This is a genomic window from Aureimonas glaciei, assembly GCF_014643375.1.
GTDB classification, from domain to species: Bacteria; Pseudomonadota; Alphaproteobacteria; order Rhizobiales; family Rhizobiaceae; genus Plantimonas; species Plantimonas glaciei.
Genome location: NZ_BMJJ01000005.1, coordinates 1 through 110,564 on the forward strand (window position 1 = coordinate 1; position 110,564 = coordinate 110,564).

The window sequence follows — 110,564 nt, forward strand, 5'->3', positions numbered from 1 at the left end:
ACAGGAAAGGGCCCGATCGGGCCCTTTCCTGTGTCGTGCCCTCTCGGACGCGTGGCCTGGTTTTACTCCGCCACACTGGCCTGGAATTGCTCCGCCGTTGACACATCGTCATGCCCTTGGCAATGCGGCTGGTCTCGTAGCTGCGCAGGTTACGCCGATCGCGCACACCCTCGTTGATGGGCGCGCCGCGGGGCGTGGTCGGGATGAGCGCAAGGTGGTTGCCCTGGCGCTCGACCGACACATGTGTGGTGGCAATCGGGACATCCTCGAAAAGGTTCATCGACCCGATGAGGTCCGGCTTGAAGTCGAAGTCTTCCAGCGCGGTCGTCATGCTGACCGCGGAGAAGGCATCGTCGTTGAAGATGTCCATATGCATGGTGGTAGTTCCCCTGGCGCCGCGTCAGTAGCGAACGATGATGCCGACCGCCGCGAGCGCAGCGATTGCAGTAGCCTTGGCAGGCGCGCCGATGCCGGCAGGCCAGACGAGTTCGTAGCCGTTCGCTTCCATGTCGCGGACGGAGGCGACGCCGCGCTTGTCGGTCGCGGTGTCGTAATTGTCGTAGGCGATGGCGACAGCGCCGGTGCCATCGGTGCCGATTGGCACATACTTGCCGCCTGACACCTTGCAGACGGTGCCGGCGACAATCGCCGCAGCCGCCGCGAAAATGACGGCCTCGCGCGACCGCGAAGAGTCGGCGGCCTCGCTCCGGATGTACGCGCCAGTGCGACGACGTTCGTTCAAAACCTGCGACATGCGCCCGTCCCTCAGTTGCCGCTTAGCGGCGCTTCATTGCCTTCTTCCAAGCCGAGGCTGTGCCCTCGGCCGAAGAGCCGCCGCCGGACTTGCCGGCCGGAGCCACATGCGTGGTGGTCTCGGCTGCGTCCTTTTCCGACGCGGCCTTCATCACCGCCGAGCGCGCCGCATCGGGGCTGGTGCCCTTTTCGATGGCGGCGCCAACGTCGAACTTCACGCCCATGCGCGACGCCTGGACGCCAATGGCGTTGAGGTCGGCGCAACGCCTGCGCTCGGCGGCGCTGGCAACCGCGGCAGCGTCGGGTTCGGCGGCCTTTTCCTTGACCGGCTCGACCTTGCCCTCGTCGGCTTCGTCGTCCTTGCCTTCATCCTTCTCGGCCTTGCCGCCCTTCGGCGTGTTCTTGTCGAACTCGTCGTCGGTCTGCGCCTCGGTGGCGCCCGGCTTCGGGGCGGTTGCGGAACGTCCGGCCATAAGGCTTCTCCTGACAGTCGACGAACTGGCATTAACGCCGGTCGACGATTGCAATTCGTCAATGCTTGCCGCAAAGGCTTCCATCGCGTCGTCGAAGGTGCCGACATCATCGGCAAGTCCTGAATCGACGGCGCGACGCCCCCGGTAGATGTCAGCGTTGGTAGCACGGATTTTTTCGACGGTGATTCCACGATTCCGCGCTACGAGGTCGACGAACATTCCGTAGAGGTCTTCAACGTCCCGCTGGATCTCGGTAGCGGCGCGGTCCGTCAGCGGCTCATGCGAATTGCCGTCCACCTTGTGGTCACCTGAGAATATGTACGTCCACTTCACGCCAAGTTTGGCGTCGTAGGCACTCTGATCGATATGGGCGCCGACGACTCCGATCGACCCTACTTCGCCGGTGGTTGGCACCCAAATTCGAGATGCGGCCGATGCGATGGCATAGCCCGCCGAGGCCGCCAGTTCGTTGGCATGAGCCCACACAGGCTTGCCGGTTGCCTCGCTCGCCGTACGGATGAAGTCCGCCAGATCAAAGACGCCTCCGGCCTCGCCGCCAGGCGTGTCCATCTCAAGCATCATGCCGCGAACCTCAGGGCTCGACATGATGTCCGTGACGCCCTCGGTCAGCGCACCGTAGCTCGTCATACCGGACGCCGAGTCCAGCCAGGAGCCCCGGCGGATCAGCGTGCCGTAGATCGGCAGCACGGCAATGCCATCGTCGGCGAGGTAGCCACCCGCGGCGAACGACCGGCGTGCGCCGACAAACGCCGAGCGCTCACGCCGCTCATTGCGCAAGCTCTCAACCTCGGCCGTCTTCTCGACCTCAAGCCCGTTCAGCAGGCGCGGACCAATGGCGGACAGGATCGTGTCGAGCTTGCCCCGGTGCAACAAGAGCGGTGTGCCGAAGACGCGGGACGCGATGTGCGGGAGATCAATCGGCATCGGCTTCCTCTGTCGTCTTGGCCGGAGCCTCGTCGTCTTCCTCGTCGTCGGCACCCGGGGCCGGCACGGCGGCGGGCACCATCGAGCCGTTCGCCGACACGGCGCCGGCATCGGTATCGAAGACGAGGTCGTCGACATCCTGCCCACGTTCATCGGCGAACTCGGCGTCAACGTCCTCGCGGTCATAGCCGCGCTCGGCGACGACCTGCGTCCGCGTCTTGAAGCCGGCCCGGACGGCCTCGCGCTCAGCCTTCACGTCCTTGGCGGGATCAATCCATTCCATCCGCGGCGGCAACCAATCGACGGCCCAATACGGTGTTGGGTTGACGGCATAGTCGTCGATGTCGACGAAGCCGCCCATGACCGCCAGATCGACAAACCGCTTCCACACCGGGCGACACGCTTGGAAGATCATAACGTTGTTCTGCCACTGCGACACGCGGCGGCGGAACCGGATGATGTCCGTCCGGACGTTCGAGAAGTTTCCCTTCGCGACGTCGCCGGTGACGTAGGCATATGGCACGCCGAGTCCGGCGCAGATCTGGGTCAGGTTGCGATACTGGAAGGACTCGTAGCTTCCGCCGACTTCGGTTGGGGTCGAGAAGCGGACGTCTTTGTCGTCGCCAAGGTCGACAATGGCGCCTGGCTGCATTGGCGCAATCGGCTCAGGCTCGATCTCGACGCCGTCGCTATCAACATTCACCGGACCGAGCGGGTTCTCGCCGCGGCCGATAAGGAACGCGGTGAACAGTGCAGCCGAGCGCTTCCGCTCAAGCTCGGCATCGTCGTAGCTCTCGAGGACGAACAGCTTGACCAGCACGCGCGCGACGCGCGGCACACCTCGGATCTGTCCGCCCTGGCGCCCGTCATAGACGTGCATGACGTCGACCGCAGGCACGCGCACGCGGTCGCGCAGCGCCGAGCCGTTCAACGGGCGATCGTCGCCGGGGTGGTTCCGCCAGAAATGGTAAGCAGCGCGGCGGCCGATGGCGTCAAACTCGATGCCGGCGCGGATGTAGCTGCCGTTGGTCAGTACCGCATTGAATGTCGGGTCGAGCATTTCCGATGGCAGGAACTGCAGTTGGAACGGCACCGTCATCATGTCACCGGGACGGCGCGCGCGAATGCGGACGAAGCCCTCGCCGGCCAGATAGACCTCGCGGGCAATCTTCTCCTGCAAGCCGTAGAAGTCCGTCACGCCATCGGCGTCGGCTTCCTCGGTCCAGCGCCAGAACAGATCAATCAGCGCCGAACGCAGCGCCTTGTTCTTGATCTTTGGCCGGGGCTTGATGCCGTCACCGATCGCCGCCGACGTGAACTCGTCGACTGCGTTGCCGGCGTAGCCGTTGTTCTCGTAAAGCCAGCGCGCGCGGGCAATGAGGGTCGAGCCAGACCGCTGCAGTGCCGCGTTGACGTGGTTGCGCGATGGATTGAACCCGCGAAGGCGACGGCCCTGCCCGGCCGCCTCGAAGGACGACGCGCCGTTGCCTGGCGCTTTGAACGGATCGCCCATTGCGCCGGCCGTCCGGCTCGAACCAGCGGGAACGCGGAACCGGGGCTTCTCTACCATCAGAGCCCCCGGCTGTTGGAAAGGTAGAAGACGCGGCTGCGGCGAGTGCCGGCGGCAACTTCGATCTCAGCATCGAGGTCTGCGAGCGCCGCGCGCAACTCATTCATGCTGCGGTAGCGGACGCTCTTGTCGCCATGCTCAACCGAGAGGACGCCCGAGCGCATCGCCTTCTTGAGGGCTGCGCGCTGTGCCTGCAGTTCGGTCGTGTCGGCCATCCCCACTCCTTTGGCCTAGCCCATGAACGGGGAAACGGTGACGCGGCGCCGCGGCCGAGGCTTTGCCTTCGGCTGTTTAGCATCTGAGTTCGGCGCGGGGATTCCACGATTCCGCGCCAAGTCCTCGACCTCGCCTTCCAGCGGCGCCGGTTTGCCGTCCGCCGCGGCGCCCTCGCTCGCCCGCGCTTGGACCATGTTGGCCACCCTCCCCGCTTCCATATTGAGGTTAAGCCCCATGACGATGAGGCCCTGCAGAACGGAATAGGCGTAGACCCGGCAGTCGAGGCGCTCGTTTCTGGCGTCGTCCGGCTTCCACCATTCGACGATCGGGAAGCCCTTCGCATAGCGCGTCCGCTTCCGCTCGACGGTCAGCTGGTCGAAAGCGTCCTTGTCCCAAACGTCCTCAGAGAAATGGCAGGCGCCGGCACCGGAGGCGTCCGGACCAACCTTCGACAAGCGCGCGATGACGACCTCCTTCGCGCTGTCGACGCCGATGGGATAGAGGTTGATCTTGCCCTTATTGTTCCGCGACGGCTTGCGCGGCCACACCGCGCGCCGGCCCGCATACCCCTTGATGCCCCATATCCGTCGCCCTTCCCGCGGTCGGATAAACCGGTAAGCCGCTTGCGTGTTCGCACCGCCGGTGTCGATGGCGACAGCCGTGATGGGCATCCCATTCTCAAAGCCCGGATGCGGCCACCGCTTTGACAGGTAGTCGTCGAGGGCATCCCAGACCTCGAGGTCGTTCGGGTCGCCAGGGAATATCTGGTAGTCGACCGACCACGACTCCTCGTCCTTCCCCCATGCGACGACTTCCGCCTCAAGCCGATCTGGCTGCACGTCTACTCCGGCCGTAAGCAAAGCGGCACGCGCCGGCACGTCACTGTAGACTTCCCGCAACGCCATCAGCGAACCGGGGTCGATCCGCTCGCCGCCGATATCCTCCCATTCCTCGCCGAGGATGTTGTTGACGAACGGCTGCAGCCGTGACGGATCATCCTTGGCGCCGATGAACCGAAACGCGCACTCACCCCATGTGTACCAGGGCGAGTAGAGCGCGCTGAGGTGATAACTCCTCATCCGTGGCCGGGTCGATGTCGCGGTCGCCGTCCAGACGCCGCCAGCTAGCAAGGCAGTCTTGCGGTGCTCGGGATGGCGGTGCTCGCACAGCTCCCCGGTCTCGGGATCATGCGATGCGCAAACAAACGCCGCCGTCTCGGGCTTGCCCGGTTCCCATTTGATCCGGTCCCATGTGATGGGCTGCCGAGCGCCGCAGCCCTCGCAAGCCACCATGTAGCGGCGTTGATCGCCTTCGCGGTATGCCTTGCCGATGCGGCTCGTCTCTTTCAGCGTCGGCGTCGACAGCTTGAAGATTTTCTTTCGGCCTTTGAACGTGGAGGTTCGGTCGGTTGCCAGCGTCACCGGGTCGCCATCGTCGTCGGCGCTGACAGGGTAGCCATCGACCTCATCGAGCACGAGTTTGCCAACAGGCAGGCCGCGCAACCCGGAACCGGAATTCGCGCCAGTCAGGATAAGGACGCCGCCCTCGAAGCCTTTCTGTAGGACGGTGTTGTCGCTATCTCGCGCGCGGGCCGGCTTCACTCGCTCGCGCAATGCTGGACACGCCTCGATCATCGGATCGATACGCGTCTTGGAAAACTTCTTCATCATCCCTTCGGTCGGCATGACGTACATCATGGGACCGGGGTTGTGATGGATGGCATAGCCGACGAAATTGAACGCCGCCTCCGACATGCCGACCTGCACGCCCTTCATCACCGCCACCTCTTCGACGGGCGAATACGCCGAGAGGCAATCCATGATCTCGCGGAGATATGGCGTCCGGCTGGTTCGCCAGCGGCCCGGCTCGGCCGAGGATACGGACGCGAGCATGCGGTTCTTGTCAGCCCACTCCGACACCATTAGCGGCGGATCGGGCCGGAACGAACCCGCAAGACATTCGGACAAAAGGCCGATGGACGGGTCCATCGTCAGCATGACGTGCGCGTTCACTCGTCTTCCTCGGCCGGAACCACGACCTCAGCCACCTTCGGAAATGGGCGCGGATTGCTGGCGGCTTCATTGAGCGCGTGCCGCATGTGCGCCGATAGAGCGGCGATCAATGGCCCTTCCTCGCATCCGACCTCGGCCGCAATTGCCGGCCCATGCCGCACGGCGAACTGCAGGCAGATGTCACGGTAGAGACGCATGAATCCCGCTAGAGACTTGCGCGCCGAGGCGTACGGGATCGACGTCCGTTTCTGTTCCGCCAGGTCGAGGCGGGCTTTCTCTAGCTCGACCTCGAGTTTGTCGAATTTGACATCGTTGATCCCGCGCGCGCGGTCGGCATCACCGGCCAGCTTCGACCGCGGCGCCGGTGATTTCTGCCGCGACGTATTCGTCGTCTTGAGCCAGAGGACGCGAGCTGCAACCTCGTCGAGGCTACCATCGCCGAACACGGCATCGGCGAGCCGGCCATTCTGCACCGCCTGCCGGATGGCCGCCTCGTTGACGCCGACCGACTTGGCGAAGGCGCGCACGCTCATCCCCTGCCGTATCAAAGCCGCTCCCATTGATCTTTTCCTCTATGCGTCGCGCATATCGCTGTGTTACGCCTACGTTTGCAAAATGTCATCATCAATAGCTATTTGCAATCGAAGGAGGCTGGCGTGAAAGCGCATACGGTGAAGTCGAATGCCAAGAGGGCCGCCCGCAAGCTGGCGGATCGCATCCCCGGACTGACGCCGGCAGAACCATGGGAGGCCGAGGGTGGCGGATGGTGGCCGGCAGTCGACGCCGAGACAGCCGAGGCGGCCGACGCGGCGCGTGCCGAAGCGTACGTCCGCGCCGAGCCCGTCGTGGCTCTGCCCAAGCCGGCGCCCGTCGCGCCGACCAAGCCGAAACCAACCGACCTGCCGGCCAAGCCGAAACCCCTTGCCGGCGCCGACCTCATGTCGGCCGTCCGCGCGATCCCTCCGACGCGATCGAGCGCCGAGGAAATCGAAGCGCGCCGGGCCGAGCGTCGCGCCCGCGTCGAGGAAGAGAAGGCCACCGGGAAGAGGGACCGCTTCGGCAACAAAGTTGATCCTGAGAAGGTGGCGCGTGGCCCATCGCGAGCGGCCATCATCGTCGCCCTTGTGTCGCGGCCTGGCGGCGCGTTGGTCGATGACATCCTCACCGCGACGGGTTGGCAGCGGCACACGCTGCGCGGCTACATCGCCGGCACCCTTCGCAAGCGCGGTCACGACATCCGGTCCGTCAAGGGCAAGCCCGCCCGGTATATGATGGGAGCGGCGTGATGCCCTGCCCTCAATGCCGAAGTCATGTCCTATGGGACGACAATCTCGCGTGGGGCTGCAAGCCATGCGGATGGTTCACAACCGGCATGGTCCAGAACTCCGTAGACTCTCGCGACCGCTTCAACGAGGGGTCCAAGCCGGAGCCGAATGAAAAGCCACGGCCATGATGATGACAAAAGATCAACATTCGTTTCTCGCGTTGCTGGGCTCTCAACGTCCACCGGAATGGTTCGGGTGGATGCAGCACTCGGCGGCTGGCAAGCTGACGGTAGCGCACGGCCACCCTTCGCAGTGGACACACTTCCAAGCGATGCGAGGAGGCACGGAACCCGAACAGGCGACCATCACGAAGGCCGAACTGGCGTGGCTGACGGACGCCGGCTTCGTCGCATGCTGCCGCATCACCGACGCCGGCCGCGCCGCCCTCGCTCTGGTGTCGGCATGAGCCGCCGCCTGTGGTGGCCGAGCGCCACAACTGCCGCTCGCAGAGTCCAAGTGCGCGGCGCCATCGAGATCGGCCTTACCCGGAAGGAGACGGCGGTTCTTCTCGGCACCACTCGGCAGAACATCGCCGACTTCGCCAAGAAGAACGGCATCAGCTTCGACGAGCCCGCGGTCCGCCTGGCGCGTCCAGCCGGCTACGACGAGTTCGAACCCGGCAGCCATGGCGTCCAAGGCATCGACCGGCACTTCGCCCGCATGCGCTTCTGAGGATCAAGATCAATGACGCGCCGACTTTATAGAGGGTTCGCGAGCAAGGATGATTGGGCGGACGAGGTCTATCAGTCCGCCAGGGAAGAGGAGGCTATGGCCGAGGACGATCGCCGACGCGAAGCCGAGAAGCGTCAGGCCGACGAGGCCGCCACCGATGAGTTCGACGCCAACGGCCCACGCAAGGTATGCGGCGATTGATCTTCGACTTGGCGCGTAGTTTATCAGGATCAAGCCCGGCTGAAAACTGCATCACTTGGATTGATCGACGGCCATAAACTCTCGGCTATCGATGTAGATTGGAACGCACCGCCGCAGCAGTCATCGAAGCCATGTACATTAACGCGTATCGCATAGTATTGCGTAGCATTTGTATTGTTCTGTCACTAGCGAAAGCCTGCGCCAGTCTTGTCCCCCGCATACCCGCCACCCCAGGGGAGGACCCAAAGCGGGGTGGAGTCAGTGCCGAAATGCCACGCAATCGGCTGCATTGATGCCGAAATTTGACATATTTCGAACAATTTCCATCCTTTCTGGTTGAAATTGACCGATCCTGCCCTCGATCGGTCTCACCGCCTCGAAAAATCGAGCAGGAAACAGGGTTTGCCCTCATAACTTTTCTAATCTTGGTACTACTTGAAGCGACTATCAAGGCCTAGAACGCGCCTCGCGCCTTGCGCGTGTACCGGTCTAGCTGCCGCAGGACGTTCGCCGCCAGCATCTTGTCGGCATTGCGCTCGATGGCGACCGATACCGCCCCCTCGTTCATGGCCTCGCCAATGCTCGCACCCTTGGCCTTCTTGATGGGCAGACGAGGCGCGCCCTTCCGAACAAACACATGGCCACCCATGCCGATATCCACCCGCTTCTTGCCGAAGATGCCGCCCTTGATGAAGGCGTCGGGATGGAACTGCTTGGCACCCCATATCGTCGCCACCGTGCCGCCTGGCACCTCCTTGGCTCTGAAGACCTTGAGCGGGACCTCGGACGTAGATCCACGAATGGTGGCCGTCAGCGTCTTCGGTGTCGATGCTGGACGGATGTAGATGCCCTTGCGGACGCGCTTGGCCTCCAAGGACAGGCGAGAAGCGACGATGCGCTCGGCGACCTTCTCAACCTGCCTTGCCGTGTCATTCGTCGCCTTCGATAGCGCCTGATTGAGCCGCGGCGCCTTAAGGTGGTCGAGGTAGCGCCGCAGGTCTTTCGTGCGCCATTGGGCTTTGATGTCGAACATGATCGCTCCAAAGAAAAAGCCGCCGAGGCTGACCTCGACGGCTCGATATGCGCGGCAGTGCCTGGACGGTTACGCGGACGCAGCGTCCATCGCAGCGCGGACGTCGCTCTTGGTCCGTGCGCCTTCGATGTTGATGCCCTTGGACGCGGCGTGCGTTTCCAGCTCTTCGCGGGTCATGCCATCGAGGTCGACGACTTCGCCGGTGTTGCCAAGGGCGCCAATTTCGCCGCCGCCATCGGCTTCGGCAGCAGTTTCACGTTCGGTCTCGGTGGAACGGACGTCGGCATAGTCGCTGGATTCGCCGGAGACGAGGTCGGCAGTGACAGTCGAGGTGACGGGGTTGAGGCCGGACATCTCGAGAGTGCCAGCGCCGCCCTGCGATGCCATGGGCTTTTCGCCGAAGGCGCCAGCGCGACGAAGGCGCTCGACCACCTCGGACGACGTGCCTTCCGGAACGGGGCCGGGGCTGAACTGCTTGGGCTTGCCATCGACGGCGACGTTGACGCTGCGCTTGATCTCATCGGACATCTTGCGGACCCTTATTAGCGATGTGCGCTCGAATGCTTTCGTTGGCATTCGTGTGCGATGGTGTGTTTTCGATAGCAGACATCGCTCAGTGTTTGCAAAACGTCAATTGCAACATCCCGCTAAGCAGTCCGCCAAACGCGAGCACCGCGGACCTGTTCGCCGTCGACCTCTTCCGTCCGCTCCTGCCAGGTGAACCGCCGTCCGTCTTCCTGCGAGTTACGGTAGTAGCAACCGGCCTCAGCGGACTTGGCCTTCCGCATGAAGAAGCTTTCGCCCACCGCCATGGTGCGCCAAGGGCCGTTCGTGTCTCGACGAGGCCGCTCGTCGCCAGGAATGGGGATATCGTTGCGCAGCAGGTGCATGACCGCTCCTATGATTTGCTGGTTGCAAACTTATTGTGCCATAGAATGACGCTTCGCGTCAACATACACCGCAGTTGCAGGCCTTCAGGGCCGGGAAATACTAATTTCGGCCCGAGATACTCACCGGCATACACCTAAGTCATTGAAAGCATTCGACCTATATTATTATATTTATTTCATAAGGAAAATAATAATAATAGGTGTGCCTGTCTGCGCATGCCTGTCGTGTGCATGGCGCGCATGCATGTCTATCTCTCTCGGTCCGTCCGCATAGAAAGATACTGAAATACTGAACAGCGAAATCAGCGCGTTAGGTGTATTTTTTGCCGTATTTTTTACGTTCGTATTCTTTTAAGTTCCGAAAGCGGCCAGATGAGCCCGCGTAGGCACGGTGCCAAATCGACTGCCACAACGTTTGCAATTTGACAACGCTATGCGTGGCGCGTATATCGGATGACATCGGTCAGGAGGGCGCAAATGGAATTCACCCAGGTCATCGACGAGGATGGCGATCCTGTTTGCGTCTATTGCGATGGGCACGTCGACCTTCGTGAGCATGGACGCTCTTGTGCTCTCGCCGTCGCCAGCTTCGTCAGCGAGATGGCGAAGGATCGAGAAACGGATCTCGGCGAGACATTCGCTGTCGCCTCTGCAACGCTCTTGGGTCGTCACCTGCCAGAGGGCATCAAGGTCGAGCACTTCTGGATGTGCGACCTTCGCGGCGACCCTGAGTGGGAAGGCGACGAGGACTACTTCCTCGACATCTGCCCGGCGGATGCTGCCGGCGCTTTCCCCGTCACCGGGGCCATTTTCGCCAAATAGCCCGTCCCGAGCGTTTGCAAATCGTCATCACAAGGATCATTCACGTGGAAGCACAGACCCTATCCGACTTCATCGTCGCCGAAGTCGCCCGCCAGGGCAGCCAGGAAAACGTTCGCATCATCGTCGAGAAGAACATCGGCAAGGTGATTGAGGACGCCGTCAGCAGCGCCATGCGCAGCTATGGACACGTCGGAAAGCAGATCGAGGCCGCCGTCGCCAAGTCGCTCGAGCTGACCGCCCCGCTCGATGTTCCGGCCTACGGCACGATGGTCATGGCCGTCCTGCGCCAAAAGATGGATGCAATCCTGACACCGCTGGTCAATGAGCGGCTCGCGGCAGAGATGACCGAAATCCTGTCCACGGCGCCAGCCGAGGTCAAACTGTCCGATATCGTCGGCGCAATGAAGGAAGACGAAAACATCGAAGACCGCTTCGGCACCAGCGCAACTCTCATCATCGAAGAGAGCGACGCCGTCCCCGGCTACAAGACGGTGTATCTCGACCCCGAGGAAGAGCGGAAAGACCCCTTCGGCGCGAAACGATCGAAGTACGATTGCGCCCTGCGCTTCGGCCTGAACTCGGCTGGCGAGATCTACAGCCTCTTCGTCGACCGCAAGGACGCCAAGACGACGATCGTCATGGGCCATCTGCCGAAATATCAGCGCATGGTTTTCGTCGCCTATGCCTGCGGCGGCAAGGTTATCATCGACGGCGGCGAGGACGATTTCGACACGTCCTTCGGCGACTACTAGCGCCTCCCCGCATCCGCCTCTGCTCGGCCACTACGTTTGCAAATCGTCAACGGAACATCATCATGCGCTCTCACCTCGAATACTGGCCTTCGCCGCCGCGCCCGAACCGTGGCAGCCTCGTCAAAGATCTCTGCGCCCTCGCCGCCGTCTTCATGATGGTCGCAGGCATCGGCGCGGCCTCCCTGGCGGCCCTCGACCACGACCTGACTGTCGCAGCGCGCGGTGACCGGCTTTGAGCGCGACGCGGACAAGCCCGCTCTATTGCGCGGATAGAGCCGAGGTCGAGCGGTTGAAGCTCCTGCTCGGCGCGGTCGCGGTCGGCTTCGCTTGCGGAACGGCGTTCGGGATCATGGTTGCGGCGTTGAGGGGGATGGGCTGGTGACGGCGCACTTTCTCGACTTCGCCGCCACCGCCAAATCCCCCAAGGTCCGCCCGCTCATCGTAGACAGCTTCGCCGGTGGCGGCGGGGCTTCGACGGGGATTGAGATGGCGCTCGGCCGCTCGCCGGACATCGCCATCAACCACAACGCCGCGGCGCTCGCCATGCATGAGGCGAACCATCCTGAGACGCGGCATCTGTCCAAGAACATCTGGCAGGTCGACCCTCTACAGGAAATTGGCAACCGCGAGGTCGGGCTCGCCTGGTTCTCGCCGGACTGCAAACATTTCAGCAAGGCCAAGGGCGGCAAGCCGGTGAAGCGGAACGTCCGCGACCTCGCCTGGACGGTCGTACTATGGGCGAAGCGTGCGAGGCCCGGCGTCATCATCCTTGAGAACGTCGAAGAGTTTCAGGATTGGGGACCGCTCGTCGAGACCTTCCCCGGCTCGGACAAATGGATTCCCTGCCTCGAGCGCAAGGGCGAGACCTTCAAGAAGTGGGTCCGTGACCTCAAGCGCTGCGGCTACAAGCTCGAATATCGCCAGCTGATCGCCGCCAACTATGGGGCGCCGACGACGCGCAAGCGGCTGTTCCTCATCGCCAGGCGCGACGGCCTCCCGATTGTCTGGCCGGAGCCGACACATGGCAAGCCGACAGATCCGGATGTCATCACCGGTCGCAAGCTGCCGTGGTTGACTGCCGCGAGCATCATCGACTGGTCACTCCCCTGCCCGTCCATCTTCGAGACGAGCCAAGAGATCAAGGCGAAGCACGGCGTTCGTGCGGTGCGCCCGCTGGCGCCGGCCACCATGGCTCGGGTGCAGCGCGGAACGCAGCGCTACGTGTTGGACAGCGCTAAGCCGTTCATCGTCGGATGCGGCGGGCGCATGGGGCAATCCCGCGAGCGGTCCGTCGAGCGACCGGTGCAGACGATGACGGCGAAGGCGGATGCATGCATCGTCGCACCAAGCGTCATCAAATTCCAGACGGGCTCGACCGGCAGTCCGATGGACCCGCCGATGCCGACTGTCACCGCCAACAGCTTCATCAAGCGGCCAGGCGGGGCGGCGCCGCTCGGTATTATCGCGCCGCACTTAGTGCCGATCACGCATACCGGTGACGTCCGGACCTATAGCGCCGAAGATCCTATGCGGACTGTCACGACGGCGAACGGCGGAGAGGTGGCTCTTGTCGCCCCGACGCTGATCCAGAGTGGCTATGGCGAACGCGAGGGGCAAGAGCCGCGGTCGCTCGACATCGAGGCCCCGCTTGGCACAGTCGTCGCCGGTGGCGTCAAACACGCCCTCGTCGCCGCACATATTTCCCGTCAGTTCGGCGCCAGCGTGGGTCAGGGGGTCAATGCGCCGGCGCCGGCTGCGACAGAAGTCAACAAGTCGATGCTGATCGCCGCCTTCATGGCACAGCACAACAACGATAGCCGCCGCGCCGGGGGCGTCAATCCGGGCCAGCCAGCGGACCGGCCGATTTCGACCATTACCGCTTCTGGATCGCAGCAGGGAGTGGTCGCTGCGCATCTGTCGCAGCCCTACGGCTCAAACAAAACCGCCAGCGGAGGTGACCTCAGCAACCCTGCGCCGACGATCACTACTTCAGGCGAGAGGGGCGGCGGGCACGCGGCACTCGTCGCGGCCTTCATGGTGAAACACTACGGCACCGGCGACGGTCAGGTAGTCGACGACCCGTTCGGCACGGTGACTACGCGCGACCGCTTCGGGCTGGTGACGGTCCGCATCGAAGGCGTCACCTACGTCATCACCGACATCGGCTTGCGGATGCTGACGCCGCGCGAGCTGTTCAACGCGCAGGGCTTTCCGCGCGGCTACATCATCGACGGCATCAGCTTTTTCGACCCAGAGACTGGCAGGACAAAGTTCCTGTCGAAGGCCGATCAAATCTCATGCTGCGGCAACAGTGTTTGCCCGCCGCTGGCCGCTGCGCTCGCTGCCGCCAATGCCGGCCATCTCCGCGAAGACCGAATGGCCAAGGCCGCATAAGCGCCTCATCATAACAAGGAATTCAGCATGACCAGCAATAGTCCGTTCGGCACCTATGATCCGGCTTCGGCGCAGGTGAATGGCACGCCCTCGCTGCACAGGAGAAGTCCCATGGCTAACAAACCCGACGCGCTCCTGCCGTGCCCATACTGTGGCGGAGAGCCATGTCGACGCGGCCGGAAGTCGTGGCCGAAAACTCATTGGGTTCAGTGTCGATCCTGTAGGGCACGCGGCCCTGACGGCTTGCTGGTTGCAGATGACGCGGACCGAGGCTGGAACAGCCGCGCCCTCGTCCGTCTCGACAAGGATGGTTGAGGGGATGCAGTCGCAGAGCCGCCGGCCTGCCAAAAATGCCACCTTCGTCCCGCGCTTCACAGCCCGCCAGCAAGCCAGCTTCAACACCCTCGACGAATTCGCCGCTGCCTGTTTCTGGCGCAACCGTCGAGCGGGCCTGTCCCACACCCAGGCCATGACGATCGCTGTGGACGACATGCTCATCCGCGCAGAGGTCGCGCGGCGGCCGGCCCTACGATGCTCACGCGCGTCCTGATCGCCGACCGCTACTCATCGGCCTATGCGAACGAGACGAAATTCATTCAGTCGCTCATCGACGCGGTGAACATCGAGTGGCGCCAGTCCGGCCAGAAAGGCGCTGCCCTCGTCACGGCGAGCTATTAGGACGGCGTCGGCTTCCTTGAGACGACGGCCGGCAGATCACCACTACAGGTGGAGGAAGTGCGCACTCATATCCGACGAAAGAGGCAGCAACTGCCGTCAAGATTAGCGTAGCTCGGAGCGCCGCGACATTTTCCGCGCCAGCAGCTGCATATTCAGCAGCCACGTCGGGAACCACGGTTGAAGTCCCAAGTGATGCGGGCCACGCTCATATAGAGCGCAGGTTGCGCATGATTCTTCGATCCGAAGGGGGCGGCATGGCGGTTCGGCGATATGAGGATGTTCAAGCTGCGCTTGAAAAAATTTGGGCCGATGATCTTCTTGGGCGTAAGGAAGAGGCCGAATTCTTGCATCTATTTTTGGTCAACCGCGGTCTTACGCAGGCACTTGCTCGCCGGCCGGGTGCATACGTTCTGAACGTGGACGCCGATTGGGGCAGTGGCAAAAGTTTCTTCATGACACGCTTCCAGCAGCATCTCGAGGCGCACGGTAATCCCGCGGTCTATGTGGATGCGTGGCAAGACGACTTCACAAATGAGCCATTTACGGCGGTCATGAGCGCCATCGATAAATTCGTTAAGCCGCATCTGATGTCACAGAAATCTAAAGGGGCCAAAATCAAGAGCACCTATACCGCGGTGAAAAACAGTATGGGACGTATCGCTGTGACTGCGGCAAAAGGTGTGGGAACCAAGATAGCAGAAAAAGCCGTGGGCGCAGCCTTCACAGAGATCAATGAAATCATTAGAGAGCAGAATTTCTCAAAAACTTCGGACACAGAGGCTGCCGTTGGCGAAGTCGGCAACGCAGTCAACAAACAGATTGAAGTACTTATTGGCGGATATGCCGATGAGCAACTCAAGCAGTTTGACACCAACAAGAAAAGCTTGGTTAACTTCAGAGATAAATTGGCCGAATTTTTGATTTTGTTTGGCCAACAAAATGAGCAGTATGAACTGCCGTTTTTCGTTCTGGTCGATGAACTGGATCGCTGTCGTCCAACCTACGCGATAGAAATGCTTGAGCGTATCAAACACCTCTTTGACGTACCTAATCTGGTGTTTGTCTTGAGCACCAACACGGATCAGCTGGGCCAAGCAGTGCGCGCCGTCTATGGAGACGGCTTTGATGGACACCGCTATCTTGATCGATTTTTCACTAGAACATACAAATTGGCCAAACCGAGTGCTCACAATCTTGGTGAGATGCTTTGGAAACAGTACAGCCCCAACGAGGACAGAATTTATCTTCCTCTGCTGAACTATAGTACGCTGGATTGTGTCAACAGTGTTTGTGCCATGGCCGAACTGACACCGAGACAGATTGAACGATTTATGGAAGTGCTAACCGCACTCATCGCAGTATGGAACAAGCGGTTCCCGATCAACATCCTCGTAATGGCACCGCTGATTGCAATGATGGTTCGGGGCCACGATGTTATGAAGTCCTACGAGGAGGGTTCTCCGTTCCAATCATATTTGTTATCGATTGCCAGTTTTAAGCTTAAATATGAGTATTTAAATGAATATCGAGAGAAGCAAATAGTTGATTTCTCTGTCAGCAAGTACATTTCGGAGATGATAATTCGCTCGACTCGACCGTTAAATGACGAGGTTGAAGCATTTGCGCAGGCTAGAGATAGAAGCGGCAAGCGCAATGTTTTCGTTGTAGGCCGCAACACGGACGACGCCGCGGAGAGATTATGTGAGGCATCTATAATTGAGGAATATAATCTGTTGAGAACATCAGGGGTTTCCAGAACCGCTCGTTGCTTAGTTCAGGACTATCCGGGATACATCGCGCAGGCCGGAAGATTGGTGGATGAGGATCGGCCGAAGCCTGTACATGCACGCGCGTGAATGGATACCGGCGCCCCCCCTCCCTAGATACCAGCGACAGTTCGTGATCTGTCGCCCATTGTCAGCTTTTGCTACCTGATGCCCATGTTCGCGCCGCAGCAAGGAGGCGCCTGTGCACAAACTGTGGATCGGCTGGGGACGTAGCAATCAGCGACGTGGCAACCTCGGGATTAGAACACATCAGGAACATTCTTTTCAGGCTGCCGCTTCCGTCGTCCATTAAAATCTGCCACCTTAGGAAAATGGTCGCAGGATCGACCGCGGAATGGAGGAAAATATGCCTACCACCTCGACCTCGCCCGTCGCCTTGGTCCAAGTGCCGGCGACGACTTTCGCGAACGCCTACTCGACGTTCACGTTCTGCCGGTTCTCGATGGGCGTTGCGGAGGCCGACTACAACCGTGCTCCCGAAGGGCTCGACGCTCGCGACCGCCGCAGGCTAAGCCAGGCGATCGGCGACCTGTACCGGTCGGCGACAGCCATTCAGGCGATGCAGCCTGAGACGGACGTCGACATCATGCGGCGCGAGGTGGCGGTGCTGTACGCCGCCCTGCTACGTCATGAAAGCGCCTGCACCATCAATGCCCGCATCGCCGGGCGGATTTCAGCGGACGACCCCGGCGCTCACTGAATCAACGAAGGTTCGGCATGTGCCGACGTATCAAGGCAGCTTCCGTACTATAGCCTCGACGCTCAAGCTCCTTCACGAAAACGGGCCAAGGCGGAATGTTGCTGCGATAAACGTTTTCAGCTGAAGTGGAAAGTCCGCCTCCAACTGAACTAGAGAGCCCGCCACCAGCAGATGTTGAAAGCCCTCCGCCGGATGAGGTCGACAATCCGCCACCAGACGAAGTGGACAATCCACCTCCAGACGAAGTTGATAGACCGCCCCCAGAGGATGTTGACAATCCACCGCCTGACGACGTTGACAATCCACCTCCCGAGGATGTGGATGCGCCGCCACCGGATGACGTGCTCATGCCACCGCCGGACGAAGTCGACAGGCCGCCGCCGGATGCGGTGCTTTGGTTTCTTGGCCAAGTGTTTCGAGTCATCTTCCCCCTGACCATGTGGTCGCCGTCGCTTCAATGATGGTCGCATCGGGCGCGACGCTCGGCAAGTCCTCCCACTCGTCCTAAAGTAGCATTTGCCGCTTAATCGGCTGTCGCTACGCTGGTCGTATGTTCTCCAAATTGTTCGCATTCCTCATTATCCTGCAAGCCTTCATTCTTCCCGACATTGCCGCCGCCGCAGCCTCCATCGAAGGGCGAGCAACGGTCGTCGATGGAGACACCGTCGCCGTCGAAGGCACAAAGGCCCGCATCCGCCTATACGGCGTCGATACGCCGGAAGGTCAGCAGACCTGCGCCGACGCCGCGGGCAAGCGCTACCTATGCGGATCTAAAGCCGCCGACTTCCTCTCGACCCTCATTGGCCGGAATGGCCGCCTCGTGTGCACGGAGATTGACCGGGACCGTTACGGCCGGATCGTTGCGGAGTGCCGCCGCGGTGACGTTGTCGTCAACGCCGAGTTGGTCCGGGCCGGATGGGCGCTCGAATACAAGGCCTACAGCGACGGCCGGTACAGCGACGAAGAGCGCGAGGCGCGCGCCGCCAAGGTCGGGCTTTGGCAGGGCAGGTTCGTAGAGCCCGCGAAGTGGCGCCGAGGTGACCGGTTGTCCACTGAGGCTAAAGTGCCGACCGGTCCCGGCAACTGTCAGATCAAAGGCAACATCAGCGGAAGCGGACGGATATTCCACCTGCCCGGCAGCCGTGCCTATCCAAAGACAAAGATCGATGAATCCGCCGGAGAGCGGTGGTTTTGCAGCGAGGCCGAGGCCGTCGCAGCAGGGTGGCGGGCTGTCCGCGGATAGGGAGGAAACGAGATGCTGAGGACGATGATGATGGCGCTTGCCGTACTGGCGGCGTTGCCGGCGGCGGCTGAGGTGGGCGGCGCTGGACAGACCGGGTGGGAGCGGCTCGAGGGCCTTCAGTTCGCCCAGGCGCGCAGCTGCAAGGCCGTCAATTCGTGCGAAGAAGCGGTTCGCATGTGGTGCGGGGGCTATAAGCGCGCGGACGCCGACAAGGACGGTATTCCTTGCGAGAACGTCTGCAGTAGCAAGTCCGAGGTGGACGACATTAAAGCCCAGATTGGCTGCTGAGGCATTAAAGCGGGATTCCGGTTCATTCGCTCCGCTGGCATCCACCAAAGAAAGAGAACGTATTGCAAATGTTCAACTTGTTGATGTCCAGCGATGTGGCCACATGGGATCGACCGATTGGTCACCCTCACTCTTCGGTCTTCCCACTGTCAAGGTTTTTAGAGTACACCTCCACCGATATTGAGGCGCGTTTCAAGCCACTTTCTGCTGATGTTATTGGTAAAGTCGCCGATTTCGAAGCCGTCTTTATGAGCGAGGTACAATACAACGCTGACGGCCCAGAAGTTGTTGCCGTCCGGATTGGTCGTATTTTCAATGTTAGAATCGAAAGCGGGGACATTCATTACGATTTTATCATTGACGAAAGCTTCGGAATGCTCCCGCTTGTTGATCGAAAGCAATTCGAGGGTGCCTTCGGACTGGGGCGAATGGAAGTCTACCGTACTCATTGGGCCTTGAAAAACGGCTCCCTTGAGGACGCCATCCGAAGCGTCGGCTTAGTAAGGACCTTTCGCGGTCCGAACGTACCTTTGTCGCCTCCGCCACCACCGCCGCCACCACCGATGATCCCCGTTCCGGATATCGCTTTACCGGAACCTGTCGTGGTCGAAAATCTTCAGCAGTATTTAGAATTCATACTTGGCTTGGCAGTGGGTGAAGGCGACGATGTCTTTTATCGCGGTCATCCTAGCAAATATTATCGGTTGGAACCGTCTTTATTTCGAAAGACGCCAGCAGGAGAATACCGCTATCTTCAGAATGAATCTAAGATGGTGAGCGAAATACTAACGACACAATCCGCCTCTTTTGCGTCCGATCAGTACATGCTAGATCGGCTTGTTCGGATGCAACACTTCGGACTACCAACTCGCCTTCTAGATATATCCTACAATCCCTTGGTCGCCTTATATTTTTGCTGTGCAGAAATCGTCAAAGATCATGAAGGCAATGAGGTGGATGGTCAGGTAATCGTGCTGAATACGGACCGACACGAAGTTAAATTCTTTGATTCCGACCTTCTTAGCTGTATCGCAAATTTATCAATACTCGATGAGGCATCCAAGGAGCAGCTTGATTGCAATTTACCGTGGCAAGCATTCAACGGCTTACCCGCTTGCCAAAAGCTGATTCACTTTGTCTGCCGCGAGAAGCCGTACTTTGAATCACGTATTAATTCCCGCGACCTTGAGAAGATCGTATTTGCGAGAGGCAGAAATACGCACGAGCGCATGACGTCTCAGTCTGGGGCATTCCTCATATTTGGAAAAGATGCGGTTTTGCCGGAAACTGGACATAGCACTTTGCATATACGCAGAGTAACGGTTCGCAACAAAGTAAAAATCCTAGAGCAATTATCGAAAGTTAATATTAAATCCAGCACCATCTACCCCGGCTTGGAAAAATCAACAGCGGAGTTGGCGCGTAAGTATGATGTCCACTGAATCGAATTTTGTGAGGATCAGGCAAAAGTGGCGCTTTAGGTCTAGACTGCATCTACACATCATCCCCCGGCATTCTTTCCCCAACCAGCGCCTCTATCGGCAACTCGACGAAAGGCGTGTTGATCCCCGCCATAAAATAGTGGTTGCCCTTGTGGGCGACCGCGCCGTCGATGTTTTTCAAGATGGTCCGGATGTTCGTCCCGGCCCATTCCGTCCCCTTGAGGACGCGGCTCTTGAGCGCCTCTGCTGACGTCGAGACGTAGACTACCGCCGCCCCCTGGCGCATCTGCACCTTTATGCCGAGACGGACCAGCGCGGCAATCGCGGACTTACGCGCCTTGTTGTCCACCACTTGGTCATAGCCGTCCGCGCCGACGATCTTAACCCGGTCGGGATGCGTGCTAAGTTCGATCAGCTCGCCGACAGTCCGCTCCCATGTGCCTCCCTCTGGCGTCATGTGCTTGACGAGATGGCCGGACAGGTGCTGCACGAACCGGTCCTGATCCTTGACGGCGTTCTTCGCCGAGTGGTCGGCCCAATCGTTCGCCGAGATCCATTTGAGCGCTTCCTCGAGCGTCGCCTTGCGCTCGCTGTTCAGCAGGTAGGCGCCGGCCAGCAGCGGCCCAAGCTGGTCGCCAAGCCGCTGAACGCCGAGGTGCATAGCCGCGGCCTCGGTGAAGATGGCGACGTTATGCCGGAGCGTCGGCAAGTGGTGGATGGTGCGGGCGAGCATGCGGCGCGCGAAGGTGGCGTCGATCGTCGTCAGCATCCGCGAGACGAGGGTCGCATAGTGCTCCTTGTTCGCCCTCTCCTGTTCAGGCGTGTCGGCGTCGGGCTTGGCAAGGGTGAGCTGTGTGTACCGCGTCTCGTCGGCATAGCCCTCGATCTGAGTGTTGATCGACGCAAAGACGAACATGGACCTTGCCCGATAGCCCTTCGTGCCTTGGTTGGACGTGCCTTTCATGATGACGCCGTCCGACTCCGACGCGGCGACGCGTGCGAGGTCGAGAATGGCGCGGATGCGCGCCTGGCTGTGCATGTCGCGCGGTTCGGCCTCGTCGAAGATGACGGGCAATGCGTCCATGCCGAGCGCGCCGCGGATGCCAGCCTCGGTCGTGTTGCCGACGATGCTGATCGCGGTGGTGCCGAGGCCGCGCTTGACGATCTTGTCCATGACGGTCGACTTGCCGGCGCCGGCCGGGCCATTGATCCAGATGTGAGGCCGCCAGGTAAGAAAGCCGCACACAGGCGCGACGACGCAGAAGCCCGCCAGCAGGTAGCCGGACAGCGGCGCCGACCAGCGGAGCGACTTGCAGATGGACAGGAACTCGCGAGCAACCTCCTGCGTCGCCGGCCGGTCCATGTCGACGTCAAGGGGCTCGCCGGCATCGTAGACGTGGCGGCTGTGATGGTGCGAGATCCGGCGGGCCTCGTTGTTGATGACGAGTTGGTCCCCGGCATGGAAGATGGAGTCCTCGCCTTCGAACCAAGCCCCCCTGCCCCGCACGCGGTTGTGCGACACGAACTTGCCTCGGCTCTTGCATGAGCGGATGCAGGCGTTGACGGCGGCCTTCCAATCGACGCCGCCTTCCTTGCCCTTGCCGGGAAACTCGATCTCCCACCACTGCAGCGGCGCGAGGATCATCATGTTTTCGGCTTTGTGCGACGACGCCGACAGTTCGATAACCTCAGAGACGTCGGACGGCTGGTAGTAGCAAGTCGTCTTGCCGATTCCGAGGCAACGGAAATGCGGCTGGCCGAAGTCCGCCAGGGGATGCGGCGTGTCGTCCTCGCCGCCGGCAGGCCCATACTCACGGTCGGCGGGATCATAGTCGTCGGGCATTGCCGGCGGCGGCTCGTCGGAAGGCGCAGCTCGTTTTGCCTTCTCGGCTTCAAAGCTGACGACGTTCGGCGCCGCTGCTGCCGCGAGTGCAGCGCGGACGGGCTCTAGCCCGGACAGACGGAAGAGGTCGTCGAAGTCCGAGAAGTCGCGCGGCGCCGCGCCGCCGGCCTCGATGCTGGCGTCGTCGAAATGCGGCACGGCGACGAACACGCCGATTTCTTTCGCCGCCTCGCGCGCCATGGTGAGGCCGGGGTTGTCGACGGGCGTCTTCGTGAACCTGTCGTTGTCGGCGGCGATGATGATGTCCGCCTCGGGATATTTGGCCCGGATGGCTACGGCGACGCTCTTGAGGTTGCCGGAGTCGAACGCGACGATGACGAGCGCGCCGGTCGCACTGTGGATGCGGGCGCCGGTGGCGTAGCCTTCGGCGATGAAGATCCGGCCGCCGGGCTCGGGCGCCTTGCCGATGCTGTGATAATTGCCGGCCTTCGGCGTGCCTTTCAGGAAGAGCTTCTTCCCAGTGTCGTCGATCGTCTGCACGCCGACGATGGCGCCGGTAGGCGAGAACATGGGTACGATGAGGGTGCCGGCGCGGGCCGTGCGGTTCGGCTTCTCTTTGTCGTGGATCTGGTAGCGGACGTTCTCTTTCAGCTGCCGCAGGCCCGGAAAAACCGGCAGCGACTTGCGAGCGAGGTACGGATGTTCCGGGTTCGCCTTGGTCGATGCCGTCATGAGCGTGGTGGCGGCGGCGGCGGCCATCTCATACCCGATGCGGGTGTCCTCAGCGCGGTCGGCGCGCTCTCGGTCGATACGCTCGCGCAGGATCGACCGCTCGGCCGCTGTCATCGCTGTCGGGCGTTTCGCCGTCCATGTGTCCTCGATGCCGAGCTTGAAGTCGCCGAAGTGACCGGACGCGGGGTGGTCGAGGTGCAGGACGTAATAGATGTCCTTCTTTCCCTTCCGCTTCGGGTCGAGCGAGTTCGCGCGATGCAACTTGCCGTCTGCGATGGGATGGCCGCCGGCCGTGTCCATGCGGATGCCGGCCGACCGCATGGCGTCGAGGAAGTCCGCGACGTGATCGCCGTCGCCTTTCGTCACTGGCATGCACGTCCCCGAATGTCCTTGGCCGCATCCTCAACGAGGGCGACGGCATCAGCCTCCGACCGGACGACGTCGGCAATCCCGCCGCCGCGCCGCACATGGTCGAGGAAGTTCAATTGATCCTTGGTCGGGCGCCCGGTGCCGTCTTTGACCTCAGGCGCCAGGAATACAGCCACCTTCGCGCCGACCATCTCCGGCGTAACCTCGACCGTTAGGAAGCCGATGATGTCGGACGACCCGGTGGTGAGGCCGGCCTTGAGCGGGCGGGCGTCGAGGATGACGCGCTCGCCGCCATGGGCACGGTAGACCTGTCCGGCGGTGAGGCCGAACGACTTGCCGGCCCAGCCCTGCCCGGTGTTGTTCCTGAACACGGATGCCCCGGCGCGCGAGAGCGCCATCAGGCAGCGGTTCATGAGGGCGGTGCCGCTCATGCCTCGGCGTCCGCCTCGCGCGGGTCCGCCTGGCGCCCGACGACATCGGCATAGTGCCGCAACACAGCCGCCGCATCGTCCGGCCCGTACATCCGCACCAGCGCAGCCGCCAGATAGTCCAGCAGCCCGAATGCAGCGCTATCGGCCCGCTCCTGCGCAGTCGCCAGCACATGCCGGCCGGCCTCGCGTCCGGCTTCGCGCGCGAGCTTCATCGTCAGTGCCGTCGCGGCGTCGAGCTCGCCTGTCGCGACGTGGTCGAAATAGCTCTTCGTCATGCGTAGCGCCTTTGCGTGGTTTCGTTGCGAGCGTCCCAGACCTTCTGAGCCCAGGCAGCGGGGTTCTTCCGGCCGCGAAGCGTGCCGATGCGGATGAGGTCCTCGAGCGACTGCGCGGTCTCGTTTTCGCGCTTCTCTTCGCGACCCTTGAGGACGTGCTCGGCCCATTTGGCGGGGTTGCGGATGCCGCGCGCCCTGCCCTGTGCAACGAGATCATCGAGCGTCTTGGCTCGGCCCTGGTCCTTGCGGACGGCTGTCCGAGCGGCGGCAATCTCGACCTCGGCAAGTTCGCCAGCGAGTTCCTTCACCGTGCGACCGAGGGCGGGGTAGCTGTGGCCGCAATTCGGGCAGACGGGCGCTGGCGGATGGACGCGGTAGCAGGTCGGGCACTGGCGGGCCGGCGACGATGGTTCGTCACCATTGCCGCCGCGGCTGCGCTTCACGCGCCCATTGAGGGTCCAGTCGCGCTCCTGGCACGGCAGGCCGTGGCCACGTCCGCCCTCCTCTTTCGCTCGGCTGTTGCCAGCATGGTCGAGGATGATCGCCTCGCTCTTGCCTGGCGCGATGCGCAGCGCGCGGCCGACCTGTTGGATGAAGAGCGCGAGGGAGTCGGTCGGCCGAAGGAGGATTGCCACCTCGATCGCCGGAAGGTCGAAGCCTTCGGAAACGAGGTCCACCGACGACAGCACCTCGATGCGGCCGGCGGTGAAGTCGGCGATGAGCTTGTCGCGGTCCTGGCTTTCGCCGTCGATATGCGCCGCCCGATAGCCGGCCGCTTGAAACTGCTCAACGACCGCGAGGCTATGCTTGATGGAGACGCAGAACACCATCGCCCGCTTGCCGTGCGCCAGCTTGCGGTAGTGCTCCACGGCATTGCCAGTGACCGCCGTGGTGCCGACGCGCTCTTCCAGTTCCTTCTTGTTGAAGTCGCCGCCAATGCGCTTGATGCCGGATAGGTCCGGCGAGGACGGCGCGAACAGCCGGTACGGCGACAGGAAGCCGTTTTCGATGAGCCAAGCGGTCGACGGCCCCTTCACCATTGCGTTGAACCACTTGCCGAGCCCGGTGCCGTCGAGGCGCTCCGGGGTTGCCGACAAGCCGACGACGAATGATCCTTGCGCCTTGTAGGCGTCGATGACGTCGGCCCAAGTCTTCGCGCCGGCATGGTGCGCCTCGTCGACCACGTAAAGGTCGGGCGCCTTGTACTGGTCGAACCGGCTGTTGAGCGTCGGGATGCTGGCGATCTGGACCGGCTGGCGGCGGTCGCCGGTGATGCCCGCGGCGATAATGCCGTACGGAATGCCGACCTTGTCGAAGGTCTTCGCTGTCTGCAGGATCAGCTCTTTGCGATGGCAGGCGAAAGTCACGGTCTTGCCCCGCTTGGCCGCACTACCCGCCATGAAGCTGGCGACGATGGTCTTGCCGCCGCCGGTTGGCAGCTGGACAAGCACGGACCGGTGCTCGGCGAGCGCCTTACGAGCGTCGCCAATCAGCGCTTTCTGATGATCGTATAGCTGGACCGTCATGGCTGCGCCGCGCCCGATTGCGATTTGTCATTGGCGCGTGCACGCGCTTTCCGAGCCGTCGCAGCCTTGCCGCGCTCCTGCGCTGTCAGCGCGTCATCAGCGAAGCCGCCGAGAACGCCGCGAGCAAATGGTGCCGGCTCGGCCTCGACGCCGCCAAACAGCGGCAGGCCCTCGGCAGCGGCAAGCTTAGTCCGCGCCCGCTTCTTCTCATCCGGTCCGGCCAAGACGAGGCCCATGCGGATGGCGATGGCCGCCTGATACTCTTCCTCGCGCTCGACAAGGACGGCGTTGCAGCCCTCCCAATATGCGGCCTCGGCGGTCGTGCCAGTGCCGGCGAAGGGGTCGAGGATGGTGCCGCCCTTCCGGCATGTCAGGCGGGCGAGCCAGCGCATGAGGTCGACGGGCTTGATGGTCGGATGGTTGAGGCCGTGGCGATCGTCGCCGTCAGCCTTTGCCGAGTAGAAAAACCGGGAAGCGGAAACCTCGTCGACCATAGGGAAGCACGACGCGACCTCAGCAGATCCGTCGTGCACGATATTCGCGGGGTAGCGGCCGACCCGTGGGTCGCTGATCGTAGCCTCCAGGCCGCGTCGCGCGGCGCTTGTGGCCGGGTCACCAAAGGCACCCCCGTGGACGGCGGCCATGGACTGCAGACGTGTCGTGACAGAGTCCTGACCTACGCGGCAACCGCCAACGTTGAGGGCGCCCGTCCCCCACTTGAGGCAGTTCTCGGCGACCGTGCCCTCGACCGGCTTGCGCGCGAGGCAAATGGGCTCCCAGGCAGGCTTGAGCGCTGTCTGCCAACCCACCCATTCGGCGGCCTCATCTGTCGCCTCTCGGATCGTCCGGTCCCGGCTGCTGAAGCGGTGCTCGCCAAATCCTCCCGGCACTCCGTCATGCTCGGCGAGCACTTCCGCCGTCGTCCACGCGTCACCTGCGAGGCCCTTTCGATCGTTGAGCCGCCTGACCTCAGCATCAAGACTGCGATCAAGCGCCAGCAGTGCAGTCAGGGTTTCCCATTGCTGCCAGGTCGGCAAGGCGGGCTGGCTATCGGTGTCACGAGCGGCCCAATGATCGATGAGCCGCGGGTGGCAGCCACCGAAGTGTAAGACTAGATCCTTCGACTTGAGGTCGCGAGCGTCCATAGCGTCGCGCACCGCGCGGCATATAACACGAACGGCCGAAACGTCCTCGACCCGGCGGCGCTGTAGCGCCTTGCTGACGTTGTGCGACTTCGGAAACCCTGTTCCGTAGGCCCACGCCAGCTGGTCGCGGATGTCGAAGCCTGCATCCTCGATCGCCACCGCCATCCGGTGATAGGTCCGCGTACCGGAGAAGGCGACGAGATGCCCGCCAGGCTTGAGGACGCGAAGGCACTCCCGCCAGAACTCGACGGAGAAAGCTCGCTCGCCGGTATCCCACTTCTTGCCCATGAAGCCGCGCGACGCACGCGCGAAGGCCCCATCCGTTCCGAACTGCGCCGGTGCGGCCCCCTCCCCGCCAAACCGCTCGGTGATAGACGTCAGCGCATACGGCGGGTCGGTGTTGATGGCGTCGATGCTGTTGTCGGGCAGCCCGCGCAACACGTCGAGGCAGTCGCCAGCATGCAGGGCAACTCGGCCGCCAAGGAATAGGCGTGGCTCGTCCATTTTCAGGTGCTCCATTTGCAGAACGTCAACGTGCAGGGTGAAGAGAAGCCGGGTCTATCTCGACGCCCATGCCTTCGGCGAGGTTCAGCACCGCCGGGATGTACCGCGGCGGGATCGTACCGCAGAGCCCGTCAGGCCGGCGCTCGGCATTGTCCCAACCGGTGACCGTCGAGCGGTTGACGCCGAGCAATCGGGCAAGCCTTGCGCGGCAGCCGTTTGCCAACAGACGTACGGTCATATCGAGGGGCGTTTCGGTATTCATGATAATTCCTGATAACGGATGCGCTCTAGTGACAATTCATAAACACTCGGATATTACGATCGCGACTTGCAAACGAGGGGGCTTTGAGCATGAGCGACACGAATCAGCCGGATCGGCAAATCGACAGCCAGTGGTTTCGCGACCAGCTGGCCGACCGGAAGCTGACGCAGCGCGCGGCAGCCAAGCTGCTGAACCTCGACCCGTCGAGCCTGTCGCTTCTGCTTGATGGCCACCGGCGCATGCGGATCGATCAAGCCGGCGAGTTTGCGCGCATCCTCAAGCTGCCTATAAGCGAGATTGTGAGACGGGCCGGTGTTGAGACGACCGGCGGCATGCATGGCCGCCTCAAGGTCGTCGGCTACATCGAGGGCACCGGCCGCGCGGTAATTCGTGACGACGCCCCAGGCGCCGTCGTCCAATTCCAATGGGACCTGCCTGAGAAGGCGACGGGCTTGCAGTTTCGCACTGCGCAGTCGGCGGCTGACGTGTGGGACGGATTCATCGCTGCGTTCGGCGACAGCGAACCCGGCGGCGCTGGCGCCCTCGACCGAACTGGCCTCATCCGCATGCGGTCCGGCGAGGAGCTTTACGGAAAGGCCCGCCGCGGCTACGCGCCGAACCTCTACACCATCATTCCGCTGACGGGCGAGTTGATCCACGACGCGGACATCGAGTCCTTCAAGCCTCTGATTGGCCTTCGCCCTATCTGAACCCATAAAAACGTATCCTTAACCAAACCTGATTGACACATGCCATCTTCGTTGACATATTGCAAACGCAAATGACGAAAAGCAATGGAGGTTGCGAAGATGGGCCGCAGAGAATTCGATTTGACGGTCACGGTGCCGCCCCCGTTCGGCGAGGTGACCGCAGCGATGGACGGGCGTCTGCCGCCTGCGGGGCATGACCACCCGAACGATCCCGACAATGATGGCGAGGTGCACGTTCGCAGCGCGTCGCTGACGCTCGACGGCATTTCGCACGACATCGACGTTGACGAAATATCAACGCTGGCCGTGCGGTGCGGCGGCGGCTGGGTTGCCCTCGACGACGTGCTGCGGTCGCGGGCTGTTGAAGAGGCCCGGGCATGAGGGTGGAGGCTGGGCGGAGTTACGTGGACACCATCGGCGCGAAGGTCGGGCCGATGATGTCGCCTGATCCCAACGTGTTCATCGAAGTCGACGCTGATGGCCGAAGCTGGGATGAAGAAGGGCGAGGCTACGGGAGGGCCTCTGGCTTTGACCTCGTTGCCGAATGGACCCTGCCAGTCGCGAGCAAGTCGGAGGCATCGGAATGAGCCGCCGCATCATCTACTCTCGCTCGGCGTGGTTCTGGCCGCGCCTTGAGAAGTCCTGGCACTTCCTCCGCGCGCCTGACGTCACCGCCACAGCGGCGGCGGCCCTCTACGGCGTGTCGCCTTACATGACGCCCTTCGATCTCTACCACCGACTCGCCGGCAACGTGGAAGTCGTCTTCACCGAGAATGAGCGAATGCTTTGGGGTAAGCGTTTGCAAAATGCAATTGCTCAAGGGATTTGCGAGGACAACGGGTGGCGTATCGTCGATGCTCATCCGTTCCTCTACGCACGCTCGGCGAAGTTCCCGCACATGGGCGCCTCCCCTGACTACGTGATTGAGGACACGGTGGCGCCGGACCTCGGCTACGGGCTGCTTGAGATCAAGAACGTCGACAAGTTCATCGCGATGGACGGGTGGTCCGACGAAGAGGCTCCGACTCACATCGAGTTTCAGCTTCAACACCAGCTCGAAGCGTGTGACCTGAACTGGGGTGCCATCGGCGGCCTTATCGGCGGCAACGACATCCGCGTCTTCCGCCGTGACCGGGACGTCGCAGTTGGCGCAGATATCGGCGCTCGCATCGGTGAGATGTTCGACCGCATCGAGCGGAGCGACCCGCCGCCGGCGGACTATCTCGCCGACTACGAGACCATCCGCACGCTCTACCGCAACGCCAGTGTCGGCAAGCAGCTCGACCTCGACACGGCCGAGCCCGGCGTCGCCGCCCCCCTGCTGGCGCTCATCCAAGCCGACCACGCCGCCGGCCTCCGCTTCAAGGAGGCCGAGGAAGACAAGAAGCGCGCGCGCGCCGAACTCATCGAGAGCATCGGCGACCACGAACGCGTCATCGCGACCGGCTGGAAGGTCTCGGCCGGCACCACCCACCGCGCCGAGACCACCATCGTCCAACGGGCGTCGTCCTACCGGAACGTCCGCATCACCAAAGCAAAGGCTTCCAAATGAGCGACACGCCTACACGCGCCCTCGCGGTGCAGTCTCAGCAGCCGGACCGTGCCCTCTCGGTCTTCTCTTCCACCTCGTCGTTCGAGCAAGCCCAGCGCATCGCCAAGGCGCTGGTCTCGTCGGACCTTGTCCCTGCGAACTACCGCGGCAGCGACAACCTCGGCAACGCGCTCATCGCCATGGACACGGCCGGCCGCATGGGGCTGTCGCCGCTCGTCGTTATGCAGAACCTTCACATCATCGAAGGACGGCCATCGTGGGCATCGTCGTTCATCATCGGCGCCCTGAACAGCTGCGGCCTGTTCGTTCCTATCCGGTTTCGCATCGAGAAGCTCGGCAAGCGGACCGTGTCGTTCGACAGGTGGGAAGGCCCGAAAGGGAACCGCAGCAAGGTGACCGCCAAGATGGACGTCGAGGACATGACGTGCGTCGCCTGGACGGCCGAAAAGGGAACCGGCGAGATCCTTGAAGGCCCACCGGTCACGATCGCCATGGCGGTTGCCGAAGGCTGGTACACGAAGCCCGGTTCGAAGTGGGTCACCATGCCCGATCTGATGATCCGGTATCGCGCCGCGGCGTTCTTCGGCCGGCTGTATGCGCCGCACATCCTCAACGGCATGCCGACAGAAGATGAGGTCATCGACATCGAGGACTTCCGCGATGTGACACCCCGTCCGGCGGCCCCGGTTGCTGAGGAGGTTCCCGTTGAGGCGAAGCCGGAAGGGCGTCCGACCGGCGTGCACGCTGCCATGGCGCGCGGAAAGGCCGAAGAGGCGACCAAGGCTGAGAAGCCGCCGCGCAAGAAGACCGAGGCCGCGCCCGCCATCGAGCCCGAGCCGGAGAACGAGGAGCCGACAGGCGATGCCGGCGAGGTCGAGGACGCCGACTTCACGGACGAGACCGACGCCAACGACGATCATGTTCCCTTCGGCGATGCCGAAGACGACGACTATAGCCCGGCCTGAACATGGGCGAGCGCTACCTCACCACGGAAGAGGCCGCCGAGCATTTGCGCTCGTCGGTCTCGACCCTCGCCCGCTGGCGGACGCTCGGGACTGGACCCGAGTACGTCAAGCGCCAGGGGCGGGTCCTCTACTCCAACGACACCCTCGAGGCATTCCTTAAGGGGCAGACGCGGACGAGGACCCGCGACGAGGTCGGCCATGCCGGATAGCGTCGAAATCTACATCCGGCTTCTGGACGTCGGCGAACGCGCGGCCCGCGTGCAGAGCGTCGATACCGGCAAGACTGCGACCGTGTCTCTTGTCCATGCGGAGGTGACGGCAACCGGGGGCTACCATCGCCTCACGCTGCCCCGCCGCATGGCCGTCGAGGCGGGCCTCGTCTGATGGTGCGGGATCTGGAAGCCTTCAAGGTGTGGCTCGGCCGGCGCGGCGCCGAAGTCCTCGCCACGACGAATGCGTATGAGGTGCTCCGGGTCCGCACGTCGTCCGGCGTCCACGTCGTGCACAAGAACCGCAGGGGACGACAGACTTGGCCGTCGCTGCTGTCGGAAATCGTCGACCTCTATCTCGACGGCGGATCGCCAAGGCTGTCACCGACCGCCAGGACGCGCCGATCCTCGCGGCTGCGGCAGCGCTATTCCGTCCTCATCACTCGCGACGGCGAAGGGTGCTTCTTCTGCGGCCAGCCGGTGCCGAAGCCTGATGAGGAATGCCATCGGGACATGGCGCCGAGCGTCGAGCATCTGGTCGCAATCACGCACGGCGGCCCAAACCACCTGTCGAACGCCTACCTCGCGCACAGCCGGTGCAACAACATCGCTGGCGACATTTCCGCCGTCGAGAAGATCCGGCTGCGAGAGAAAATGCGGGGGTGGCAGTGAGCGCGGCCACGCCTCTGATGGAGGTCAATCTCCGGCGCCAGGCCGAGGCTATGGCGGCGATCGACGCCGAACGTAAGGCGCGCGGCATGTCCATGTCGCAGATGGCGCGAGAGGCCCGGCTGTCGTCGAACTCGTACAGCGAATGGCTCGCCCGCAAGCGTGATCCATCCCTGTCGAAGCTGGTTCAGCTTGCGCGCGTGTTCGGGTTCGACGTCGTCATGCGCCGCGCCGATTTCGAGACCGACATGCAAGACGTGCCGGCGGCGATCAACGTCATCGCCGCCGCAAGGAAGTCTCGGCAGTGGTCGCTTTCCGACATGGAAGAACGGTCGGGCATATCACTGAACAGCTTCTACGGGTGGCGCAAATGTCAGCGCGACCCGGCGCTGTCGAACTTCGTCGCCCTCGCCGAGACCTTTGGGTTTGAGGTCGTCATGCGCGGCAGACCGCCGTGACATTCGGCGAGGCTATGGCGGCGGTGTCATCCCGCCTAGCCGTCCGCCGAGACGGCTGGGGCGCGCGTCGGGCGATCCAGTTGCAGACCTGCCCATGGAACGGCGAGCGCGAGGCGCTGCTGCTGTTCGACCGAGCCGGCCGAGGCGACGTCCCGGCCTTCCCATACACGATGTCAGGCGACGACGTGCTCGCCACCGATTGGAGAATACTGGAATGACCACCAAGGCGAAAACCGAAAACAAGGAAGCCCACGTCCCACGTCCTACCGTCATCAAGGCCACGGTGCCGACGTCGGCGCTGCGCAAGGCTGTGGCGCTGGTAAAGAAGGCGCAAGGCAGCTGGAGCGGATGCATCCCGATCCTCAACTGCGTCACGATCTGCGCCAAGAAGGGCGAGAAGACGATCGACGTCGAGTTCCGCGGGGTCGATGAGCGCGTCATCGCCACCATCGAGGGCAGCGGCGACGGAGCGGTTGCGGTGTCAGTCCGGACGCTCGACGCGTTCCTGTCCGGCGTGATGGCTGAGACCGTCGAGATCAATAAGGATGCCGGCGACGCGGCGGTGACATTCTCGACGCCGACCTTCTCGCTGGCGATGGTGCCGAACCACGTCGAGGACACGCCGGAATTCAAATGGGACGATGATGCCGTCGTCGCCGAGTTCTCGCTTGCCGAGGGCGTTCTTGCGCATCTCCTGGCGCTGACGATGCCGTTTATCTCGCGGGAAGAGACACGCTACTATCTGAACGGCGTGATGATGACGGTGGCCGACGATACCCTCATCGCCGTTGCAACGGACGGGCACCGTCTCGGCCGCCGGCAAGCCAAACTGACGGCGCCGTGCGCGCCGCTTCTTCCATCGATCGTCCCGCGCGGCTTCATCACACTCGCCAACGCCGCCCTCGGCAAGGGCGAGGTGGCCGTCCGGTTTACGAACACGCAGGTCGAGATGAGGTCCGGTAGCGTGATGATGCGGTCGAAGCTGATCGACGGCGTCTTTCCCGATTATAACCGCGTCATCCCCGCTATTGCTCCGCACACGATCCGGTTCAAGGCCGCCGACACATTGCCGGTTCTGACGGCGGTCGGGCGCTCGCGAGCGGGGTCGTTCAGCGCGAACGCCATGAAGCTCACACCCGGCGGGGGCGGCATCTCTATCGAATGCCGCGTGCCTGATGGCGAGACAATGACGGCGAAGCTCGACGCCGCAGTCGAGGGTGAACCGCCCGTCATGGGGTTCAACGCGAGATACATTCTCGGCGCGTTCAAGGCGCTCGGTGGCAAGGAGATGCATCTCAACACCGCCGACAGCCACACGCCCGCTCGCCTCACGTCGCCAACCGGCGCAGAAGGCGATCTGGTCGTCATCATGCCGATGCGCGTCTAGACCGTTGACGATTTGCAACCAACAAGGATTACGACATGCCAGAAGGTGAAGAGGGCCGCCCGAACCCACTGCTTGAGATCGCCATGGAGCGCACCCGCCAGCGAGAAGGCGAAGGTCGCAGCGACGACCACGACAATTTCCACTTGGCCGGCGAGTTGGCGCTAGCCGCGTCGGCTTATGCGCACCGGGCATCCATTGCCGACCCGGTCGCTCGGAAGCGCCTCGGCGTCCCGATGGCGTGGCCTTGGCTGCCGAGCTGGTGGAAACCGACAGACCCGCGTCGGGATCTGGTCAAGGCGGGGGCGCTGATTGTCGCGGAGATCGAGCGGCTTGACCGGATTGCCGCCAGGAGAACGTCAGGGTGAGACGTTCTACCCAGCCAGATTCGGCTCTTGCAGCCCGACAAGTCGATACGTTCGCCGGTCCGCTCGATTGGGAACTCTCACGGTTTTCACAGATAGTTCAGCAAGCCACTGCCTACCAATAGCATCACCACGTACAGCACCGAATGCATCGATGAGTATGTCTCTGACTTCGGCCGTAAAAGTACCGCGTAAAGCCGGCAGATCTGGTCGATGTAGTTCAAAACGCTGAGCATCAGGAAGCACGAATAGTGTGCCCAAGACGGCCTCACGATCCTCCTCAGTGATGGTTAAGCTATCCGCTCGTTCGCGCGCTCTTGTTACGCCGTCTCTCATGAGGGAATACTCACGTGAGTCCTCCACTAGACGAATGGTGGCCCCAGCGTCATCCAAGTGACGAAAAAACGTCCTAAGCGACGTAAGTAGACGATTATCTATCTCGTCTATCCCCGCTTCGAACGCCTCTTCATCCGGAGCTCCAATCCGGTAGATCAAGTCAACAATTTCAGTGACCGCTTCTTTCAAAGGAGTGTCAAGAAATTGAGCGTCGCTATCCTCTTCCATGATGAAACCGAATGAGCCGCGAGCAACGTCGGTGACGAGTAGCTCCGACTTCTGGCGCTGCGGCAGCCGACCGCGTGCGCCGACTGCACCATTCATATCCGTGTATTTGGTCGAGACAAGAACTTGGAATTGTTCGACAGCTTTGCTGCCGAATGTTGCATCTATCCCGCGCGATCCAACGACCGGACGCCCGCCGAAAAACAGGCCCACCTGAGCGGTTGGTTCATACACATCCGCCAGTTGCCCGATCTCACGTTCAAGCTCACCCTGACGATAGCGATATTGCATTACCCCAATCGGATCTTCGACAGCGGTTCGGGTTGAAAGAAGGCCCTGCACTGACTGCAAATCCGCGCGCAGTGCCTCAAGTTCGATGCGCTTTAACATAAGACCATCCTACAACAGGACACGAGCAAAAACATCGTCTGCGACATCAAATGGAACCGATAACATTCCTTTCCAAAGGGACGTCTTTCGTTTGTGCGAGAACAAGCCGTACCAATAAACAATATCATTGACCAGAAGATGAGGCGGTTTTTCTAGATCCACAATATAACCATCAGTTCGGTATACGCGCTTGGTCAAACCAGGATCGAACAAATTTATATTTGTAGCTACCAAGGTTGCGAAGTCGTTAACTCCGATGGGGCGCCTTACGACTGTAAGTACGTCAATGTCATTAGGTGGGCGACCCTCAAGAGTTTCGACATCTTCGACGAAGCTTCCGTCCAACCACTGATATCCGTCATTGAACCCGATAGCATTCAGTGCATGCCGATAATCCAGCAAACCCTCAAGAATGGTCCGTCGCTCAGGGGTCGTCGCAAATCTCATGACCACCTGAGACATGCTGGTTGGATAAGGCGATATTGCGGACGGTTGAGCCGGATTGCTCCCGACAAACGGCGGGAGCACCCCTGAGATCGTAAAGCTTGGGATCATATGGTGTTCACATTGGTCCAGCGATAAAAAGCACCCACCAACATCTGTATCACGTATTAGCGATACGACGAGTGCCTTGGCGGCAAGCCGCGCTAGGAGCCGATGCCGGCATTCTCAATGAACTTGTCGGCGTTGCCCTAGCCGAGAGAGACGAAGCGAGCTTTCGGCCGCTACCGTGGCCGACGCGGTCGCGCGCGCCGGCTGCGGCGGAAAGTCGTCGAGGGCCGAAGCGATGAGGTCAAAGGTCGCTTCGCTAGGCCGACGCAGCATCGTCATATACCCGTCATCTCTAGCGTAGCTCGGACCGTTCAACAGCGGCACGCAGGAGAACACGTCGTCAGCCCCCATAGGGGTATAAATCATGACGTGGAAAGTCAGCTCAGGAAGGCGAGATTTGAGATGGGCAAGCAATTCGTCGACCGTCTCCTGCGACCAGTCTTCGCGTCGTGGCGGCGAGAGAACGAACGTGGTGGCTTCGGCGCCAGACCCCGGCATAATGGTATCGGACATGGGAACTCCTCTCTGTATGTTCCCTTTTTGTTCTATCTCTGACGGAGAGTCAAATCCGCTGTTCGCTACTGAGTGCCTCGCTCGATCATGGGAAGTCGTTCGCGCGTTTTGTCGGGCAACTGGATATAAGCCCGCATGAAGTTGACGGCGTAGAAGGGCGGCTCAATCGTATCGCCTCGCTCCCCGCGGACCCACCGGTTGACAGTGGTCGGCGCGATCCCGAGCAGGTCGGCAAGCCGCTTTTGCGACGTGCGCGTCGCTTTCATCAGCAGGGTCAGTTCTCGGCGCGCTTCGGACATTGGGCTTCCTCACGACGCGGTTGTATGCGCAGCGCGTGGGGGCAGCAATGCCGCATCCGGCGGCTAGTTGAACTCGACGACCGTCTCGTCGCTGCCGGGCTCGGCGCATGTCGCCTGGCCAAGAACCTTCCACTCGCCCCGCGCGCCCGCCGCTACGTCCATGACGCGGACAACGCGGGGTCGATCAGGGAAGTCGGAGGTCGCGAGGCAGACGTACTCGGCAAAGCCGTCTCTACGACTGCCATCATTAATGACGCCAACAAGCATCGCGTCGCTCGGGCTGGTGTTGCCGCCGACGTCCTTGATGACGGTCGGATTGTCCGCCTTGATGAACTCGGCAGCGGTCTCGGCGCTAGCCGGCGCGGCAGAGACCAACAGAGCGATGGCGGCAATGAACTTCCACATGAGAGCTACCCGCAGCTGTGACGACTAGCGGGCAGCTTTACTCAGCGGATCGAGATGCGCAACCTTGCCGCCGCCGGTCATGATGTTGCGCACGCTGGCGGACGCGGTCTCGGCCGCTTGCTGCGCGGCCCCGGTCAGCAGGAACGCGTACCGCTTGGTCGTCGATGCTTCCATATGACCGAGTAGCTCGCCGACCTGAGACAGGCTGATGCCGCTGGACAGGCCCGCGCTCGCGAAGAACCGCCGTAGATCATGGCGGCGAAGATTTTCAGTGATCTTCGCCGACGTCATCAGCCGCGTCCAAGGCTTCGACACGTTGACGAGTGGCCGGCCACGGCGACGACCGGCGATGATGTAGGGGTTGTTTTCAAGGACGGGGATGCCGGCAAGAACCTCGCGCGCGAGGGACGATAGGGCGACGATCTTTTCGCCGGTTTTCGAGTCCGGCAGATGCAGGCCGTCGTCGCGGACCCATTCCCACTTCGCCGACTTGATCTCGTCCAGCCGCGCGCCGGTGAAGCAGAGCAGCTCGACGAGCCCGACGAAGAACGGCTGATCCGGCCGCATCTTGTTCAGCGCCACGAGAAGCCGCACAGCCTCGTCAGCGTGGGGCTTCCGCTTCCGCTTCTTCTCGGTGAATCGCTGGACGGTCACCGGGTTGCTGTTCTTCGGGCGCATCGCCCACATCTCGGCCAGCGCGAACGCCTTGTGAAGCATCGCGAGCGTGCGGTTGGCCGCATACGGGGTCGAGCGCCGCGAGTGATGCAGTCGGGCTATGTCGGCGTCTGTAATGTCCGCGACAGCGGTGTCGGGCTTCAGGAAGGGCAGGACGACCTTGTCCCACATCGCTTCCTGATCCTTTCGCCACTTCGCCTTGTTCTTCTCGTTGGCGTGTTCGTCGAGGTGGCGGTCGCGGAGCATCTGCAGCGTCGCGCGGGCCGCCAGTTCGGCGCGCTCGTTGGCAGGATCTTCGCCACGGCTCACGCGCTCGAGGATTGTGCGGGCTCTCTCGCGGGCCGCGGTGAGCGTGAGGAAGCGCTCGTCGGCCAGCTTCATGTTGCGCTGAACGCCGGCCTTCGTTCGAAAAAACAGATACCAGACAGACTTCGTCGCGAGGTGGCGCAGGCGAAGGCCTGGCGTCTTAGGGTCGTTCCAGGCAGTGCCCGGCTCGCCGCGCGGTGTCGGTCGGTCTTTGGTGGATGGCGCCATAGGTGTCCCGCTGTCTCGCGCTAACCAGTGCCAGCGCTTGCCATCCAATATCGGATGAAACGGCGAGAAGGTCCACCAGGGGTATCACTGTAGTCATCGGCGCAGCGCTACCAGAGCGCTACCAAGATATCAGCGGAGGAAAAATCGTCCGGCCCGTAAGCCTTTGATTTTGATGGTGGGTGTGCACAGGTTCGAACTGTGGACCCGCTGATTAAGAGTCAGCTGCTCTACCAACTGAGCTACACACCCATCAGGCGCTCGGCGCCGCCGCCCGGTTAAGGCGACGGCTGCTACATAGCGAGGCCAGACCGGGATGTCCACCCGGCAATGTGCCGTGCTGCAACATTTCTGCCAAGCATAACGGAAGGACGCGCGCGGCACGCCCGATGCCTCAGGAACGCGCGGCGGACCAAGGGAAATTGCGGGTGATCGCGCGCGGCAGAATCTCGGCGACGATGCGCTGGACATGGCCGAGGCTCTCGCTGGGCATGTCCGGGCTGAGCGTCGAGGTGGCGGCGGCCGGCGTCAGCGGGAAATGGGCCGCCTGCTCCTCATCCTCCGACACGACGTCGAGGAAACGGATGCCGGCGAGCATGCCGCGGCGATAGACCAGGCGCGCCGGGCGCTCCATCTTCTCGTCGCCGATGGAAATGTCGAAGACCTTCGGCAGATGCGCCGCCTCGTCGATCGTCAGCAGCGCGCCGGTCGAGGAGATGTTGCGCACGATGCAGTCGAAGGTCGAATAGCGGTTGTTGAACAGGATTTTGGCGCGCTTCAGCGTCCTGACGCGCGGCGCGACGCGGCGTTCGGATCCATCGGGTTCGGCTTCCGGCAGCGCGGTCATCAACTGCCTCCATCATGGTTGCTTTGGCCGATCATCGCAGCCAAGGCTTAAGCGCTTGTTAATCGACTTCGGCAGGTTCGAGGCCGTATGTCGCGGGGGGAGGATTCCCGAGACCTGCAACGAAAGAGGCCGGCGGATCACCGCCGGCCTCCGGCCGTCTTCGCTTCGGTCAGGCTGGGATCAGTTGCGGTCCTTGTCGACCAGCGCGTTCGACTTGATCCAAGGCATCATGCCGCGCAGCTTGGCGCCGACTTCCTCGATCTGGTGGCTGTCGTTCATCCGGCGGATGCCCTTGAAGCGCGACTGGCCGGCCTTGTTCTCCATCATCCAGTCCGAGGTGAACTTGCCGGTCTGGATGTCGTGCAGCACGCGCTTCATCTCGGCCTTGGTCTCGGCGGTGATGATGCGCGGGCCGGTCACGTACTCGCCCCACTCGGCGGTGTTGGAGATCGAGTAGTTCATGTTGGCGATGCCGCCTTCATAGATCAGGTCGACGATCAGCTTGACCTCGTGCAGGCACTCGAAATAGGCCATTTCCGGGGCGTAGCCGCCCTCGACCAGGGTCTCGAAGCCGGCGCGGATGAGTTCGACGAGGCCGCCGCAGAGCACGACCTGCTCGCCGAAGAGATCGGTCTCGCACTCTTCCTTGAAGGTCGTCTCGATGACGCCCGAACGGCCGCCGCCGACGCCGCAGGCGTAGGACAGGGCCAGATCCAGCGCGTTGCCGGAGGCGTCATGATCGATGGCGACGAGGCAGGGCACGCCGCCGCCCTTCTGGAACTCGCTGCGCACGGTGTGACCCGGGCCCTTCGGTGCGATCATCACGACGTCGATGGTCTTCTTCGGCTCGATCAGGTTGAAGTGCACGTTCAGGCCGTGGGCGAAGGCGATGGCGGCGCCGTCGCGGATGTTGGCCTCGATCTCGTTCTTCCAGATCTCGGCCTGGAGCTCGTCCGGGGTCGCCATCATCATCAGGTCGGCCCATTTGGCCGCCTCGGCGACCGACATGACCTTGAGGCCGTCGGCCTCGACCTTCTTGGCCGTGGCCGAGCCCGGGCGGAGGGCGACGACGAGGTCGGTGACGCCGGAATCCTTGAGGTTCAGCGCATGGGCGCGGCCCTGGCTGCCATAGCCGATGATCGCGACCTTCTTGGCCTTGATGAGGTTCAGATCGGCGTCGCGATCGTAATAGACACGCATGGTGGTTTCCTTCCCTGGGGTGAATCGGGCCGCGGGCTTCCTGCCCGGTACCCGGTGAGAGAGACGCGGCAAGCCGCGCCGGTTTAGGGCGAGCGGCCCGGGGCCGCCGTCCCGTAGAGGACGAAGAACTGCGCCGTGGCGCGGGCCGCGTCGGCGTCGATGTCGGCGGCGCTGAGCGTCAGATGCTCGCCGAGCAGGAGCCGGATCTGGATATCGCGGACGACGAGGCCGAAGAAGCTCTCATAGGCCGTGTCGACGGCGTCAAAGGCGAGGAGGCCGGCGGCGCGGCCCGCCTCGAGCGCGACCGACAGACGCCGGCGCATCGCAAAGGGTCCGTTCTCCAGGACGATGGCGCCGAGATCGCGCTTCTCCGAACCGGCCTGCCCGACCGCCAAGCGGTTCAGCGCCACCGAGGTCTCGCCGGTCAGGACGGTCAGCCAGTCGCGGGCGAAGGACTGCAGGCTCGCCGCCAGCGTCTCGCGGTCGAGACCCTTGCGCGGCAGCGGCGCCGCCCTCACCTTCGCCGCCTGCCACTGCACCGTCGCCGTCAGCAGCCCGTCGCGGCCGCCGAACCACTTGTACAAGGTTTCCTTCGAGCAGCTGGCGCGCTGCGCCACGGCGCCCATGGTCAAGGTCTCGCCCGCATCGACGAGCAGGGCCAGCGCCGCGTCCAGCACCTCGCGCTGTCGCTCGGTCGGCGGCAGGCTTTCGCCCGCAGCATGGGGGAGAGGATGTTCGGCCAAGGCTTTCCCGGAGATCTTATACAGTACCGTACGTTACGGTACTGTATAAGACAGGCGCCGAGCATTTGCAAGCGCTGCCGTCACGCCTTGGCACGCCGGGCCGATTGCGTCGGCGTGATGATCCGTGCCCCGCTGTGGCCGCAGCGCCGTCGATGCCGCCTTCCGCGCGGGGATCAGGCGCGCCGTTCGATGTTCACCGTCAGCGTCCGGCGCAGGATGCTGCGGTCGCCGCTGGTCATCGGCGACACCGAGTGCCAGGAATTATAGGTCTTGATGAACAGAACGCAGTTGTTCGGCTTGAATTCGAGCGTGCGGATGCGATCGACCGCGTCGAATTCGAGATAGCGATTCTTGATGTTGAAGGAGAGCGTCTTGTCCTTCGGCCAGACGACGTCGGTGCCGCCGCCCCAGGCGGGGTTCCATTCGCCGGGCGCGACCATCGGCAGGACGAGGGTGATCAGCTTGTCCTTCTGGTCGGTGTGCGGAAGGATATGCCCGCCCTCGCCGTTCATCATCGAGAATTCGAACCGCGCGTTGAGCTCGGTCTCGCGGCGCAGTCGCCCGGCGATCGACGTCGTCTTGCGCAGCTTCTGCCGGGAGACCGTGCGCCGACGCCCCAGATTGAGGTCGATGTTGTGCGCTTCGAGGAAGCCGAGGATCTGCTCGATGAAGCCGTCGCTCTTGATGTAATCGTAGAAGGCGCGCCAGTCCGGATGGGCCTCGAGATAGGCCATGAAGCCCGACGGGTCGCTGTGGTGGGAGAAGGCGTATTTTTCGCCGAGATCCGGCCGATACTGGAATTTCTCCAGCGGCGGGTAGCTCGTGATCAGCCTGGAATAGAGATCGGCATCGAAAACCCCGGCGATCTCCGCCGTCGGATAGGGCTCGTAGACGAAGTCCGCATCGGCAAATCGGAGCATGGGAGCCTCAAGATCGGGATCTCTCGCGGAGATGAACCGCTCGGGCGATAAGGTCAACTGGCGCTAGTGCCCGTCGGCGACGATATCGGGAGCCGGCGATGCATTCGTCCCGCTGCGGCAGGCTTCGACGAACCGGCGAACCGTCGCCGCCATGCCGAATTCCAGCGCGTCGGCGGTCAGGCCGTGACCGATCGACACCTCGGCCAAAGACGGGATGTGCCGGACGAGGCGCGGAAGATTGGCGACGGTGAGGTCGTGCCCGGCATTGACGCCCAGACCGAGATCGAGCGCGGCCCGCGCCGTCGCGCCGAGGCGCGCGGCCTCCGCCTCGGCGGCGTCCGCGTCGCCATAGGTCGCGCCGTAGGGGCCGGTATAGAGCTCGATGCGGTCGCAGCCGGTCGCGGCGGCGGCGGCCATGGCGCCGGGCTCGGCATCGGCGAAGAGCGAGACGCGGGCGCCCTGCCCTTTCAGCCGGGCAACGACGTCCTTCAGCAGCGCGGCGTCGGCGACGAAATCCCAGCCGTGGTCGGAGGTTGGCTGCGAAGGATCGTCAGGCACCAGGGTCACCTGCTCGGGCCGGTGCGCGGCGACGAGGGCCAGAAACTCTTCGGTCGGATAGCCCTCGATGTTGAATTCGGCGTCCGGAAACTCGGCGTCGATCAGGCTCCTGATATCGGGCAGGTCGGAGAAGCGGATGTGGCGCTCGTCCGGCCGCGGATGCACCGTCAGCCCGTGGGCGCCGCTCGCCAGCGCGATCCGGCCGAAATGAACGACGCTCGGCCAGGGCAGGTCGCGGCGGTTGCGCAACATGGCGATGGCGTTGAGATTCACGGAGAGTTCGGTCGGCATGGCGTGTCCCACTGAGAGACCCGATCCATAGCCCCAGCGACGGCCGAGTTCCAGTGCCGGACGGCGGCTTCCCATCGACGCCCGAGAGAGACCGAAGGGCGACGTCTGGCGCAAGCGTGACCACCGAACCGGCCGATCGGGGCGGCCTGCGGTTGACACGCGCGCCCGTTCGCCGTTCCCTCTCCCCCATCGGCGAGGACCGATACGGGAGAGGAATTCATGGGAAGCTCAAGGTTTTTGCCGCTGGTGATCGCCGGCCTGATCGGATTGTTCGTCGGCTGGCTGTTCGCGCCGGATGTCGACGACGTTACGGAAGCGGCCAATGGCCGCTTCGACCAGATCGACGCGCGCCTGGCCGCCATCGAGGCGCCGCTGGCCGCGATCCAGACCAGCCTGGCGGCTGTCGACCAGCGCACCAGCGCGACCGAGGCTGCGATTCAGGCGATCGGCAATCCGGCGGAGGCATCCGCGGCGCTCTCGACCAAGCTCGACGCCGTGGCAGCGTCGGCCGGCGAAGGCAAGGCGGCGACCGATGGCGTCGCGGCGGCGCTGGCCGCCCTGCAGGCCAAGCTGGATGCGGCGGCGGCAGCCCCGCCGCCCGCGCCGGCAGCCCCCGAGCCCGATGCCGGCACCGCGCTCGCCGGCCAGATCGGCAATACCGGCGCCATCCTGCTGCCCGGCCAGACCGCTATCTTCGGCGCCAAGCGCGTGACGCTCGCCGCCCTGGCCGAGGGCACCGCGTCCATGGGGCCTGAGGGCGCCGCCCCCGCCGACGTCGCCTCCGGCGCGTCCGTCGACCTCGGTGACGGCTGCTCGGTGACGCTCGTCGGCGTGACGGCGACCGCCGCCTACCTCGCCCCGACCGGCTGCGCGGCAGCCGACGGCGCACCGGCCGCGCCGGCCGCAGCACCGGCTCCGGCGGCAGAACCCGCAGCCCCCGCGGCCGCCGCACCCGCCGAGGCGCCCGCCGCCGCTGCGCCACCCGCCGCTGCAGAAGCACCGGCACCGGCTGCCGCAGAAGCCCCGGCCGCCGCCGCCCCTGCGGCCCCTGCGGCCCCTGCCGCCGAAGCCGCGGCGCCAGCCGCGACAGCCGACGGCACGCCCTTGTCGACCGGCCAGACCGGGACTTTCGGCGACAAGCGGGCCTTTGTCTCGCGGATCTCCGCCCCCGACAACCGGGTCTTCCTGTTCGTGCCCGGCATGGGTCAGGTCCCGGTCGCCAGCGGCGAGGCAGCCGATCTCGGCGATGGCTGCATGGTGACGCTCACCGGCATCGACGGCACCACCGCCACTTTCAGCACGGAAGGGTGCGGCGGCGATGCCGCGGCACCGGCAGATGCCGCCGCCGCACCGGCGGATGCCGCTGCAGCTCCGGCAGCGGCCCCGGCGGCTCCCGCCGCTGCGGCTCAGGCAGCGCCTGCTCCGGCCGCCCCTGCCCCCGCCGAGGCGCCCGCTGCGCCCGCGGCTCCGGCAGCGGCCGCCGCCCCTGAAGCACCCGCCGCCGCTCCGGCAGCGCCGGCTACAGCAGCGCCGGCCGAAGCGGCCGCTCCTGCTGCGGCTGGCGGCGAAGCCCCGGCACCGACCCAGGCCGCCGCGGGCGGCCCGGCCCAGCTGACCATCGGCCAGACCGCCACTTTCAGCGACAAGCGGGTCTTCCTCTCCCGCGTCACGCCGGAACAGGCCTTCGTGGTCGTCGTCGGTCAGGGCAACCAGGAAGTCGCCAAGGGCGCCGCGCTGGATCTCGGCGACGGCTGCAGCGCGACCTATGACGGGCTGACCGACAAGACGGCGAGCTTCACGCCCTCCGGCTGCTGACCGCCCGGACGTCCCCGGTCGGCGCGACGACGCAAGTCGCGCCGATCTTCGCCTGCGGGCCGCAGGGATTCCTGCCGGCCCGCAGCTCCGGGGCTCGCACTTTGAGTCGCCGGGAGGCCGCAAGTCTTTGATCGCGGCCATGATCGCGGAAAGCCCAAGCGATCCGCCGGATCGCTCCGCCGGCGAGAGCCCGGCGGCCGTTGTGGCAGCGGTGAATACCGGCGCCAGCAGCGCTGGAGATGTCAGGCCAACATCCTATCAAAGTGATTCAACTCAGCGCCATCACTGGGGGCAGGACCCAGTCGTCCTTATTGGTCACGCCAACATCTTTTCAGATCGATTCAGGCCGCGGCGCGCAAAACAGCAAAATGGGCCGCGGCTTGCTGCCCGGCCGAGGCCGCTTGACGGCCACCCGACCGCCCTCGCCGCCCGCTCGGCGGCGCGCAGGGAGCCGAAGAGGTCAGGCGAGCCTATTTCCGATCCGATTCCGCCAATGCCCGCAAGGGATTGGCGGCGGAGTCGGTTCGCGGCCAGGAACTTCGCCGCCCGATGCGGGAGGCCTCGCCGACAATCGCTATTTCACGATGGTCAGTCGCTCGGCGGCGCGGGTGATCGCGGTATACAGCCAGCGCTCGCGCGAATCCTTGAAGGCCCAGCTTTCGTCGAACAGCATGACGTCGTTCCACTGCGAACCCTGCGCCTTGTGCACGGTCAGGGCATAGCCATAGTCGAAATCGTCGTAGCGCTTCTTCGTCGCCCAGGGTATCTCCTCGTCGGGCGCCTCGAAGGCCGATTTCAGGAGCTTGATCTTCGCCGCGCCCTGGTCGACGTCGTCGTCGTCGGGCCGCACGAGCAGGCTGATGCCGGGCTTCACCGTTTCGGGCGAGGCCGTCATCACCTGCCAGAGCGAGCCGTTGAGGAGACCCTTGGCGGGGTCGTTGCGAAGGCAGACGAGCTTGTCGCCGGCATAGGGCAGCGATCCCTGGAATCCCTTCAGCTCGCGCAGCCGGGCATTGTAGCGCCGCCGCGTGCGGTTGGTGCCGACGAGCACCTGATCGGCGGCCAGCACCCTGTCGCGGTCGACGTCGTTCTTGGTGATGATCTGCGCCGCGCCGTAGTCGCCGAGCATCAGCGGCCGACCCTCGCGCACGTCCATCGCGAGCTTGATGATCGGATTGTCGCGGGCCTGGCGGTGGATCTCGGTCAGAAGGAAATCCGGTTCCGCCTCGGTGAAGAAGCCGCCGCCCGAGACCGGCGGCAGCTGCCCGGGATCGCCGAGGACGAGGACGGGCGTGCCGAAGGACAGGAGATCGCGGCCGAGCGCCTCGTCGACCATCGAGCATTCGTCGACGACGATGAGTTTCGCCTTGGCGACCGGGCTCTGGCGATTGAGCGAAAAGGTCGGCGCGATGCGCGACGTGCCGACGGTATCGCCCTCCACCGATTCCTCGCCGCGCGGGCGGTAGATCAGCGAATGCAGGGTGCGGGCGTTCTTCGCCCCCTTGGAGCGCAGCACCTGCGCCGCCTTGCCGGTGAAGGCGGCGAACTGCACCTGGCCGTCGATGCCTTCGGCAAAATGCTTGGCGAGCGTCGTCTTGCCCGTTCCGGCATAGCCGAACAGGCGGAAGATCGGCTGGCGACCATCGGCGAGCCATTCGGCCACGGCCTGCAGCGCCTGGTCCTGCTGGGGCGAGAATTTCATGTCTGCCGACAGACAGGATTCAGACGATCAGGGCAAGCGGGGGACGGTGGTTTATCGGCGTGAGTTATGGGCTGGGGCAGGCGGTGGCGTGCCGGAGGCGCCCCTGTCGCCGGTGGGATGACGATGCAGGCGATACCGTGCATGACGCGGTGCAGGACAGCAGGATGTCCGGTGCTCCGTCCACGCTCGTCATCCCGGGCTTGACCCGGGATCCACTCCAAGTCGCCGAACTCGATCGACGGCGGCGGACGTTAGATTCTGATCCGATTTGGCAGTGATGCCGTCTCGGAATGGATCCCGGCTCAAGGCCGGGATGACGAAGCGGATATGGCGTGCCTTCAGGACGGCCGTTGATACACTCCTCAGCCACGCAGACCATCCCTTGAAACGCCCGGATCATTCTCCAAAACGATCGCCTGCCCGTGCGGCGTCGCCAGGGCGGCGCGGTGCCAGGCGTCGGTGGTCAGGGCGATCGCCTCGGGGGTGGCGACGCCCTTGGCCACCAGCATCGCCTCCAGCGTCCGGAGCCAGCCGGCATAGTATTGGCTGCCGTCGGACGCCTCCGGCCGAAGACGCGCGAGTTCGGTCGAGAGGGTCGCCGCCCATTCCGGCCAGGTGAACAGGCCGGAAGCGTGGAGGCTGACCACCATGGCAAACGCCTCGGCCTGCCAGGGCGCGGCGAAGACCGGGGCGTCACCTGCGCCGAAGGACGTGTCAGGCCGGTTCAAGATAGCTCTCCCAGGCATCGATGCTGACGCTGAGCGTCGGGTCGCCGTCCCTCCCCCAGAGTTCGGCCGCGGTGAAGACGACGGTGTAGACGCATTGCGGATTCTCGCCCGCGCCGTGCGCATTGCTGTCGGGAAAGACGAAGCCGCCGCGCACCGCTTCGATAGTGCCGGCCTTGCCGACGGCATAGCGCGGCAGCCGCGTATGGCCCTGGGGATGGGCGACGATGGTGCGCACCGCCTGTCCCTCGGCAAAGCGCGGCGGCGAGACCAGCGGCCGGTTGCAGGGCCCGCCCCGCGCCAGCATCGCCGGCACCGCATCAGCGCCCACGACCCGCTTCGGCGCCGTGCCGTCTTGCAGCGCCTGGCCGACCGCCAGCTCTTCGTCGGTGACGAAACCATGGCGCGCGAGCAGGGTTTCCAGCGCCTTGATCCAGATCTCGTAATAGCTGGAGCCATAGTAATCCGCCGGATGCAGGCTCTCGCGCGCATGCCGGCTCTCGTCGATCGTCCAGTGCCCCATGGCGCCGGAGAGAAGCGTCAGGCCGAGTGCGTGCTTTTCCCAGGCGCCGTGGAAGAGCGGTTCGTCCACCTCGGGGGCGACCGGCCCGAAACCCATCTGGCCGCCGAGATCCTGCGGCCCGTTCATGGCTGCCCTGCCCCGGCAAGCCCCGTGCCGATCATCGAATCACGGGTGACGAGCGCGGCCAGTTCGTCTTCGCCGAGGCCCTCGGTATCGGCAGGGCGTTGCGGCACGACGAGATAGCGCAGTTCCGCCGTCGAATCCCAGACCCGGATCATCGTCTCCGCCGGCAGGTCCAGACCGAACTCGCGGAGCACGCCGCGCGGGTCGATCACCGCGCGCGAGCGATAAGCCGGCGCCTTGTACCAGACCGGCGGCAGGCCGAGCACCGACCAGGGGTAGCAGGAGCACAGCGTGCAGACGACGAGATTGTGCGTCTCGGGCGTGTTGAACACCGCCTGCATGTGCTCGCCCTGCCGGCCGGTAAAGCCGAGCGAGGCGATGGCCGTCGTCGCATCCTGCCGCAGCCAGTCGGCGAACTCCGGATCGCTCCAGGCCTTGGCGACCACGGCGGCGCCGTTGCGCGGGCCGACCTTGGTCTCGTAGGTGTCGACGATGACGCCGATCGCCTGGGGATCGATCAGCCCCTTGGCGACGAGGATCGTCTCCAGCGCCCGCACGCGCGCCGCCATGGGATCGAGCTCGTTGTCATGGGCGTGATCGCGGCCATGGTGGTGTCCGTGCGTCATCGCGCCGTCCTCCAGAAGTGTGTCGGCCACCCCTCCGGCTGGCCATTGCAAATCGGCGGCGGGCTGTCAGGCAACGCCGTCGCCTTTGGAGTCCGAGAAAAGATACGTGACATCCTCGAACCGGTCGACCGGGAAGACGTAGAGAACGCGCACGCGGGCGCCAGAGACATTGCGCGATCCGTGCTCGGCCATGCCGGGAATGAACAGGCAGTCGCCCTGGGCGATCTCGCGCTCCATCCCGTCGATCGTCACCAGCGCCCTGCCTTCGAGGACGAAATAGATCTCGTCCGGCGCGTGGCGGTGCGGCGCCAGGAAGCCGCCGGGTTCCAGTGTCGCGATGCCAGCGGTCAGACCCTTGGACGGCGTCAGGCCGGCCGAGATCAGCGTCTGCCAACCGATGACGCCGCGCCCCTCCGGCTCGTTCCACCCTTCCGGGCACAGGCCGCTGTCGGCGACGACGCAGGGCTCGACGCCCGTGATGGCATGGCTCATGTCCGCTTCCCCTGATCCGCCCTCGCATGATCGATCTAGCCACAGATCGGGCCCGGAAGCGACGTCTGTCGAGGCCTTAGCCGGACGGCTCCGCTGGCGCTTAAAGCAGGATCGGGACGACAGTCAGGGCGAGCAGCACGCCCATCAGGATGTTGAACCATTTCAGTCGCGTGGGGTCCGAGAGAAAGCCGCGCAGCGCCACGCCAAAGCCGGCCCAGACCGAGACGCTCGGAAAGTTCACGAGGCCGAAGGCGAAGCCGACGATCAGGACCGAGGTCACAGGACGCTCGGCGCTCGTGTAGGCGCCCATGGCGACCAGTGCCATCGCCCAGGCCTTCGGGTTGACCCACTGGAAAGCGGCGGCCTGCAGAAAAGTCATCGGCACCGCGCCGGCGCGCCCCTCGCCCATGCCGCGCGATGAGCCGATCTTCCAGGCGAGCCAGAGGAGATAGGCCGCGCTGATCCATTTGAGCCCGGTCTCGATGACCGGAAAGCTCAACAGCAACGCGCCGAGGCCAAAGCCGACGCCGAGCAGCAGCGCGACGAAGCCGACCGCGATGCCGAGCATATGCGGGATCGTCCTGACAAAGCCGAAATTCACCCCTGAAGCCAGAAGCATCATGTTGTTGGGCCCCGGCGTCACCGAGGAGACGAAGGCAAAAGTCAGGAGGGCGAGAAAGACGTCGAGCGACATGCGGATTCATCCTGAAAGCCACGGAAATGCGGCGCTGTCGTCGACGCTGCGACGGGGAGGAGCATCCTTGCAGCCTCGCCCGCCTGGTCGCCCCTGACCCGCCCTCCGGGACGACGTATCCCGCGGCCGGCGCAGGCGGGAGGAGCTAAGCCTTAAGGCTACATGCCGTCCTTGCCGCGCGACAGCGCCGCGACGCCGGTGCGGCAGACCTCGACGAGGCCGAGCGGCGCCATCAGGCCGATGAACTGGTCAACCTCCCAGACCCGGCCGGTGATCTCGAAGACGAAATGGCCGACCGAGGCGTCGACGATCGTCGCCCGCAGCGCGTCGGCGAGGCGCAGCGCCTCGGCGCGCTCGTCGCCGGAACAGGCGACCTTGACGATGGCGAGCTCTCGCTCGATCGGGCTGTCCAGCTGGCCGTTGCGGCCGAGCAGCGTGAGGTCGACGACGCGGTGAACCGGCACGATGCGGTCGAGCTGGCTCTTCAGCTGCTCGATGACATGCGGCGCGCCTCTCGTGACGACGGTGATGCGCGACAGGTGCTTGTCGTGCTCGGTCTCCGAAACGGTGAGGCTCTCGATATTGTAGCCGCGGCCGGAGAAAAGGCCGATGACGCGGGCGAGCACGCCCGGCTCGTTGTCGACGAGGAGCGCCAGCGTGCGGGCCTCGGACTTTTCCTTTTCCTCGGTGATGAAATAGGCCGAAGCCGGCGGCTGGACGGGTTTGTTCATGAGGGTCTCGCTTCGGGAAGAGGCCGTTCGGCCTGCGCCGCGGCATGGAGGATCGGCAGGTCAGACGGCGCCGACGCCGCCTCCCTTGCCATCTGCGCATTGAGTCGGGGCGCGGCTCGGGCCAAGATGGCGCTCGAAATACCGCACCGACGTACATCTGAGGAGCCGGTCGACATGGCCAAGACGATGAAACTCACACTGGCGACGTCTTTCGCTCTGCTGCTGTTGTCTTCTGCCGCCAGCGCGGCAATGGCCTGCGGCAGCGCGGAAGAGGGCCTGGTGTTCAGCGAGGTCGTCACCGTCGACGGCAGCGAGGGCGCCTTCCGGCTGATTTGCCGAGAGGGCCGCCTGACCGCAATCCCCGTCGGGACCGACGGCGCGGCCGCCAGCATCGACGGCGGCGGGCCGCCGGTCTCGGTCGAAGGGACGACGCCGCAGCCCGTGGCCCCCGCCGAGAATGCCGGGACGACCGATGCGGAACCGGGCAATGCCAGCGATCCGCACGACACGGGCCTGTATGCCGCCGGCGTCGCCGGCCAGTCACCCGCGGCGACGATGACGCAGTCGGCGGCCGAGGCGCCGACATCGCCCTCCACTCTGCCGCCGCTCGACCAGCGCGGCGACGAGGCGGCCGACAAGCCCGGCGTCTCCGCCGAGGCGGCGGCCGCCGGCCGGGAGGGCGCTACCAAGAGCGAGGAGCGCATCGCGGCGGAAGCGCCGGAAGCTGCGGCTGACGCGCCTTCCCCGGCGGCTTCGCCGGAAATGGTGCGGGTACCCGCCGCCATCGCCGGCGCCGCGCGCAGCGTGCTTCCCGGTATCACCTTCAAGAACGTCGTCCTCTCTCGGGATGGCGCATCGACCATTTATGGCCTCGCCGGTGAAAATCAGGCCGGCCGCGGCGTTGCGGTCGACGTCGATCAGGCTGGCGCCGTGCGGCAGGTCGACCGGCAGATCGGCCTTACCGAAGTGCCGCCGGAAATCCTGAAGCTGGCGCAGGCGGTGCTGCCGGAAGCCACGATCGACAAGGCCGTCATGTCGATCCGGCCGAATTTCCAGAGCTTCTTCGTCCTGTCGGGTCGAGACGCCAGGGCCGAGGATTTCGCCCTCGACATCCGCACCGACGGCCGCAGCCTCGCCTTCATCGACCCGCGCTAGGCGCTCGCCGCCGCCTCCCGGCTAAAGGGAGGCGGCGGCAGGGCCCGGGTCAGACGAGGGCCGCGCCCTTGGCGTCGATCGCCTTGGAGACGGCGTCGTCCGTCGCCTCGTCCGGCAGCATCATCTCGTTGTGTGCCTTGCCCGAGGGGATCATCGGGAAGCAATTGGCGAGATTGGCGACGCGGCAGTCGAAGATCACCGGGCCGGGCGTGTCGATCATCTGCAGGATCGCAGCGTCCAGATCCTCCGGGTGCTCGCAGCGCAGGCCGGTGCCGCCATAGGCCTCGGCGAGCTTGACGAAGTCCGGCAGCGCCTCGGAATAGGAGTTGGACAGCCGGTTGCCGTGCAGCAGCTGCTGCCACTGTCTGACCATCCCCATGTACTGGTTGTTGAGGATGAAGATCTTGATCGGCGCGCCGTGCTGGATGGCGGTCGACATCTCCTGCATCATCATCTGGATCGAGGCGTCGCCGGCGATGTCGATGACCAGCGAATTCGGATGGGCGATCTGGACGCCCAGCGCCGCCGGCAGGCCGTAGCCCATGGTGCCGAGGCCGCCGGACGTCATCCAGCGGTTCGGCTCCTCGAAGCGGTAGAACTGCGCCGCCCACATCTGGTGCTGGCCGACCTCGGTGGTGATGTAGGTGTCGCGGTCCTTGGTCAGCTCGTAGAGCCGCTGGATCGCGTATTGCGGCATGATCACCTTGTCGCCCTGCGCATAGGCCAGGCAGTCGCGGCCGCGCCAGGCGTCGATCTGCTCCCACCAGGCCCGCAGCGGCTCGGCATTGGGCTTGCGCCCCTCCGCCTTCCACAGCCGGATCATGTCCGAGAGGACATGGGCGACGTCGCCGACGATCGGCAGCTGGACATGCACCGTCTTGTTGATCGAGGAGCGGTCGATGTCGATGTGGATCTTCGTCGAGTTCGGCGAGAAGGCATCGAGGCGGCCGGTGATGCGGTCGTCGAAGCGCGCGCCGATGCACAGCATGACGTCGCAGTCGTGCATCGCGAGGTTGGCCTCGTAGGTGCCGTGCATGCCGAGCATGCCGAGCCAGTTGTCGCCTGAGGCGGGATAGGCGCCGAGGCCGAGCAGCGTCGAGGTGATCGGCGCATTGGTGAGCGCGACGAGCTCGCGCAGCAGCCGGCTCGCCTCGGGGCCGGAATTGATGACGCCGCCGCCGGAATAGATGACCGGGCGCTTGGCATTGGCCATCAGTTCGATGGCGGCACGAACCCGGCCCTCGTCGGCATCGAGCTGCGGGCGATAGCTCTCATGGCTCTGGATCGCCGCCGGCGGCGTGTAGGTGCCGGTGGCGAACTGGACGTCCTTAGGAACGTCGACAACGACCGGCCCCGGGCGTCCCGTCGTGGCGACATGGAAAGCCTCGTGCAGGACCCGCGAAAGGTCCTCGACGTCCTTCACCAGCCAGTTGTGCTTGGTGCAGGGCCGGGTGATGCCGACGGTGTCGCATTCCTGGAAGGCATCGGAGCCGATCAGCATGGTCGGGGCCTGGCCGGTGATGCAGACCAGCGGAACGGAGTCGGAGAGCGCGTCCTGCAGCGGCGTGACCATGTTGGTCGCGCCCGGTCCCGAGGTGACGAGGACGACGCCGGGCTTGCCGGTGGAGCGGGCATAGCCTTCCGCCGCATGGCCGGCGCCCTGCTCGTGCCGGACGAGGATGTGCTTGACCGCGTCCTGCTGGAACAGGACGTCGTAGATCGGCAGCACGGCGCCGCCGGGATAGCCGAACAGGTGTTCGACGCCATGGTCTTTCATCGCCTGGACGACCATCTGGGCGCCCGTCATCTTGCGTGGTCCGGCAGTCATCGTCTTCGTCCGTTTCCTAGGAAAGGCTCGCCTCGATCCCGTTCATCCCGGGAAATCCTTGGTGGCGAAGCCATTATGCTGAAAGGGGCTGGAAATCAGGGCAATAAAAAAGGCCCCTGAAGGGCCTTGAGCAGCGTACACGTGGCTTTCGCCGGCCGGTCCTCAGACCGTCTCGCGTGTACGCCGTCCTACTACAATAAGAATCTTGCTCATGATGCGAAGGCTAGTCCGACTTCGCCAAGGCGTCAACGCGAAAAGCGGAAAACCTGTGCTGCACTGCGTCATCCCGTCAGATCGGTGTTGATGCGGCGGTAGCGCGCCTGCGCCAGGGCATAGAGGCCGAAGGCGGCGAGCCCGAGCCCCGTGGCGGCCAGAAACGCCCAGCCATAGCTCCAGCCGGCCATGGCATCCAGCGCCGTCGCGAGCCCCGGCCGGTCGCCCGATGCGTAGGAAGCGGCACCGGTGACGAGCAGGAAGGCGAGCAGGACGAAGGTCAGGCCGCGGGCGACGAGGCCGGCCTGGAAGACGCGCTTCATCCACTGCCGTCCCTCGGGAAGCCGCATGTATTTCTCGAAGCCGGCCTTCACGCCCTTGGCAATATGCGCGGCACCGACGACGGCCATCAGCGCGGCGATGGCGTAGGTGACGATCTGGCCATAGCCGGCGGCGAAGGCCTTTTCCAAAGCCTGGTCGAGGATGCTGTCGCCCTCGGACCGCGCGCCGAGAACGAGCAAGGCGGCAAAAACCGCAAGCGCCCCGTGGGAGAACGCGCTGCCAAGGAGCCCTGCCCTCACCGCCAACCCCTTGGCGTCCGTGCCATGATGGTCGAGGTCGAGACCCGCCTGCAGGAGACGCCAGACGACGAAGGCCGCCAAAGCGAGGACGAGGACGATCATCAGAACGACGCCGCCGGTGCTGCCGAAGACCGTGCGGACGGCATCCTTCGAGTCCATGGTCTGACCCGCCGAATAGGCGGCCTTGAAGGAGAAATAGCCGATCACGAGATAGACGACGCCGCGGGCGACGTAGCCGATGCGGGCGACCCATTCGAGGGCGCCGCTATAACGGTCGATCGTTTCCTTGGCCGCCATCGTCATCCCTGCTCTGCCGCAGACCCCGGAACGGGCCCCGTACCCTCAGAGGAATAGGGCGCCGGCGCGGTTTGGACAGCCCGGCCCCCTGGATCAGGCGGAAATCCGGTTCCGGCCGGCCTGCTTGGCGTTGTAGAGATTGACGTCGGCGCGCTTGACCAGGGTCGCCGGATCCGCGCTGCCGGCGCCCTCCGCGACAGCCAGTCCGACCGACATGGTGATGCGCAGCCGGACATTGCCGACGTCCAGCGCCAGCCGCTCGACCGCCAGGCGCAACCGCTCGGCGAACATCGCCAGCGCCTCGTGGCCCATATTGGGGACGATCACCGCAAACTCCTCGCCACCCAGCCGCGCGACGAAATCGTGATGGCGCGCATGCTCCATCAGGCAGCGCGCGACCGCGCGCAGCACCTCGTCGCCGGCATCGTGGCCATGGGTGTCGTTGATCCCCTTGAAGTGGTCGAGGTCGAGAACCAGCAGGCCGACGGGGCGGCCGATCCGGGTGAACTCCTCCAGATACTGCGCCAGCGCCTCGTCGAAATAGCGGCGGTTGTTGAGACCCGTCAGGCCGTCGGTGAGCGCGGCCAGCTCCATTTCCGAGGTGCGGCGCCTGAGATCGTCGGTGAGGCTGTGCAGCTTGCCATGCTCGCGCGATTGCGCCCGGATCGTCGGCAGGACCGACAGGAGACAAATGGAAAAGGCGGCGACCAGCAGCAACTCGGCGCCCAGGAACAGGATCTGGACATGGGACATCGAAGCGCTGGCGGCATCGGCCGCGACCGAAAGCTGCCGCCCCATCAGGAAAACCATGACGCCGGCGCCGAGGATGGCCAGCAGCAGCAGCACGACAGAAATTTCCGCCCTTCTTGAAGTCATCTGGCCGTCTTTTCCCTGCGCTGCGGCTCAGGGGATAGCGCAGACGATACTTAACCGACCTTAACGGCCGCGATCAAATCGCTGCGATGGATGGGCGAGACCGCTTCGAGCCTCTGCCACTGCGCGTCAAACTGGTGGCGAAACCAGGTATCCTGCCGCTTGGCGTACTGCCGGCTGCGGATGACCGCGCGCTCACGGGCTTCGTCCAGCGAACACTGCCCCGCCAGGTACCGGCCGAGTTCGGCGACCCCGATCGCCTTTCCGGCGGTGCCGGCAAGGGCGCCGGGGATGGCCGCGAAGACTCTTGCCTCTTCCAGCGCGCCCTCCGCCAGCATCATGTCGAATCGCTGCGCGATGTTGGCCCGCAGCACCGCGCGCGGCGGCGTCAGGAGGATCTGCAGCGAGCGGGCCGCGTCGAGGAGCGGCAGGCCGCGCCCCCGCTGCAGCGCCGCCAGGGGCCCGCCGGACGTCTCGACGATCTCCAGCGCTCTGAGAACCCGCTGCGAGTCCCCCGGCCGGATCCGCCCGGCCGCTTCCGGGTCACGCTGCAGGAGTTGCGCGTGCAGGTCTTCGGGCCCCGTGTCGAGCAGTCGCTGGCGCCAGGCGGCACGGATCGCCGGCGGGATCTCCGGCATGTCGTCGATTCCCCCGAGAAGGGCGCGAAAGTAGAGCCCGGTGCCGCCGCAGACGATGGCGATCCGGCCGGCCCGGCGGAGATCGGCCAGCACCTCTCCGGCATCCCGCGCCCAGGCACCGACATTGTAGTTGGTGGCCGGATCGACATGACCGTAGAGCCGGTGCTCGGCCGCAGCCCGATCGGCCTCCGTCGGCTGCGCGCTGAGAATCGCGAGCCCGGCATAGACCTGCATGGAATCGGCGTTCACGACGACGCCGTCGCAGGCCTCTGCCAGCTCGAGCGCCAGCCGCGACTTGCCGCTCGCGGTGGGTCCGGCTATCAGGACCGACTGTATTTTTCCGCTTGCCCGAGACATTGCCCGCCATGGTTGTCGTTACGCTCATCTCCGCCCGCCGGGAAGCCGGCCTCGGCGAAGGCTTCGCCCGTCAGACGGCCACCCGTCTCGGCGGCGAGCTGGTCTGGCTCGAACGCGGCGTCGCCTGCGACATCCACCTCGCCGTCGCGCCGGGCGAATTCGCCCGCCGCGACCTCGAGGAGAGTGCCGCCGAGGCGCGGATCGACTGCGTGGTGCAGGACGCCGCCCGGCGGCGCAAGAAGTTTCTGATCGCCGACATGGATTCGACCATGATCGGCGAGGAGTGCATCGACGAACTGGCCGATGCCGTCGGACTCAAGGACACAGTGGCGGCGATCACCGCGCGGGCGATGAACGGCGAGATCGCCTTCGAGCCGGCCTTGCGCGAACGCGTCGCGCTGCTCGCCGGCCTGCCGGAGCGGATCATCGCCGAGGTCATCGACAGCCGCATCACGCTGGCCGAGGGCGGCCGCGAGCTGGTCGCGACGATGAAGGCGAACGGTGCTCACACCGCCCTCGTCTCCGGCGGCTTCACCGCCTTCACCGCCATCGTCGCCGCCCGTCTCGGCTTCGACGAGACGCGCGCCAATCTCCTCTTGATCGAAGACGGCCACCTGACCGGCAAGGTCGCCGAGCCGATCCTCGGCCGCGAAGCCAAGGTCGATGCGCTGCGGCAGATCGCGGCGGCGCGCGGACTTCAGCCCGGCGACGCGCTGGCGGTCGGCGACGGGGCCAACGATCTCGGTATGATCGGTGTCGCCGGCACCGGCGTCGCCATCCACGCCAAGCCGACCGTCGCGGCCGCGGCGCCCTTCCGTATCGACCACGGCGACCTCACCGCGCTCTTGTTCATGCAAGGCTACGGCGCCGCCGACATCGTCGGATGATCCCGTTCGAGACCGAGAGGCTTCGGGTCCGCCGCTGGGAAGAGCGCGACCGGCCGGCCTTTCACCGTCTCAACAGCGACCCCGAGGTCATGCGTTTCTTTCCGTTTCGCCGTGACCGGGCAGAGTCCGACGCCATGCTCGACCGGCTCAACGCCAGGCTGGACCGTGACGGCATGACTTTCTTTGCGCTGGAAACGAAGGCTGACGGGGCGCTGGTGGGGATGACCGGCCTTGCCCGGCTCGGCCCTGACCTCCCGTTCGCGCCGGGAGTCGAAATCGGCTGGCGGCTTTTTCCGGAAGTCTGGGGCAAGGGCTATGCGACGGAGGCCGCGCGCGCCTGCCTCGATCGGGCCTTCTCCACCGTCGCACCCGATGCGGTCGTCAGCTTCTGCGTTGCCGGCAACCACGCGTCCGAAGCGGTGATGCAGCGCCTGGGTTTCATGCCGGACGGCGAATTCGATCACCCGGCCGTCGACCCGGTCACCCACCCGCACCTCGTTCGCCACAAGCTCTACCGCTTGGCGAGACCCGCCGGCAGATAGACGAGAGCCCCCGGCGGCGCTGTTCCGGCAGGCGATAAGCGGCCGTCGGGGCCCTCGCCGGCAGGTGTCAGTCGATCGGCACGACGACGAAGCGCAGCTCGCCGCTGGCCGAGGCGAGCAGGAGCAGCGCGTTCTTGCGCCCCGACGATTTCAGCTCGGCGATCTTCTTTTCCACGTCGCTGGCCTTGCCGACCTTTTCCTGCGCGACTTCCCGGATTACGGCGCCCGGCTCGATCCCCTTCTCGGCCGCGCTCGACGCCGGATGGACCGCGGTGATCACGACGCCGGCGACGTCCTCGCCGAGCGAATACTTGGTGCGGGCGTCGGCGTCGATATCGCCGATGGTCATGCCAAGGGTCTCGATCTCAGCGGTCTTGGGCGCTCCCGGCGCCTCGGGCGTCGTCGGCGCGGCTTCCGACTCGGTCATCAGCTTCTCGCCGTCCTCGAGCCGGCCGAGCGTGATCTCGACCTGGAGCTCCTGGGTCGGATCGGCGGTGGTCGCCTCCTTGCGCAGGAGTTCGACCTGAACCTTCTTGCCGACCGGGGTTTCGGCGACGATGCGCGGCAGATCGCGCGAGGTCTCGATGTCCTGGCCGTCGAAGGCGACGATCACGTCGCCGACGCGCAGGAGGCCGTTGTCGGAGGGACCGCCGGGGACCACGCCCATGACCAGGGCGCCTCGGGCGGCGGGCAGGCCGAGCCCGGTGGCGATGTCCTCGCTGACTTCCTGGAGTCGGATGCCGAGCCAGCCGCGGCGCGTCTCGCCGAACTCGCGCAGCTGACCGATGACATTGGTGGCGATTTCGGAGGGAATGGAGAAGCCGATGCCGATCGAGCCGCCGGTCGGCGAGATGATCGCGGTGTTGATGCCGACGACGTCGCCGTTCATGTCGAACAGCGGGCCGCCGGAATTGCCGCGGTTGATGGCGGCATCGGTCTGGATGAAGTTGTCGTAGGGCCCGGCATTGATGTTGCGGCCGCGTGCCGAGACGATGCCGACCGTGACCGAGCCGCCGAGGCCGAACGGATTGCCGACAGCCATGACCCAGTCGCCGATCCGCAGCTGCTCGGACTGCCCGAACTTGACCGCCTTCAGCGGCGTGGTCGGCTCGACCTTCAGGACGGCAATGTCGGTCTTGGTGTCGACGCCGACGAGCGTCGCCGTCAGCTTCGAGCCGTCGGCGAAATTCGCGGTGATCTCGTCGGCATCGGCGATGACATGGTTGTTGGTGATGATGATGCCCGAGGGGTCGATGACGAAGCCCGAACCCAGCGACTGCACCTTGCGCGATCCCGAGCCGTTGTCGTCCTTCAGGAGATCGTCGAAGAAATCCTGCAGGGGCGACCCCTCCGGCGCCTCCAGCGGCGGAATGCCGCGGCCGGCGGCCTCGACCGTCTGCGACGTCGAGATGTTGACGACGGCGTCGAGCAGGCCCTCGGCGACGTCGGCGACCGAGGCGGGGCCATGCGACATCGCCCGGGGCGTCGCCGGAATGCCTGTCGCATCGAGCTCGATGGTCGTGGCCGGCGGCACCTGGGGCGCGATGACCTGCCCTTCCGGTGGCGGCTCGATGACCCCCTGAGCGCCGGCGGACAGCATTCCCATCATGACCGTTCCGCCGGCGATGGCAGCGAACGAGATTCGGCGGCGCTGAACGGACATGGCTTTTCCCGTGAATGGACGACTGCAGGGCTGGTGCGGGCAAGACGCCGTCGATCGCGCCCCGTGTCTTCCCGGAGGCAAACGTAAAAAAGAGGCGGAATCAAGCGTATTGCGCGGCGCTGATGCGAAGGTGATGGCGGCGCACAATAAAAGGGGGGCGCCGATCAGATCGGCGCCCCCTTCGTTTGGCCGGCGTAGCGACGCCGCCCGTACCGCTTTACTGAGTCGGTGTAGGCGTTGCGGCAGGAGCCTCTGCCGGCGCGTCGGCCGGTGTCCCTGCCGGTGCGGGTTCCGCGGCAGCCGGTGCGGCGTTAGGCGCCGCGGGCGCGGCGTCGGGCGCCGCCGGGGCGGGCGTCGCCGCCTCCCCCGCGCCCTGAACCGGTGCCGCCGGCGCCGTTCCGGCGACGGAGGATGTGGCGCCGCCGATGCCGTCGTTCTTGAAGTACCGGAAGAAGTCCGAGTTCGGGCTCAGCACCATCGACGGCCCGTCGGTTCCCAGAGCGTTCTGGTAGGCCTGCATCGAGCGGTAGAACTCGAAGAACTCCTGGTTCCGGCCGTAGACGCCAGCCAGGGTCGCATTGCGCAGCGCCTGGCCCTCGCCCTGCAGGACCGCGGCGTCGCGACGCGCGCCGGCCACCAGTTCGGAAGCCTCGCGCTCGGTCGTCGCCCGGATCTGCCGGGCCTGAACCTGGCCCTCGGCGCGCAGCCGCTCGGCTTCCGTCAGACGCTCGGCAGCCATGCGGCTATAGGTGTTTTCCGACACTTCCGACGTCAGATCGGTCCGGCTGATGCGGATGTCTTCCAGGCTGATGCCGAGAGCGGCGGCTTCGGGGCGCACCTGATCGCGGATTTCCACCATCATTTCCGCCCGCGCCGCCGACAGCGCGGCGTCGAAGCTGCGCTGACCGTAGGTGGCGCGAATGGCCGAGTTGAAGCGGGTCAGAAGCCGCTGCTCGGCGACCTCGAGGCTACCGCCCTGGACGCCGTTGCGGAATTTCCGGGCGTCCTCGATCCGGTAGACCATGAAGGCGTCGACGACGTAACGGGCGCCACCGGAGACCTGGACTTCCAGATCGATGATGTCCGAGCGCAGGAGGCGGTCGGGGAGCATCTGCACCGAGTCGGCGTTGGCGAAGGTAAAGGGCAGCTTCACATAAAGGCCGGGCTCGGTGACGACGCGCTGGATCTGACCGAAACGGAGGACGACCGCCTGTTCGCGTTCGTTGACGACGAAAAGCGAGTTCCAGATGAAGAAAAGGGCGGCGACGGCGACGATCAGCACCGCATAGAAACGCTGGCTCATCAGTTGGTCCCCTGGATGGTCGCGGGCGAAGCCGGAATGGTGTTGCCGGTCTGGCCGGCCGGCCGAGCGGGCGTGGCGGCGTTCGGCGCCGCCGGCGTCTGCAGGCTGCCCAGCGGCAGATAGGGAACGACACCCTGCTGGCCGACGCTGCCGTCGACGAGCACCTTCTTGGAATCGCCGTAGACGCTTTCCATGGTCTCGAGGAACAGCCGCTTGCGGGTCACCTCCGGGGCTTTCTCATATTCGTCGAGAATGTCGGTGAAGCGCTGCGACTCGCCGTTGGCGTCCTGGATCAGCCGGTTCTTCTCGGCCGCCGCGTCTTCGCGGATCTGCAGCGCCTCGCCGCGGGCGCGGCCGAGCTGCTGGTTGCGATAGAGGCTGGCCTCCTCGACGAACCGGATCTGGTCCTGTCCGGCGCGCTGCACTTCCTCGAAGGCGGTCGCGACCTGCTGCGGCGGGGCCGCATCCTCGATCGAGACGCCGGAAATGCGGATGCCCGAACCATAGCGGTCGAGGGCGTCCTGGATGATGGCACGCACCGATTCGGCGATGCCGGCGCGGTTGTCGCGGAACACCTCGTCCACCGGACGACGGCCGACGACTTCGCGCATGGCGCTCTCCGACACTTGGCGCAGCATGCCCTGGGGGTCGTCGACGTTGAAGAGATAATCCTGGGGCTTGTCGATGCGGTAGAGCACCGAGAACTGCACGTTGACGATGTTCTGGTCGCCCGAGAGCATCAGGCCGGGGGAGTTCCCGCCCGCGGAGTCGGTCCCGGTGCGGCCGATGGCCAGCTGGTTCTCGACCGCGGGCACGGTGGCGAAGGTCTCGAGCGGCCAGAGGGTGAAGTTCAGTCCCTCATTGGCCAGCTGCTCGCGCGGCTTGCCGAGAAACACCTTCACGCCGTACTCGCCGGGCTGCACCATGTGGATGGCATTGAATGCCCAGATCACGGCGAAAAGCACCAGGAGCAGACCGCCGAGGGCCAGGCCGCCGCCGCTGCCGCCGGCACCCGCACCGGGTCCGCCGCGACCGCCGCCGCCGCCACCGGGAATGGCACGCCGCAGCCGGTCCTGGCCGCGTTTCAGGATCTCTTCCAGATCGGGTGACTTGTTACCGGGGCGCTGGCCCTGTGGTCCCTGCCCCCAAGGTCCGCCACCATTGCCGCCGCCGCTTTTCCAGCCTCCGCCGCCACCCGTCTGATTACTCCAGGGCATGCATGTCCTCTCGCCTGATATGAATTACGCGGGAAAAGGCCACGCGTCGCGCTCGCTCCCGGACCTTTTATAAGAATTGGGTGGCCGGCTTTCAACGCGCCCGCGCCATTTAGGCGCGGCGTCGCGGCGATCGGGGCTAATTTGAGGCGTTATGGGTAACGCCGGCCGCGCCGATCGGTTCATCGCCGCTCGTCGGCATCGATCTCATCGCCTGTCGTAGGTCACGAAGCGGCTGGCGGCGCTGTCCCGCTCGCCGGCCGCCACCGTTTCCTCCGCCACGATCCGCCAGGCCTGCGGATCGATGACGGGAAACCGCGCGTCCCCCTCCGGCTCCGCCTCGACATGCGTCACGTAGAGCCGCTCGATCTGCGGCAGGAACAGGGCGTAGATCTCGGCGCCGCCGGCGATCACGATCTCCTCGGCGCCGCGGCCCTCTGCCAATTTGCCAGCGATGGCCAGCGCGTCCTCCGGCGAGGGCGCCAGCACGGCGCCGGGCAGCGGCAGCACGGCTGCCCGGGTCAGGACGACGGAGTCCCGCCCGTCGAGCACGCGGCCGATCGCTTCCAGCGTCTTGCGGCCCATGATCATCGGCTTGCCCATGGTCAGCCGGCGGTAGCGCCGGAGGTCCGTCGACAGCGACCAGGGCATGGTGCCGTCCCGGCCGATCACCCGGTTCGCGGCCATGGCGACGACGGCGACCAGCCGGGTCATGCGTCGTCCCGCGCCATGGCGCGCGCCAGCGCGGGCCGGGCCTGCATGCGGTCGAGATGCGCCCTCAGAACATCGAGATCGGGCATGGCCGATGCCGCCCACTGCATGACGCTGGCCAGGAGGATGTCGGCGGCCGAGACCGTCGGCCCCAGGAGGTAGTCCTGCTGCGACAGGGTCGTGCTGAGCCGATCGACCATCTCCTCGTAGAGCCGGCCGAAAGGCGTGCCGGGCTTGGCGGCATCGAGGAAATGCGCGGTCACGGCCGGTTCGATCACGCCGGCATAATAGGCGAGCCAGGTCAGATAGGCCGCCCTTTCGGGATGGCCGATCGCCCGCCCCATCTCCGAGCCCGGAAAGAGATCGGTGAGATACAGCACCACGGCGCTGGATTCGGAGACCACGGCGCCGTCGTGGAGGATCGCCGGCACCTGGCCGGCCGGATGCGGATTGCCCGGATCGCGCTCGCCCGACCCGTCCATGCGCCGGATCGACACGCGGCGAACCTCGCAGTCCGCCCCCAGCTCCTCCAGCAGCCACAGAATGCGGCTGGATCGGGACCGCGGCGCGTGAAAAAGTGTCAGCATATTCCCTCCCGAGAAGGGCTCAGCCCCCTTCTTGTCATGGCGTCGCGCCGTCCGGCCTCGTCACACGGCGATCGGCGCCCGGATATGGTCGTGCGCCGCATAGTCCTCCACCGCGATGTCCTCGAAGCGGAAGGCGAAGAGATCGGTGACGACCGGGTTGAGACGAAGCGTCGGCAGCGGCAGCGGCTCGCGCGACAGCTGCAGGCGCGCCTGTTCGATATGATTGGCGTAGAGATGGGCGTCGCCGAGGGTGTGCACGAAATCGCCGGCCTCAAGCCCCGTCGCCTGCGCCACCATCGCCGTCAGCAGCGCATAGGAGGCGATGTTGAAGGGCACGCCGAGAAAGATGTCGGCCGAGCGTTGGTAGAGCTGGCAGGACAGGCGGCCATCGGCGACGTAGAACTGGAACAGGCAGTGGCAGGGCGGCAGCGCCATCTCGTCGACCAGCGCCGGATTCCAGGCCGAGACGATCAGCCGGCGCGAGTTCGGATTCTTCCGGATCTCCCGCACCACCTCGGCGATCTGGTCGATGTGGCCGCCCTGATAGTCCGGCCAGGAGCGCCACTGCGCCCCGTAGACCGGCCCGAGCTCGCCCTTCTCGTCGGCCCAGTCGTCCCAGATCCTGACGCCATTGGCGTTGAGATAGGCGATGTTGGTATCGCCCTTCAGGAACCACAAAAGCTCGTGCACGATCGAGCGGATGTGCAGCTTCTTGGTGGTGACGAGCGGGAACCCCTTCGACAGGTCGAAGCGCATCTGGTGGCCGAAGACCGAGCGTGTCCCGGTCCCGGTCCGGTCGCCCTTGTCGACGCCCTCGCTGAGGACGCGATCGATGAGATCCAGATAGGCGCGCATCAAAACCTCGAAAGTTCGTGCCGGCTCCCCGCCTGGCGGCAGCGCCGCCTTTGGCATCGAAAGCCGATCGTCAGTCTAGCGCTTTATGCGATTCGGTTCGCCAGCGCATCCGATGCGGCGACAAAGGATTGTCCCCGCGCGCTGCGCAGGCGGGAGGGCGAAAGAAGCCGCCTCGCCCTCCCACCGCCTAAAGCTTGCGCGACCTGTCCGGATCGGCGGGCGGATCCGAGCCTATTGGTCTTCAACGAGCCAGCGCCGCCTCAGAGTTCCTGGACGCGCTTGATCTGATAGGTGTGCATGGCGCCGCCGTGGCTGACCGAGACATATTCCCCCGGCACGAAGCGTTCGGCCCCGAGACGAAAGCCGATCTCGTCGTCGTCGCGCCCTTCGGCATAGTCGAAGTACCAGGTGCCGCCCGGCTTGCGGCGCAGGCGGCCGATCTGGTCGGTGACGCCGTCGTGGAATCGCCGGACGCGGCAGGCGCCCTGATGCGCCTTCCATTCCACGGGATCCAGATGACCCTCGGCGTCGAGCGGCACCAGAAGGTCGTAGCCCTGATCGGCGTCGCCTTCCGGATGGCCCGGCTCGCGCGCCAGTTCCAGCCGGACATGGCGGAAGGCGGGGGTGAGGTCGGCTTCGGGGTGGGCGGTCATGGTCATTTTCTCTCTTTCTGCTCGTTCCGGCTGATCCTAGGCCGGCGGCCCGGCCCTGCCCTTGACACCGATCAAGCCCATGCGGTCGCGCCGGGCCCGTCGACGCAGCGAGACCGATGGCGGGGGCGTTGCATCGTCCTTCGATCAGGCCCTTGTCGCGGCATGGCTGTTTTCGAAACGACGGTCCCGTCTCAGGGGCACACGGTTTGGGCCGCCCTGTCCCGGCTCAGCGTCCGGACGCTCGCGCGCATCCGCGCGGCGGATTCGGCGGCGACGAGGGCGTGCGCCTCGGCGCAGCGGGCGAGTTCATCGACATAGTCGACGACGACCGCCTCGACGTAATCCTGGCCGATCGCCAGTGCCTCGCCGGCCGGACAGCGTTCCGCCAGGGCCAAGGGCAGGCGACTGGCGGCTTCGCATCGCCGTGTCAGGAAGGAGGCGCGCTGCGTCTGCGCCTTCGCCGCGGCGCTCCACCAGAGCAGCTGGAGCGAGACGATCAGGTCCATCGCATCCCCCAGCCCACCTGCAAACGGCATGGCCGGAAGCGTCGAGGCGGGACGGGTCTCAGGGGGCTGGATCGACATCGTGGTTCTCCTTTGCAAGGGGATGGATCTGTCGCACCGCGGTCCGAAAGACCGCGCGGTCACCGGCCTTGGCGACGGGGATCGCCGGCCCCGGGCTTGGCGCCTTCCGGCGCCGCGCGCCTCGGCAAAGACGCGCCGGCTTACCGCGCCAGGAGCACCGGCACCGGGCTTTCCTGGAGGAGATCCCTCGTCGCGCCGCCAAAGATCCGCTCCCTGAAACGCGAATGGCCATAGGCGCCCGCCACGATCAGATCGGCGCCGAGAATGACGGCCTCGTTGATCAGCCCCTCGCCGGGCCGGCGCCATTTCGGCAGATGGCGGATCTCGACGGTCACGCCGTGCCGGGCCAGATGCCGGGCCATGGCCGCCGCCGGCTCGCGGTGTTGCTCCTCCTCGGAGCCATCCTCCAGAACCGAGACGAGGTGAACGATATCGGCCGCCGCCAGGAAGGGGCGCGCGGCGGCGATCGCCCGCGCGCACTCGGCGGAATCGCGCCAGCCGATGAGGATCGTCTTGGGCGCGCCGGCGGCAGCCGCTTCGGGCGGCGCCACGAGAACCGTGCTGCTCGCATTGAAGAGCACCGCTTCCAGATATTGCAGGGCGAGCCCGCCCTCGTCGAAGGGCCGGCCGTAGACGAAGACGTCGCTCGTCCGAGCCAGGCCCGCCGCCGCCCGCATCAGTCCGGCCAGCATGTCGTCGCAGCGCTGAATCTCCCAGGGCACCGCCAGAAGGTCCAGCCGTGTACGCAGGCGCTGCTCGATTTCGGCGCCGATCCGGCGGCCATCCTCGAACAGTTCGCTGACGATCCAGGCACTCCCCGCCTCCGCCGTGATCGGCGGATCGGGGATGTAGTTGGTCTGGAAGGCGGTCAGATGCGCGCCGGCGGCGACGGCGAGCGCCTCGGCATAGGCGATCCGCGACTCGTCGCCGGCCGATCCGTCGACATGGACGGCGACGTCGGCGATGCCGGCGAGGCGCCGCTCGGCGAGGCTTCGCTCCGACGTTCCCGGCGGAGTGGCAAGCGGGGTGGCAGGCGGGCTGCCGGCGGATGCAAGGGGTGCGTCCAGATTCATCTTGGCCTCCGATGGGTGTCCTTCATCCGCCAAGGCTAGACCCGTCGATGCCAGGCCTGCCTTGATGCAGGTCAAGCCATCGGACAGCGCGCGGCCAGGACGCACCGGGCAGTCGGGCGATCCCCCTCACCCGCTCGCCGGCGCGGCATAGCGCCGCCAGACGGCCTTGCGGATGCGGCGCCGGCTCTCCTGCGGCGGCAGTGCCGCGTCCGTCTCCACCCCTTCCACCTCCGAAGCCAGATCCTCGTCCCGGATCACATGCCGAAACCAGGCCGAATAGTCGCCGGCCTTCAGGTGATGCTCCCAGACCCGGTCGTCGACGTCGGCGGCGATCTCCAGGAAGCGATAGAGATTGTGGGCCGGGCGGTTCATCGTCTTGTGCGGGCCGCGAAAATAGAAGCTGTGGACGGTGCCGACGTCGCCGATCGCATATTTCCCGCGATGGCGGCGATGGATTTGCAGCGGCCCGGCAATCCGGACGCAGACGGGAGGCTCGTCCGCGCGCGGTCGCCAATAGAGCGCCTCCTCCGGGCCGGGCTCGACCAAAACCTTCGGCGGCGCGACGCCGATCGTCGCCGCGAGGGCCGCCAGCGCCGCGGTGGCGTCGGCCCCCAGCGCCACGACGACGCCGACCTGGCGCAGCACGTCGCGCGAGACCGCATGCGGATAGGCGGTGACGAGAATGGTGCCGGTCGCCGCGGCCAGTTCCACTCTGCTTCCGCCGGGCGCGGCGAACGGCAGCACCTCGTGCGCCTCATCGATCACCAGCCAATGCGGCCGGCCGGTGCGGGCCCGCAGCCTGTCGATCTGCGTCAGCATGGTCGCGGCCAGCATCCGCCGCTCGTGCACGGGCAGAGCCTGGCTGTTGACGACGAGGTTGACGGCATCGTCGTGCAGCAGCTTCAGGGCTTCGGCCGCCGGCGGCGGCGCGCGCAACGTGCCGATGAAGACCGCATGGTCGAGATCGACGTAGTCGCCCTCGGGGTCGATCACGCAGAACTCGAAACGCCCTTCCGCCATGCGCTCGGTCAGCGCGGTCGCCAGCCACGACTTGCCGCTGCACGAGCCGCCGATGATCAGCACATTGCCGCCGAAAGGGGTCAGGCGCACCGCCTCGCCCTGCCCGTCGGCTCCCAGGACGATGCCGTGCCGGGTCGTGGGCGCCAGTCCCGCATCCTCGCGGATCAGCCGATCGATCAATTCGGCGACGCCGGCGCCATGGTCGCCGGTCAGGCGAAGGTCGGCGCCATCCCGGATCGCGGTCACGGCATTGGCGACGGCGGCACCGCAGCCGCTCGCCGACAGCAGCGCGTGATCGTTCTCCGCGTCGCCGACCGCGACGACGTTGTGGGCCGACAATTCGAGATCGCGCAGCACGGCATGAAGGCCCGAGGCCTTGTTGACGCCGGGCGGCAGAATCATGATGGCGCCCTTGTTGAAGACGATCTGCAGTTCGAGCCCGGACTCGCGGATCGCCTCGAGGACCGCGCCCTGGTGCGGCTCCCAGGTGGCGACGATGCCGCGGCCGACGGAGATCGGCCCGACGCCCCTGTCGCGCAGCCTCTGCACGAAGTCCGGCGGGGGCGGCGGCGCCAGAAGCTGCTCGAGACCGCTGCCCGGATCGAAGAGAAGCGCGCCGTTCTCGGCGACGATGCGGTCGAACATCTTCGCCTGAGGGAAGATCGCGAGGAGATCGGGCAGTTCCCGCCCGGTGACCAGGATCGCCCGCCGCCCGCTCGCCTTCAGCCGCTGCAGCGCCTCCAGCGTCTGGGCGGCAACGATGCCGTCATGCGCCAGCGTTCCGTCGAAATCGGTGGCCAACGCCAGGAAATACATGGAGTGCCTTGAATCGAATGCCGGGCTTTGTTCCGCAGCTTGGCCCGGATCAGATGGCGCCGCCTTGATCTGGAGCAAGGCGCATCAGCGCCATATCCTGTAAACAGTGCTGAGACAGGCACTTGCCGTCGGGCTCGCGTTGCGAATGGCGTCGCCACGGCCCGGGCTCCGATCATATTTTCCCAGCGAGGCCACCGATGCATCGATCCCTCGTTTTCTGTCTCGGGATGACGGTCGCCCTCCTGGCCAGCCAACCGGCCCGTTCGCAGGGCGGCGCGCCGGACGAACGCGTCGCGCGGGGCAAGGCGCTCGTCGTCCTGAACTGCACCGGCTGCCATGCCGTTGCGGACGAGCCGCGCAGCCCCAATCCGCAGGCGCCCCCCTTTCGCACGCTGTCGGAGCGCTTTCCGATCGACGCGCTGGAGGAAACCTTCATCGGCACGATCGATACCGGCCATCCCGGCATGCCGGTCTTTGAGGCATCGCAGGACGAGATCGACGACATCGTCGCCTATATCGGATCGGTCATGGGCGATTCCGGTTCGGACTAGCGCCCGGCGCCGGAGCCAGGAAGAGCGGTCGCTTGCCCGCGCCCGCCCGTGCCCAGCGTGGATCCTGCGAGATCGTCTGGCGCGTTTGCCCCGGTGCCGAACCCGTCAGGCCGAACGTCGGGCCCTGATCCTCGGGCGGTGCAGCCTTCCCTTCAGGCGCCGGAGAAGGCCGCGCTTGCTCGGCAGCTCGAACATCTCGCTTGGCCCCTCGGGATCGAGGACCTCGTTGTCGGCGAGCCATTTTTCGACGTCGCTGAGTTCGGGCGTCTCGTAGGGACGCAACGACCGTCCCGTGCCGCGCAGGGTTTCGATCGTCTGGACGAGCGACCCCGTCTCCGTGACGAGGCGAGCGACACGGTCGACGTCGGTGCCCAGGTGCTCGGCGAGCAGGTTGTTTCGGAGCGCGATGATCGTCTCGCGCATGCTCTCATTGCCGGGCATTTCGACGTCGATGGTGACGTCGCATTCGGTGTCCAGGCGCAGCGAGCGGTTGTTCATGTTGGAGGAGCCGATCCGCAGGATCATATCGTCGATGATCAGGATCTTGGCATGCACGTAGATCGGCGCGCCGCCGTCCGTATAGGGATGGTAGATCCGGAAGCGGCCGCGCGGATCGCGGCGGCGCAAGGCCTCGTGCAGGCGCGCCCGCGCGGTGTCCATGGCGATCGGCTCGAGCCATCCCTGGGCCGTCAGCGGATTGATGACGACGATCTCGGGGCCGTCCTCCTCCTCCAGCCGTTTGGCGATCGCCTCGGCGATCCGCCGAGAAGCGAAATACTGGCTCTCGGCATAGATGAGGCGCTTCGCTCGGGCGATCTGGTCGAGATACAGGCGCTCGACCTCCAGAACCTCGTCCTGGCCGGTCATCGCCGGCAGCGAGCGAGAGGCGGCCATGGTGACATTCTCGAACTGCGCGGCAAGGCCCTCGGGCCAGCACGAAGCCGAATCCTCCAGCGCCGCCATGGGCTTGCCGCCTGCCCGGTGCCAGCGGTCGCGGGCGATCGTCGCCAGCACCTGCGCCATCGGCCCCTCGACGGCCGTCGTGGCATCGTGCCAGGGGCCGTAGAGACTGCCATTGGGACGGCGGCGACGCTCGTCGCCGTGGCGGTGCTCGCGCGTGTCCCAGCGATCCTCGGTCATGTCGATGCCGCCGCAGAAGGCAAAGCCATCGTCGACGACGACGATCTTCTGGTGGTGCGACGCCCCGGTGGGGTGAAAGCTGTCGAGCTTGGTGTGGATGCGCGGATGCGCCATCCACTTGAACACGGTGAAGATGGTGGAGCCCCGCGTCAGCGTCTTCAGCGCGCCGAGATCCCAGCGCAGGAGATAGACGTCGAGATGGGGATTGTTCTCGACCAGCCAGTAGATGAAGTCGCCGACCCGCTCGGGCGCCGCGTCGTCGCCGGTCCCCGCCCGCCCCAGCGTGATGCGGGCATCGAAATCCCAGCCGACGAGGACGATCCGGCGCCGGGCCTTGAGCATGGCGGCGCGGGCCCAGTGAAAATAGTCGTCGGCATCGATGATCACCGAGGCTCTGGTCGCCTCGGCCACGCGGAAACAGTTGTCGAGCGGGCGCAAAGGGCTCAGGCGGGTCAGGTCGTCCATGCGCTGCACATCGCTCCGAAGTTCTGCACGGCCCGGCCGGCATCCGGCAGGCTCGGCCCTTGCCCCCCGACATAAGCCGCACCCTGGCCCGGAACCAGTCCCGGCGCAGGTGCTTCGCTGCCGTCAGCGGTCGTGGGCGCGGCGGCAGACGCAAAAAGGGGCGGGCCCCACCGGGACCCGCCCCTCTCCTGCCGTCAGATCAGAGGTTGCGGTGGGCAGCGTCCGACACGTTGTCGGCGCCCTTCTTGACGGCGGCCTTGGCATCGCCGACCGCCTGCTGGGCTTCGCCCTTGATTTCCTGCGCCTTGCCGTCCGCCTGCAGCCGCTCGTTGCCGACCGCCTTGCCGGCCGCCTGCTTGACGTTGCCGGTGGCTTCGTTGGCGAGGCCCGAGATCTTGTCGGAAGTGCTACCCATCGTTCTTCTCCATCGGATACGGACATCAATGTCCTCGGCTTCCCAACGCGCCACCCGGCGGTTTGTTCAGCCGGACACATAATTGTTCGTCCGAACTTTCGTGCCTTGGGAAAGGCGAAGGCAGATCGGGAGGTGACGATGCATGGGCCCGCCGGCGCTCACGGCAGGGCGACACCAGGGCCGACGATGGGGTCCGCGGGAGATCCTCGAGCCGCGCTCTTCCGGCCGGAACCGGGGCCACGGACACAGCCCTTGCGGGAAACTGCCGGCGCCCGAAGGGGAAGACCGCTTTCGGCCTTTTCAGACGCAAGGTACTTGCCTATATTCCTTTTCGCTGGCGCAAGCCGGCTATGGCGATAAACCGCCGATGAAATAAGCCATTCGGACCCGGGGGCGGTACCCGGCGCCTCCACCTGAGTTCTTCCCCGAAGGATCGCTTCCTTCCCGCGAAGAGCTGAGGCGGGGGCGAAATAGGATCGACGAGGGTGTAAAGATCGGAACTTTGCTCGGCATTGTACCACCGTTATCGGGCTGTATCAGTAGTTGCCAATGACAACTATGCGGAAGCCCGTCTCGCAGCCTAAGGCTGTGCGATAGCTTCAAATCAAGTCCTGGGGGTTCGCACTCTCGGGCGGGGTCCGGAGGCACCTGGCAACAGAAGCCTCCACTCAATCTTCCCCGACCGGCGTGTCGGACCCAATGCGGAAAGCAGTCAGAGACCTCACGATGGGCCAAGATTTAATCCGCTACGATATTCTCGCCCAGGACGCCTTGCGCGGCGTCATCCGCAAGGTCTTGAACGAAGTCATCAAGACCGGCCTGCCGGGCGAGCACCACTTTTTCATCACCTTCCTCACCTCGGCACCCGGCGTGCGGATCTCGTCGCGGCTGCGGGAAAAGTATCCTGAGCTGATGACGATCGTCATCCAGCACCAGTACTGGGATCTCGCGGTCACCGACACGACCTTCGAAGTCGGCCTGTCCTTCTCCGACATTCCCGAGCGCCTGCTGATCCCCTTCGCGGCGATCCGCGGCTTCTATGATCCGGCGGTGAATTTCGAGCTGGAATTCGACGTTCGCGACGTCGAGGCGGCCAATGGCTCGACCGACGACGGTTCCGTGCCGCTTCCCGCTCCCGCCCTTCAGCAGGTGCCGAAGCCGCAGCGCGCTGCCGCGCCCTCCAAACTGCCGGCCAAGCCGCGCAAGGAGGACGCCGCCGAGAAGACCGACAATCCGGCCGCGACCGACAAGAAGCCGGCGGATGTCGTCTCGCTGGACGCGTTCCGCAAGAAGACCTGAGTCTTGGCGGAGATCGTCAATCTTCGCCTGGCCCGCAAGCGCGCTTTGCGGCGTGACGACGCTGAGAAGGCCGACGCCAACCGGATAGCCTTCGGCATGCCGAAGGCTCTGCGCGACAAGGCGGAGCGGGAGAACCGGCAGGCCGCGCGGGCGCTCGACGGGGTGCGCCGCGGCAATGTGGCGGATCCGGCCGGGGATGCTGGCAGCCGCGCATCGCCGCCGGCGGACGAACCTTCCTGAACCTCGCGCCTGCGGAGAGGCCGCCGGTATGATCACGGCGGACGTTAGATGATCGTCAAGCGATCCATCACCATCCGCGGCCACCGCACCTCGATCAGCATCGAGGACGCGTTCTGGATAAGGCTGCAGGCGATCGCCGGAGCCAGAGCCCAGCCGATCGCTGCCCTCGTCGCGGCAATCGATGCCGGCCGCGAGCCCGGCTCCAACCTTTCGTCCGCCGTCCGCCTCTTCGTGCTCGACGAGGCGCTCGGCCGGCACGCCTGAGCGGCCTGACCGTCGCGGGCGTCGGTGGCGCAGCACGACAGCTGGCGCAGCACGACAGGGGCGTTGATGCCGTGATGGCCGACCGCTGTCTGCGTGTCGGTGATCCCGTGAGTTCGATCAGCCTTCGCCGGTCTTCGAGACTGGGCCCGAAACGGGGCCGCAAAGTTCCGGGACAGATCCTGCGAAGCCGACGAGTGAATGCGGGATGGCGGATTCCAGAATCGCCGTCCCGCCTCAGAAATCGAGCGGATTGCTGACGCCGGGCAAGGACGGGAAGTCCTGGGAGGGCGTCTGCGGGCTCGCAGGGGCAGGCGCCGGCTCCAGGCGAAACGGCGGCAAGGCCGGCGATGGGGAACCGGAAGGCGTTTCAGCGGCGCGGCGCGCCTCCTCGGCCTGTCGGGACGCCGCCGCGGCGGCGCCAGCCGCTTCGCGGGCCTGCCGGGCCCGCTCGGCCTCCCTTGCCCGTGTAGCTTCCGCAGCACGCGCTGCCTCCGCCGCACGCGCCGCCTCCGCCGCGCGGGCCGCTTCTGCCGCCCGGGCCGCGGCCGCCGCTTCCGCCTCGCGCGCCGCCCGTTGGCGTTGCGCCTCCTCCGCCTCCCGAGCTTCGCGCGCGAGCGTCGCCGCGGCTTCCGCGGCAGCAGCGGCCTCGGCCGCCGCCCGCTCGGCCTCCACCCGCTGCCGTTGCAGGCGCAGCTCTTCGGCGGCGTCCGTCGCCGCCTTCGCCGTCTCGGCCGCCAGACGCTCGGTCTCCCGCCAGCGATAGTAGCGGGCCTCGCGGCGAAGCCGCAGCCGCTCCTGCAGCGCTTCCTGCATGGCCTCCACCCGTGCCTGCTCGCGCTCGAAGGCGCGCACCGAGAGATAGCTCGCCAGCGGCTGGACGTCGGCCGTCAGGGTGGGGCCGGACAGCGGACCGGACAGGCGATAGAGAATCGCCGGCTCGGCACCCTCGATCGCCTCGTCGCCGGGATCGAGCGCCAGCCGCAGGCTGGCATCGATGCCGAGCGTCTTCAGGTCGATCGATCCGTCGCCGCCGAGGGTCTCGCCGGTTCCGGCCAGGCGCGTGTTGGCGAAGCGCGCCACGCCGCCAGCGACGGAGAACTCCGCCCGGAGATTCGGCACGGGGTAGCGCGACCCCGTCCGAAGATCCGCGACGAGGCCGGCCGTCGTCTCCGTTCCCGGCGCAAATCCCTCGGCGTCGGCGGCGGTCAGCAGCGGGCCGAACATCCCAGGCCGAATCCCGGCAAAACTGCCGTCCTGGATGCGGACCGATCCGGCCCCGGTCAGCGCAGAGACCAGACCCGCATAGGACTGGCCCGTGCCATCCAGCGACAGGCTGGCATCCAGAGTCCCGTCAATGCCCGGCAGGCCGGCGTCACCCGCCTCGTCGTCGCCGCTGCGGCCCTGCGCCAGGGTGCCGAGGTCGATGCCGTTGAACTCGGCCGCCAGCGCAAAACCGCCGACGCCATTGGCATTGCGCAGCGTCGCCGATCCCGAGACGTAGCCGCCGGAGAACGCGCCCTTCATCGAGGTCAGCTGCAGATTGCCGTCGGTCGCGTCGAGAGCCGCGCCGAAATCGCCGAGGTCGCGGCCGTTGCCAAGACGCAGCGTGTCCGCGCTGACCTGCAGGGCCAGATCGACCGGCGGCAGCAGCGCAGCCGTGAAGCTTTCGTCTGACCAGGCCTCGCCGCGCGCGGGCGGCCGGCCGTAGACGAGCGAGGCCAGCCAAGGCAGCGACAGGTCCGAGACATAGACCTCGCCCGTCAGGGGCTCACCGGCCAGCCGCTGCAGCTCGGCGCTGACATCGGTGCCGGCGATCTTTCCCGACACATTGCGCAGGTCGAGCGTGTCGCCGGCAAACGCGACCTGGCCGCCGAGATCGACCGGCAGGACCTCCAGCGCCGATTGGCCCAAGGCGATGCCGGTCGTCATCAGGAGCGGCGACAGGTCGTCGCTGCGGGCGTTGACGCCGAAGTCGGCGGCCGTGATCCCGGTGGCGGCGACCTCGAACGTGCCCTCGGCCGTAAAGGCGGTGCCGGGCGCGCGCAGGGCGGCGCTGGCCGCCACGGGGCCGGTCTCGCCGGCCGAGAGCGCCACCGTCAATGCCAGAGGCGAAGGGGACGGCACCGGCAGGGACTCCAGCCCGAGCTGCGACAGGAGAACGGAGGGCGTGGGGCTGGTGAGGCCGAGATCGAGCCCGAAGCGGCCGCTGCTGCCCTCGGCATAGATCCCGTTGCCGAGCGCCAGCTGCAGGGTGATGGCGGTATCGGCGGCGGTGCCGTCCAGCGCGATGTCGAGCGTCGGCTTTTCGCCCGGCTTTTCCACCTGCGTCTTCACGCTCCCGGCCAGCGCCAGCGGTCCGAGCGTCGGCGCGCGAACCACCAGCGCGTCCAGCGCCGGGCTCGCCGGCAGCTGCGCCGCCAGAAATGCCATCGCCTCCGCCGGACGGGCGGAGGCCAGCTTGAAGGCCAGGCTTCCTTCCACGCCGGCCACGCCGCCCCCGAAGCCGCCGAGCGTGCCGGACAGCTCGACATCGGTCCCCGCGAGATCGCCGAGATCGAACCGCGCGACGCGCACGCCGTCGCCGTCATAGGCGAGATCGGCATCGATTCGGCCGGCGGCGACGCCGCGATAGGTCACCGGCCCGGCCGAGATCCGGACGGCCATCTTGCCGGCTTCGGCGAGCGAATCGTCCTCGCCGGTGAACAGCCGCGACAGCGCCAGCAGCGCGTCGAGATCGACCCGGCCGGCATCGAGCGAGGCGCTGAGCGCGCGCGCGTCGCGCGGCCCCGAGCGCTGCAGTCGGCCCTTCAGCGTGTCGCCGGCCAGGTTGATCTCGAGATCGCTGAACAGCTGCACGTCCGGCGTCAGGTCCACCGTCGCCGAAAAGCCCGCTTGCGGCAGCGCGCGGATCGCCGGATCGACCGATCCCGTCAGCCAGCCGGCAAAGCCAGAAGGCTGGCGCGAGGCGACGAGGAGATCGCCCTTGAAGCCGATCGACGACGCGAGGGTGACGACGCCGGTCGCCTCCATGCTGGTGCGCCCCGGCAGTTCCGCCACGAAGCGTGCCAGCGACCATCCGGTGTCCGTCGGCGAGGCGGTCAAGGCGACGTCGCGGATCGTCGTGTCGCCGGCCACGACCACGGGCAGCGCCAGCGTCACGCTTCCCGGCATCTGGGGTTTGGGCACCGCGGCGAGCACGGCCTGCGCCGCCGCCAGCCGCCGCTCGAAGGTGAGCGGCTCCGCCGAGGGCGTCGCCGCGTCGCTGGCGAGGCTGTCCACATCGACCTGCTCGCCTTCGAGATCCAGGGTGAAATGCGGCAGGCGGGCGAGGCTGACCAATCCGGACCCGGTCAGGATGTAGGGCGTCTCGCCGGCACCGGCGGCGACACGGATCTCGCTGAGATCAATCTTCGCCGGCGTCGCCACCAGCTTGGCGGCGGCATCGAGCGGCGGCAGCAGGCGCGCCCTCTCGGGCGTGGGCGCGACAGGCACGCCGTCGGCCGGCGGCTCGCTCGTCACCGGCTTCGGCAGCGGGCTGACGACCCGCATCGCGCCGGTGAAGGTCGGCAGGTTCTCCGTTACTGCCGCGGCGCCATCGAAGACGAGGCTGGCGTCCAGAACCGGCGAGTCGACGGTCAGCCGGAAAGGCAGGCCCGTTGTCTCCTGCACCGGGCCGCTGGCCAGGGAGAAGGTCAGCGTCTGACCGTTGGCCGCGAGCGTGCCGGATCCGGCAAAGGGCCCCTGCAGCGAGCGGGCGGACATCCGGGCGTCGACGTCGGTCAGATTGTGCACGCGGCCGGTGATGCCGTTTTCGAGCGAGATCGATCCATCGCGGATCTCGACATCGTCGAGAACGATCCGGGCATCGATCGGCAAGGCCGCCGTTGCGCCGACAAGCGACAAGCCGCCGTCCTGAGTCAGCGGGACGCGGATGTGCGGCCGGTCCAGTTGCATGGAGAAGATCTGGATGACGCCGGAAAGGTAGGGCGCCAGTTCCGCGTCCATGCGAAAGCCGGCGACGGTCATCAGCGGCTTGGCCGGATTGGCCGCATCCTCCACGACGACATCGGTGAAGGTCACCGAGGGGAAGGGAAGAATCCGCGCCGAGGCGGCGCCGCGCACGACGACCTTGTGCCCGACGATGGCCGAAGCCTCGCGCTCGAAATCCGCCCGGTAGGCGCTCCAGTCGATGAAATAGGGGGCGATCAGCACGCCGAGCAGCGCGAGGACTAACAGTCCGCCGATGGCGACGAAGCCTCTGACCAGGACACTCTCCTTCTCGTCCGTCCGCTTTGGCACGATCCGCCGCCCATCCGCAGCGGCAAGGCTGGCGCGTCTCGCACCGTCATTCCCTGCATGGAGCAAACGCCCAGCAAATCCTAGCGCACGACTCTACGGAATGGCCAGAAAGTGGCGATTTTGTCGATGCCGGCGGGAACTGCCGAACACAGCTCTATCAGGCCGGCATGAAGATCTTGCCGGGATTGAGGATATTGTTGGGGTCGAGCACCTGCTTGATCTGGCGCATGACGCCGAGCGCCTCGCCCAGCTCGTCCTGGAGATAGCCGCGCTTGCCCTGGCCGACGCCGTGCTCGCCGGTGCAGGTGCCGTCGTAGCGCAAGGCCCGCAGCGACAGTCGGGCGATGAAGGCCTCGGCGCGCTCGACCTCTTCCTCGTTCTCCTGGTCGAGCAGCAGCGTGACATGAAAATTGCCGTCGCCGACATGGCCGACGATCGGGCCGATGAGGCCGTGCTCGGCAATGTCGGCCTGCGTCTCGGCGATGCAGTCGGACAGCGACGAGACGGGCACGCAGACATCCGTCGCGATCGCCTGCGCGCCCGGGCGCAAGGTCAGGCTCGCCCAGTAGAAGTCGTGCCGCGCCTTCCAGAGTTTGGCCCGCTCCTCCGTGCGCGTCGAGCCGGCGAAGGGGCCGCCGCCGTTTTCCCCCGCGATCGCGGCAAAGAATTCGGCCTGCTCGGCGACCGAGGCTGCCGAGCCGTGCAGCTCGACGAAGAGACAGGGCGAGCGCGGCAGATCGATCTTGGAATAGGCGATCGAGGCCTCGATCGCCTCCGCGTCGAGGAGTTCGATCCGCGCCACAGGGATGCCTGACTGCACCGTCTGGATCACCGCATCGCAGGCTTGGCGCACGCTCGGAAACGGACAGACGCCGGAGAGGATGGTGTCGGGGATGCCGTAGAGCTTCAGGTTCAGCTTGGTGATGATGCCGAGCGTTCCTTCCGAGCCGACGAGGAGGCGCGTCAGGTCGTAGCCGGCCGATGTCTTCTTCGCCCGGCGCGCGGTGCGGATAATGCGGCCATCCGCCATGACGGCGGTGACGCCGATGACGTTGTCGCGCATGGTGCCGTAGCGCACGGCGCTGGTGCCGCTCGCCCGCGTCGCCGCCATGCCGCCGAGGCTGGCATTGGCACCGGGATCGATCGGGAAGAACAGGCCGGTGTCGCGCAGCTGCGCGTTCAGCGCCTCGCGGGTGATGCCGGGCTCGACGGTGACGTCGAAATCCTCCGGGTTCAGCTGCAGGATCTTGTCCATCCGCGACAGGTCGAGCGAGATGCCGCCGAAAGGCGCGTTGACGTGGCCCTCCAGCGAGGAGCCGATGCCGAAGGCGATGATCGGGCAGGCATGCGCGTGGCAGACGAGGACGACGTCGCGCACCTCTTCCTCGGTCTCGGCGAAGAAGACGGCATCGGGCAGCTGGTTCGGGATATAGGTGCGGGTGTGGCCATGCGCGCGGCGCACATCCTCGCCCGTCACGAGACGTTCGCCGAACCGCTGTTTCAGGAGCGCGACCGCGGTCGCCGTGCCGTGTCGCGGCGGGGAAATCTCGCGCCTGATGTCCGCCAGAGTCATCGCCCGTCCCCTCGTAACTTTTCCCTTCGCCCGCAATGCCATAGACCGGCGGGGTTCCGCCAGTGCCAACCATAAGGGTAGAGATGACCGAGACTGTTCCCCACCGCTCCTCGCCGCTCCGCATCCGGCCGGAATGGATCGACTACAACGGCCACCTGAACCTGGCCTATTATCACGTGCTGTTCGACCAGGGCGCCGACGAGGAACTCGCGGCACTCGGACTCGGCCCCGACTATGCAAGCAGCCGGGGCATGACGACCTATGTGGCGGAAAACCACGTCTGCTATATCAGGGAGGTGTTCGAGCGCGACAGCGTCTACGTGACTGGCCAGATCGTCGACTTCGACGAAAAGCGCCTGCACATCTATCAGGAGCTCCGCCATGCCGACGGATGGCTCGCCGCCACGCTCGAAGGCCTGGTGCTGTCGATCGACATGTCGGGCCCGAAGGTCGCGCCCTGGCCGGCGGACATTCTCGCGGCCATCACCGAGGCCGCGGGCAAGGACGCCCTGCTGCCGCGCCCGGAGCGGCTCGGACGCTCGGTCGGCATCCCCCGCAAGCCCGGCTGAGCCGGCAGCCCCCGATCGAGGCGACCATCGAGGCGACCCTGGCCTCAGCGTTCCGGCCACCAGGCCGCCAGCAGTCCCGGCCGGGCGCCGCTCAAGGGGTCGACGTCCGGTACCTCCAGCGCGTCGATCGCCCGCCGCGCCGCCTCCAGCGTCATCGCGCCGGCCCGCACGATCGTCCCGTCCTGGCCCGGCGGATAGGCGCCGACGACCTGGAAATCCGGCGAACCGGAGAGCCTGCGATGGCCCACCCCCGCGGGGATGAAGACGGCGTCGCCGGGCTCGAGGGTCACCGCCGTGCCGCGATCCCCGCCGAAGCCGATACTGGCCTTTCCGGCCACGCACACGAGCACCTCGAAGCCGGTGACGTGGAAATGCCAGTAGTCGTAGATCGTGTAGGTCCACGTCCCCTGCCAGCCGTTCTGCCGCAGCTGCGCGTGCAAGGCCGCCGGCGGCAGGGGCGGATCGATCGCGCCGGTCGCGACGATCAGCGGCAGCTCGCTGTTTGGAATTCCGTCCGCCACATCGGGCTGGAGATGGACCCGCCGGGAAGAAAGCTTCGTCATCCGAGCTTCGCCTTCAGGAAGTCGACCGTCCGCGTCCAGGCGAGGTCGGCGGCCGCCTTGTCGTAGCGGGCGGCGGAGGTGTCGTTGTTGAAGGCGTGGTTGACGCCCTCGTAGACATGGATCTCGTGCTCGACGCCCTCCTTCTCGAGCGCCGCCTTGTAGGCGTCGATGCCGGCATTGATGCGGGTGTCGAGCCCGGCATAGTGCAGCATCATCGCCGCCTTGATCTGGCCGACCTCGGCCGCATCGGGCTGCCTTCCATAGTAGGCGACGCCGGCCTTGAGATCGGGATCAGCGATGGCGAGGTCGCTGACGAGGCCGCCGCCCCAGCAGAAGCCGATCGCCCCGACCTTGCCGTTCACCCCGTCCGCCTGGCGCAGCCAGGCCTCGCTGCCGACGGCGAGCGCCTTCGTCTGCTCGGGATCGAGGGCGCCGATCAGTTCGCGCGCCTTGTCCTCGTCGGGCGGCGTGCCGCCGGCGGTGGACAGGAAGTCCGGCGCCAGCGCCACGAAACCTTCCTTGGCGAGCCGCCGGGTGACGTCCTGGATATGGCCGTTGAGGCCGCGGTTCTCGTGGATGACGATGACGCCGGGAAACGGCCCCTCCCCTTCGGCGGGCCTGGCCAGATAGGATTTCATCTCGGTGCCGGCAGCCTCGTATGTCGCCCAGACTGCCGTCACCGCGGGATCGTCGGGCGCGACGACCGCCGCCTTCGCGCTGGAGGCCGCCAGAAGCGGCGCCACGGCCGCGGCCGCGGCGGCCGAGCCCGCAAGACCCGTCAGCTTCTGCATGAAGCCGCGGCGGTCGAGCGTCAGATGCGTGTATTCGTCGTAGGCGTCGATCATCGCCTGGGTGATCCTCGTCCGGCTCATTCCTGTTCCTCCCCGTCTGTTGGCGGTCCTGCCACCGGCTCCGCTGCATCAGCGGGAACAACGGCAAGTCGGCGCGTTCGTTGCCCGACGATGTGCTGCCGGGCGATGCCCCTCGCTACCGCCGTCCCGCTTGTCCCGGGTTCCGGCAGGCGGCAAGTCGATCGCCGCGTTCCCCTAGTGTTCCCCGCGGGATCGATTAGATAGGAAGTCATGAGCGATTCCAACGATCCGACCCGGCGCGAGCCGAAAGAAGCGGCGGCACGCGGCGGCGGCATTGCCGCCCGCGCCCTGGCAGCGCGCGGCCAGCGCACGCCCGACTATCTCGAAGGCCTGAACGCCGAGCAGCGCGCTGCCGTCGAGGCGACGGAGGGCCCGGTCCTGGTGCTGGCCGGCGCCGGCACCGGCAAGACGCGCGTGCTGACGACGCGCATCGCCCACATCCTGTCGACCGGACGGGCCTATCCCAGCCAGATTCTGGCCGTCACCTTCACCAACCGCGCTGCGCGCGAGATGAAGACGCGCATCGCGCTCCTCGTCGGCGAGCAGGTCGAGGGCATGCCCTGGCTCGGCACCTTCCACTCCATCGGCGTCAAGATCCTGCGCCGGCATGCCGAGCTCGTCGGGCTGAAATCGAACTTCACCATCCTCGACACCGACGACCAGATCCGCCTGATCAAGCAGCTGATCCAGGCCGCCAATCTCGACGACAAGCGCTGGCCCGCCCGCGCCTTCGCCGGCCTCGTCGACGGCTGGAAGAACAAGGGTCTGACGCCGAAGGACATTCCGGAGGGCGATGCGCGCGCTTTTGCCGACGGCAAGGGGCGGATGCTCTACCAGGCCTATCAGGACCGGCTGGTCAGCCTCAACGCCACCGATTTCGGCGATCTCCTGATGCACCCGATCGCCATTTTCCGCGCCCACCCGGACGTGCTCGCCGAATACCACCGCCGCTTCCGCTACATCCTCGTCGACGAGTACCAGGACACCAACGTCGCGCAATATCTCTGGCTGCGGCTTTTGGCGCAGCGGCCGAAGGCGCGGGGCGATGCGGCGGGCAAAGCGCCAGCGGCGGCGGCCCGTTCCCCCGTCCTTCGACAGGCTCAGGATGAGGGGGCTGCGTTTGCGCCTCGGGATGCGGAAATAGACTTCGCTGAGCGTCCGGATGGGTATGAGGATTTTGAGGACGAGCAGGAGCATCTGACCGGCGCGCCCCTCTCCGCAGACGAAAGAGATTTTGCGCCACCGTCAGGGTTCCCTCATCCTGAGCCTGTCGAAGGACGAGGGGACCCGGAACCAGGCTTCTATCCTTCCCTTGGCGACGACGAGAACATTCCCCCGCCCTGGGGCGAAGCCTCCGGCACTGGGCCCATGATCGCGCCCGCGCGCGTCCCGCAGGAGACGGCACCGCAGCAGAAGTCGCCCCCGCGCGAACCCGCCACCGACACTGTCAACATCTGCTGCGTCGGCGACGACGACCAGTCGATCTATGGCTGGCGCGGCGCCGAGGTCGACAACATCCTGCGCTTCGACAAGGATTTCCCCGGCGCGACCGTCATCCGGCTGGAGCGCAACTACCGCTCGACCGCCCACATCCTCGGCGCGGCGTCGCAGCTGATCGCGCACAACGAGGACCGGCTCGGCAAGACGCTGTTCACCGACCATGTCGACCCCGAGCACGACAAGGTGGAGGTGAACGCCGGCTGGGATTCGGAGGAGGAGGCGCGCGGCGTCGGCGAGGAGATCGAGCAGCTCCAGCGCAAGGGCCATCTCCTCAACGACATGGCGATCCTGGTCCGCGCCTCGTTCCAGATGCGCGAGTTCGAAGACCGTTTCGTCACCATGGGCCTGAACTACCGCGTCATCGGCGGCCCGCGCTTCTACGAGCGGCAGGAGATCCGCGACGCGCTCGCCTATTTCCGCTGCGTCGTGCAGCCGGCCGACGACCTCGCCTTCGAGCGCATCGTCAATACGCCGAAGCGCGGCCTCGGCGACGCGGCGCTGCGGCTCCTGCACGACTACGCCCGCGCCAAGGGCATCCCACTGATGGCCGCGGCCGAAGCGATCAGCGCCACCGAGGAGCTGAAGCCGAAGCCGCGGGCGGCGCTGCGGACGGTCGTCGCCAATTTCCAGCGCTGGGCCGGCCTCGTCGCCACGATGAAGCACACCGATCTCGGCGAGATGATTTTGGAGGAATCCGGCTACACCGAGATGTGGCAGAACGACCGCTCGGCCGAGGCGCCGGGCCGGCTCGACAACCTCAAGGAGCTGATCCGCTCCATGGACCTCTACGACAATCTCGGCGGCTTTCTCGAGCATGTGTCGCTGGTCATGGATGTCGATCAGAACGCGGCCATGGATGCCGTTTCGATCATGACGCTGCATTCGGCCAAGGGCCTGGAATTCGAGACGGTGTTTCTGCCCGGCTGGGAGGAAGGCTTGTTTCCGCACCAGCGCTCCCTCGACGAAGGTGGCCGCTCCGGGCTCGAGGAGGAGCGGCGCCTGGCCTATGTCGGCATCACCCGCGGCAAGAAACGGGTCAAAATCTGGTTCGTCTCCAATAGGCGCATTCACGGCCTCTGGCAGTCGACCATTCCCTCGCGCTTTCTCGACGAACTGCCGGAGGCGCATGTCGAGGTAAAGGAGCCGTCGACCTCCTATGGCGGCTATGGCGGCGGATCGCGCGGCTACGGCGCCTCGCGCTGGGACGCCGACGCCTTCTCGACCACCTCCTACCAGACGCCCGGCTGGAAGCGCGCCCAGGCCGCCCGCGCCGGCGAGACCGGCGGTGGGGGCCGCGACACCGCCTGGGGCTCGCGCTCCGGGCCAAAGGACCACGGCATGAGCTATGGCGAGGGCGGCGTCAGCGGGCCAAACCCGCGCGCGCGCTCCGATGTCTCCGCCAAGGCCGACCGCTATGCCGCCGAAAGCGCCCGCAAGGCCGGCATGGACGAGTATTCGCAAATCCCGCCCGACGAGGACGCCTACGACACTCCGGCCCGCGACAATCCGCGCGAAGGTTTTGGCGGCCGCATGGACCGCAGCCACAACCAGGCCCCGCGGCGGGGCGCCGGCCTCTATTCCTCCGCGAAATCAGGCGGCCCGCGCGAGATCCAGGGCGAGCTCGTCGCGAAATCGGTGATGACGGAGGAAAGCCGCTTTTCCGTCGGCGACCGCGTCTTCCACCTCAAATTCGGCCCCGGCTCCGTCGTCGCCGTCGAGGGCAACAAGCTGACGGTGGATTTCGACAAGGCTGGGCAGAAAAGGGTGCTGGAGGGGTTTTTGCAGGCGGCGTGAGGCGGTGGTGCCGGGCCGGCTGCGTTTCAGCCGGAGCTGCGAAACGGAAAGCTCACCTGGGCACGAAAAATCCCGTATCGAGGGCTCTCAAGGTTTCCCGAGCGTCGGCGTCATAAGGTGGGTATCCCCAGTCTCGCAACTGCTCCAAAACACGTCGCGCTTGAAGCGGAGCCACAGCCAAGGTCGCCCTCGCGGCATTCAGCCGAACCCTCAGATTTTGGTGCTCGTAGAGACCCGTCAGCAAATTTCGATGATCGCCCGGTCTGCTGCGCAGTTCGTCGACGATGGCGACTTTCTGCGTGAACAGACGATTGAAGGCTCTGGTATTGCCTTTGAGCTCGGCATCGTCCTGCTTCAAGGCTATTTTGACGAACTCATCCAACAGATCGGCATCGTCCCATGTCGGAACAGCACGGACTGTCATCGCCACATGACTCCTGGGTAGTGGGCCGGTTGACGACACTGAAGCTTGAACGCTGCGTCGCAGCAATAGCGCCTGGCGGCAGCCCCCTGTTGCGCTAAGTCAGGCTGACGAAGCGCCGCCCCCATACCGGCGCCCATCCCCGATTCTGCGAGCAGGCCATGCCCAACATTCCCGCCGCCGCCCCGCGGCTCCGCCACGCCGTCGACGGCGCGGGTCTCGGGGCCGGGCTGACCGTGCTCTTCGCCTTCGCCTGCGGGGCGCTGGCGGCCAATCTCTATTATGCGCAGCCGCTGGTCGGGCTGATCGGCGACAGCGTCGGGCTGGATTCCTCGGCCGAGAGCTGGATCGTCACGGCGTCGCAGATCGGCTATGGCGCCGGCCTGATCGCGCTGGTGCCGCTCGGCGATATCTTCGTCAGCCGCAAGGTGATCCTCGCCACCATGGCGGCGAATGTCGCGAGCCTCCTCGGCCTGGCGCTCGCGCCCGGCCTCTTCGCGCTGTTCGCGCTGACGCTCGTCGTCGGCGTGACCTCGGCGGCGGCGCAGTTGCTGGTGCCGCTCGCCGCCTCGATGGCGCCGCCCGAGCGCCGCGGATCGGTGGTCGGCAATGTCATGAGCGGCCTCCTCGGCGGCATCCTCCTGGCGCGGCCGCTGTCGAGCTTTCTCGCCGAATACATCGGCTGGCGCGGCGTCTTCGGCGCCTCGGCCGCGGTAATTGCGGCGCTGCTCGTCGCCGCCTTCTTCCTCCTGCCGTCCCGCCAGCCCACGGCGACCAAAACCTATGGCGCGCTGATCGGCTCGCTCGGGCGCCTCTTCGTCGACCAGCCCCTGCTGCGGCGCCGGGCGCTTTATCATGCCGCCATGTTCGCCAGCTTCTCGCTGTTCTGGACCGGCGCGCCGCTGATTCTCCTGGCCGAACCCTATGGCTTCAGCCCGAGCGGCGTCGCGTTGTTCGCTTTGTCGGGCGTCCTCGGCGTCTTCGCCGCGCCCATCGCCGGGCGGCTGGCCGACCGCGGCCACAGCCGCACCGGCACGATCGGGGCGATGCTGGCGGCGGTCGTCGGCTTCGGCCTCGCTCTGTTCGGCGAGACCTCGCTCGCCGCGCTCGTCGTGGCCGGCATTCTCGTCGACCTCGGCGTCCAGGCCAATCTGGTCATCGGCCAACGCGAGATCTTCGCGCTCGACGAAAGCATTCGCAGCCGGCTGAACGCCGTCTACATGGCGACCTTCTTCGCCGGCGGGGCGATCGGCTCGGCGCTGACGAGCCCGGTGTTGCACGCTTTCGGCTGGAAGGGCGTCTGCATCCTCGGGCTCGGCTTTCCCGCCGTGGCGCTCGGCTATTTCCTTCTCGGCGAGCGCCGCCCCGGCTGAGGCGGCGACTGGCGCAAGGCGTCGCCGGTGACTATGATCGACCCATGTCGCGGCCCAACACCCATCGCCTGTCGCCTCTTCCTCTCATTGGCGTCCTCGTCGCGCTTTGCGCCGTGGTGGCCCTGGCCGTCGCCGGCTGGGCGGCGCAGGGCGAGGCGATCTTCATCTCGATGCTCGAGGCCGGCTGGGGCAACTGCTTCTGACACCGATCGCCGCAGGCGAGGCTCCGGCCGGCATCAGGCTTTGCGCCGTGCGGGCGGCTGTTGTATCGCCTGTCGCAACCACGCGCGTCGGCCCTTCCGGCCGCGGACGGGCAGGAGAACAGACGATGCGCGGCATGACGATATTCCGGATCGGCCTCTGGGCGGTGATCGCGCTCTGCGCGGGCGCCGCCATCTCGCTCTATCTCGGGCAGGGCCTCGGCCCCGACGGCGAGCAGGCGGCCTATGGCACGCCGTTTAAGCTGACCGACCAGAACGGTGCCGAGATCACCGAGGCGGCCTTCCTCGGCAAGCCCTCGGCGGTGTTCTTCGGCTACACCCACTGCCCCGACGTCTGCCCGACAACCATGGCCGAGCTCGGCGGCTTCCAGAGCCAGCTGGCGGCCGAGGGCAAGGCGCTGAACGTCGTCTTCGTCACCGTCGATCCCGAGCGCGACACAGCCCCCCTCCTGAAGGACTACGTCTCGGCGGTCTCGCCCGATGTCACCGCCATCACCGGCGACCCCGCCGGCATCGCGGCCATGCTGAAAGGCTGGGGCGTCTACGCCAAGCGCATCGGCGAGGGCCCGGACTATCTGATGGACCACACCGCGACGACCTTCCTCCTGGATTCCAAGGGCCGCTTCTCCGGCACCATCGCCTATGGCGAGGACCCCAAGACCGCCAAAGAGAAGCTCGACCGCCTCGCCACCCTCTGACACCGGAAGCCCCTTGACCCAGACCCGCTACCACCTGCGCACGACCAAGGCCGAGGCGAGCCGCATCTTCGCCGCCTGGGACCAGGCTTTTGAGGACGAGGACGCCCCCGTCGGCGTCGCCGAGATCGACGAGGCCGCCGACATTCACGAGGTCTCGGTCTATTTCGACGACGAGACCGGCGGCGCCGCGCGCCTGGCCGACGTAGAGGCGGCGCTGGACGGCATCCAGCATCCGGCGATCGCGGTGGAAGCCATTCCCGACACCGACTGGATGAAGGAGGTGTTGGCCGCGCTGAAGCCGGTGCGCGCCGGCCGCTTCATCGTCCATGGCGCGCATGACCGCGGCATCATCCGCGCCAACGACCTGTCGATCGAGATCGAGGCCGGCCAGGCCTTTGGCACCGGCCATCACGGGACCACGGCGGGCTGCCTGTCGATGATCGATATCCTCGTCCGGCGCCGGCGCCCGCTGAATGCGCTGGACCTGGGAACCGGCAGCGCGGTGCTCGCCATCGGCATTGCCAAGCTCGCCCGCATTCCGGTGCTGGCGACCGACATCGATCCCGTCGCGGTCGAGGTCGCGCAGGAAAACGTCGTGAAGAACGGGGTGTCGAACCTGGTGAAGACGGCCGTTGCCGTCGGCATGCAGTCGCCGGCGATCCGGCTTGCCGGCCCCTACGAGCTCATCGTCGCCAACATTTTGGCGCGGCCGCTGATGGATCTTGCGCCCGCCGTCGAGGGCCAGTTGGCGGCAGGCGGCGACATCGTGCTGTCGGGCATTCTTGAGCGGCAGCGGCAGGCGGTGCTGTCGGCCTATCGCACCCAGGGCCTGTACCATCGCCAAACGCTGCGGCGCGGCGAATGGGTCACGCTGCATCTGACACGATAGATGGCGGGTCAGCAGTCGGCCGCCGCCTTGTCGATGCGCGGGGAGAAAGGTCGGGCTTCGCGTCTGCGCCCGAGCGGCAGAGCCGGTCGGCTGGCGCTTTTAGCCGACTAGCCGCCGACGCAGGCGCGCGATCGCTCATGACGAGTCACTGCGACGCGTCTGACAATGTCATCTGGAAAAGTCTGAAGAGGGCGCCGCTGCCATGACGGCGCGGCGACCGGCTCAGCTGCGCTCGGGCGCGCCGGCTTCGAACAGCGAACGGCGGTCCATGTCGGCGAGATCGAAACGATCGTGGCCCTGGACGGACAGGTTCGAGATATAACGGCGGGCCTGCAGGTGGCGGGCCTCGATCAGACGGTCGAAAGCGCTGCGCAGAACGCCCTTGGCGTTGGAGCGCGACAGGCTGGGCTGGCTGATGGAAAGGGTCGTCATGGTTTGAACTCCTGGATTGGCTTCGAATCGAACCTCCTGAGGCCAATATGATCACTCTGCGGACTCTCCGGTATCCCGGCTGCCGCATAGGTCCCCCGCGCATGCTGCAATGCAATAAGTCGGGGGTGGTCATACTTCGTTCATCATTACCGATTTCCCATGAGAGGGCCGCCGAGCGGCTCGCCGCAGCCGCTGGCCATCCCGACCCGGAATATGGTCTATGCAGCCGTTCGGCCCGCCTCTTCCGCGGCGACCGGCAGGACGGACGGGAGGCCCCATGTTCCAGAATTTCGACGACGCCATCGACTTCAGCCAGAGCGCCGGACGCGTCGAGCGGCTGCGGCGCATCCTCGCCGACCAGGGTCTCGACGGCTTCGTGGTGCCGCGCGCCGACGAGCACCAGGGCGAATACATTCCCGATTGCGCTGCCCGCCTCGCCTGGCTGACCGGCTTCACCGGCTCGGCCGGCTCGGCGCTGGTCCTGGCCGACACGGCTTATGTCTTCGTCGACGGCCGCTACACGCTGCAGGTCCGCGACCAGGTCGATCTCGCCGTGTTCGAGCCGGTCTCCTCCGTCGAGACACCGCTCCCGGCCTTCCTCGAAAGCCAGCCGCGGGCCTTGCGGATCGGCATCGACCCCTGGCTGCACACGATCGGCGAGGTGAAGAAGCTGCGCGAAATCCTGGAAGCCAAAGGCGGGGCCCTAGTGGAACTCGCCGGCAATCCGATCGACCGCATCTGGAACGACCGGCCTCTAGCGCCGAAGGGTGAAGTCTCCCGCCATCCCGATGGCCTGGCGGGACAGACGGCCGAGGAAAAGCTCGCCACCATCGCGGCGGTCCTCGCCAAGGAAGGCGCCGACGCGGTGGTGCTGACCGATCCCGCGTCCGTCGCCTGGACCTTCAACATCCGCGGCGCGGACGTGCCGCACACCCCCCTGCCCCTGTCCTTCGCCATCCTGCATCGCAGCGCCCGTCCGCAGCTGTTCATCGACCCGGACAAGCTGTCGGCGGCCACGGGTCCCTATCTCGGCGGGCTCGCCGATCTCCGGGCGCCCGAAGATTTCGATGCAATCCTTTCGACGCTCGGCGGAAGGGTCGTCATGCTCGATCCAACGCTGGCCGCCGCACGCATCGCGACGCTGATCGAGGAAGCCGGCGGCACGGTCCGGCCGCGGCCCGACCCGGCCCGCTTGCCCCGGGCGATCAAGAATGCCGCAGAAATCGCCGGCAGCCGGGCCGCCCACCGGCGGGACGGCGCGGCGATCGTCGCCTTCCTGGCCTGGCTGGATTCTTGCGCGCCCGGCACCGTCACCGAGATCGCCGCCGCCGAAAGGCTCGCCGCGTTCAGGGCCGCCTTCGGCGAGGCGGACGGCATGGCGCTGCGCGACATCTCCTTCGACACCATCGCCGGCTCCGGCCCGAATGGCGCGATCGTCCACTACCGCGTCAACCGCGAGAGCGACCGTCTGCTCGGCGAGGGCGAGCTGTTCCTCCTGGATTCCGGCGCGCAGTACCAGGACGGCACCACCGACATCACCCGCACCGTGCCGGTCGGCACGCCGACCGAGGAGATGCGGCAGAAATTCACTTTGGTGCTGAAGGGGATGATCGCGATCTCCACCGCGCGCTTTCCCAAGGGCACGCGCGGCATCGACCTCGACCCGCTGGCTCGGATCGCACTGTGGAAGGCGGGATCGGACTACGCGCACGGCACCGGCCATGGCGTCGGGTCCTATCTGGCGGTGCATGAGGGTCCACAGTCGATCTCACGGCGTGGCATGGCCGTGCTGGAACCGGGGATGATCCTGTCGAACGAGCCAGGCTACTACCGCGAGGGCGCATTCGGCATCCGCATCGAAAACCTCGTGCTGACCGAACCGGCGACGGACATTAGTGGCGGCGACATGCCGATGCTGTCCTTCGAGACGCTGACCTTCGCGCCGATCGACCGGCGGCTCATCGTCCCCGCTTTGCTCGTGCCGGAGGAGATCGCCTGGATCGACGCCTATCACGCGGCGACGCGGGCACTTCTGTCGCCGCTCCTCGACGACACGGCGGCCGAATGGCTCGCGCAGGCGACGGCGCCGCTGCCGGCCTGACAGCCCGCCGTTCGCCTTACCAAGGGCGCATTCCACGCCCCCTGGGATGACAACGCGGAGGCGAGACGGTCCGTCTCGCCTCCGCTCATGTCACCGGCGCCTTAGCGGCAGAGTCGCCGCGGGCCGTGATAGGGCTGGAAGGTGCCGCTGCGCGGATCGAACGAACGATAGCGGGCGGCGCAATAGCGGTACCATTCCGGGCTTCGGACCGCGTGGCCATAGGCGGGCTCGCGATAGTACCGAGGCCCCGAATTGGCGATAGCCGCGCCGACGCCGAGGCCGATGATGGCCGCACCGATTCCGACCCCGTCATTGTAGCGCCGGTGATGGCGATAGTGACGCCCGCCATAATGGCGGCGGCCGTGATAGCGGCTGCCGTAAGCGGGTCTGCCGTAGTGGCGGCCGCCGCGGTAGAAGCCGCGGTGGTGAGAGCGCGCGCCATGACGGTAGTAGCGATGGCCGAAGTCGCGGGCCTCCGCCTTGGAAACGCCGACGATCGGTACGTTTGATGGAATGGCGGCGGGTACCACGGCCATGGCGACGGCGATTGCCAGCACGCGGCTGTGCAGGAAATTCGGAATGCGCATCCTTGCCTCCTCTGGGACTGTCTTCGTGCCAGAGAACATAGGTCAGCCTGAACCTTTGCTGAATGGGCAATGGCCGCCGGGGGCGGTCACGGCTTCGCGACGGCCCGATCGGCGGCGGAAATCCTACTTCGTGCACATCTCGAAGACTTCCGGCATCGGCGTGTCGATGGAGCAGAGGATGCCGCCCCACTGGTAGCCGGTCCTGCCCTCGCCGAAGGAGATCTTCATCCAGGGAAAGCCGTTCTCCATCACCGAACTGTTCTCGAGGAGAGTGACCCGCGCGCCTTCCGGCAAAGCGTCGAGACGCTTGTACTGCTGGCCCGGGCCGCTGCGCACGATACCGCCCCAGGAGCCGGCATTGCGCGGCAGGCCGGTCTCAGCGCCTGTCGCCGGCTCGGCCCTCTCGACGCCCTGGCAGGCGGTCTCGGCGGCGAATGATTCCTGCATCCAGGCCTCGCCCTCGGGATATTCGTGGATGAAGGTGGTGAGATCGTCGCTGTAAGTCCTGGCGAAGAAGTCCAGCGCGTCACGCTTCAGGCCGCGCTGCGCGAATTCCTCGGACAGGCATGCGCAATAGGACACGGCCTCCGCCGCCGGCACCTCGGCGAGATTGCCTTGCCCGACATAGGCGGTGCAGCTGCGGTCGAAAGCGCCGCTGTCCGAGACGAGGATGAAGCCCGCCGATGTCGGGACGGTCCCGGCGATGCGAGATCCGGCGGCGGCCGGATCGAGAACTAGGGTCATTGCGACCAGCAGTGCGCCCAGGCGAAGACTCATCTTGAAACTCCTCATTCGGCTCCAGTGAGCACGAGCAAAGGCCGGTGTCGATGGGCAACCAGCTGCGGCCCACCGCATGGGAGCGCTGTCGCCGCAAGGCCCCTGCCCTTGCCCTCTTCGTGCGAGCCTCTATCCTGCCGGCACTCAACGAAAGGACGAAGGCATGCGGTTTTCCGGAACCCCGGACTATGTCGCGGGCAAGGACCTGATGGTGGCGGTGAACGCCGCCATCGCGCTGGAGCGCCCACTCCTCGTCAAGGGCGAGCCCGGCACCGGCAAGACCGAGCTCGCCTTCCAGATCTCCGGGGCGCTCGGCCTGCGGCTGATCCAATGGAACATCAAGTCGACAACCCGCGCCGCGCAGGGCCTCTACGAATACGACGCGGTCTCGCGCCTACGCGACAGCCAGCTCGGCGATCCCCGCGTCAACGACATCGCCAACTACATCCGCCGCGGCAAGCTCTGGGAGGCTTTTGCCGCCGACGAGAAGGTCGTCCTCCTCATCGACGAGATCGACAAGGCCGACATCGAATTCCCGAACGACCTCCTGCAGGAGCTCGATAAGATGGAATTCTACGTCTACGAGACCGACGAGACGGTCCGCGCCAGGCATCGCCCGATCGTCATCATCACCTCCAACAACGAGAAGGAACTGCCGGACGCCTTTCTGCGCCGCTGCTTCTTCCACTACATCCGCTTTCCCGAACCCGAGACGCTGGCGGCGATCGTCGAGGTCCACCATCCCGGCATCAAGCAGGACCTCCTGCGCGCCGCGCTGACGCAGTTCTACGAGATCCGCGAACAGCCCGGTGTGAAGAAGAAGCCCTCGACCTCCGAGGCGCTCGACTGGATCCGGTTGCTGCTGGCCGAGGACGTCGAGGCGAAAGACCTGCGCGACAGCCCGTCCAAAATCCTGCCGAGACTTCACGGCGCGCTGCTCAAGAACGAGCAGGACGTGCACCTGTTTGAGCGCCTGGCCTTCATGGCGCGGGGACGCGGATGACCTCCGTCCTCATCCGCCCCCTCGCCGCCGCCGACGAAGCCGAATGGCGCCGGCTGTGGACCGGCTATCTCCGGTTCTACGAGACGACGGTCCCCGAGGAGGTCTATGCCACGACCTTCGCCCGCCTCCTCTCCGGCGCGGACAACGAATATCGCGGCCTGATCGCGGAAGCGGACGGCCAGCCTATCGGGCTCGTGCATTTCCTCTTCCACCGCCATTGCTGGCGGGTCGAGAACGTCTGCTATCTCCAGGATCTCTATGCCGATCCCGACGTGCGAGGCACCGGCGTCGGGCGAAAGCTGATCGAGGCGGTCTATGCCGAGGCCGATGCGGCGGGCTGCCCGACCGTCTACTGGATGACGCAGGAATTCAACGCCACGGCAAGGACGCTCTACGACCGCATCGCGGCGGTGACGCCCTTCATCAAATACCAGCGAAAGCCCTGACATGACTACGCTTGCGATCTACCAGATCGACGCCTTCACCCAATCCGTCTTCGCCGGCAATCCGGCCGCCGTCGTGCCGATGGACGCCTTCCTCTCCGACGACCTGCTGCAGAAGATCGCTCTGGAGAACAACCTGTCGGAAACGGCCTATCTCGTGCCGGCCGGCGCCGACCGCTGGGAACTGCGCTGGTTCACGCCGACGATCGAGGTGCCGCTCTGCGGCCATGCGACGCTCGCCAGCGCCTTTCTCCTCGCCGAGGTACTCGGACAGGCCGGCGAGACGATGACGTTTGCGACGCGACAGGCCGGCGACCTCGTCGTGACGCGGGAGAAGGGCGGCGGCTTCGCCATGCGCCTGCCCCGCCGCAATGTCGATGGCTCGGGCGACGTCGACGCCGTCGCGGCGGTTCTCGGCGCCCGGCCGCAGGAAGTGCTCATCATTCCCGCCACGGACGACGTGACGCTGATGGCGGTGTTCGCGACCGAGGCCGAGGTCGCCGCGCTCACGCCCGACTTCGCCGCCATGGCAGGCCTTGCCGCCCGCAACGTGATTGCCACGGCGCCTGGCGACAGCGCCGACTTTGTCTCGCGCATGTTCGCGCCGAAGGCCGGCATCGACGAGGATCCGGTCACCGGCTCGGCCCATTGCAGCCTCGCACCTTACTGGGCCGGCCGCCTCGGCAAGACGGAATTTTCCGCCCGCCAGATTTCCGCGCGCGGTGGCGACTTAACCTGCCGGCTGGAGAATGACGCGGTGACCGTCGCCGGCCATGCCGTGCTGTATCTCAAGGGCGAGATTTCAGTGCCGGGCTGAAAGGCAGAGCCAAGCCTTCAGGGGACCATTTCGGGCACGGCAACGGGAACGCTGGCCTCGATGACCGACATCACCAGATCGGGATGCTTCTCCAGCACGTTGAGAAGGACGCGCGCCGAACCGGTCGGATAGCGGCGCCCCTGCTCCCAGTTGCGCAAGGTCGAAACCGGCACGCCGATCTTGAGGGCGAAGTCGGCCTGCGTGAGCTTCAGCCTGCGGCGCAGCGTGGCGACATCGGGAACTGTGATCGTGTAACGATGGACGGTGACATAGCTGTCATCTCCTTCGAACCATTTCAGCGCCTGCTCCAAGGATTCCGCCAGATGTTCGGCTTCCTCCTCGGGCGTCTTCTTCGACTTCATTGCCATGCCTCTCAAACTCCAAACAGTCGCTTGATCGCGTTGATCCGATCAATCGCGGAGAACATGCGCTCGATCGTCGAGCCTGGATTTTCGACATGCGGTCGCAATTCCAAAAGTACCAGCTTCGAAAAATCGCCACTGATGGCGTAGATCAGATCGAATTCCCCGAACTGCCAAGACCACAAGGCGACGTTATCGATGTAGGGGCGGCCGACCACAGGGTTGTGTACCAGGATCTGACAAGCCCGCAGGAGGCTGTCGTCACCAAATCCATAGAGTGCGCAGTCGAGACTGAATCGCTGCGTCTTCGCGATCTCGAGCGTCAGCGTCGGCACCATCCGACCAACCCCATATACGCCATTGGCGCATTTGCATCAACAGTCTGCTACCCCTCGGCATAGACTATTGTGCCTACGACAGGGCTGACAAGCCTGATGGATCGGCTATCCTCCCCCGCATGTTTCTCTCCTTCTTCCTTCAGTTGAAAGCCGCCGGCGTTCCCGTCACATTGCGCGAGCATCTCGGTTTCCTCGATGCCGTGGCGGCCGATCTCGTCACCTTCGACGTCGAGGCCTTCTACTTCCTGGCGCGGGCGAGTCTGGTGAAGGACGAGCGCTTCATCGACCGCTTCGACCAGGTCTTCGCCAGGGTGTTCAAGGGCGTCGAGGCAGTGTCGGGCGAGACCGGCGTCGAGGCGCGGGCGCTGCCGGAGGAGTGGCTGCGACGGCTGGCCGAAAAGCACCTGACGGAGGAGGAAAAGCGCCTCGTCGAGAGCCTCGGCGGCTTCGAGAAACTGATGGAAACGCTGAAAAAACGGCTGGAAGAGCAGAAGGGGCGCCACCAGGGCGGCTCGAAATGGATCGGCACCGGCGGCACCTCCCCTTTCGGCGCCTATGGCTACAATCCCGAGGGCGTGCGGATCGGCCAGGCGGAGAGCCGCCACCGCCGTGCGACGAAGGTCTGGGACAAGCGGGAGTTCCAGAATTTCGACGACGGCGTCGAGCTCGGCACCCGCACCATCAAGATCGCCCTGAAACGCCTGAGGCGGTGGGTGCGCGAGGGGGCGGAGGAAGAATTCGACCTGTCCGGCACGATCCGCTCGACGGCCGAACACGGCTATCTCGACGTCAAGACGCGGCCCGAGCGGCGCAATGCCGTGAAGCTCCTGCTCTTCCTCGACAGCGGCGGCTCGATGGACGACCATGTGCGCGACGTCGAGGAACTGTTCTCGGCGGCCCGCGCGGAATTCCGCCATCTCGAGATCTTCTATTTCCACAACTGTCCCTATGAGCGGCTGTGGCGCGACAACCGCCGCCGGCACCAGGAGACGGTGCCGACCCTCGACGTCCTCAACACTTTCGGCTCGGACTACAAGGCGATCTTCGTCGGCGACGCCTCGATGAGCCCCTACGAGATCGCCATGCCCGGCGGCTCGGTCGAGCACTGGAACGCCGAGCCCGGCAGCGTCTGGCTGCAGCGGCTGATGGCGAAATGGCCGAAATCGGCCTGGCTCAATCCGGTGCCGCGGCGCGACTGGGATTTCGTCCAGTCGATCGGCATGGTGCGCCAGGCTGTTGACGACCGGATGTACGGGCTGACGCTGCAGGGCATCGGCGACGCCACGCGGGCGCTCGCACGATAGGTTCACGCCTCGGACGATAAAAATTATCCGGCGGCGCTGACATCTTTCCCTTTCGTCCCCACATGCCGTTCAAAGACTTCGCAGCGAGGAAACAGAAAACATGCCCTTCAACCGAAAATTCCGGCTGGCCAGCCTCTTCACCGTCGCCGTGATGGGCTTCTCCATGCTCGCCGTCGACTATGCCGATGCGCGCCGTGCCGGTGGTGGCGGCGGCTTCGGCAGCCGTGGCGCCCGGACCTACCAGTCCGCGCCGGCGACCACGACGGCCCCGACTCCCGCAGCGCCGGTGCAGCGCTCGATGACGCCCAATTCGCCCTCCGCCAATTCGACGACGGGCGCAGCTTCGCAGCGCGGCGGCGGCATGTTCGGCGGTTTCGGCCGGTCCATGCTGGGCGGCCTCGCCCTCGGCGGCCTGTTCGGTCTGATGATGGGCAGCGGCTTCGGCGGCATGGGCGGCATTCTCAGCCTGCTCTTCCAGGTCCTGTTGATTGGCGGCGCCATCATGCTCGCCATGCGCTTCTTCCGCCGCTCGTCGCCGGCCGGCGCGACCGCGGGTGCCGCGCCGCGCATGGGCAACGCGCCGGGAATGAACGGCGCGAACGCCAACAGCACGGCTTATGAGGCACAGAAGCCAAACCTGCGCTCGGTGCCTGGCATCGGTGCCGCGCTCGGCGGCGGCAACGCGGCGCGTGCGGGCGGTGCCCGTCGCACCGGCAATCCCGACGAGCTCGGCATCACCGGCGACGACCTCTCCACCTTCGAGCGCATGCTCGCCGAGATCCAGGGCGCCTATGGCCGCGAGGACTATGCCGCGCTGCGCCGGCTGACGACGCCGGAGATGGTTTCCTACTTCTCCGAGGAACTCGGCCAGAACGCCTCCAACGGCCTGAAGAACGAGGTCTCGGACGTCAAGCTGCTGCAGGGCGACGTCGCCGAGAGCTGGCGAGAAGGCAACCGCGAATACGCCACCGTCGACATGCGCTACTCCTCGATCGACGCCACGGTCGAGCGGGCCACCGGCAAGGTGGTCGAGGGCGACAACACACAGGCGAGCGAGAGCACGGAGACCTGGACCTTTACGCGCGAGCGCGGCGGCACCTGGCTGCTCTCGGCGATCCAGGAAGCCTGATCGCTTCCATCGACCGGATTTGATGCTGCGGGCGCCGAAAGGCGCCCGTTTTCGTTCGCGCCTGCGTGAAGCCTCACGTGCCTCGCGTCAGAGCCCCAGGGCGCGGGCGGCGGCGACCAGGACGACGCCGATGGTGACCGTGGCGATCACCGGGAGCTTCAGACAGAGAAAGGCGCAGAGCAGAATGACCACCCGCTCCGGCCAGTCGCCGGTGACGAGGACGGGCGCGACGATGGTTGCCAGAACCGCCGCCGGCACCGCGTCGAGCGCCGCCTCGACACGCGGCGGAAGGCGCTCGATGCGGGTCAGGAGGACATGGCCCGCAAAGCGCGTGACATAGGTCAAGACGGCGCCGAGGAGGATGATCTGCCAGATGTCGTTCACGGGCAGGCCCTCACGCCGGCTTGTCGGCGGTGTCGCGCGGCGGTGCCGGCTTGGCGAAGACCGCATAGAGGATGCCGCCGAGCGCGCCGACGGTGACGTTCCAAGGCGGACCGACGGTCACCAGCAGGACCAGCGAGACGATGCCGCTCGCCAGCGCGACGGGGAGGAAATTATACCGGCGCCGAAAATCCATCATCAGCGTCAGGAAATAGACCGGCAGAATGAAGTCGAGCGCCAGCGTCGCGGGATCACCGATCAGGCTGCCGAACAGCGCCCCGGCCAGCGAGGACAGCATCCAGCAGAAATACATCACCACCGCGTAGACGAAGTAGAAGCGCTTGGTGATCGGCCCCCTCGCTGCCCGCACCTCCGCCTCGCCGAAGACCGGGTCGACGAGGAAGAAGAAGGCCATCGCCTTCTGCAGCGGCGAGAAGCGCGTGAGGTTGCGGCCGACGGAGGCCGAATAGAGGACGTGGCGAAAGTTCAGCGCGAAGATGGTGACCGCCACCGCCATGACCGGTGATCCCAGACCGATCATCTCCAGCGCCACGAACTGGCTGGCGCCGGCATAAACGAGGGCCGAAAAGCCGAGGATTTCGGCCGTCGTCAGCCCGGCATCCTGCGCCACGGCGCCGTAGACCAGCCCGAAGGGCGCAATGGCGACAATGAGGGGGAGGACGCGGCGCAGGGCGTCGCGGACTTCACTGGCTGGGGACAATCGGGACTCACGGCGGGAGCATTCGGCCCCCTGTTCTAGACCGAGGCGACCGGCCGGGTCGAGCCGGCGAATGCAAGCCAAGCGTACGAAACATCGACCGCCCCGCGCCGCGCCGCCGCACGGTATGGCACGCTGCCGCCCGGCGATCAGGTCAGAATTTGCTGTCGCCGGTTGACCGCTTGCCGAGAGGCGATGGCCGATCCGGCCTATTTCGGTGCCTTGTCGAGGACATCGGCCTTGAAGCCGGTCATCAGCGTCTGCCACCAGTCGAGATTGTCCTCGAAATTGGCGGTGGTGACGCCGCCCTGGAGATTGACGTCCATGCTGATCGCCGGCTGTCCCGACTTGTCGAGATAGGCCTTGGCAAAGCGCTTGTTGAGATTCCAGTCGGCGATTTGCTCCGGCGTGACCGTGTTCATGTCCCAGCCCGCATAGAAGCTGATCGACTGGCAGGCCTTGTTGTCCGTGCAGCCGAAGAAGAAGATCACGTAGCCGACGCCGTTGATCCGCCCCTTGATCATCGGGTCGCCGCCGTCGTCCTTGTCGAGCGTGCCCGAGCCGAACCCCTTGACGAGGTTCAGGAGGGCCGCCGGGTCGGTGGCGTCCACAGTGGCGGCATGGCCGGTGGTCGCGGCAAGAGACATGAGCCCGGCGAGAAGCCAGGACCGGAGGGCGACTGCAGGCATCGAAGACCTCGGATGATGGGAACGAAGGGAAGGGGCACGGAAGGCTGCAGTCGGCGCCAGGAGACACGCGCAGGTCCGTCAGGCATCCCCAGAATGGCATGACAGCCAGGGCCCCGGCAAGGTCGGCAGAACGGCGCCAGCAGGGTTCGTGGCCGTCAGTACTATCCGATCACGCACCCCGTGCGGATCCGGACGAAAGCCATGGCGGCGCCGTCCAAGACTGCTCTCTGACCCAGGCTCAGGCGGCGAACAGCGCCGCGATCCTGCCGGCATCCTTGCGGTTGTCGGACAGGAGATCGGCGAGATTGCCGGCCTTCAGCAGCTTCACATGCCGGCAGTCGGCCCGGAAGCGTGCGCCGATGCAGGAGCACAGGAGCTCCGGCGCCCTGCCCGGCTTCATGCGCAGGCGGATCTCGTAGGGCGTGCCGCGCGAACCCTTGACGACGAAGAGCGAGGCATCGGCCGGCTGCGGCGTGCGCACGACGTTCAGCGCCGCCAGCGCCCGCGCCGCGACGCCGTCGCGGACGAGCCCGGGAAGCGCCGGATGGGTCTTCAGGAGCTCCATGCGGCGCGTCAGGGCCAGCACGTCCTTGGCCTTGGCCGCCCGCACCGCCTCGAGCGCGATATGGGCGCAGGCAAAGGCGTCGTCGCCCGCGTGATGGTGCCGGAAGCGCAGGCCGAAACGGTCGGCCAGCGAGGACAGCTTGTGGTTCGGCTCGCTCGGCCACAGCCGCCGCGCCAGAGCCAGCGTGCAGCCCGACTGCAAAGCGGGACGCGGCATGCCGTAGGACTGCAGGCAGGCATTCAGGACGGAGATGTCGAAACTGGCATTGTGCGCCAGGATCAGCGCGCCATCGAGCCCGTCGGCGAACTCGCGAAAGACGGCGGGAAAGGTCGGCGCGTCGCGCACGTCATGGGCGGTGATGCCGTGCACCCGGACATTGCCGGGGTGGAAATCGAGATCGCGCGGCCGGATCAAGCGGTATTCCCGGCGCGTCACCTCACCCTTCTCGATCCAGGCGAGTCCGATGGCGCAGGCGCTGTCGCGCCGCGACGTCGCCGTCTCGAAGTCGATGGCGATGACGGTCATGCCGGGTCTTCCGCTTCGGCTTGCGCCGCCGCATCGGGCGTCAGCCCGACCGCGTCAGCGCCCTCGGCCGCCTCCGGCGCCGCGTCGCGGCCGATGCGCACGAACCAGCCGGCCTCGTCGATCACCTCGATGCCGAGGGTGGTCGCCTGTTTCAGCTTGGAGCCGGCGCCGGGGCCGGCGACGACGAGGTCGGTCTTCTTCGACACCGAACCCGACACTTTTGCGCCGAGCGCCTCGGCCATCGCCTTCGCCTCGTCGCGCGTCATCTGCTCGAGCGTCCCAGTGAACACCACCGTCTTGCCGGCGACCGGCGAGGACATATCGACGACGGCAACCTCGTCCATCACCGTCACCTGATCGAGGAGAGCCGCAAGCGCCTCGCGATTGTGCGCCTCGGCGAAGAACTCGACGACGGCCTCGGCGACGACGGCGCCAATCCCGTCGATGTCGTTCATCGCCTGCCAGGCTTCGTTGCCCTTGTCCTTCTTGTCCACCGGCAGGATGGCGCTCGCGGCATCAGTGGCGAAGGCGGAAAGGCTGCCATAGTGCCGGGCAAAACGCTTGGCGTTGGTCTCGCCGACATGCCGGATGCCGAGCGCGTAGAGGAAGCGCGACAGCGAAATGTTTCGCCGCTCGTCGATCGCCGCGAACAGCTTTCCGACCGAGACCGGACCGAAACCGTCGATGTTTTCCAGCTTCTTCAAGGTCGAGCGCGATTGGCGCTCCTTCAGGGTAAAAATATCGGCGGGGGTGCGCACGCGCAGCGCCTCGTCTTCGGCCTTGAAGAAGAATTCCACCTGCTTCTCGCCGAGACCCTCGATGTCGAAGGCGTTGCGCGAGACGAAATGGCGGATGCGCTCGACCGCCTGCGCCGGGCAGATCAGTCCGCCGGTGCAGCGGGTGACGACGCCGTCGTCCTCGCGCACCGCATGGCTGTCGCAGATCGGGCAGCGGCTCGGAAAGACGTAGGGCGCGGCATCGGCCGGGCGCTTGTCCAAGAGAACGTCCACCACCTGCGGGATCACGTCGCCGGCGCGCTGGACGATCACGGTGTCGCCGATGCGGATGTCCCGCCCTTCCCGCAAAACCGCGCCGCCCTGGCCGACGCCCTTGATGTAATCGGCATTGTGCAGCGTGGCGTTGGAGACGACGACGCCGCCGACCGTCACCGGCTGGAGCTTGGCGACGGGGGTCAGTGCCCCGGTGCGCCCGACCTGGATCTCGATGTCGCGCAGGACCGTCGTCGCCTGCTCCGCCGCGAACTTGTGAGCGATGGCCCAGCGGGGCGAGCGCGAGACGAAGCCGAGGCGCTTCTGCAAAGCGAGGTCGTCGACCTTGTAGACGACGCCGTCGATGTCGTAGCCGAGCGCCGACCGCTGTTCCTCGATGGCGTGGTAGTGGGAGACGAGGCCCGCGACGTCGGTGAAGCGCTGCATCAGCGCGTTGACCTTGAAGCCGAAGCCGGCGATGGCGGCGACAACCTCGGTCTGCGTCTCGCCCGGCACGGCGCTCGCCTCGCCCCAGGCATAGGCAAAGAAATGCAGCGGCCGCGCTTTCGTGATGCGCGAATCCAGCTGCCGCAGCGACCCGGCGGCGGCGTTGCGCGGATTGGCGAAGACCGGCTTGCCGGCCTCCGTCTGTCGCTCGTTCAGCGCAGCGAAATCGGCATGGGTCATGTAGACCTCGCCCCGCACCTCGAAGACATCCGGTGCCTCGCCCTTCAGCGTCACCGGGATGTCCTTGATCGTGCGAGCGTTGAGGGTCACGTCCTCGCCGGTCGTGCCGTCGCCGCGCGTCGCCGCCGAGACGAGCTTGCCGCCCTCGTAGCGCAGCGACAGCGACAGGCCGTCGATCTTCGGCTCGGCGGTGATGGCGAGCGGGGCATCCTCCGAAAGCTTCAGGAAACGGCGCACCCTCACGGAAAAGTCCGCAACGTCCTCGTCGGAAAAGGCGTTGTCGAGTGAGAGCATCGGCAGCGCATGGGTGATCTTGGCGAATTTCTCCGAGACCTCGGTGCCGACCCTGAGGGACGGCGAGTCCGGCCGGACGAGGTCGGGAAAGCGCTGCTCGATCGCCAGATTGCGCTGGCGCAGGGCGTCGTAGTCCGCGTCGGAAATGGTCGGTGCGTCGTCCTGGTAGTAACGCCGGTCGTGCTCGGCCATCTCCTTCGCCAGCCGTTCCAGCTCGGCGGCGGCTTCTTCGAGCGTGAGGTCTTCGATCTCGGTCATGGAATGCGCCATTGCGATGGGAGGTCGAAAAAGGACAGTGCGTCTCGACGGGACGGCGCACGAAGGTTTGGGACTTGGCTCGCCCTTCCCGCTTCGTCATCCCGGACTTGATCCGGGATCCATTCCAAATCGTCGGCTGGGTCAAGTGCAGCCCTGTCCCTGCGCTCTTCCTCCACCGGTTTTGCAAGGGAACTGTTGTGGCATGGATCCCGGGTCAAGCCCGGGATGACGAGCATCAGGGGGCCAGCGCCCTGCGAACGAAAGCTGCCAGCGCCACTACCATAGCCCTCTCGCTTGCATGGCCCCGCCGCCTCCATGGCCCTCATCCTGAGCCTGTCGAAGGACGAGGGCCACGCACCCCTGCGCTCCCCCCTTGTGCCGACCCCTCGTGCTTCGACAGGCTCAGCATGAGGGGTGGAGCGGCAGCAACGTGCCCTGAACGATTGCGCGCCCTACACCGCCCCGATCAGCTTCGCCGCAGCCGCCCGCGCTTCCGCGGTGATACTCTCGCCGGCGAGCATGCGGGCGATCTCCTCGGTGCGGCCGTCGCCCTCGATGGGCACGACGCGGGTCGCGAGGCGCTCGTCGTCGGGCCGGCTCTGCGCCTTGGAGATGAGGAGATGCGTCGTCGCCCGCGCGGCGACCTGCGGCGCGTGCGTGACCGACAGCACCTGGACCCGCCCGGCGAGGCGCGCCAGCCGGCGGCCGATGGCGTCGGCGACGGCGCCGCCGACGCCGGTGTCGATCTCGTCGAAGACCAGCGTCGGCGCCGACCCCTTGTCGGCAAGCGCCACCTTCAGCGCCAGGAGGAAGCGGGACAGCTCGCCGCCGGAGGCGACCTTCATCATCGGGCCGGCGCGCGTGCCGGGATTGGTACGAACCCAGAACTCGACCGTGTCGATGCCGGCGGCGCTCGGGTTCGCCGCATCCTGCGCCATCTCCGCCAGGAAGGCGGCGCGTTCGAGCTTCATGTCCGGCAGTTCCGCCATGACGGCGGCTTCGAGGAGCTTGGCCGTGGCGATGCGCTTGACGGACAGGTCGGCGGCGAGCGCGTCGAGATGGGCGCGCTTCTCCCGCACCTCGACCTCGAGCCGCGCCAGGCGCTCCTCGCCGGCATCGACGTCGGCGAGATCACCGATCATCGACGCCATGAGATCGGGCAGCGCGTCGACGGGCCGCGAGAATTTTCGACCGGCGGCGCGCAGCGCGAACAGGCGCTCCTCGGCCTCCTCCAGCGCGCGCGGATCGAATTCGAGGCCGCGCAGCGCCGCCTGCAGGCTCATCTGTGCGTCGGACAGCGCGTCGAGCGCCGAATCCAGCCGCTCCAGCGTATCGTCGAGGAGGCCCGGCACCTCGTCCTTGCGCCGGTCGAGCCGCTTCAGCAGGCCGGCAAGGCCGGGGATGGGCGACGAATGGCCGGAAAGCTCGTCATGCGCCTCGGCGACGTCGCTGGCGATCTTCTCGGACTTCATCATCAACTGGCGGCGCGCGGCGAGTTCCTCCTCCTCGCCGACGACGGGCGCAAGCTCCGACAGCTCGGCGACGGCGGCGCGCAGATAGTCGGCCTCGCGCGCCGCGGCCTCGATCTTGGCGCGGTGGCGCAGGAGATCGCCCTCCGCCTTCTTCCAGTCGGCATGGGCGCGGGCCGTCGCCTCCGCCTCGGTGCGAAGGCCGCCGTAGTCGTCGAGGAGCCGCCGGTGCGCTTCCGGATCGACCAGCGCCCGATCGTCGTGCTGGCCGTGGATCTCGACGAGACCGGCACCGATCTCGCGCATCAGGGCGACGCTGGAGGGCCGGTCGTTGATGAAGACGCGGGTGCGGCCATCGGCGCTCTGGATACGCCGCAGGATCAGGTCGCCATCGTCCTCGAAGCCGTTCTCCGTCAGGGCGCGGCGGGCGGGATGGCCCGAGGGCAGATCGAAGACCGCGGTGATCTCGCCCTGCTTGGCGCCATGGCGCACCAGCGATCCGTCGCCGCGCCCGCCGAGCGCCAGCGCCAGGGCATCGAGCAGGATCGACTTGCCGGCACCCGTCTCGCCGGTGAGCACGGAGAGGCCGTCACCCAGCGCAAGGTCGAGACGTTCGATGAGGACGATGTCGCGGATCGAAAGGTGAACAAGCATGCCGTCAGTCGCTAATCGCTGTCCGGCAAAATGGCAACCGGCGAAGGCCAAGATAGGCCTTCTGCGCCGCCATCCAAGGTCCTCGGCACCGAAACACGAAAAAGCCGGAGCGCTTGCGCTCCGGCCCTGTCGTCGTCTCGAAGGTCGCTGCTGGGTTCAGGACGGCGCGCCGGTAATGGCCCGGGTCGCCTTGCCGAACCAGGAGTCGCCGGAGCCTGCCCGCGGCTCCAGTCCCTTGGACTGCAGCAGCGCGTAGGAATCCTTGTACCACTGCGAATCCGGGAAGTTCTGCCCGAGCACCGAGGCCGAGGCCTGCGCCTCCTGGACGAGACCCATGGCGTAGTAGGCTTCAGTCAGGCGGGCGAGCGCTTCCTCGACATGACGGGTCTGCGGGAAGGCGTCGACGACGCGCTTGAAGCGGTTGATGGCGGCGATGTATTCGCGGCGCTCGAGGTAGTAGCGGCCGACCTGCATCTCCTTGCCGGCGAGCTGGTCGCGCGAGAAGCGGATCTTGGTGCGGGCATCCTCGGCATATTCCGATTCCGGATAGCGGTCGATCACCTCCTGCATCGCGGCGGCGGCGCGGGCCGAGGCCTTCTGGTCGCGCGTCACGTCCGGGATCTGGCGGTAGTAGGCAAGGCCAATGATGTACTGGGCGTAGGCCGCCTCGCTGGTGCCGGGATAGGTATTGAGATAACGCCGCGCCGAGGTGACGGCTTCCTCGTATTCGCCGCTGCGGTAGCTGGTGAAGGCACGCATCACCAGCGCCTTACGGGCCCATTCGGAATAGGGGTACTGCCGGTCGATGGCATTGAACTTGGCCGCCGCCTCCTTGAGGCGTCCGCCTTCGAGATTGGCCAGGCCCTGATTGTACAGAACGTCCGCCGGCTCGGTCTCGGCCGCCAGGGCCAGCACGTCGATGTCGTCGTCCTTGCCGGACATGCAGCCCGACAGCGCGAGGGCGGATGTGGCCAGGACGAGGCAGACCGAAATCCGCGCCAGCGTGGATGTCGCTGTCGTCGTGCGCGATGGCGTCATGTGGCGCATCTCCCGAATTCCCCTGGATTGTCCCGAAGCCCCGCGTTGTCTAGATCAGACAGGGGCCGCCAGCAACGTTTGAAGGCGATCCATCCCGCCTTTTTTAAGGCGTGGACCGCAAGGACACGCCAAGCGGGGGGCATGACGCGCCGGCACGCCGACCGCCGCCGATGCCTTTGCGCCGCCCCGGAGAGGCGCGGCGTTGCCGGGACTTGCGTCCCGGGAAAACCAGCGGGTGCGGCGGGCGATGTCAGAGCGTCTGCGGCCCGTAGGCCGGCGCCGCGACGGCCGCGGCGATCAGCGGCGAATGCCGCACGATGTCGCGACGACGCTCCGGCATCTCGACGATCTCATGGGCGCTCTCGTCGGCGAGCAGCGCCTGCAGCGCCATCGCGTTGAGCTTGTGGCCGCCGCGATAGGAGCGATAGCAGCCGAGGATGCGCCCACCGGCAAGCGCCTGATCGCCGACGGCGTCCAGCGCCTTGTGGCGCACGAACTCGTCGACGAAGCGCAGGCCGTCCGGGTTGATGATGCGGTCGTCGTCGCCGATCACCACCGAATTGTCGAGCGACGAGCCCAGCGCATGGCCCGAGGCCCACAGGCGCTCGACATCCTTCATGAAACCGAAGGTGCGGGCCCGGGAGAGTTCATCCCGAAACAGGCCGGGCGACAGTTCGCCCGCAAAGGTCTGGCGGCCGATCGCCGGGGTCGGGAAATCGATCTCGATCTCGAAGCGCGTGCCGGCATGCGGCAGGTATTCGGCGACACAGGCGCCCATCTGGACGCGCACCGGCTTCAGCACGCGGATGTAGCGGCGACGCGCTACCTGGCTGCGCAGCCCGACGGCCTCGATCGCCGCGACGAAGGCCGACGAGCAGCCGTCCATGATCGGAATCTCGTTGCCGTGGATCTCGATCGCGACATTGTCGACGCCCATGGCATAGAGCGCCGCCATCAGGTGCTCGATGGTGGCGACATGCTGGCCCGACGGGTCGCCGACGATGGTCGACAGATCGGTGGCGGGAACGTTCGACGACAGCGCCTTGATGCTCCGCACAATGGCGCCTTCGGCATCCATCAGGTGGAAGACGATGCCGCTGTGTGCCTGCGCGGGGAGAAGCGTCAGTCGGACCGAGGTCCCAGCATGAACGCCGACGCCGTCAAAATCGATGCGCGCGTCGATCGTGTGCTGATGAATGATCACGTAAGAAAGTCCTTTCAACACCACGGCGAGGAGAGAGCAACACTACTGTCGGCCCCGACGGTGAAACCTTCGCTTCGGGCGCCGGTCTTCCTCCCCAGAAAGACGGCCGCGTTGAAAGTCCCCTAAATTCCAAGCTCAACGTAGTTGCCGGCGACGTTCCAGCCAAATCACGGATTCTTACCCTTTGTTACCATCAACCCGATGTTAACGCATAAAACTTCAATCAAATCAGATAGATACGAAAAGGGCCCGCCTCTTGTGAAGGCGGACCCTGTGGTTTCAGCGCAACGCTTGGCCGATCAGTTCGACTGGCGGCGCAGGAAGGCCGGGATTTCGAGCTGCTCGTCGTCGCTGATCGGACGCTGGGCGGCGACCGGACGGGCCGCAGTCTCGGCTGCCTGGCGACGCGGGGCGTAGGGGTTGGGCTCGGCCGCACGGCGCGGCTCGACCCGGGCCTGGCGCGAGGCCTCGGCGGCAGCGGCTTCCTCGTCGCTGTGGCGCGACAGGCCGGTGGTCAGGCGACGCAGCAGGCCCATCGGGCCCTTGTCGTCGGCGGCCTCGGCGGCGGTCTTGTTCGAATACTCGGCCTGCACCATCGGCGGGAAGTCTTCGACGCGCGGCATGCGCAGGGCGGCCATCGGCGCCTCGCGACGATGATCGGCGGCGGCGGGCGCATGGACGGCGACTTCGGCGATCTCGGCCTGCAGCGCGGCGGTGAAGTCGTCCTCGATGTCGAGGCTCTCCATCATCGGCTCTTCCTGGTAGACCGGCGCCGGGGCGCGGGTCTCGGCAACCATCGGCATCGCCGGAGCGGGTGCCGGCTGGTGCATCTGCGGAGCCGGCGCGGGCGCCGCAGCGACGGGGCGCTGCATCATCGGCGCGTGGCGGATCTCGATCGGACGGTCGTAGGCTTCCTGCGCCGTCTTATCGATGCCGGTGGCGACGACCGAGACGCGGATGACGCCTTCCAGGCTCTCGTCGAAGGTGGCGCCGAGGATGATGTTGGCGTCGGAGTCGACTTCCTCGCGGATGCGGGTCGCCGCTTCGTCGACTTCGAACAGGGTCAGGTCGCGGCCGCCGGTGATCGAGATCAAGAGGCCCTTGGCGCCCTTCATCGAGGTCTCGTCGAGCAAGGGGTTTGCGATCGCGGCCTCGGCGGCGGCCATGGCGCGGCCCTCGCCGGAAGCTTCGCCGGTGCCCATCATCGCCTTGCCCATCTCGCGCATCACCGAACGGACGTCGGCGAAGTCGAGGTTGATCAGGCCTTCCTTGACCATCAGGTCGGTGATGCAGGCGACGCCGGAGTAGAGCACCTGGTCGGCCATGCCGAAGGCATCGGCGAAGGTGGTCTTGTCGTTGGCGATGCGGAACAGGTTCTGGTTCGGAATGACGATCAGCGTGTCGACGTTCTTCTGCAGATCCTCGATGCCCTGCTCGGCGATACGCAGGCGACGCTGGCCCTCGAAGTGGAACGGCTTGGTGACGACGCCGACGGTCAGGATGCCCTTTTCGCGCGCGGCGCGGGCAACGACCGGGGCAGCACCGGTGCCGGTGCCGCCGCCCATGCCGGCGGTGACGAAGCACATGTGCGAGCCGAGAAGGTGATCGCAGATCTCGTCCAGCGACTCTTCGGCGGCGGCGCGGCCGACTTCCGGCTGCGAACCGGCGCCGAGACCCTCGGTGACGGCGACGCCCATCTGGATGACGCGCTCGGCGCGGGAGGAACGCAGTGCCTGCGCATCGGTGTTGGCGATGACGAACTCGACGCCTTCGAGGCCGGCATTGATCATGTTGTTGACCGCGTTGCAGCCGCCGCCGCCGACACCGAACACGGTGATCCGGGGCTTCAGTTCGGTGATGTCGGGCTTGGCGAGGTTGATAGACATGTCCTGGTTCCTCTTTCGCGATGGTGGCCGTGTCGCCGCGTCGGCCTGAAGGTCTGGTTGGTCTCGAAGGCGCGCGGCGCGCGACGTTCGTCTGCCGGCGGGACCCCCGCCGGAATGCTTAGAAACTTTGTCTCAGCCAGGAGCCGAGGCGCCCGACGCGGGTCGTCTCGTCGAAGGCGAAGCTCCCCGCCGCGCTTTCCGGGAAATGCTCCATGGTCGACACCTGCGGGTAGATCAGGAGGCCCACCGCCGTGGCGAAGGCCGGGCTCTTGTTGGCGGCGGTCAGTCCGGCGACGCCGACGGGGCGTCCGAGCCGGACATTGCGCTGCATGATGAGGCGCGCGGTGTCGCTGAGGCCGGCGAGCTGGCTGGCGCCGCCCGTCAGCACGACGCGCTTGCCGATGACATGGCCGAGACCCGAGGCGGCGAGCCGGTCGCGGATCAGTTCCAGCGTCTCCTCGACGCGCGGGCGGATGATCCGCGCCACCAGCGAACGGGCGACGTTGATCGGCGCCTCGAAACCGTCCTCGCCGAGCGGGGCGACTTCCACCGTATCGGAATCGGCCATCAGCTCGCTCATCGCGGAGCCGTGCATGACCTTCAGGCGCTCGGCGTCGTCGGGCCGGATCGACAGGCCGCGGGCGAGATCCATGGTGATGTGCTGGCCACCCAGTGCCACCGAATCGGCATAGACGAAGCGGCCGTTCTGGAAGATGGCGATGGTCGTCGCGCCGCCGCCCATGTCGATGCAGGCCGAGCCCATCTCCGCTTCGTCGTCGACGAGCGAGGCCAGACCCGAGGCGAAGGGCGTGGCGACGAAGGCCTCGACGACGAGACGGGCGCGGTTGATCGCCGCCTCGAGATTGCGCAGCGGCGTCTCCTCGGCGGTGAGGATGTGCATGTCGGCGCCGAGCCGCTGGCCGATCATGCCCTGCGGGTTCTCCAGCCCGGTCTCGCCGTCGAGCGAGATGTCGAAGGGAACCGAGTGCAGGGCCAGGCGCCCCGCGTCGACCGGCGCCCGGGCGGCGAGGTTGAGCACGCGCTTGAGGTCGGCTGCCGAGACTTCGGCGCCGTGGATCGGTATCTCGGCCGATCCGCGGACGCTCGTCAGCCGGCCCGCGGTGAGCGAGACGATGAGGGAATCGATGGTGAGGCCGGCCATGCGTTCGGCCGCGTCGACGCAATAGCGGATCGCCTTCTCCGCCGCGTCGAGATCGACGACGACGCCGGACTTGATGCCGTGCGAGCGCTGGTGGCCGATGCCGATGACCTCGATCTCGTGGGTACGGCCAGGCAGGATCTCGCTCGCCTCGCGCGGCTTCAGCCGGGCGATCAGGCAGGTCACCTTGGTGGTGCCGACGTCGAGGATCGAAATGATGCGGGTACGACGGCCCGGCAAAGCGCGCATGCGCGGCAGATCGCGGGAGTTCCGGGACAGAAACGTCATACCGGCTTCTCCTTCTGCATGCGTTTGATGTTCTTCATGCGCTCCTTGACGGCCGCATCGCGGCGCACGAGCGCGTCGGGCGTCAGGCGAACGACCACCCGATCCTCGATGCGCATGTCGACCACGAGAATGTCACGCGACAGCAAGCCCAGTTCCCTATCCATGCGGCTGACGTCGGCCGCGGCCTCGATGGCGCCTTCTTCGGGCAGGCGAACGGTCATGCCGTTCTCCAGGCGAAGGTCCCAACGCCTGTCTCCGACCCGAATGTACGCCTTCACCCTTGCGCGAAGCTCGGGAAGCACTTCCATCGCCTCAAGAAATTCCGCCGAGTGCTTGGCCGCACCGGCGCCGACGACGAAGGGCAGGCCGGAGAAGCGGCCGACGACATAGGGCACGATCTCGCGGCCATCGCGGTCGATGACGAAGAGCTCGCGCCCCTTCTGCCAGAGCGCGAAGGGTTTGCGCTCGGTCAGCGTGATGGCCACGCGGTCGGGATAGGTCTTGGCGACCGAAGCCGTCTCGATCCAGGGCTCGGCCTCCAGCGCCTGGCGGGCCGCTTCCGGGTCGAGCGCGGGCAGGCTCTGCGCGCCGGTCTGCCAGAGCGCCTGGAGAACGTCGATCTCGGAGGTCTCGCTGTTGCCGGACACGTCGATCTTGTCGATCGAGAAGCCGAGCGGCTGCGAGACCGCATCGATGACGGTGCCGGTATGGCCGCCGAGCGTCATCCCGTAGAGACCCGTCGAGGCGAGCAGCACCGTGGCGATCGTGCCGAAGCGCGGCGCCGAAATGTGCGACAGCCGCTCGCCCAGCGCCGCCAGCCGACGGCCGGCAACCGACAGACGAAAGCCGAGGCGGGAGCGCGGGGCTGCCGCGGGACGCCGATCCGCGTTCAGCGACCGCATGATGCATCTCCCACCAGCCAGCTCAGGAGCTCGCCGAACGAGTGTCCCGCGGCGCGGCCGATATCAGGCACCAGCGAGGTCGGCGTCATGCCGGGCTGGGTGTTGATCTCGAGCCAGATCAGTTCGCCGCCCTCGCCAAAACGGTCGTCGTAGCGAAAGTCCGAACGGCTGACGCCGCGGCAGCCGACGGCGGCGTGCGCGGCCAGCGAATATTCCTGAACGCGCCGGGTGACGCTGGCCGGAATGGCGGCCGGGATCACGTGCTGGGAGCCACCCGGCAGATATTTCGAGTTGTAGTCGTAGAAGGCGTGGCCTTCCGTCGTGATTTCGCAGACGCCGAGGGCGACGTCGCCCATGACGGCGCAGGTCAGTTCGCGGCCGTGCACGAAGCGCTCGACCATCACCATGTCGCCGAACGCCCATTCGGCGCCGAACAGCTGCTGCGGCGGGTGCGCCTGGTCCTCGCGCACGATCAGGACGCCGAAGCTCGAGCCCTCGGCGATCGGCTTGACGACATAGGGCGTCGCCATCACGTGCTTCTCGGCAACGAGGCGGCGGTCCATGACCTTGGCGTCGGCCACGGGAATGCCCGCCGCCTTGGCGAGGATCTTGGCCTTCACCTTGTCCATGGCGAGCGCCGAGGCGAGCACGCCGGAATGGGTGTAGGGAATCTGCAGATATTCCAGGACGCCCTGGATCTTGCCGTCTTCACCGAAGGGGCCGTGCAGGGCGTTGAAGGCGACGTCCGGCTGCAGGTCGGCGAGAACTGTCATGATGTCGCGACCGACATCGACGCGCGTCACGCGAAAGCCTTCCGCCTCCAGAGCGTCGGCGCAGGCATTTCCCGAGGAAAGGCTGACGGGCCTCTCGCTCGAAAACCCGCCCATCAACACCGCCACATGCTTCGTCATCGTCATCCGACCCTCGCGCCGAAACGGCGTCTGGATCATTCATCGCCTGCCGATGGTTAAGCAGGCGTTAAGGCGGGCTGACCACTGCAACAAAATCGTAACGGCGTTGAAAAGAACGCAAAACCCGGGACTTGAGTGATGCAGCCT

119 protein-coding genes, 1 tRNA gene and 1 other RNA gene are annotated in these 110,564 nt (G+C 65.9%); 48 read left to right on the plus strand and 73 right to left on the minus strand.

The annotated features are described in order from the left end of the window. The 7 genes from IEX88_RS11600 to IEX88_RS11630 form a co-directional block, all read right to left on the minus strand. The coding region (locus IEX88_RS11600; RefSeq protein ID WP_188850796.1) for a major capsid protein at positions 1-376 on the minus strand (376 nt) is incomplete at its 3' end. Between the two features lie 24 nt (positions 377-400). Beyond that, positions 401-754: a head decoration protein gene (locus IEX88_RS11605; RefSeq protein ID WP_188850797.1), complete on the minus strand. Its 354-nt coding sequence runs from the start codon at positions 752-754 to the stop codon at positions 401-403. A gap of 22 nt (positions 755-776) precedes the next feature. Beyond that, positions 777-2,171 (minus strand): S49 family peptidase, encoded by a 1,395-nt coding sequence (locus tag IEX88_RS11610; RefSeq protein ID WP_188850798.1) that lies wholly within the window; start codon positions 2,169-2,171, stop codon positions 777-779. Next, complete coding sequence (locus IEX88_RS11615; RefSeq protein ID WP_188850799.1) at positions 2,161-3,741, minus strand: phage portal protein; 1,581 nt, start codon at positions 3,739-3,741, stop codon at positions 2,161-2,163. The genes IEX88_RS11610 and IEX88_RS11615 overlap by 11 nt, the downstream gene beginning before the upstream one ends. Next, positions 3,741-3,956 carry a phage head-tail joining protein gene (locus IEX88_RS11620; RefSeq protein ID WP_188850800.1) on the minus strand — a complete coding sequence of 72 codons (216 nt, stop codon included), beginning with the start codon at positions 3,954-3,956 and terminating at the stop codon, positions 3,741-3,743. Before IEX88_RS11620 ends, IEX88_RS11615 begins: the two co-directional genes overlap by 1 nt. 15 nt (positions 3,957-3,971) lie before the next feature. Then, the gene (locus tag IEX88_RS11625) at positions 3,972-5,945 is read right to left on the minus strand and encodes a phage terminase large subunit family protein (protein ID WP_188851282.1); all 1,974 of its coding nucleotides are present in this window, start codon (positions 5,943-5,945) and stop codon (positions 3,972-3,974) included. 20 nt (positions 5,946-5,965) lie between these two features. Beyond that, positions 5,966-6,496 carry a hypothetical protein gene (locus IEX88_RS11630; RefSeq protein ID WP_188850801.1) on the minus strand — a complete coding sequence of 177 codons (531 nt, stop codon included), beginning with the start codon at positions 6,494-6,496 and terminating at the stop codon, positions 5,966-5,968. A gap of 81 nt (positions 6,497-6,577) precedes the next feature. Between IEX88_RS11630 and IEX88_RS11635 the strand changes: the two genes are divergently transcribed. The 4 genes from IEX88_RS11635 to IEX88_RS11650 all read left to right on the plus strand — a co-directional run bounded on the left by IEX88_RS11635 (position 6,578) and on the right by IEX88_RS11650 (position 8,167). Continuing rightward, positions 6,578-7,255: a DUF3489 domain-containing protein gene (locus tag IEX88_RS11635; RefSeq protein WP_188850802.1), complete on the plus strand. Its 678-nt coding sequence runs from the start codon at positions 6,578-6,580 to the stop codon at positions 7,253-7,255. A 163-nt stretch (positions 7,256-7,418) separates the two neighbouring features. Beyond that, complete coding sequence (locus IEX88_RS11640) at positions 7,419-7,700, plus strand: hypothetical protein (protein ID WP_188850803.1); 282 nt, start codon at positions 7,419-7,421, stop codon at positions 7,698-7,700. A 50-nt stretch (positions 7,701-7,750) separates the two neighbouring features. After that, positions 7,751-7,966: a hypothetical protein gene (locus IEX88_RS11645; RefSeq protein WP_188850804.1), complete on the plus strand. Its 216-nt coding sequence runs from the start codon at positions 7,751-7,753 to the stop codon at positions 7,964-7,966. 12 nt (positions 7,967-7,978) lie between these two features. Continuing rightward, complete coding sequence (locus tag IEX88_RS11650; RefSeq protein WP_188850805.1) at positions 7,979-8,167, plus strand: hypothetical protein; 189 nt, start codon at positions 7,979-7,981, stop codon at positions 8,165-8,167. Positions 8,168-8,621: 454 nt separating this feature from the next. Here IEX88_RS11650 and IEX88_RS11655 read toward each other — a convergent pair whose 3' ends face one another. From IEX88_RS11655 to IEX88_RS11665, 3 genes are all read right to left on the minus strand, one after another. Beyond that, a complete protein-coding gene (locus IEX88_RS11655; RefSeq protein ID WP_188850806.1) occupies positions 8,622-9,200 on the minus strand; it encodes a phage tail protein in 579 nt (192 codons plus the stop codon). 69 nt (positions 9,201-9,269) lie between these two features. Continuing rightward, positions 9,270-9,728 carry a hypothetical protein gene (locus IEX88_RS11660; protein WP_188850807.1) on the minus strand — a complete coding sequence of 153 codons (459 nt, stop codon included), beginning with the start codon at positions 9,726-9,728 and terminating at the stop codon, positions 9,270-9,272. A 119-nt stretch (positions 9,729-9,847) separates the two neighbouring features. Then, positions 9,848-10,090 (minus strand): hypothetical protein, encoded by a 243-nt coding sequence (locus IEX88_RS11665; RefSeq protein WP_188850808.1) that lies wholly within the window; start codon positions 10,088-10,090, stop codon positions 9,848-9,850. 477 nt (positions 10,091-10,567) lie between these two features. Here IEX88_RS11665 and IEX88_RS11670 point away from each other — a divergent pair, with 477 nt between their 5' ends. From IEX88_RS11670 to IEX88_RS11725, 11 genes are all read left to right on the plus strand, one after another. Further along, the gene (locus tag IEX88_RS11670) at positions 10,568-10,912 is read left to right on the plus strand and encodes a hypothetical protein (protein WP_188850809.1); all 345 of its coding nucleotides are present in this window, start codon (positions 10,568-10,570) and stop codon (positions 10,910-10,912) included. A gap of 44 nt (positions 10,913-10,956) precedes the next feature. Further along, positions 10,957-11,664: a hypothetical protein gene (locus IEX88_RS11675; protein WP_188850810.1), complete on the plus strand. Its 708-nt coding sequence runs from the start codon at positions 10,957-10,959 to the stop codon at positions 11,662-11,664. A 62-nt stretch (positions 11,665-11,726) separates the two neighbouring features. Beyond that, positions 11,727-11,900 carry a hypothetical protein gene (locus IEX88_RS11680; RefSeq protein ID WP_188850811.1) on the plus strand — a complete coding sequence of 58 codons (174 nt, stop codon included), beginning with the start codon at positions 11,727-11,729 and terminating at the stop codon, positions 11,898-11,900. 142 nt (positions 11,901-12,042) lie between these two features. Next, the gene (locus IEX88_RS11685) at positions 12,043-14,058 is read left to right on the plus strand and encodes a DNA cytosine methyltransferase (RefSeq protein WP_188850812.1); all 2,016 of its coding nucleotides are present in this window, start codon (positions 12,043-12,045) and stop codon (positions 14,056-14,058) included. A gap of 319 nt (positions 14,059-14,377) precedes the next feature. Further along, entirely contained in the window at positions 14,378-14,608 is a 231-nt protein-coding gene (locus tag IEX88_RS11695) for a hypothetical protein (protein ID WP_188850814.1), read from the plus strand. Then, a complete protein-coding gene (locus tag IEX88_RS11700) occupies positions 14,590-14,736 on the plus strand; it encodes a hypothetical protein (protein WP_188850815.1) in 147 nt (48 codons plus the stop codon). Before IEX88_RS11695 ends, IEX88_RS11700 begins: the two co-directional genes overlap by 19 nt. A 227-nt stretch (positions 14,737-14,963) precedes the next feature. After that, positions 14,964-16,592, plus strand: a complete 1,629-nt coding sequence (locus IEX88_RS11705; RefSeq protein WP_244640139.1) for a KAP family P-loop NTPase fold protein — start codon at positions 14,964-14,966, stop codon at positions 16,590-16,592. A gap of 277 nt (positions 16,593-16,869) precedes the next feature. Next, positions 16,870-17,223 carry a hypothetical protein gene (locus IEX88_RS11710; RefSeq protein ID WP_188850817.1) on the plus strand — a complete coding sequence of 118 codons (354 nt, stop codon included), beginning with the start codon at positions 16,870-16,872 and terminating at the stop codon, positions 17,221-17,223. Positions 17,224-17,773: 550 nt separating this feature from the next. Next, entirely contained in the window at positions 17,774-18,466 is a 693-nt protein-coding gene (locus tag IEX88_RS11715) for a thermonuclease family protein (RefSeq protein ID WP_188850818.1), read from the plus strand. Between the two features lie 12 nt (positions 18,467-18,478). Further along, complete coding sequence (locus IEX88_RS11720; protein ID WP_244640095.1) at positions 18,479-18,754, plus strand: excalibur calcium-binding domain-containing protein; 276 nt, start codon at positions 18,479-18,481, stop codon at positions 18,752-18,754. 68 nt (positions 18,755-18,822) lie between these two features. Beyond that, the gene (locus tag IEX88_RS11725; RefSeq protein WP_188851286.1) at positions 18,823-20,196 is read left to right on the plus strand and encodes an FRG domain-containing protein; all 1,374 of its coding nucleotides are present in this window, start codon (positions 18,823-18,825) and stop codon (positions 20,194-20,196) included. Positions 20,197-20,248: 52 nt separating this feature from the next. On the opposite strand, the gene IEX88_RS11730 is transcribed toward IEX88_RS11725, so the two are convergent. Genes IEX88_RS11730 through IEX88_RS11755 form a run of 6 tightly spaced genes read right to left on the minus strand, consistent with a single transcriptional unit; the run spans position 20,249 to position 27,283 of the window. Continuing rightward, a complete protein-coding gene (locus IEX88_RS11730; RefSeq protein WP_188850819.1) occupies positions 20,249-23,143 on the minus strand; it encodes a toprim domain-containing protein in 2,895 nt (964 codons plus the stop codon). Continuing rightward, a complete protein-coding gene (locus IEX88_RS11735; RefSeq protein WP_188850820.1) occupies positions 23,134-23,571 on the minus strand; it encodes a hypothetical protein in 438 nt (145 codons plus the stop codon). Before IEX88_RS11735 ends, IEX88_RS11730 begins: the two co-directional genes overlap by 10 nt. After that, entirely contained in the window at positions 23,568-23,846 is a 279-nt protein-coding gene (locus tag IEX88_RS11740; RefSeq protein ID WP_188850821.1) for a hypothetical protein, read from the minus strand. Before IEX88_RS11740 ends, IEX88_RS11735 begins: the two co-directional genes overlap by 4 nt. Next, positions 23,843-25,372, minus strand: coding sequence for a DEAD/DEAH box helicase (locus IEX88_RS11745; protein ID WP_188850822.1), 1,530 nt, complete (start codon positions 25,370-25,372; stop codon positions 23,843-23,845). The genes IEX88_RS11740 and IEX88_RS11745 overlap by 4 nt, the downstream gene beginning before the upstream one ends. Next, positions 25,369-27,036 (minus strand): DNA methyltransferase, encoded by a 1,668-nt coding sequence (locus IEX88_RS11750; protein ID WP_210319268.1) that lies wholly within the window; start codon positions 27,034-27,036, stop codon positions 25,369-25,371. Before IEX88_RS11750 ends, IEX88_RS11745 begins: the two co-directional genes overlap by 4 nt. 10 nt (positions 27,037-27,046) lie before the next feature. After that, positions 27,047-27,283, minus strand: a complete 237-nt coding sequence (locus IEX88_RS11755; RefSeq protein WP_188850823.1) for a helix-turn-helix domain-containing protein — start codon at positions 27,281-27,283, stop codon at positions 27,047-27,049. A gap of 89 nt (positions 27,284-27,372) precedes the next feature. Here IEX88_RS11755 and IEX88_RS11760 point away from each other — a divergent pair, with 89 nt between their 5' ends. From IEX88_RS11760 to IEX88_RS11815, 12 genes are all read left to right on the plus strand, one after another. Beyond that, positions 27,373-27,993 (plus strand): hypothetical protein, encoded by a 621-nt coding sequence (locus tag IEX88_RS11760; protein WP_188850824.1) that lies wholly within the window; start codon positions 27,373-27,375, stop codon positions 27,991-27,993. A gap of 84 nt (positions 27,994-28,077) precedes the next feature. Next, a complete protein-coding gene (locus tag IEX88_RS11765) occupies positions 28,078-28,374 on the plus strand; it encodes a hypothetical protein (RefSeq protein WP_188850825.1) in 297 nt (98 codons plus the stop codon). A 23-nt stretch (positions 28,375-28,397) separates the two neighbouring features. Beyond that, positions 28,398-28,580, plus strand: a complete 183-nt coding sequence (locus tag IEX88_RS11770; RefSeq protein ID WP_188850826.1) for a hypothetical protein — start codon at positions 28,398-28,400, stop codon at positions 28,578-28,580. Next, a complete protein-coding gene (locus IEX88_RS11775; protein WP_188850827.1) occupies positions 28,577-29,545 on the plus strand; it encodes a YqaJ viral recombinase family nuclease in 969 nt (322 codons plus the stop codon). The genes IEX88_RS11770 and IEX88_RS11775 overlap by 4 nt, the downstream gene beginning before the upstream one ends. Beyond that, entirely contained in the window at positions 29,542-30,510 is a 969-nt protein-coding gene (locus IEX88_RS11780; protein ID WP_188850828.1) for a recombinase family protein, read from the plus strand. Before IEX88_RS11775 ends, IEX88_RS11780 begins: the two co-directional genes overlap by 4 nt. A 2-nt stretch (positions 30,511-30,512) precedes the next feature. Beyond that, the gene (locus tag IEX88_RS11785; protein ID WP_188850829.1) at positions 30,513-30,719 is read left to right on the plus strand and encodes a helix-turn-helix transcriptional regulator; all 207 of its coding nucleotides are present in this window, start codon (positions 30,513-30,515) and stop codon (positions 30,717-30,719) included. Next, positions 30,709-30,894 (plus strand): hypothetical protein, encoded by a 186-nt coding sequence (locus IEX88_RS11790; RefSeq protein ID WP_188850830.1) that lies wholly within the window; start codon positions 30,709-30,711, stop codon positions 30,892-30,894. Before IEX88_RS11785 ends, IEX88_RS11790 begins: the two co-directional genes overlap by 11 nt. Then, positions 30,894-31,391 (plus strand): HNH endonuclease, encoded by a 498-nt coding sequence (locus IEX88_RS11795; RefSeq protein WP_188850831.1) that lies wholly within the window; start codon positions 30,894-30,896, stop codon positions 31,389-31,391. Before IEX88_RS11790 ends, IEX88_RS11795 begins: the two co-directional genes overlap by 1 nt. A 50-nt stretch (positions 31,392-31,441) precedes the next feature. Next, positions 31,442-31,846 (plus strand): helix-turn-helix transcriptional regulator, encoded by a 405-nt coding sequence (locus IEX88_RS11800; RefSeq protein ID WP_188850832.1) that lies wholly within the window; start codon positions 31,442-31,444, stop codon positions 31,844-31,846. After that, a complete protein-coding gene (locus IEX88_RS27270; protein WP_188850833.1) occupies positions 31,843-32,064 on the plus strand; it encodes a Thoeris anti-defense Tad2 family protein in 222 nt (73 codons plus the stop codon). Before IEX88_RS11800 ends, IEX88_RS27270 begins: the two co-directional genes overlap by 4 nt. Further along, positions 32,061-33,233 carry a DNA polymerase III subunit beta gene (locus IEX88_RS11810; RefSeq protein ID WP_188850834.1) on the plus strand — a complete coding sequence of 391 codons (1,173 nt, stop codon included), beginning with the start codon at positions 32,061-32,063 and terminating at the stop codon, positions 33,231-33,233. Before IEX88_RS27270 ends, IEX88_RS11810 begins: the two co-directional genes overlap by 4 nt. Before the next feature lie 35 nt (positions 33,234-33,268). Further along, the gene (locus tag IEX88_RS11815) at positions 33,269-33,598 is read left to right on the plus strand and encodes a hypothetical protein (RefSeq protein ID WP_188850835.1); all 330 of its coding nucleotides are present in this window, start codon (positions 33,269-33,271) and stop codon (positions 33,596-33,598) included. A 6-nt stretch (positions 33,599-33,604) separates the two neighbouring features. On the opposite strand, the gene IEX88_RS11820 is transcribed toward IEX88_RS11815, so the two are convergent. The 12 genes from IEX88_RS11820 to IEX88_RS11870 form a co-directional block, all read right to left on the minus strand. Next, complete coding sequence (locus tag IEX88_RS11820) at positions 33,605-34,546, minus strand: hypothetical protein (RefSeq protein WP_188850836.1); 942 nt, start codon at positions 34,544-34,546, stop codon at positions 33,605-33,607. Between the two features lie 9 nt (positions 34,547-34,555). Continuing rightward, on the minus strand, positions 34,556-35,101 hold the full coding sequence (locus IEX88_RS27275) for a DUF6932 family protein (RefSeq protein WP_373289574.1): 546 nt from the start codon (positions 35,099-35,101) through the stop codon (positions 34,556-34,558). A 114-nt stretch (positions 35,102-35,215) separates the two neighbouring features. Next, positions 35,216-35,611, minus strand: a complete 396-nt coding sequence (locus tag IEX88_RS11825; RefSeq protein ID WP_188850837.1) for a hypothetical protein — start codon at positions 35,609-35,611, stop codon at positions 35,216-35,218. 65 nt (positions 35,612-35,676) lie between these two features. Further along, the gene (locus IEX88_RS11830) at positions 35,677-35,910 is read right to left on the minus strand and encodes a helix-turn-helix domain-containing protein (protein ID WP_188850838.1); all 234 of its coding nucleotides are present in this window, start codon (positions 35,908-35,910) and stop codon (positions 35,677-35,679) included. A gap of 63 nt (positions 35,911-35,973) precedes the next feature. After that, complete coding sequence (locus IEX88_RS11835) at positions 35,974-36,315, minus strand: hypothetical protein (protein WP_188850839.1); 342 nt, start codon at positions 36,313-36,315, stop codon at positions 35,974-35,976. A 24-nt stretch (positions 36,316-36,339) separates the two neighbouring features. After that, positions 36,340-37,524 (minus strand): site-specific integrase, encoded by a 1,185-nt coding sequence (locus tag IEX88_RS11840; RefSeq protein WP_188850840.1) that lies wholly within the window; start codon positions 37,522-37,524, stop codon positions 36,340-36,342. Between the two features lie 173 nt (positions 37,525-37,697). Further along, a tRNA-Lys gene (locus IEX88_RS11845) sits at positions 37,698-37,773 on the minus strand. Between the two features lie 142 nt (positions 37,774-37,915). Then, positions 37,916-38,368, minus strand: a complete 453-nt coding sequence (locus IEX88_RS11850; RefSeq protein WP_188850841.1) for a PilZ domain-containing protein — start codon at positions 38,366-38,368, stop codon at positions 37,916-37,918. A gap of 180 nt (positions 38,369-38,548) precedes the next feature. Further along, a complete protein-coding gene (gene ilvC, locus IEX88_RS11855) occupies positions 38,549-39,568 on the minus strand; it encodes a ketol-acid reductoisomerase (RefSeq protein ID WP_188850842.1) in 1,020 nt (339 codons plus the stop codon). Between the two features lie 83 nt (positions 39,569-39,651). Continuing rightward, entirely contained in the window at positions 39,652-40,311 is a 660-nt protein-coding gene (locus tag IEX88_RS11860) for a TetR/AcrR family transcriptional regulator (protein ID WP_244640097.1), read from the minus strand. A 173-nt stretch (positions 40,312-40,484) separates the two neighbouring features. Continuing rightward, positions 40,485-41,231, minus strand: coding sequence for a 2OG-Fe(II) oxygenase (locus IEX88_RS11865; protein ID WP_188850843.1), 747 nt, complete (start codon positions 41,229-41,231; stop codon positions 40,485-40,487). A gap of 63 nt (positions 41,232-41,294) precedes the next feature. Continuing rightward, the gene (locus tag IEX88_RS11870) at positions 41,295-42,080 is read right to left on the minus strand and encodes a pyridoxine 5'-phosphate synthase (RefSeq protein ID WP_188850844.1); all 786 of its coding nucleotides are present in this window, start codon (positions 42,078-42,080) and stop codon (positions 41,295-41,297) included. Between the two features lie 219 nt (positions 42,081-42,299). Between IEX88_RS11870 and IEX88_RS26655 the strand changes: the two genes are divergently transcribed. Next, the gene (locus IEX88_RS26655; RefSeq protein ID WP_210319269.1) at positions 42,300-43,895 is read left to right on the plus strand and encodes a hypothetical protein; all 1,596 of its coding nucleotides are present in this window, start codon (positions 42,300-42,302) and stop codon (positions 43,893-43,895) included. Positions 43,896-44,469: 574 nt separating this feature from the next. Here the strand turns inward: IEX88_RS26655 and IEX88_RS11880 are convergent. The 7 genes from IEX88_RS11880 to ilvN all read right to left on the minus strand — a co-directional run bounded on the left by IEX88_RS11880 (position 44,470) and on the right by ilvN (position 49,511). Next, complete coding sequence (locus tag IEX88_RS11880) at positions 44,470-45,597, minus strand: ATP-dependent DNA helicase (protein ID WP_188850845.1); 1,128 nt, start codon at positions 45,595-45,597, stop codon at positions 44,470-44,472. Positions 45,598-45,959: 362 nt separating this feature from the next. Continuing rightward, positions 45,960-46,325 (minus strand): nitrile hydratase accessory protein, encoded by a 366-nt coding sequence (locus tag IEX88_RS11885; protein ID WP_244640099.1) that lies wholly within the window; start codon positions 46,323-46,325, stop codon positions 45,960-45,962. After that, positions 46,312-46,971 carry a nitrile hydratase subunit beta gene (gene nthB, locus IEX88_RS11890; RefSeq protein WP_188850847.1) on the minus strand — a complete coding sequence of 220 codons (660 nt, stop codon included), beginning with the start codon at positions 46,969-46,971 and terminating at the stop codon, positions 46,312-46,314. Before nthB ends, IEX88_RS11885 begins: the two co-directional genes overlap by 14 nt. Then, complete coding sequence (gene nthA / locus IEX88_RS11895) at positions 46,968-47,594, minus strand: nitrile hydratase subunit alpha (protein WP_188850848.1); 627 nt, start codon at positions 47,592-47,594, stop codon at positions 46,968-46,970. The genes nthB and nthA overlap by 4 nt, the downstream gene beginning before the upstream one ends. Positions 47,595-47,660: 66 nt before the next feature. Continuing rightward, positions 47,661-48,086: a cupin domain-containing protein gene (locus tag IEX88_RS11900; protein ID WP_188850849.1), complete on the minus strand. Its 426-nt coding sequence runs from the start codon at positions 48,084-48,086 to the stop codon at positions 47,661-47,663. 100 nt (positions 48,087-48,186) lie between these two features. Then, positions 48,187-48,780, minus strand: a complete 594-nt coding sequence (locus IEX88_RS11905; protein ID WP_188850850.1) for a LysE family translocator — start codon at positions 48,778-48,780, stop codon at positions 48,187-48,189. Between the two features lie 158 nt (positions 48,781-48,938). Continuing rightward, positions 48,939-49,511 carry an acetolactate synthase small subunit gene (gene ilvN, locus IEX88_RS11910; protein ID WP_188850851.1) on the minus strand — a complete coding sequence of 191 codons (573 nt, stop codon included), beginning with the start codon at positions 49,509-49,511 and terminating at the stop codon, positions 48,939-48,941. Positions 49,512-49,685: 174 nt separating this feature from the next. Here ilvN and IEX88_RS11915 point away from each other — a divergent pair, with 174 nt between their 5' ends. Beyond that, entirely contained in the window at positions 49,686-50,666 is a 981-nt protein-coding gene (locus tag IEX88_RS11915) for a hypothetical protein (protein WP_188850852.1), read from the plus strand. 49 nt (positions 50,667-50,715) lie between these two features. Here IEX88_RS11915 and IEX88_RS11920 read toward each other — a convergent pair whose 3' ends face one another. The 4 genes from IEX88_RS11920 to miaA all read right to left on the minus strand — a co-directional run bounded on the left by IEX88_RS11920 (position 50,716) and on the right by miaA (position 55,453). Beyond that, positions 50,716-52,494, minus strand: coding sequence for an acetolactate synthase 3 large subunit (locus IEX88_RS11920; protein WP_188850853.1), 1,779 nt, complete (start codon positions 52,492-52,494; stop codon positions 50,716-50,718). Between the two features lie 281 nt (positions 52,495-52,775). After that, complete coding sequence (locus IEX88_RS11925) at positions 52,776-53,585, minus strand: DUF1206 domain-containing protein (RefSeq protein WP_188850854.1); 810 nt, start codon at positions 53,583-53,585, stop codon at positions 52,776-52,778. A 93-nt stretch (positions 53,586-53,678) separates the two neighbouring features. Then, positions 53,679-54,461: a GGDEF domain-containing protein gene (locus IEX88_RS11930; RefSeq protein ID WP_188850855.1), complete on the minus strand. Its 783-nt coding sequence runs from the start codon at positions 54,459-54,461 to the stop codon at positions 53,679-53,681. 50 nt (positions 54,462-54,511) lie between these two features. Then, positions 54,512-55,453, minus strand: a complete 942-nt coding sequence (miaA, locus tag IEX88_RS11935; RefSeq protein ID WP_188850856.1) for a tRNA (adenosine(37)-N6)-dimethylallyltransferase MiaA — start codon at positions 55,451-55,453, stop codon at positions 54,512-54,514. An 8-nt stretch (positions 55,454-55,461) separates the two neighbouring features. Here miaA and serB point away from each other — a divergent pair, with 8 nt between their 5' ends. Both serB and IEX88_RS11945 read left to right on the plus strand, forming a co-directional pair. After that, positions 55,462-56,340 carry a phosphoserine phosphatase SerB gene (gene serB, locus IEX88_RS11940; RefSeq protein ID WP_188850857.1) on the plus strand — a complete coding sequence of 293 codons (879 nt, stop codon included), beginning with the start codon at positions 55,462-55,464 and terminating at the stop codon, positions 56,338-56,340. Continuing rightward, on the plus strand, positions 56,337-56,882 hold the full coding sequence (locus IEX88_RS11945) for a GNAT family N-acetyltransferase (RefSeq protein WP_188850858.1): 546 nt from the start codon (positions 56,337-56,339) through the stop codon (positions 56,880-56,882). The genes serB and IEX88_RS11945 overlap by 4 nt, the downstream gene beginning before the upstream one ends. A gap of 67 nt (positions 56,883-56,949) precedes the next feature. Here IEX88_RS11945 and IEX88_RS11950 read toward each other — a convergent pair whose 3' ends face one another. The 10 genes from IEX88_RS11950 to IEX88_RS11995 form a co-directional block, all read right to left on the minus strand. Next, positions 56,950-58,491: a Do family serine endopeptidase gene (locus IEX88_RS11950; RefSeq protein WP_444542186.1), complete on the minus strand. Its 1,542-nt coding sequence runs from the start codon at positions 58,489-58,491 to the stop codon at positions 56,950-56,952. A gap of 271 nt (positions 58,492-58,762) precedes the next feature. Next, complete coding sequence (hflC, locus tag IEX88_RS11955) at positions 58,763-59,848, minus strand: protease modulator HflC (protein ID WP_188850860.1); 1,086 nt, start codon at positions 59,846-59,848, stop codon at positions 58,763-58,765. Beyond that, positions 59,848-61,065 carry an FtsH protease activity modulator HflK gene (hflK, locus tag IEX88_RS11960; RefSeq protein WP_188850861.1) on the minus strand — a complete coding sequence of 406 codons (1,218 nt, stop codon included), beginning with the start codon at positions 61,063-61,065 and terminating at the stop codon, positions 59,848-59,850. The genes hflC and hflK overlap by 1 nt, the downstream gene beginning before the upstream one ends. A gap of 204 nt (positions 61,066-61,269) precedes the next feature. Next, positions 61,270-61,776, minus strand: coding sequence for a dihydrofolate reductase (locus tag IEX88_RS11965; protein ID WP_188850862.1), 507 nt, complete (start codon positions 61,774-61,776; stop codon positions 61,270-61,272). Continuing rightward, a complete protein-coding gene (locus tag IEX88_RS11970; protein ID WP_188850863.1) occupies positions 61,773-62,360 on the minus strand; it encodes a glutathione S-transferase family protein in 588 nt (195 codons plus the stop codon). Before IEX88_RS11970 ends, IEX88_RS11965 begins: the two co-directional genes overlap by 4 nt. Before the next feature lie 60 nt (positions 62,361-62,420). After that, positions 62,421-63,215 (minus strand): thymidylate synthase, encoded by a 795-nt coding sequence (locus IEX88_RS11975; protein ID WP_188850864.1) that lies wholly within the window; start codon positions 63,213-63,215, stop codon positions 62,421-62,423. Between the two features lie 260 nt (positions 63,216-63,475). Beyond that, positions 63,476-63,874, minus strand: coding sequence for a DUF995 domain-containing protein (locus IEX88_RS11980; protein WP_244640102.1), 399 nt, complete (start codon positions 63,872-63,874; stop codon positions 63,476-63,478). A gap of 185 nt (positions 63,875-64,059) precedes the next feature. After that, a complete protein-coding gene (locus tag IEX88_RS11985) occupies positions 64,060-64,452 on the minus strand; it encodes a hypothetical protein (RefSeq protein WP_188850865.1) in 393 nt (130 codons plus the stop codon). Positions 64,453-64,592: 140 nt separating this feature from the next. Beyond that, complete coding sequence (locus tag IEX88_RS11990) at positions 64,593-65,525, minus strand: universal stress protein (protein WP_188850866.1); 933 nt, start codon at positions 65,523-65,525, stop codon at positions 64,593-64,595. Positions 65,526-65,651: 126 nt separating this feature from the next. Continuing rightward, on the minus strand, positions 65,652-67,361 hold the full coding sequence (locus IEX88_RS11995) for an HAD family hydrolase (protein WP_188850867.1): 1,710 nt from the start codon (positions 67,359-67,361) through the stop codon (positions 65,652-65,654). Positions 67,362-67,558: 197 nt separating this feature from the next. On the opposite strand from IEX88_RS11995, the gene IEX88_RS12000 reads away from it, so the two are divergent. Further along, a complete protein-coding gene (locus IEX88_RS12000; RefSeq protein WP_244640104.1) occupies positions 67,559-67,912 on the plus strand; it encodes a c-type cytochrome in 354 nt (117 codons plus the stop codon). Between the two features lie 105 nt (positions 67,913-68,017). Here the strand turns inward: IEX88_RS12000 and IEX88_RS12005 are convergent, their stop codons facing one another. Together IEX88_RS12005 and IEX88_RS12010 are read right to left on the minus strand one after the other, a co-directional pair. Continuing rightward, a complete protein-coding gene (locus IEX88_RS12005) occupies positions 68,018-69,517 on the minus strand; it encodes a phospholipase D-like domain-containing protein (protein ID WP_188850868.1) in 1,500 nt (499 codons plus the stop codon). 199 nt (positions 69,518-69,716) lie between these two features. Continuing rightward, on the minus strand, positions 69,717-69,932 hold the full coding sequence (locus IEX88_RS12010; protein ID WP_188850869.1) for a CsbD family protein: 216 nt from the start codon (positions 69,930-69,932) through the stop codon (positions 69,717-69,719). A gap of 293 nt (positions 69,933-70,225) precedes the next feature. On the opposite strand from IEX88_RS12010, the gene ssrA reads away from it, so the two are divergent. From ssrA to IEX88_RS12030, 4 genes are all read left to right on the plus strand, one after another. Next, positions 70,226-70,601, plus strand: a transfer-messenger RNA (tmRNA) gene (gene ssrA, locus IEX88_RS12015). Between the two features lie 57 nt (positions 70,602-70,658). Next, positions 70,659-71,231: an SspB family protein gene (locus IEX88_RS12020; protein ID WP_188850871.1), complete on the plus strand. Its 573-nt coding sequence runs from the start codon at positions 70,659-70,661 to the stop codon at positions 71,229-71,231. Positions 71,232-71,234: 3 nt separating this feature from the next. Next, positions 71,235-71,471, plus strand: a complete 237-nt coding sequence (locus IEX88_RS12025; RefSeq protein WP_188850873.1) for a DUF4169 family protein — start codon at positions 71,235-71,237, stop codon at positions 71,469-71,471. Between the two features lie 48 nt (positions 71,472-71,519). Continuing rightward, complete coding sequence (locus IEX88_RS12030) at positions 71,520-71,735, plus strand: ribbon-helix-helix domain-containing protein (protein WP_188850875.1); 216 nt, start codon at positions 71,520-71,522, stop codon at positions 71,733-71,735. A 234-nt stretch (positions 71,736-71,969) separates the two neighbouring features. Here the strand turns inward: IEX88_RS12030 and IEX88_RS12035 are convergent, their stop codons facing one another. After that, positions 71,970-76,034, minus strand: coding sequence for an AsmA family protein (locus IEX88_RS12035; protein ID WP_188850877.1), 4,065 nt, complete (start codon positions 76,032-76,034; stop codon positions 71,970-71,972). 157 nt (positions 76,035-76,191) lie between these two features. After that, the gene (locus IEX88_RS12040; RefSeq protein ID WP_188850879.1) at positions 76,192-77,607 is read right to left on the minus strand and encodes an FAD-binding oxidoreductase; all 1,416 of its coding nucleotides are present in this window, start codon (positions 77,605-77,607) and stop codon (positions 76,192-76,194) included. Between the two features lie 83 nt (positions 77,608-77,690). Here IEX88_RS12040 and IEX88_RS12045 point away from each other — a divergent pair, with 83 nt between their 5' ends. After that, complete coding sequence (locus IEX88_RS12045; RefSeq protein ID WP_188850882.1) at positions 77,691-78,176, plus strand: thioesterase family protein; 486 nt, start codon at positions 77,691-77,693, stop codon at positions 78,174-78,176. A 44-nt stretch (positions 78,177-78,220) separates the two neighbouring features. Here IEX88_RS12045 and IEX88_RS12050 read toward each other — a convergent pair whose 3' ends face one another. Both IEX88_RS12050 and IEX88_RS12055 read right to left on the minus strand, forming a co-directional pair. Next, entirely contained in the window at positions 78,221-78,739 is a 519-nt protein-coding gene (locus IEX88_RS12050; protein WP_188850884.1) for a hypothetical protein, read from the minus strand. After that, complete coding sequence (locus tag IEX88_RS12055; RefSeq protein WP_188850886.1) at positions 78,736-79,611, minus strand: dienelactone hydrolase family protein; 876 nt, start codon at positions 79,609-79,611, stop codon at positions 78,736-78,738. The genes IEX88_RS12050 and IEX88_RS12055 overlap by 4 nt, the downstream gene beginning before the upstream one ends. 210 nt (positions 79,612-79,821) lie before the next feature. Between IEX88_RS12055 and IEX88_RS26830 the strand changes: the two genes are divergently transcribed. Then, positions 79,822-82,905 carry an ATP-dependent helicase gene (locus IEX88_RS26830; RefSeq protein ID WP_244640106.1) on the plus strand — a complete coding sequence of 1,028 codons (3,084 nt, stop codon included), beginning with the start codon at positions 79,822-79,824 and terminating at the stop codon, positions 82,903-82,905. Between the two features lie 52 nt (positions 82,906-82,957). Here the strand turns inward: IEX88_RS26830 and IEX88_RS12070 are convergent, their stop codons facing one another. Further along, positions 82,958-83,329 carry a DUF2019 domain-containing protein gene (locus IEX88_RS12070; RefSeq protein WP_188850888.1) on the minus strand — a complete coding sequence of 124 codons (372 nt, stop codon included), beginning with the start codon at positions 83,327-83,329 and terminating at the stop codon, positions 82,958-82,960. A gap of 158 nt (positions 83,330-83,487) precedes the next feature. Between IEX88_RS12070 and IEX88_RS12075 the strand changes: the two genes are divergently transcribed. From IEX88_RS12075 to IEX88_RS12090, 4 genes are all read left to right on the plus strand, one after another. Beyond that, a complete protein-coding gene (locus IEX88_RS12075) occupies positions 83,488-84,699 on the plus strand; it encodes an MFS transporter (protein WP_188850890.1) in 1,212 nt (403 codons plus the stop codon). Positions 84,700-84,743: 44 nt separating this feature from the next. Then, on the plus strand, positions 84,744-84,902 hold the full coding sequence (locus IEX88_RS12080) for a hypothetical protein (RefSeq protein ID WP_188850892.1): 159 nt from the start codon (positions 84,744-84,746) through the stop codon (positions 84,900-84,902). A 125-nt stretch (positions 84,903-85,027) separates the two neighbouring features. Continuing rightward, complete coding sequence (locus tag IEX88_RS12085) at positions 85,028-85,618, plus strand: SCO family protein (protein ID WP_308423843.1); 591 nt, start codon at positions 85,028-85,030, stop codon at positions 85,616-85,618. 13 nt (positions 85,619-85,631) lie between these two features. Next, positions 85,632-86,507 carry a 50S ribosomal protein L11 methyltransferase gene (locus IEX88_RS12090; RefSeq protein ID WP_188850894.1) on the plus strand — a complete coding sequence of 292 codons (876 nt, stop codon included), beginning with the start codon at positions 85,632-85,634 and terminating at the stop codon, positions 86,505-86,507. Positions 86,508-86,729: 222 nt separating this feature from the next. Here the strand turns inward: IEX88_RS12090 and IEX88_RS12095 are convergent, their stop codons facing one another. Beyond that, positions 86,730-86,939 (minus strand): hypothetical protein, encoded by a 210-nt coding sequence (locus IEX88_RS12095; RefSeq protein WP_188850896.1) that lies wholly within the window; start codon positions 86,937-86,939, stop codon positions 86,730-86,732. Positions 86,940-87,216: 277 nt separating this feature from the next. Here IEX88_RS12095 and IEX88_RS12100 point away from each other — a divergent pair, with 277 nt between their 5' ends. Next, positions 87,217-89,040 carry an aminopeptidase P family protein gene (locus IEX88_RS12100; RefSeq protein ID WP_188850898.1) on the plus strand — a complete coding sequence of 608 codons (1,824 nt, stop codon included), beginning with the start codon at positions 87,217-87,219 and terminating at the stop codon, positions 89,038-89,040. 101 nt (positions 89,041-89,141) lie between these two features. On the opposite strand, the gene IEX88_RS12105 is transcribed toward IEX88_RS12100, so the two are convergent. Both IEX88_RS12105 and IEX88_RS12110 read right to left on the minus strand, forming a co-directional pair. Next, a complete protein-coding gene (locus IEX88_RS12105) occupies positions 89,142-89,627 on the minus strand; it encodes a BA14K family protein (protein WP_188850900.1) in 486 nt (161 codons plus the stop codon). Between the two features lie 123 nt (positions 89,628-89,750). Beyond that, positions 89,751-90,404 (minus strand): SH3 domain-containing protein, encoded by a 654-nt coding sequence (locus IEX88_RS12110; protein WP_188850902.1) that lies wholly within the window; start codon positions 90,402-90,404, stop codon positions 89,751-89,753. A 163-nt stretch (positions 90,405-90,567) separates the two neighbouring features. Between IEX88_RS12110 and IEX88_RS12115 the strand changes: the two genes are divergently transcribed. Genes IEX88_RS12115 through IEX88_RS12125 form a run of 3 tightly spaced genes read left to right on the plus strand, consistent with a single transcriptional unit; the run spans position 90,568 to position 92,667 of the window. Further along, complete coding sequence (locus IEX88_RS12115; protein WP_188850904.1) at positions 90,568-91,407, plus strand: AAA family ATPase; 840 nt, start codon at positions 90,568-90,570, stop codon at positions 91,405-91,407. Next, entirely contained in the window at positions 91,404-91,853 is a 450-nt protein-coding gene (locus tag IEX88_RS12120; protein WP_188850906.1) for a GNAT family N-acetyltransferase, read from the plus strand. The genes IEX88_RS12115 and IEX88_RS12120 overlap by 4 nt, the downstream gene beginning before the upstream one ends. A 1-nt stretch (position 91,854) precedes the next feature. Next, positions 91,855-92,667, plus strand: coding sequence for a PhzF family phenazine biosynthesis protein (locus IEX88_RS12125; RefSeq protein WP_188850908.1), 813 nt, complete (start codon positions 91,855-91,857; stop codon positions 92,665-92,667). Between the two features lie 17 nt (positions 92,668-92,684). On the opposite strand, the gene IEX88_RS12130 is transcribed toward IEX88_RS12125, so the two are convergent. Beyond that, on the minus strand, positions 92,685-93,035 hold the full coding sequence (locus IEX88_RS12130; RefSeq protein ID WP_244640108.1) for a helix-turn-helix domain-containing protein: 351 nt from the start codon (positions 93,033-93,035) through the stop codon (positions 92,685-92,687). Between the two features lie 5 nt (positions 93,036-93,040). After that, complete coding sequence (locus tag IEX88_RS12135; RefSeq protein WP_188850910.1) at positions 93,041-93,367, minus strand: hypothetical protein; 327 nt, start codon at positions 93,365-93,367, stop codon at positions 93,041-93,043. A gap of 119 nt (positions 93,368-93,486) precedes the next feature. On the opposite strand from IEX88_RS12135, the gene IEX88_RS12140 reads away from it, so the two are divergent. Then, a complete protein-coding gene (locus tag IEX88_RS12140) occupies positions 93,487-94,671 on the plus strand; it encodes a vWA domain-containing protein (RefSeq protein WP_188850912.1) in 1,185 nt (394 codons plus the stop codon). Between the two features lie 100 nt (positions 94,672-94,771). Next, on the plus strand, positions 94,772-95,800 hold the full coding sequence (locus IEX88_RS12145) for a Tim44 domain-containing protein (RefSeq protein WP_188850914.1): 1,029 nt from the start codon (positions 94,772-94,774) through the stop codon (positions 95,798-95,800). A gap of 87 nt (positions 95,801-95,887) precedes the next feature. On the opposite strand, the gene IEX88_RS12150 is transcribed toward IEX88_RS12145, so the two are convergent. The 12 genes from IEX88_RS12150 to IEX88_RS12205 all read right to left on the minus strand — a co-directional run bounded on the left by IEX88_RS12150 (position 95,888) and on the right by IEX88_RS12205 (position 110,417). Continuing rightward, positions 95,888-96,184, minus strand: a complete 297-nt coding sequence (locus IEX88_RS12150; protein WP_188850916.1) for an AzlD family protein — start codon at positions 96,182-96,184, stop codon at positions 95,888-95,890. Between the two features lie 10 nt (positions 96,185-96,194). Next, a complete protein-coding gene (locus IEX88_RS12155) occupies positions 96,195-96,902 on the minus strand; it encodes an AzlC family ABC transporter permease (protein WP_188850918.1) in 708 nt (235 codons plus the stop codon). Between the two features lie 206 nt (positions 96,903-97,108). Continuing rightward, positions 97,109-97,588, minus strand: a complete 480-nt coding sequence (locus tag IEX88_RS12160; RefSeq protein ID WP_188850920.1) for a YbjN domain-containing protein — start codon at positions 97,586-97,588, stop codon at positions 97,109-97,111. A 238-nt stretch (positions 97,589-97,826) separates the two neighbouring features. Continuing rightward, a complete protein-coding gene (locus IEX88_RS12165; RefSeq protein ID WP_188850922.1) occupies positions 97,827-98,678 on the minus strand; it encodes a 3'-5' exonuclease in 852 nt (283 codons plus the stop codon). Further along, a complete protein-coding gene (gene ligA, locus IEX88_RS12170; protein ID WP_188850924.1) occupies positions 98,675-100,906 on the minus strand; it encodes an NAD-dependent DNA ligase LigA in 2,232 nt (743 codons plus the stop codon). Before ligA ends, IEX88_RS12165 begins: the two co-directional genes overlap by 4 nt. 452 nt (positions 100,907-101,358) lie before the next feature. Next, positions 101,359-103,029: a DNA repair protein RecN gene (recN, locus tag IEX88_RS12175; protein ID WP_188850926.1), complete on the minus strand. Its 1,671-nt coding sequence runs from the start codon at positions 103,027-103,029 to the stop codon at positions 101,359-101,361. A gap of 156 nt (positions 103,030-103,185) precedes the next feature. Beyond that, positions 103,186-104,067 carry an outer membrane protein assembly factor BamD gene (locus IEX88_RS12180; protein ID WP_188850928.1) on the minus strand — a complete coding sequence of 294 codons (882 nt, stop codon included), beginning with the start codon at positions 104,065-104,067 and terminating at the stop codon, positions 103,186-103,188. Between the two features lie 250 nt (positions 104,068-104,317). Further along, positions 104,318-105,271 carry a UDP-3-O-acyl-N-acetylglucosamine deacetylase gene (gene lpxC / locus IEX88_RS12185; RefSeq protein WP_188850930.1) on the minus strand — a complete coding sequence of 318 codons (954 nt, stop codon included), beginning with the start codon at positions 105,269-105,271 and terminating at the stop codon, positions 104,318-104,320. A gap of 299 nt (positions 105,272-105,570) precedes the next feature. Further along, entirely contained in the window at positions 105,571-107,157 is a 1,587-nt protein-coding gene (ftsZ, locus tag IEX88_RS12190; RefSeq protein WP_188850932.1) for a cell division protein FtsZ, read from the minus strand. Positions 107,158-107,275: 118 nt separating this feature from the next. Continuing rightward, positions 107,276-108,604: a cell division protein FtsA gene (gene ftsA, locus IEX88_RS12195; protein WP_188850934.1), complete on the minus strand. Its 1,329-nt coding sequence runs from the start codon at positions 108,602-108,604 to the stop codon at positions 107,276-107,278. Further along, on the minus strand, positions 108,601-109,506 hold the full coding sequence (locus tag IEX88_RS12200) for a cell division protein FtsQ/DivIB (protein ID WP_188850936.1): 906 nt from the start codon (positions 109,504-109,506) through the stop codon (positions 108,601-108,603). The genes ftsA and IEX88_RS12200 overlap by 4 nt, the downstream gene beginning before the upstream one ends. Beyond that, positions 109,494-110,417 (minus strand): D-alanine--D-alanine ligase, encoded by a 924-nt coding sequence (locus IEX88_RS12205; protein WP_188851299.1) that lies wholly within the window; start codon positions 110,415-110,417, stop codon positions 109,494-109,496. Before IEX88_RS12205 ends, IEX88_RS12200 begins: the two co-directional genes overlap by 13 nt. Positions 110,418-110,564: the final 147 nt, after the last annotated feature.

Bases quoted from the DNA above. Each gene is read 5' to 3' on its own strand.
- IEX88_RS11605 (WP_188850797.1), bottom strand. From the start codon at position 754: ATGTCGCAGGTTTTGAACGAACGTCGTCGCACTGGCGCGTACATCCGG.
- IEX88_RS11610 (WP_188850798.1), bottom strand. From the start codon at position 2,171: ATGCCGATTGATCTCCCGCACATCGCGTCCCGCGTCTTCGGCACACCG.
- IEX88_RS11615 (WP_188850799.1), bottom strand. From the start codon at position 3,741: ATGGTAGAGAAGCCCCGGTTCCGCGTTCCCGCTGGTTCGAGCCGGACG.
- IEX88_RS11620 (WP_188850800.1), bottom strand. From the start codon at position 3,956: ATGGCCGACACGACCGAACTGCAGGCACAGCGCGCAGCCCTCAAGAAG.
- IEX88_RS11625 (WP_188851282.1), bottom strand. From the start codon at position 5,945: ATGGACCCGTCCATCGGCCTTTTGTCCGAATGTCTTGCGGGTTCGTTC.
- IEX88_RS11640 (WP_188850803.1), top strand. From the start codon at position 7,419: ATGATGATGACAAAAGATCAACATTCGTTTCTCGCGTTGCTGGGCTCT.
- IEX88_RS11650 (WP_188850805.1), top strand. From the start codon at position 7,979: ATGACGCGCCGACTTTATAGAGGGTTCGCGAGCAAGGATGATTGGGCG.
- IEX88_RS11655 (WP_188850806.1), bottom strand. From the start codon at position 9,200: ATGTTCGACATCAAAGCCCAATGGCGCACGAAAGACCTGCGGCGCTAC.
- IEX88_RS11660 (WP_188850807.1), bottom strand. From the start codon at position 9,728: ATGTCCGATGAGATCAAGCGCAGCGTCAACGTCGCCGTCGATGGCAAG.
- IEX88_RS11665 (WP_188850808.1), bottom strand. From the start codon at position 10,090: ATGCACCTGCTGCGCAACGATATCCCCATTCCTGGCGACGAGCGGCCT.
- IEX88_RS11670 (WP_188850809.1), top strand. From the start codon at position 10,568: ATGGAATTCACCCAGGTCATCGACGAGGATGGCGATCCTGTTTGCGTC.
- IEX88_RS11680 (WP_188850811.1), top strand. From the start codon at position 11,727: ATGCGCTCTCACCTCGAATACTGGCCTTCGCCGCCGCGCCCGAACCGT.
- IEX88_RS11695 (WP_188850814.1), top strand. From the start codon at position 14,378: ATGCAGTCGCAGAGCCGCCGGCCTGCCAAAAATGCCACCTTCGTCCCG.
- IEX88_RS11700 (WP_188850815.1), top strand. From the start codon at position 14,590: ATGCTCACGCGCGTCCTGATCGCCGACCGCTACTCATCGGCCTATGCG.
- IEX88_RS11705 (WP_244640139.1), top strand. From the start codon at position 14,964: ATGATTCTTCGATCCGAAGGGGGCGGCATGGCGGTTCGGCGATATGAG.
- IEX88_RS11710 (WP_188850817.1), top strand. From the start codon at position 16,870: ATGCCTACCACCTCGACCTCGCCCGTCGCCTTGGTCCAAGTGCCGGCG.
- IEX88_RS11715 (WP_188850818.1), top strand. From the start codon at position 17,774: ATGTTCTCCAAATTGTTCGCATTCCTCATTATCCTGCAAGCCTTCATT.
- IEX88_RS11720 (WP_244640095.1), top strand. From the start codon at position 18,479: ATGCTGAGGACGATGATGATGGCGCTTGCCGTACTGGCGGCGTTGCCG.
- IEX88_RS11725 (WP_188851286.1), top strand. From the start codon at position 18,823: ATGTTCAACTTGTTGATGTCCAGCGATGTGGCCACATGGGATCGACCG.
- IEX88_RS11730 (WP_188850819.1), bottom strand. From the start codon at position 23,143: ATGCCAGTGACGAAAGGCGACGGCGATCACGTCGCGGACTTCCTCGAC.
- IEX88_RS11735 (WP_188850820.1), bottom strand. From the start codon at position 23,571: ATGAGCGGCACCGCCCTCATGAACCGCTGCCTGATGGCGCTCTCGCGC.
- IEX88_RS11740 (WP_188850821.1), bottom strand. From the start codon at position 23,846: ATGACGAAGAGCTATTTCGACCACGTCGCGACAGGCGAGCTCGACGCC.
- IEX88_RS11745 (WP_188850822.1), bottom strand. From the start codon at position 25,372: ATGACGGTCCAGCTATACGATCATCAGAAAGCGCTGATTGGCGACGCT.
- IEX88_RS11750 (WP_210319268.1), bottom strand. From the start codon at position 27,036: ATGGAGCACCTGAAAATGGACGAGCCACGCCTATTCCTTGGCGGCCGA.
- IEX88_RS11755 (WP_188850823.1), bottom strand. From the start codon at position 27,283: ATGAATACCGAAACGCCCCTCGATATGACCGTACGTCTGTTGGCAAAC.
- IEX88_RS11760 (WP_188850824.1), top strand. From the start codon at position 27,373: ATGAGCGACACGAATCAGCCGGATCGGCAAATCGACAGCCAGTGGTTT.
- IEX88_RS11765 (WP_188850825.1), top strand. From the start codon at position 28,078: ATGGAGGTTGCGAAGATGGGCCGCAGAGAATTCGATTTGACGGTCACG.
- IEX88_RS11775 (WP_188850827.1), top strand. From the start codon at position 28,577: ATGAGCCGCCGCATCATCTACTCTCGCTCGGCGTGGTTCTGGCCGCGC.
- IEX88_RS11780 (WP_188850828.1), top strand. From the start codon at position 29,542: ATGAGCGACACGCCTACACGCGCCCTCGCGGTGCAGTCTCAGCAGCCG.
- IEX88_RS11785 (WP_188850829.1), top strand. From the start codon at position 30,513: ATGGGCGAGCGCTACCTCACCACGGAAGAGGCCGCCGAGCATTTGCGC.
- IEX88_RS11790 (WP_188850830.1), top strand. From the start codon at position 30,709: ATGCCGGATAGCGTCGAAATCTACATCCGGCTTCTGGACGTCGGCGAA.
- IEX88_RS11795 (WP_188850831.1), top strand. From the start codon at position 30,894: ATGGTGCGGGATCTGGAAGCCTTCAAGGTGTGGCTCGGCCGGCGCGGC.
- IEX88_RS11800 (WP_188850832.1), top strand. From the start codon at position 31,442: ATGGCGGCGATCGACGCCGAACGTAAGGCGCGCGGCATGTCCATGTCG.
- IEX88_RS11810 (WP_188850834.1), top strand. From the start codon at position 32,061: ATGACCACCAAGGCGAAAACCGAAAACAAGGAAGCCCACGTCCCACGT.
- IEX88_RS11815 (WP_188850835.1), top strand. From the start codon at position 33,269: ATGCCAGAAGGTGAAGAGGGCCGCCCGAACCCACTGCTTGAGATCGCC.
- IEX88_RS11820 (WP_188850836.1), bottom strand. From the start codon at position 34,546: ATGTTAAAGCGCATCGAACTTGAGGCACTGCGCGCGGATTTGCAGTCA.
- IEX88_RS27275 (WP_373289574.1), bottom strand. From the start codon at position 35,101: ATGATCCCAAGCTTTACGATCTCAGGGGTGCTCCCGCCGTTTGTCGGG.
- IEX88_RS11825 (WP_188850837.1), bottom strand. From the start codon at position 35,611: ATGTCCGATACCATTATGCCGGGGTCTGGCGCCGAAGCCACCACGTTC.
- IEX88_RS11830 (WP_188850838.1), bottom strand. From the start codon at position 35,910: ATGTCCGAAGCGCGCCGAGAACTGACCCTGCTGATGAAAGCGACGCGC.
- IEX88_RS11835 (WP_188850839.1), bottom strand. From the start codon at position 36,315: ATGTGGAAGTTCATTGCCGCCATCGCTCTGTTGGTCTCTGCCGCGCCG.
- IEX88_RS11840 (WP_188850840.1), bottom strand. From the start codon at position 37,524: ATGGCGCCATCCACCAAAGACCGACCGACACCGCGCGGCGAGCCGGGC.
- IEX88_RS11850 (WP_188850841.1), bottom strand. From the start codon at position 38,368: ATGACCGCGCTGCCGGAAGCCGAACCCGATGGATCCGAACGCCGCGTC.
- ilvC (WP_188850842.1), bottom strand. From the start codon at position 39,568: ATGCGTGTCTATTACGATCGCGACGCCGATCTGAACCTCATCAAGGCC.
- IEX88_RS11865 (WP_188850843.1), bottom strand. From the start codon at position 41,231: ATGCTCCGATTTGCCGATGCGGACTTCGTCTACGAGCCCTATCCGACG.
- IEX88_RS11870 (WP_188850844.1), bottom strand. From the start codon at position 42,080: ATGCCGACCGAACTCTCCGTGAATCTCAACGCCATCGCCATGTTGCGC.
- IEX88_RS26655 (WP_210319269.1), top strand. From the start codon at position 42,300: ATGGGAAGCTCAAGGTTTTTGCCGCTGGTGATCGCCGGCCTGATCGGA.
- IEX88_RS11880 (WP_188850845.1), bottom strand. From the start codon at position 45,597: ATGAAATTCTCGCCCCAGCAGGACCAGGCGCTGCAGGCCGTGGCCGAA.
- nthB (WP_188850847.1), bottom strand. From the start codon at position 46,971: ATGAACGGGCCGCAGGATCTCGGCGGCCAGATGGGTTTCGGGCCGGTC.
- nthA (WP_188850848.1), bottom strand. From the start codon at position 47,594: ATGACGCACGGACACCACCATGGCCGCGATCACGCCCATGACAACGAG.
- IEX88_RS11900 (WP_188850849.1), bottom strand. From the start codon at position 48,086: ATGAGCCATGCCATCACGGGCGTCGAGCCCTGCGTCGTCGCCGACAGC.
- IEX88_RS11905 (WP_188850850.1), bottom strand. From the start codon at position 48,780: ATGTCGCTCGACGTCTTTCTCGCCCTCCTGACTTTTGCCTTCGTCTCC.
- ilvN (WP_188850851.1), bottom strand. From the start codon at position 49,511: ATGAACAAACCCGTCCAGCCGCCGGCTTCGGCCTATTTCATCACCGAG.
- IEX88_RS11915 (WP_188850852.1), top strand. From the start codon at position 49,686: ATGGCCAAGACGATGAAACTCACACTGGCGACGTCTTTCGCTCTGCTG.
- IEX88_RS11920 (WP_188850853.1), bottom strand. From the start codon at position 52,494: ATGACTGCCGGACCACGCAAGATGACGGGCGCCCAGATGGTCGTCCAG.
- IEX88_RS11925 (WP_188850854.1), bottom strand. From the start codon at position 53,585: ATGGCGGCCAAGGAAACGATCGACCGTTATAGCGGCGCCCTCGAATGG.
- IEX88_RS11930 (WP_188850855.1), bottom strand. From the start codon at position 54,461: ATGACTTCAAGAAGGGCGGAAATTTCTGTCGTGCTGCTGCTGCTGGCC.
- miaA (WP_188850856.1), bottom strand. From the start codon at position 55,453: ATGTCTCGGGCAAGCGGAAAAATACAGTCGGTCCTGATAGCCGGACCC.
- serB (WP_188850857.1), top strand. From the start codon at position 55,462: ATGGTTGTCGTTACGCTCATCTCCGCCCGCCGGGAAGCCGGCCTCGGC.
- IEX88_RS11945 (WP_188850858.1), top strand. From the start codon at position 56,337: ATGATCCCGTTCGAGACCGAGAGGCTTCGGGTCCGCCGCTGGGAAGAG.
- IEX88_RS11950 (WP_444542186.1), bottom strand. From the start codon at position 58,491: ATGATGGGAATGCTGTCCGCCGGCGCTCAGGGGGTCATCGAGCCGCCA.
- hflC (WP_188850860.1), bottom strand. From the start codon at position 59,848: ATGAGCCAGCGTTTCTATGCGGTGCTGATCGTCGCCGTCGCCGCCCTT.
- hflK (WP_188850861.1), bottom strand. From the start codon at position 61,065: ATGCCCTGGAGTAATCAGACGGGTGGCGGCGGAGGCTGGAAAAGCGGC.
- IEX88_RS11965 (WP_188850862.1), bottom strand. From the start codon at position 61,776: ATGACCCGGCTGGTCGCCGTCGTCGCCATGGCCGCGAACCGGGTGATC.
- IEX88_RS11970 (WP_188850863.1), bottom strand. From the start codon at position 62,360: ATGCTGACACTTTTTCACGCGCCGCGGTCCCGATCCAGCCGCATTCTG.
- IEX88_RS11975 (WP_188850864.1), bottom strand. From the start codon at position 63,215: ATGCGCGCCTATCTGGATCTCATCGATCGCGTCCTCAGCGAGGGCGTC.
- IEX88_RS11980 (WP_244640102.1), bottom strand. From the start codon at position 63,874: ATGACCATGACCGCCCACCCCGAAGCCGACCTCACCCCCGCCTTCCGC.
- IEX88_RS11985 (WP_188850865.1), bottom strand. From the start codon at position 64,452: ATGTCGATCCAGCCCCCTGAGACCCGTCCCGCCTCGACGCTTCCGGCC.
- IEX88_RS11990 (WP_188850866.1), bottom strand. From the start codon at position 65,525: ATGAATCTGGACGCACCCCTTGCATCCGCCGGCAGCCCGCCTGCCACC.
- IEX88_RS11995 (WP_188850867.1), bottom strand. From the start codon at position 67,361: ATGTATTTCCTGGCGTTGGCCACCGATTTCGACGGAACGCTGGCGCAT.
- IEX88_RS12000 (WP_244640104.1), top strand. From the start codon at position 67,559: ATGCATCGATCCCTCGTTTTCTGTCTCGGGATGACGGTCGCCCTCCTG.
- IEX88_RS12005 (WP_188850868.1), bottom strand. From the start codon at position 69,517: ATGGACGACCTGACCCGCCTGAGCCCTTTGCGCCCGCTCGACAACTGT.
- IEX88_RS12010 (WP_188850869.1), bottom strand. From the start codon at position 69,932: ATGGGTAGCACTTCCGACAAGATCTCGGGCCTCGCCAACGAAGCCACC.
- IEX88_RS12020 (WP_188850871.1), top strand. From the start codon at position 70,659: ATGGGCCAAGATTTAATCCGCTACGATATTCTCGCCCAGGACGCCTTG.
- IEX88_RS12030 (WP_188850875.1), top strand. From the start codon at position 71,520: ATGATCGTCAAGCGATCCATCACCATCCGCGGCCACCGCACCTCGATC.
- IEX88_RS12040 (WP_188850879.1), bottom strand. From the start codon at position 77,607: ATGACTCTGGCGGACATCAGGCGCGAGATTTCCCCGCCGCGACACGGC.
- IEX88_RS12045 (WP_188850882.1), top strand. From the start codon at position 77,691: ATGACCGAGACTGTTCCCCACCGCTCCTCGCCGCTCCGCATCCGGCCG.
- IEX88_RS12050 (WP_188850884.1), bottom strand. From the start codon at position 78,739: ATGACGAAGCTTTCTTCCCGGCGGGTCCATCTCCAGCCCGATGTGGCG.
- IEX88_RS12055 (WP_188850886.1), bottom strand. From the start codon at position 79,611: ATGAGCCGGACGAGGATCACCCAGGCGATGATCGACGCCTACGACGAA.
- IEX88_RS26830 (WP_244640106.1), top strand. From the start codon at position 79,822: ATGAGCGATTCCAACGATCCGACCCGGCGCGAGCCGAAAGAAGCGGCG.
- IEX88_RS12070 (WP_188850888.1), bottom strand. From the start codon at position 83,329: ATGACAGTCCGTGCTGTTCCGACATGGGACGATGCCGATCTGTTGGAT.
- IEX88_RS12075 (WP_188850890.1), top strand. From the start codon at position 83,488: ATGCCCAACATTCCCGCCGCCGCCCCGCGGCTCCGCCACGCCGTCGAC.
- IEX88_RS12080 (WP_188850892.1), top strand. From the start codon at position 84,744: ATGTCGCGGCCCAACACCCATCGCCTGTCGCCTCTTCCTCTCATTGGC.
- IEX88_RS12085 (WP_308423843.1), top strand. From the start codon at position 85,028: ATGCGCGGCATGACGATATTCCGGATCGGCCTCTGGGCGGTGATCGCG.
- IEX88_RS12095 (WP_188850896.1), bottom strand. From the start codon at position 86,939: ATGACGACCCTTTCCATCAGCCAGCCCAGCCTGTCGCGCTCCAACGCC.
- IEX88_RS12100 (WP_188850898.1), top strand. From the start codon at position 87,217: ATGTTCCAGAATTTCGACGACGCCATCGACTTCAGCCAGAGCGCCGGA.
- IEX88_RS12105 (WP_188850900.1), bottom strand. From the start codon at position 89,627: ATGCGCATTCCGAATTTCCTGCACAGCCGCGTGCTGGCAATCGCCGTC.
- IEX88_RS12110 (WP_188850902.1), bottom strand. From the start codon at position 90,404: ATGAGTCTTCGCCTGGGCGCACTGCTGGTCGCAATGACCCTAGTTCTC.
- IEX88_RS12115 (WP_188850904.1), top strand. From the start codon at position 90,568: ATGCGGTTTTCCGGAACCCCGGACTATGTCGCGGGCAAGGACCTGATG.
- IEX88_RS12120 (WP_188850906.1), top strand. From the start codon at position 91,404: ATGACCTCCGTCCTCATCCGCCCCCTCGCCGCCGCCGACGAAGCCGAA.
- IEX88_RS12125 (WP_188850908.1), top strand. From the start codon at position 91,855: ATGACTACGCTTGCGATCTACCAGATCGACGCCTTCACCCAATCCGTC.
- IEX88_RS12130 (WP_244640108.1), bottom strand. From the start codon at position 93,035: ATGGCAATGAAGTCGAAGAAGACGCCCGAGGAGGAAGCCGAACATCTG.
- IEX88_RS12135 (WP_188850910.1), bottom strand. From the start codon at position 93,367: ATGGTGCCGACGCTGACGCTCGAGATCGCGAAGACGCAGCGATTCAGT.
- IEX88_RS12140 (WP_188850912.1), top strand. From the start codon at position 93,487: ATGTTTCTCTCCTTCTTCCTTCAGTTGAAAGCCGCCGGCGTTCCCGTC.
- IEX88_RS12145 (WP_188850914.1), top strand. From the start codon at position 94,772: ATGCCCTTCAACCGAAAATTCCGGCTGGCCAGCCTCTTCACCGTCGCC.
- IEX88_RS12160 (WP_188850920.1), bottom strand. From the start codon at position 97,588: ATGCCTGCAGTCGCCCTCCGGTCCTGGCTTCTCGCCGGGCTCATGTCT.
- IEX88_RS12165 (WP_188850922.1), bottom strand. From the start codon at position 98,678: ATGACCGTCATCGCCATCGACTTCGAGACGGCGACGTCGCGGCGCGAC.
- ligA (WP_188850924.1), bottom strand. From the start codon at position 100,906: ATGACCGAGATCGAAGACCTCACGCTCGAAGAAGCCGCCGCCGAGCTG.
- recN (WP_188850926.1), bottom strand. From the start codon at position 103,029: ATGCTTGTTCACCTTTCGATCCGCGACATCGTCCTCATCGAACGTCTC.
- IEX88_RS12180 (WP_188850928.1), bottom strand. From the start codon at position 104,067: ATGACGCCATCGCGCACGACGACAGCGACATCCACGCTGGCGCGGATT.
- ftsZ (WP_188850932.1), bottom strand. From the start codon at position 107,157: ATGTCTATCAACCTCGCCAAGCCCGACATCACCGAACTGAAGCCCCGG.
- ftsA (WP_188850934.1), bottom strand. From the start codon at position 108,604: ATGACGTTTCTGTCCCGGAACTCCCGCGATCTGCCGCGCATGCGCGCT.
- IEX88_RS12200 (WP_188850936.1), bottom strand. From the start codon at position 109,506: ATGCGGTCGCTGAACGCGGATCGGCGTCCCGCGGCAGCCCCGCGCTCC.
- IEX88_RS12205 (WP_188851299.1), bottom strand. From the start codon at position 110,417: ATGACGAAGCATGTGGCGGTGTTGATGGGCGGGTTTTCGAGCGAGAGG.